General features: G+C 55.8%; 103 protein-coding genes, 3 tRNA genes and 2 pseudogenes. 43 read left to right on the top strand and 65 right to left on the bottom strand.

Annotation, left to right across the window (positions count from 1 at the left end; translation table 11 throughout):
• Positions 1–120 precede the first annotated feature (120 nt).
• From flhA to KA369_17980, 12 genes are all read right to left on the bottom strand, one after another.
• Entirely contained in the window at positions 121–2229 is a 2109-nt protein-coding gene (gene flhA / locus KA369_18035) for a flagellar biosynthesis protein FlhA (protein MBP7737884.1), read from the bottom strand.
• A gap of 15 nt (positions 2230–2244) precedes the next feature.
• A complete protein-coding gene (gene flhB / locus KA369_18030; GenBank protein MBP7737883.1) occupies positions 2245–3426 on the bottom strand; it encodes a flagellar biosynthesis protein FlhB in 1182 nt (393 codons plus the stop codon).
• Positions 3427–3488: 62 nt separating this feature from the next.
• Positions 3489–4268, bottom strand: coding sequence for a flagellar biosynthetic protein FliR (fliR, locus tag KA369_18025; GenBank protein MBP7737882.1), 780 nt, complete (start codon positions 4266–4268; stop codon positions 3489–3491).
• 77 nt (positions 4269–4345) lie between these two features.
• Positions 4346–4609 carry a flagellar biosynthesis protein FliQ gene (gene fliQ / locus KA369_18020; GenBank protein ID MBP7737881.1) on the bottom strand — a complete coding sequence of 88 codons (264 nt, stop codon included), beginning with the start codon at positions 4607–4609 and terminating at the stop codon, positions 4346–4348.
• 12 nt (positions 4610–4621) lie between these two features.
• Positions 4622–5389: a flagellar type III secretion system pore protein FliP gene (gene fliP, locus KA369_18015; GenBank protein MBP7737880.1), complete on the bottom strand. Its 768-nt coding sequence runs from the start codon at positions 5387–5389 to the stop codon at positions 4622–4624.
• Positions 5382–6176, bottom strand: coding sequence for a flagellar biosynthetic protein FliO (locus tag KA369_18010; GenBank protein MBP7737879.1), 795 nt, complete (start codon positions 6174–6176; stop codon positions 5382–5384). The genes fliP and KA369_18010 overlap by 8 nt, the downstream gene beginning before the upstream one ends.
• 66 nt (positions 6177–6242) lie before the next feature.
• Positions 6243–7295, bottom strand: a complete 1053-nt coding sequence (fliN, locus tag KA369_18005) for a flagellar motor switch protein FliN (protein ID MBP7737878.1) — start codon at positions 7293–7295, stop codon at positions 6243–6245.
• A gap of 30 nt (positions 7296–7325) precedes the next feature.
• Positions 7326–7859, bottom strand: a complete 534-nt coding sequence (locus KA369_18000) for a flagellar basal body-associated FliL family protein (GenBank protein ID MBP7737877.1) — start codon at positions 7857–7859, stop codon at positions 7326–7328.
• Positions 7860–8391: 532 nt separating this feature from the next.
• The gene (locus tag KA369_17995) at positions 8392–8736 is read right to left on the bottom strand and encodes an STAS domain-containing protein (protein MBP7737876.1); all 345 of its coding nucleotides are present in this window, start codon (positions 8734–8736) and stop codon (positions 8392–8394) included.
• 68 nt (positions 8737–8804) lie between these two features.
• Positions 8805–9005 carry a flagellar FlbD family protein gene (locus KA369_17990; protein ID MBP7737875.1) on the bottom strand — a complete coding sequence of 67 codons (201 nt, stop codon included), beginning with the start codon at positions 9003–9005 and terminating at the stop codon, positions 8805–8807.
• Positions 9005–9967 carry a DUF115 domain-containing protein gene (locus KA369_17985; protein MBP7737874.1) on the bottom strand — a complete coding sequence of 321 codons (963 nt, stop codon included), beginning with the start codon at positions 9965–9967 and terminating at the stop codon, positions 9005–9007. The genes KA369_17990 and KA369_17985 overlap by 1 nt, the downstream gene beginning before the upstream one ends.
• A gap of 20 nt (positions 9968–9987) precedes the next feature.
• Positions 9988–10596, bottom strand: a complete 609-nt coding sequence (locus tag KA369_17980) for a TetR/AcrR family transcriptional regulator (GenBank protein MBP7737873.1) — start codon at positions 10594–10596, stop codon at positions 9988–9990.
• Positions 10597–10766: 170 nt separating this feature from the next.
• Between KA369_17980 and tsaE the strand changes: the two genes are divergently transcribed.
• Complete coding sequence (gene tsaE / locus KA369_17975) at positions 10767–11192, top strand: tRNA (adenosine(37)-N6)-threonylcarbamoyltransferase complex ATPase subunit type 1 TsaE (protein ID MBP7737872.1); 426 nt, start codon at positions 10767–10769, stop codon at positions 11190–11192.
• Complete coding sequence (tsaB, locus tag KA369_17970; GenBank protein ID MBP7737871.1) at positions 11149–11874, top strand: tRNA (adenosine(37)-N6)-threonylcarbamoyltransferase complex dimerization subunit type 1 TsaB; 726 nt, start codon at positions 11149–11151, stop codon at positions 11872–11874. The genes tsaE and tsaB overlap by 44 nt, the downstream gene beginning before the upstream one ends.
• A 7-nt stretch (positions 11875–11881) precedes the next feature.
• On the opposite strand, the gene KA369_17965 is transcribed toward tsaB, so the two are convergent.
• Together KA369_17965 and KA369_17960 are read right to left on the bottom strand one after the other, a co-directional pair.
• Complete coding sequence (locus tag KA369_17965) at positions 11882–13087, bottom strand: DUF1577 domain-containing protein (protein MBP7737870.1); 1206 nt, start codon at positions 13085–13087, stop codon at positions 11882–11884.
• Between the two features lie 168 nt (positions 13088–13255).
• Entirely contained in the window at positions 13256–13438 is a 183-nt protein-coding gene (locus KA369_17960; protein MBP7737869.1) for a hypothetical protein, read from the bottom strand.
• A 247-nt stretch (positions 13439–13685) separates the two neighbouring features.
• Between KA369_17960 and der the strand changes: the two genes are divergently transcribed.
• Together der and KA369_17950 are read left to right on the top strand one after the other, a co-directional pair.
• Complete coding sequence (der, locus tag KA369_17955; GenBank protein ID MBP7737868.1) at positions 13686–15005, top strand: ribosome biogenesis GTPase Der; 1320 nt, start codon at positions 13686–13688, stop codon at positions 15003–15005.
• 382 nt (positions 15006–15387) lie between these two features.
• Complete coding sequence (locus KA369_17950; GenBank protein ID MBP7737867.1) at positions 15388–15738, top strand: PilZ domain-containing protein; 351 nt, start codon at positions 15388–15390, stop codon at positions 15736–15738.
• Positions 15739–15746: 8 nt separating this feature from the next.
• Here the strand turns inward: KA369_17950 and recR are convergent, their stop codons facing one another.
• The 14 genes from recR to KA369_17880 all read right to left on the bottom strand — a co-directional run bounded on the left by recR (position 15747) and on the right by KA369_17880 (position 28826).
• The gene (recR, locus tag KA369_17945; GenBank protein ID MBP7737866.1) at positions 15747–16343 is read right to left on the bottom strand and encodes a recombination protein RecR; all 597 of its coding nucleotides are present in this window, start codon (positions 16341–16343) and stop codon (positions 15747–15749) included.
• Between the two features lie 207 nt (positions 16344–16550).
• On the bottom strand, positions 16551–16883 hold the full coding sequence (locus KA369_17940; GenBank protein ID MBP7737865.1) for a YbaB/EbfC family nucleoid-associated protein: 333 nt from the start codon (positions 16881–16883) through the stop codon (positions 16551–16553).
• Entirely contained in the window at positions 16883–18649 is a 1767-nt protein-coding gene (gene dnaX, locus KA369_17935; protein MBP7737864.1) for a DNA polymerase III subunit gamma/tau, read from the bottom strand. The genes KA369_17940 and dnaX overlap by 1 nt, the downstream gene beginning before the upstream one ends.
• An 87-nt stretch (positions 18650–18736) precedes the next feature.
• Positions 18737–18821 (bottom strand) — tRNA-Ser (locus KA369_17930).
• 42 nt (positions 18822–18863) lie between these two features.
• Positions 18864–18950: transfer RNA gene (locus tag KA369_17925), tRNA-Ser, on the bottom strand.
• A gap of 121 nt (positions 18951–19071) precedes the next feature.
• The gene (locus tag KA369_17920) at positions 19072–19719 is read right to left on the bottom strand and encodes an adenylate kinase (GenBank protein MBP7737863.1); all 648 of its coding nucleotides are present in this window, start codon (positions 19717–19719) and stop codon (positions 19072–19074) included.
• Positions 19720–19749: 30 nt separating this feature from the next.
• On the bottom strand, positions 19750–20256 hold the full coding sequence (locus KA369_17915; GenBank protein MBP7737862.1) for a nucleoside-diphosphate kinase: 507 nt from the start codon (positions 20254–20256) through the stop codon (positions 19750–19752).
• 108 nt (positions 20257–20364) lie between these two features.
• Positions 20365–20449, bottom strand: a tRNA-Leu gene (locus KA369_17910).
• A gap of 262 nt (positions 20450–20711) precedes the next feature.
• Entirely contained in the window at positions 20712–22322 is a 1611-nt protein-coding gene (locus KA369_17905) for a PAS domain-containing protein (GenBank protein ID MBP7737861.1), read from the bottom strand.
• Between the two features lie 50 nt (positions 22323–22372).
• Positions 22373–22756 carry an STAS domain-containing protein gene (locus KA369_17900; GenBank protein ID MBP7737860.1) on the bottom strand — a complete coding sequence of 128 codons (384 nt, stop codon included), beginning with the start codon at positions 22754–22756 and terminating at the stop codon, positions 22373–22375.
• Between the two features lie 87 nt (positions 22757–22843).
• Positions 22844–23218 carry an STAS domain-containing protein gene (locus tag KA369_17895; protein ID MBP7737859.1) on the bottom strand — a complete coding sequence of 125 codons (375 nt, stop codon included), beginning with the start codon at positions 23216–23218 and terminating at the stop codon, positions 22844–22846.
• A 16-nt stretch (positions 23219–23234) separates the two neighbouring features.
• Positions 23235–26006: a SpoIIE family protein phosphatase gene (locus KA369_17890; GenBank protein ID MBP7737858.1), complete on the bottom strand. Its 2772-nt coding sequence runs from the start codon at positions 26004–26006 to the stop codon at positions 23235–23237.
• A 976-nt stretch (positions 26007–26982) separates the two neighbouring features.
• Positions 26983–28056: an AraC family transcriptional regulator gene (locus KA369_17885; protein MBP7737857.1), complete on the bottom strand. Its 1074-nt coding sequence runs from the start codon at positions 28054–28056 to the stop codon at positions 26983–26985.
• 146 nt (positions 28057–28202) lie between these two features.
• Positions 28203–28826 (bottom strand): LysE family transporter, encoded by a 624-nt coding sequence (locus KA369_17880; GenBank protein MBP7737856.1) that lies wholly within the window; start codon positions 28824–28826, stop codon positions 28203–28205.
• 151 nt (positions 28827–28977) lie between these two features.
• Between KA369_17880 and KA369_17875 the strand changes: the two genes are divergently transcribed.
• Both KA369_17875 and KA369_17870 read left to right on the top strand, forming a co-directional pair.
• Positions 28978–30546, top strand: coding sequence for a hypothetical protein (locus KA369_17875; GenBank protein MBP7737855.1), 1569 nt, complete (start codon positions 28978–28980; stop codon positions 30544–30546).
• 25 nt (positions 30547–30571) lie between these two features.
• Complete coding sequence (locus tag KA369_17870; protein MBP7737854.1) at positions 30572–31120, top strand: hypothetical protein; 549 nt, start codon at positions 30572–30574, stop codon at positions 31118–31120.
• Positions 31121–31148: 28 nt separating this feature from the next.
• On the opposite strand, the gene KA369_17865 is transcribed toward KA369_17870, so the two are convergent.
• Entirely contained in the window at positions 31149–33851 is a 2703-nt protein-coding gene (locus KA369_17865) for a PAS domain S-box protein (GenBank protein ID MBP7737853.1), read from the bottom strand.
• A gap of 347 nt (positions 33852–34198) precedes the next feature.
• Between KA369_17865 and KA369_17860 the strand changes: the two genes are divergently transcribed.
• Positions 34199–35098, top strand: a complete 900-nt coding sequence (locus tag KA369_17860; GenBank protein MBP7737852.1) for a leucine-rich repeat domain-containing protein — start codon at positions 34199–34201, stop codon at positions 35096–35098.
• Positions 35099–35496: 398 nt separating this feature from the next.
• Complete coding sequence (locus KA369_17855; protein ID MBP7737851.1) at positions 35497–36057, top strand: hypothetical protein; 561 nt, start codon at positions 35497–35499, stop codon at positions 36055–36057.
• Between the two features lie 172 nt (positions 36058–36229).
• Here the strand turns inward: KA369_17855 and KA369_17850 are convergent, their stop codons facing one another.
• The 4 genes from KA369_17850 to KA369_17835 all read right to left on the bottom strand — a co-directional run bounded on the left by KA369_17850 (position 36230) and on the right by KA369_17835 (position 38500).
• Positions 36230–36799 (bottom strand): HXXEE domain-containing protein, encoded by a 570-nt coding sequence (locus KA369_17850; GenBank protein ID MBP7737850.1) that lies wholly within the window; start codon positions 36797–36799, stop codon positions 36230–36232.
• A 41-nt stretch (positions 36800–36840) separates the two neighbouring features.
• On the bottom strand, positions 36841–37581 hold the full coding sequence (locus KA369_17845) for an SDR family NAD(P)-dependent oxidoreductase (protein MBP7737849.1): 741 nt from the start codon (positions 37579–37581) through the stop codon (positions 36841–36843).
• Positions 37582–37610: 29 nt separating this feature from the next.
• Positions 37611–37841, bottom strand: a complete 231-nt coding sequence (locus tag KA369_17840; protein MBP7737848.1) for a hypothetical protein — start codon at positions 37839–37841, stop codon at positions 37611–37613.
• Positions 37842–37909: 68 nt separating this feature from the next.
• Entirely contained in the window at positions 37910–38500 is a 591-nt protein-coding gene (locus tag KA369_17835) for a Crp/Fnr family transcriptional regulator (protein MBP7737847.1), read from the bottom strand.
• Positions 38501–38711: 211 nt separating this feature from the next.
• Here KA369_17835 and KA369_17830 point away from each other — a divergent pair, with 211 nt between their 5' ends.
• Together KA369_17830 and KA369_17825 are read left to right on the top strand one after the other, a co-directional pair.
• A complete protein-coding gene (locus tag KA369_17830; GenBank protein MBP7737846.1) occupies positions 38712–39140 on the top strand; it encodes a hypothetical protein in 429 nt (142 codons plus the stop codon).
• Positions 39141–39154: 14 nt separating this feature from the next.
• A complete protein-coding gene (locus KA369_17825; protein ID MBP7737845.1) occupies positions 39155–39475 on the top strand; it encodes a multidrug efflux SMR transporter in 321 nt (106 codons plus the stop codon).
• Between the two features lie 2 nt (positions 39476–39477).
• Here the strand turns inward: KA369_17825 and KA369_17820 are convergent, their stop codons facing one another.
• The 4 genes from KA369_17820 to KA369_17805 form a co-directional block, all read right to left on the bottom strand.
• Entirely contained in the window at positions 39478–40104 is a 627-nt protein-coding gene (locus KA369_17820) for a hypothetical protein (GenBank protein ID MBP7737844.1), read from the bottom strand.
• A 157-nt stretch (positions 40105–40261) separates the two neighbouring features.
• The gene (locus tag KA369_17815; GenBank protein MBP7737843.1) at positions 40262–41593 is read right to left on the bottom strand and encodes a 4-hydroxybutyrate CoA-transferase; all 1332 of its coding nucleotides are present in this window, start codon (positions 41591–41593) and stop codon (positions 40262–40264) included.
• Positions 41594–41874: 281 nt separating this feature from the next.
• The gene (locus KA369_17810) at positions 41875–42249 is read right to left on the bottom strand and encodes a hypothetical protein (protein ID MBP7737842.1); all 375 of its coding nucleotides are present in this window, start codon (positions 42247–42249) and stop codon (positions 41875–41877) included.
• 55 nt (positions 42250–42304) lie between these two features.
• Complete coding sequence (locus tag KA369_17805) at positions 42305–44224, bottom strand: GGDEF domain-containing protein (protein ID MBP7737841.1); 1920 nt, start codon at positions 44222–44224, stop codon at positions 42305–42307.
• 255 nt (positions 44225–44479) lie between these two features.
• On the opposite strand from KA369_17805, the gene KA369_17800 reads away from it, so the two are divergent.
• From KA369_17800 to KA369_17785, 4 genes are all read left to right on the top strand, one after another.
• Complete coding sequence (locus KA369_17800) at positions 44480–45628, top strand: 4Fe-4S binding protein (protein MBP7737840.1); 1149 nt, start codon at positions 44480–44482, stop codon at positions 45626–45628.
• Positions 45629–45651: 23 nt separating this feature from the next.
• The gene (locus KA369_17795) at positions 45652–45978 is read left to right on the top strand and encodes a YqhA family protein (protein ID MBP7737839.1); all 327 of its coding nucleotides are present in this window, start codon (positions 45652–45654) and stop codon (positions 45976–45978) included.
• A 329-nt stretch (positions 45979–46307) separates the two neighbouring features.
• Complete coding sequence (locus KA369_17790) at positions 46308–47072, top strand: hypothetical protein (protein MBP7737838.1); 765 nt, start codon at positions 46308–46310, stop codon at positions 47070–47072.
• 81 nt (positions 47073–47153) lie between these two features.
• Positions 47154–49142 (top strand): hypothetical protein, encoded by a 1989-nt coding sequence (locus tag KA369_17785; GenBank protein ID MBP7737837.1) that lies wholly within the window; start codon positions 47154–47156, stop codon positions 49140–49142.
• Between the two features lie 1822 nt (positions 49143–50964).
• Here KA369_17785 and KA369_17780 read toward each other — a convergent pair.
• A pseudogene (locus tag KA369_17780) lies at positions 50965–51051 on the bottom strand (energy transducer TonB).
• Between the two features lie 166 nt (positions 51052–51217).
• Between KA369_17780 and KA369_17775 the strand changes: the two are divergent.
• The 4 genes from KA369_17775 (at position 51218) to KA369_17760 (ending at position 56681) form a co-directional block, all read left to right on the top strand.
• Complete coding sequence (locus KA369_17775) at positions 51218–53401, top strand: hypothetical protein (protein ID MBP7737836.1); 2184 nt, start codon at positions 51218–51220, stop codon at positions 53399–53401.
• A gap of 281 nt (positions 53402–53682) precedes the next feature.
• On the top strand, positions 53683–54906 hold the full coding sequence (locus KA369_17770) for a DUF1566 domain-containing protein (protein ID MBP7737835.1): 1224 nt from the start codon (positions 53683–53685) through the stop codon (positions 54904–54906).
• Between the two features lie 252 nt (positions 54907–55158).
• Positions 55159–55338 (top strand): hypothetical protein, encoded by a 180-nt coding sequence (locus KA369_17765; protein MBP7737834.1) that lies wholly within the window; start codon positions 55159–55161, stop codon positions 55336–55338.
• Positions 55335–56681 carry a B12-binding domain-containing radical SAM protein gene (locus tag KA369_17760; GenBank protein ID MBP7737833.1) on the top strand — a complete coding sequence of 449 codons (1347 nt, stop codon included), beginning with the start codon at positions 55335–55337 and terminating at the stop codon, positions 56679–56681. Before KA369_17765 ends, KA369_17760 begins: the two co-directional genes overlap by 4 nt.
• 11 nt (positions 56682–56692) lie before the next feature.
• On the opposite strand, the gene KA369_17755 is transcribed toward KA369_17760, so the two are convergent.
• From KA369_17755 to KA369_17735, 5 genes are all read right to left on the bottom strand, one after another.
• On the bottom strand, positions 56693–57283 hold the full coding sequence (locus KA369_17755) for a TetR/AcrR family transcriptional regulator (protein ID MBP7737832.1): 591 nt from the start codon (positions 57281–57283) through the stop codon (positions 56693–56695).
• 203 nt (positions 57284–57486) lie between these two features.
• On the bottom strand, positions 57487–58689 hold the full coding sequence (locus tag KA369_17750; GenBank protein MBP7737831.1) for an ABC transporter permease: 1203 nt from the start codon (positions 58687–58689) through the stop codon (positions 57487–57489).
• Complete coding sequence (locus KA369_17745; protein MBP7737830.1) at positions 58686–59354, bottom strand: ABC transporter ATP-binding protein; 669 nt, start codon at positions 59352–59354, stop codon at positions 58686–58688. Before KA369_17745 ends, KA369_17750 begins: the two co-directional genes overlap by 4 nt.
• A gap of 4 nt (positions 59355–59358) precedes the next feature.
• Positions 59359–60144 carry a 1-acyl-sn-glycerol-3-phosphate acyltransferase gene (locus KA369_17740; protein MBP7737829.1) on the bottom strand — a complete coding sequence of 262 codons (786 nt, stop codon included), beginning with the start codon at positions 60142–60144 and terminating at the stop codon, positions 59359–59361.
• Entirely contained in the window at positions 60141–61370 is a 1230-nt protein-coding gene (locus KA369_17735; protein MBP7737828.1) for a glycosyltransferase, read from the bottom strand. Before KA369_17735 ends, KA369_17740 begins: the two co-directional genes overlap by 4 nt.
• Before the next feature lie 429 nt (positions 61371–61799).
• On the opposite strand from KA369_17735, the gene KA369_17730 reads away from it, so the two are divergent.
• The 9 genes from KA369_17730 to KA369_17690 all read left to right on the top strand — a co-directional run bounded on the left by KA369_17730 (position 61800) and on the right by KA369_17690 (position 70591).
• A complete protein-coding gene (locus KA369_17730; GenBank protein ID MBP7737827.1) occupies positions 61800–62243 on the top strand; it encodes a response regulator in 444 nt (147 codons plus the stop codon).
• 172 nt (positions 62244–62415) lie between these two features.
• Positions 62416–62634 carry a hypothetical protein gene (locus KA369_17725; GenBank protein ID MBP7737826.1) on the top strand — a complete coding sequence of 73 codons (219 nt, stop codon included), beginning with the start codon at positions 62416–62418 and terminating at the stop codon, positions 62632–62634.
• Positions 62635–62646: 12 nt separating this feature from the next.
• A complete protein-coding gene (locus tag KA369_17720) occupies positions 62647–63699 on the top strand; it encodes a response regulator transcription factor (protein ID MBP7737825.1) in 1053 nt (350 codons plus the stop codon).
• Positions 63700–63977: 278 nt separating this feature from the next.
• Entirely contained in the window at positions 63978–64352 is a 375-nt protein-coding gene (locus KA369_17715) for a VOC family protein (GenBank protein ID MBP7737824.1), read from the top strand.
• A 252-nt stretch (positions 64353–64604) separates the two neighbouring features.
• Positions 64605–66005, top strand: coding sequence for an amidophosphoribosyltransferase (locus KA369_17710; GenBank protein MBP7737823.1), 1401 nt, complete (start codon positions 64605–64607; stop codon positions 66003–66005).
• 634 nt (positions 66006–66639) lie between these two features.
• Positions 66640–66795 carry a hypothetical protein gene (locus KA369_17705; protein MBP7737822.1) on the top strand — a complete coding sequence of 52 codons (156 nt, stop codon included), beginning with the start codon at positions 66640–66642 and terminating at the stop codon, positions 66793–66795.
• Positions 66796–66957: 162 nt separating this feature from the next.
• Entirely contained in the window at positions 66958–68466 is a 1509-nt protein-coding gene (locus tag KA369_17700) for a hypothetical protein (protein ID MBP7737821.1), read from the top strand.
• Between the two features lie 34 nt (positions 68467–68500).
• Positions 68501–68878, top strand: coding sequence for a hypothetical protein (locus tag KA369_17695; GenBank protein ID MBP7737820.1), 378 nt, complete (start codon positions 68501–68503; stop codon positions 68876–68878).
• An 84-nt stretch (positions 68879–68962) separates the two neighbouring features.
• Complete coding sequence (locus tag KA369_17690) at positions 68963–70591, top strand: hypothetical protein (protein MBP7737819.1); 1629 nt, start codon at positions 68963–68965, stop codon at positions 70589–70591.
• Between the two features lie 189 nt (positions 70592–70780).
• Here the strand turns inward: KA369_17690 and KA369_17685 are convergent, their stop codons facing one another.
• Both KA369_17685 and lon read right to left on the bottom strand, forming a co-directional pair.
• Positions 70781–71386 carry a hypothetical protein gene (locus KA369_17685; GenBank protein ID MBP7737818.1) on the bottom strand — a complete coding sequence of 202 codons (606 nt, stop codon included), beginning with the start codon at positions 71384–71386 and terminating at the stop codon, positions 70781–70783.
• Positions 71387–71559: 173 nt separating this feature from the next.
• Positions 71560–73962 (bottom strand): endopeptidase La, encoded by a 2403-nt coding sequence (gene lon / locus KA369_17680; protein MBP7737817.1) that lies wholly within the window; start codon positions 73960–73962, stop codon positions 71560–71562.
• 295 nt (positions 73963–74257) lie between these two features.
• On the opposite strand from lon, the gene KA369_17675 reads away from it, so the two are divergent.
• Complete coding sequence (locus tag KA369_17675; GenBank protein ID MBP7737816.1) at positions 74258–75820, top strand: hypothetical protein; 1563 nt, start codon at positions 74258–74260, stop codon at positions 75818–75820.
• 50 nt (positions 75821–75870) lie between these two features.
• On the opposite strand, the gene KA369_17670 is transcribed toward KA369_17675, so the two are convergent.
• From KA369_17670 to KA369_17635, 8 genes are all read right to left on the bottom strand, one after another.
• On the bottom strand, positions 75871–76827 hold the full coding sequence (locus KA369_17670; GenBank protein MBP7737815.1) for a DUF4340 domain-containing protein: 957 nt from the start codon (positions 76825–76827) through the stop codon (positions 75871–75873).
• On the bottom strand, positions 76820–79027 hold the full coding sequence (locus KA369_17665; GenBank protein ID MBP7737814.1) for a Gldg family protein: 2208 nt from the start codon (positions 79025–79027) through the stop codon (positions 76820–76822). The genes KA369_17670 and KA369_17665 overlap by 8 nt, the downstream gene beginning before the upstream one ends.
• Before the next feature lie 6 nt (positions 79028–79033).
• Entirely contained in the window at positions 79034–79744 is a 711-nt protein-coding gene (locus KA369_17660; GenBank protein ID MBP7737813.1) for an ABC transporter permease subunit, read from the bottom strand.
• 53 nt (positions 79745–79797) lie between these two features.
• Positions 79798–80727, bottom strand: coding sequence for an ATP-binding cassette domain-containing protein (locus KA369_17655; protein ID MBP7737812.1), 930 nt, complete (start codon positions 80725–80727; stop codon positions 79798–79800).
• 50 nt (positions 80728–80777) lie between these two features.
• The gene (locus KA369_17650; GenBank protein ID MBP7737811.1) at positions 80778–81131 is read right to left on the bottom strand and encodes a phosphomannose isomerase type II C-terminal cupin domain; all 354 of its coding nucleotides are present in this window, start codon (positions 81129–81131) and stop codon (positions 80778–80780) included.
• A gap of 137 nt (positions 81132–81268) precedes the next feature.
• Entirely contained in the window at positions 81269–82780 is a 1512-nt protein-coding gene (locus KA369_17645; GenBank protein ID MBP7737810.1) for a helix-turn-helix domain-containing protein, read from the bottom strand.
• Positions 82781–82991: 211 nt separating this feature from the next.
• Entirely contained in the window at positions 82992–83654 is a 663-nt protein-coding gene (locus KA369_17640; protein ID MBP7737809.1) for a superoxide dismutase, read from the bottom strand.
• A 94-nt stretch (positions 83655–83748) separates the two neighbouring features.
• Positions 83749–83928, bottom strand: coding sequence for a hypothetical protein (locus KA369_17635; GenBank protein ID MBP7737808.1), 180 nt, complete (start codon positions 83926–83928; stop codon positions 83749–83751).
• A 250-nt stretch (positions 83929–84178) separates the two neighbouring features.
• On the opposite strand from KA369_17635, the gene KA369_17630 reads away from it, so the two are divergent.
• The gene (locus KA369_17630; GenBank protein MBP7737807.1) at positions 84179–84484 is read left to right on the top strand and encodes a nucleotidyltransferase domain-containing protein; all 306 of its coding nucleotides are present in this window, start codon (positions 84179–84181) and stop codon (positions 84482–84484) included.
• Positions 84471–84810: pseudogene (locus KA369_17625) on the top strand (DUF86 domain-containing protein). The gene KA369_17630 and the pseudogene KA369_17625 overlap by 14 nt, the downstream one beginning before the upstream one ends.
• A 6-nt stretch (positions 84811–84816) precedes the next feature.
• On the opposite strand, the gene KA369_17620 reads toward KA369_17625, so the two are convergent.
• Together KA369_17620 and KA369_17615 are read right to left on the bottom strand one after the other, a co-directional pair.
• On the bottom strand, positions 84817–85851 hold the full coding sequence (locus tag KA369_17620) for a hypothetical protein (protein ID MBP7737806.1): 1035 nt from the start codon (positions 85849–85851) through the stop codon (positions 84817–84819).
• Positions 85848–86447, bottom strand: coding sequence for a hypothetical protein (locus KA369_17615; protein MBP7737805.1), 600 nt, complete (start codon positions 86445–86447; stop codon positions 85848–85850). The genes KA369_17620 and KA369_17615 overlap by 4 nt, the downstream gene beginning before the upstream one ends.
• A 683-nt stretch (positions 86448–87130) precedes the next feature.
• Between KA369_17615 and KA369_17610 the strand changes: the two genes are divergently transcribed.
• Entirely contained in the window at positions 87131–88906 is a 1776-nt protein-coding gene (locus KA369_17610) for a cache domain-containing protein (protein ID MBP7737804.1), read from the top strand.
• Positions 88907–89125: 219 nt separating this feature from the next.
• Positions 89126–90112 carry a methyltransferase domain-containing protein gene (locus KA369_17605; protein ID MBP7737803.1) on the top strand — a complete coding sequence of 329 codons (987 nt, stop codon included), beginning with the start codon at positions 89126–89128 and terminating at the stop codon, positions 90110–90112.
• A 285-nt stretch (positions 90113–90397) separates the two neighbouring features.
• On the opposite strand, the gene KA369_17600 is transcribed toward KA369_17605, so the two are convergent.
• Together KA369_17600 and KA369_17595 are read right to left on the bottom strand one after the other, a co-directional pair.
• Positions 90398–91237: an SDR family oxidoreductase gene (locus KA369_17600; GenBank protein ID MBP7737802.1), complete on the bottom strand. Its 840-nt coding sequence runs from the start codon at positions 91235–91237 to the stop codon at positions 90398–90400.
• 93 nt (positions 91238–91330) lie between these two features.
• Positions 91331–92395 (bottom strand): 4Fe-4S binding protein, encoded by a 1065-nt coding sequence (locus tag KA369_17595; protein MBP7737801.1) that lies wholly within the window; start codon positions 92393–92395, stop codon positions 91331–91333.
• 664 nt (positions 92396–93059) lie between these two features.
• On the opposite strand from KA369_17595, the gene KA369_17590 reads away from it, so the two are divergent.
• The 4 genes from KA369_17590 to KA369_17575 all read left to right on the top strand — a co-directional run bounded on the left by KA369_17590 (position 93060) and on the right by KA369_17575 (position 98079).
• Positions 93060–93650 (top strand): hypothetical protein, encoded by a 591-nt coding sequence (locus KA369_17590; GenBank protein MBP7737800.1) that lies wholly within the window; start codon positions 93060–93062, stop codon positions 93648–93650.
• A gap of 209 nt (positions 93651–93859) precedes the next feature.
• Positions 93860–96280 carry a Smr/MutS family protein gene (locus tag KA369_17585; protein MBP7737799.1) on the top strand — a complete coding sequence of 807 codons (2421 nt, stop codon included), beginning with the start codon at positions 93860–93862 and terminating at the stop codon, positions 96278–96280.
• Between the two features lie 48 nt (positions 96281–96328).
• On the top strand, positions 96329–97003 hold the full coding sequence (locus KA369_17580; GenBank protein ID MBP7737798.1) for a DnaJ domain-containing protein: 675 nt from the start codon (positions 96329–96331) through the stop codon (positions 97001–97003).
• Positions 97004–97131: 128 nt separating this feature from the next.
• Positions 97132–98079 carry an acyl-CoA dehydrogenase family protein gene (locus KA369_17575; GenBank protein MBP7737797.1) on the top strand — a complete coding sequence of 316 codons (948 nt, stop codon included), beginning with the start codon at positions 97132–97134 and terminating at the stop codon, positions 98077–98079.
• On the opposite strand, the gene KA369_17570 is transcribed toward KA369_17575, so the two are convergent.
• Positions 98076–98447: a PilZ domain-containing protein gene (locus tag KA369_17570; GenBank protein MBP7737796.1), complete on the bottom strand. Its 372-nt coding sequence runs from the start codon at positions 98445–98447 to the stop codon at positions 98076–98078. The two genes, KA369_17575 and KA369_17570, sit on opposite strands and share 4 nt — an antisense overlap.
• Before the next feature lie 209 nt (positions 98448–98656).
• Between KA369_17570 and KA369_17565 the strand changes: the two genes are divergently transcribed.
• The 4 genes from KA369_17565 to KA369_17550 all read left to right on the top strand — a co-directional run bounded on the left by KA369_17565 (position 98657) and on the right by KA369_17550 (position 103329).
• Positions 98657–99751 carry an HD-GYP domain-containing protein gene (locus KA369_17565; GenBank protein MBP7737795.1) on the top strand — a complete coding sequence of 365 codons (1095 nt, stop codon included), beginning with the start codon at positions 98657–98659 and terminating at the stop codon, positions 99749–99751.
• A gap of 93 nt (positions 99752–99844) precedes the next feature.
• Positions 99845–100822 carry a PrsW family intramembrane metalloprotease gene (locus tag KA369_17560; protein ID MBP7737794.1) on the top strand — a complete coding sequence of 326 codons (978 nt, stop codon included), beginning with the start codon at positions 99845–99847 and terminating at the stop codon, positions 100820–100822.
• 42 nt (positions 100823–100864) lie between these two features.
• Complete coding sequence (locus tag KA369_17555; GenBank protein ID MBP7737793.1) at positions 100865–101215, top strand: cytochrome c3 family protein; 351 nt, start codon at positions 100865–100867, stop codon at positions 101213–101215.
• A gap of 59 nt (positions 101216–101274) precedes the next feature.
• Positions 101275–103329 (top strand): methyl-accepting chemotaxis protein, encoded by a 2055-nt coding sequence (locus KA369_17550; GenBank protein ID MBP7737792.1) that lies wholly within the window; start codon positions 101275–101277, stop codon positions 103327–103329.
• A 12-nt stretch (positions 103330–103341) separates the two neighbouring features.
• Here the strand turns inward: KA369_17550 and KA369_17545 are convergent, their stop codons facing one another.
• Positions 103342–104367: a hypothetical protein gene (locus tag KA369_17545; GenBank protein ID MBP7737791.1), complete on the bottom strand. Its 1026-nt coding sequence runs from the start codon at positions 104365–104367 to the stop codon at positions 103342–103344.
• Positions 104368–104647: 280 nt separating this feature from the next.
• Between KA369_17545 and KA369_17540 the strand changes: the two genes are divergently transcribed.
• The gene (locus KA369_17540; GenBank protein ID MBP7737790.1) at positions 104648–106291 is read left to right on the top strand and encodes a PAS domain S-box protein; all 1644 of its coding nucleotides are present in this window, start codon (positions 104648–104650) and stop codon (positions 106289–106291) included.
• 21 nt (positions 106292–106312) lie between these two features.
• Here the strand turns inward: KA369_17540 and KA369_17535 are convergent, their stop codons facing one another.
• From KA369_17535 to KA369_17520, 4 genes are read right to left on the bottom strand one after another with little or no spacing between them, the layout of a single operon-like run.
• Positions 106313–107470, bottom strand: a complete 1158-nt coding sequence (locus tag KA369_17535; protein MBP7737789.1) for a metallophosphoesterase — start codon at positions 107468–107470, stop codon at positions 106313–106315.
• Entirely contained in the window at positions 107457–108854 is a 1398-nt protein-coding gene (locus KA369_17530; protein MBP7737788.1) for an FAD-dependent oxidoreductase, read from the bottom strand. The genes KA369_17535 and KA369_17530 overlap by 14 nt, the downstream gene beginning before the upstream one ends.
• A gap of 27 nt (positions 108855–108881) precedes the next feature.
• Complete coding sequence (locus tag KA369_17525) at positions 108882–109799, bottom strand: cation transporter (protein MBP7737787.1); 918 nt, start codon at positions 109797–109799, stop codon at positions 108882–108884.
• A 40-nt stretch (positions 109800–109839) separates the two neighbouring features.
• Positions 109840–110019 carry a hypothetical protein gene (locus tag KA369_17520; GenBank protein MBP7737786.1) on the bottom strand — a complete coding sequence of 60 codons (180 nt, stop codon included), beginning with the start codon at positions 110017–110019 and terminating at the stop codon, positions 109840–109842.
• A 386-nt stretch (positions 110020–110405) separates the two neighbouring features.
• Here KA369_17520 and KA369_17515 point away from each other — a divergent pair, with 386 nt between their 5' ends.
• Positions 110406–111620, top strand: coding sequence for an MFS transporter (locus KA369_17515; protein ID MBP7737785.1), 1215 nt, complete (start codon positions 110406–110408; stop codon positions 111618–111620).
• A gap of 109 nt (positions 111621–111729) precedes the next feature.
• Here the strand turns inward: KA369_17515 and KA369_17510 are convergent, their stop codons facing one another.
• Positions 111730–112134, bottom strand: a complete 405-nt coding sequence (locus KA369_17510; protein ID MBP7737784.1) for a protease inhibitor I42 family protein — start codon at positions 112132–112134, stop codon at positions 111730–111732.
• A 52-nt stretch (positions 112135–112186) separates the two neighbouring features.
• Entirely contained in the window at positions 112187–113623 is a 1437-nt protein-coding gene (locus KA369_17505; GenBank protein MBP7737783.1) for a hypothetical protein, read from the bottom strand.
• 918 nt (positions 113624–114541) lie between these two features.
• On the opposite strand from KA369_17505, the gene KA369_17500 reads away from it, so the two are divergent.
• A complete protein-coding gene (locus KA369_17500) occupies positions 114542–115042 on the top strand; it encodes a GNAT family N-acetyltransferase (GenBank protein ID MBP7737782.1) in 501 nt (166 codons plus the stop codon).
• Positions 115043–115343 lie beyond the last annotated feature (301 nt).

Below are 115343 nucleotides of genomic sequence, written 5' to 3'. Positions count from 1 at the left end.
GCATTCTATTTACATATTTCCCCTCCCCCTTGATGGGGGAGGCCGGGAGGGGGTGAACCCCATCACCCTCCCCTAACCCCTCCCTTCAAGGGAGGGGGATATTATCTGCGTCTGTATATGTTACGCCGCGCTGCTGAGCAGCGCGGACACCACAACTTCCACTTTAACAGCGTTCGTAATCTCGCTGTATGACAGCACCACCGGCAGCGGCATCTCCCGCTCGAGGAGGGTGAAGGTCACCCGCCGAATCTGCGGCGACACCAGGTACACCGGCACGTGTCCCATGTTCTTGGACCTCTTGTACGCGTCCATCAGGGCCGAAACGACGGTCTGGTGCGTGGTCGGGTCCATGGCCAGCACCGGCCCCTCGATCGGATCCTCGTGTATCGAATTCCGTATGATCGTCTCTATTTCAGGATCAACCGTGATGACCGACAGCGTGCCGGTCTTGTCCACGTAGTCCCTGGTTATCTGCCGGGCAAGGCCTATCCGCACGTACTCGGTGAGAAAGCTCGGGTCCTTGGAATAGCTCACGTAGCTCGAGAGCGTTTCCAGGATGGTGACTATGTTCCGTATCGAGACGCGCTCACGCAGCAGCGCCTGGAGCACCTTCTGTATCTCGCCCAGGGACATCTTGTGGTCCTCCACGAGCTCCCGCACAACCGCCGGGTAGTCCTCCTTCACGGTGTCGATGAGCTTCTGCACCTCCTGGCGTCCCAGGATCTCGTCCGTGTGGCGCTTGATTATCTCCGTGAGATGCGTGGCTATGATGGTGGGGCAGTCCACCACCGTGTAGCCCCTGCTCTCGGCGATGTCGCGGATGTCCGTCTTGATCCATATGGCCTTGAGGCCGAAGACCGGCTCGGTGAACTCCTGTCCCTCGATCTTCTCCGCCACCTCGCCCGAGTCCATGGCCATCAGCTTGTCCACCTGCAGGATCCCGCGTCCGACTTCGACGCCCTTGATCAGGATCGAGTAGACCTCGGGCTCGAGCTCCATGTTGTCGCGGATGCGGATGGGCGGCACGATGAGGCCCATGTCCAGGGCGCTCCGCCGCCTGATGTTCGTGATCCGCTCGAGGAGGGTCCCTCCCTGCTCCGGGTCGACCAGCGGGATCAGGTTATAGCCGATCTCCACCTCGAGGGGATCGACCTGCACGAGCTGGGTCACTTCCTCCGGACGGTGATCCTTCAGGGCGGCCTCCTTCTCCTTGCGCTCGACCTTCTCCTTCTCCTCGCTCTGGGACTGCATGAGCACGTAGCCGAGGGCGCCGAGGCCGACGGCGATGATGAGAAGGGCCAGTTTCGGGAACCCCGGTATGATGATGGCGACGCCGAGAGTGGCGGCGGTGATGAGGAGCGCCCGCGGCTGGGAGCCGAGCTGGTCCGCGAGGTCCTGCCCCATGTTCTCGTTGGACACGGCGCGGGTCACGATGATACCGGTGGCCGTGGTGATGAGAAGCGACGGTATCTGCGCCACCAGGCCTTCGCCGATGGTCAGCAGCGTGTAGGTCTTGATGGCGACGTCGAAGGATTCGCCCCGCATGACCATGCCGATGATGAACCCGCCGATGATATTGATGAACGTGATGACGATGGCGACCTTGACGTCGCCCTGCACGAACTTGGAGGCACCGTCCATGGCCCCGTAGAAATCGGCCTCTTTCCGGATCTCCTCGCGGCGCTTCCGCGCCTCGTCCTCGGTGATGAGGCCGTTGGAGAGGTCTGAGTCGATGCTCATCTGCTTGCCCGGCATGGCGTCCAGGGTGAACCGCGCCGCGACCTCGGCCGTCCGCGTGGCGCCCTTGGTGATGACGATGAACTGCACCGCCACCAGGATGATGAATATGATGAAGCCGACGACGTAATTCCCCCCCACGACGAATTCGCCGAAGGCCCGGATGATCTTGCCGTCGAAGGCGGCCCCCTGGAGCAGGATGAGCCGCGTCGATGACACGTTCAGCGCCAGGCGGAACACGGTGGTGATCAGGAGCAGGGATGGGAATATGGAAAAATCGAAGGTCCTCCCGATGAACATGACGATCATGAGGATCAGCAGGCCCGACATGATGCTGATGACCAGGAAAAAGTCGAGCAGGAACGTGGGCAGAGGAATGATCAGCATCGTCACGACGGCGATGATACCGATGCCCATCAGGATGTCGCTCTTCTGCATCCACTGGGTGTTGTCAAGCAATGCCGCGAATCCGCCGCCCCGTGCTTCAGCCATTGTGACACCTCATTGCTATATAGCCTCCTGCAGCTTCCTGTACCGCTCGGGGTACTTGCGTATGATCTCGCCGTACACCAGTGAAACGGCGTAAAAAAGGTCTTCCGGGATGATATCGCCGACCTCCAGGCGCCTGTGCATCTCCTGGGCAAGGGGCCGGTTCTCGATCAGGGGAATGCCGTGCTCCATGGCCACTTCCCTGATCTTCAGGGCGATGCTGTCCTCCCCCTTGGCGACCACCGTGGGCGCCGGCATCGTGTAACGGTCGTACTGGAGCGCCACGGCGAAGTGCGTGGGATTGGTGACCACCACGTCCGCCTTCGGCACCTCCCTGCTCATCATGGCGCGCATCAGGTTCTGCCGCTGCATCTCGCGCAGGCGCGCCCTGATATGGGGATCGCCGACGGTCTCCTTCAATTCCTCCTTCATCTCTTCCTTGGTCATCTTCAACGATTCGATGAACTCCCTCTTCTGGAAGAAGTAGTCCGGGATCGAGAGGACCAGAAGCAGGACCGCCGACCAGATGATGATCTTGAAAGCGGTCATCATGATGATCTTGAGAGCCATGGCCACGGAAACGTCCGGCGTTTTCAGGATATCGTCAATGTCGGCCATGATGATCAGGTAGGCCACGAACCCGATGGCCACGACCTTGAATATCGATTTAAACAGGTTCATCGCCACCTGCTTCGAAAAGAAAATACGCTTCATGATGGTGGCGGGATCGAACTTGATCTTGCTCCAGTCGAACTTGAGGGGATGCGCAGAGAACTGGAACCCCACCTGCACGATGTTCCCCAGGATGGAGGCGACCATGGCCGCGACGAAAATCGGGAGAAGGATTTTCCCTGACTCATAGGTGATGCCGATGAACTGGCGGTAGAGGCCGCGCTCGGTGATGCTGAGGCGCGAAAAGGAGGAAAGATAGTATTTCATGACGCGGGCCAGGATGTCATAGATCCATGAACCGAATATCAGGATCACCATGAAGCAGAAAATGACGGTTATGGCCTGGGGCAGCTCGACGGTCTTGGCAACCTGCCCTTTTTCCCTGGCTTCGCGGAGCTTTTTCTCGGTCGGTTCCTCGGTCCGTCCCTCGTCCTCGGCCGAGAAGAGCTGGAGGTCCCAGTAGCGGTCAAAGAAGAGCTGGTCCGCGAACCGGTCGTACTTGGTGAATGTTGAAATGTATGTTGCCATAATATTTTTTATGCGGCCTGTAGGGGCACGGCATGCCGTGCCCCTACAGGCCGCATTTGTTTTCACCCCGGCCAGTGGGCCAGCATCTTGAACATGAAGGCAAAGGCCCGCTCCAGGGAAACCCACATTATCCTCACGATGAGGGGCGTCACCAGGATCATCACACCGAAGGATATGATGATCTTGAAGGGAAATCCCAGCATCATGATATTCATCTGGGGCGCCACCTTTGACAGCACCCCGAGACTAACTTCCATCAAAAATATGATGCCCACGATGGGCAGCGCGATCTTCAGGGCCACCACGAACATCCCTGAAAAGGTGTACAGCATATACTTCAAAAGCCCTCCCATGAAGGCCTTGCTGACGCCCATCACCGGGGCCAGCTCATAGGACCGGTAGATCCCCTGGAGCATCAGGTGATGGCCGTTCATGGCCAGCAGCACAAGGAGCCCGATCAGGTTCTTGAACTGCCCCACCAGGGGCACGCTGACCTGGCCGATGGGATCGAGGACCTCGTTGATGCCGAACCCGATCTGTACCGAGAAAAACTCCCCGGCCAGCTGGAACGCGGCGAATATGACCGAGATCAGGAACCCGAGGAACAGCCCGATGGCGACCTCCTGGAGCACCAGGAGGAAATATCCCCCCATGTCTCCCGGAATCTTGTATCCCTTGGCCGCGACCATCGGGAATATGACAAGGGTCACCAGGAACGAAACGAGCGCCTTGATCCGGAACGGGATCACATCGCTCGAGAAAAAGGGGGCTATCATGATCATTGCGTTCAGCCGCATCATGATCAGCAGGAACACCTGGAAATGGTACACGAAATAATACATCGGCCCCCGTTTAATTCATCGTTTATCCCCATGAAGGCGGGGTCACGCGACCCCGCCTTCATGGGGATAAACCCCGGTCACAACTTCTCAATCATCATAAAAATATGGTTCGTATAATTCAGGAGCGTCCGGATCATCCACGCCCCGAAAATGATCATTGTCAGGAATATGGCCACGATCTTCGGCACGAAGGTCAGGGTCTGTTCCTGGATAGAGGTGGTGGTCTGGAAAATCGAGATGATCAGGCCCACCAGCATCCCCACCCCGAGCATCGGGGCCGAGACGATCAGGACCGTCATCAGCGATTCGCGCATTATGGATATTACGGTAACATCGGTCATCGCGCCACCCCGTTATTTGAACGACCGCACCAGCTCATAGGTGAGCAGGTTCCAGCCGTCGACCAGTATGAACAGAATTATCTTGAACGGCAGCGAGATCATGACCGGCGGGAGCATGATCATCCCCATGGCCATGAGGGCGCTTGCCACGATCATATCGATGACAATAAATGGAATAAAAATGAGCACCCCGATCTCGAAGGCGCGCTTCAGCTCGCTGATCATGAAGGCCGGCACGAGGCAGTAGGTCGGCACGTCCTTCTGGTTTTTCGGCTTCGGAAGCTTGGCGAGCTTGATGAAGAGGGCGATGTCCTTCTCCCGGGTCTGCTTGAACATGAAAACGCGCAACGGCTCCATCCCCTTGTTGAAGAAGGCCTCGTTGTCAATCTTCCCCTTCATGTACGGCTGGAGCGCCTCGTCGTTGATCTTCGTGAAGGTCGGGGCCATGATGAAGAAGGTCAGGAACAGGGAGAAGCCGATGATGATCTGGTTCGGCGGCATCTGCTGCAATGAAAGGGCGCGCTTGATGAAGTCCATCACGATGACGACACGGGTGAAGGCGGTCATCATCATGATGATGGCCGGCGCCAGGGTGAGGATGGTCAGCAGGAACAGGATCTGCAGGGACAGGGCGACGTCGCGCGGCCCCGCCGCTTCCTTGATGTCGAAGGTGATCTTCGGTATGGGCATGCGCACCCCGCCGCCGACGTCCTGGGCATAGCAGATCCCGGCGCCGAAGAGCACCAGGACCGCCGCGATGAACAGCATCTTCTTATTCATGGTCTGAACCGTTTAAATCCTTCAATCTGTCTCTCTGCTGCCGGAGGTATTTGATGTCTTCCGGGTTGTCGATGACCGTCGTCCTGGCGCCCCGGTCCCGGTGCCTGAGCTCCCGGACCTTGTCTATGAGCTTGCCGATATCGTTCATCACATATTCCTGGAACCCGCTGACCTTCCGGTCCGCCGACGGGGCACGGTTCGAAAGGATCCTGATCCTGTCGATCTGGTCCTTTTCCGTTATTTCCGATATCAGGCTGATGGCGTTGTCCGAAACGCCGATGACCAGCACCTTGCCGGCAAGGTCGACCACCTGGAGATACTTGTTCTGACCCAGGGGGGCCACCGACAGCACCTTGATGGCTTCACCGCCGAAGAGTCCGATGCCCGACTTCTTGGTGATAAACCGCCAGAAATAAAAAAAACCGCCCCCGAAAATACCGAGGACGAAGATCATCTTTATGAACATCCAGACGGCCGACGGCTCGTCCACCTGGGGCTTGAAATCATCTTCCTTGAAATCTTTGGTCGGCACCCCTTCGGTGCTTTCCTTCGCGGCTTCCTTGTCCTGCGCAACCTCGCCGGCTTCATTGCCATCCTGGGCCGCCCTGGACTCCCCGGCGCTCTCCTGCTTTTCCTCTGCCGCGGCCTTTTGCTCCTGCCGCGCCTGTTCCTGCTTCGGCTGGCGCTTTTTCTGCTTCGCCTCAAGACCAATGGGACATAATACCGCCGCGCAGGTAAAAATAATAATGGCAGCCAGTGAAAATGCATGTACGACGTTTCTTTTCATCTATTATCCTGTCTTATGTCTCATTAAAAAAGGTTAAAAAATATGGCGATGTACGCCACCGCCATATTATTGTATTCCCGAAAGCCTTTCTGCCGGGCTCACGATATCCGTCACCCGGACCCCGAAATTTTCGTCGATGACCACAACCTCGCCCTTGGCTATGAGTTTGCCGTTGACGAGGAGGTCCACCGGTTCGCCCGCCAGCTTGTCAAGCTCGATGATCGATCCTTCACCCAGTCCCAGGATGTCCTGGACGAGCTGCGTGGTGCGCCCCAGCTCCACCGTCAGGGTCATCGGCACGTCAAGGATGAGCGATATATTGCCGCCGACGCTGGGAGGGATGCCCTCGTCCAGCGGCGGGAACTTGACCGGGCTTATGCCCACCTGGGCCGCATGGGCCGGAAACTGCTGGGGCTGGCTTACCGGCTGGGCCATGACGCCCGAGCCGCTCGACAGCCCCTGCCCCAGGGAAATGTCCATGACATGGTACAGCTTGGAATTGAGAATGCCGTCAATGGCGAAATCATAGGTGACCTTGATAAGGTCGGCCCCCGGCGGGAGCTGGAGATCGTTGCCGCCGTTCGCCAGGGACAGCGTCGCCGGCGTTGTGTTTATGCCGCCCCCCAGGGCCCCGCTGAACTGCGTCGCCATGGAAGAGAGGAGCTGGTTCGTGAATTCCTGTATCGTGCTCTGGTGCGCCTCGGACATCTCCGCGGGGGGAGCGCCCCGGTCATCGCCCATCATGAGGGACGATATGGAGCCGGCGTCCTGGTAATTGAAAATGATGAGGTTCCTGCCGTTCATTGCGCCGCTGTAATCCATGGACACCTGGACGTAGCGGGCGGGGAAATCGGCGCGCACCGCTTCCTGGTGCTTCACTTCTATGAACGGCCTGGAAATACGGAGGTTCCTCCCCCCCAGGTAACCGGAAAGTGACGGCGCGACCGATCCGACGGCGGAGTTTAGAGCATCCCGTATCGCGTTTAACTCGTTCGGCGGAAACATGCCCCGGCCCCGGCCCGCATCCGCGGCGGCCGGCCCGCTAGCCGGTGACAACATGTCATCTGCGCCCTGTAATAACGCATCTATTTCGTCTTGTGATAATGATCCATCACCCATATGCTCCTCCCACGATTAAAAAAATCCCGCCTAGTTAACCACCAGCTCCTTGAAATACACTTCCTTGATCTTGCCGGATATGAGGATCACGTTTATATGCGCCTTGATCTCCTCGGCAAGGGCGACGGAGTCGCTTACCGTGTCAAGATCCTCGAACTTCTTTCCCTGGAGAATGATATTGACGATATGCTGTATCTGATCGCGGCGCTGCACCAGCTCGTTGTTAAGCTCCACATTCGTCTCGTAGGCCAGCGAAATCTTCATTTTCACAAAATGCGGCTCGGCGTCGGCCGTGGTCTTCGAAAAATCCGGCAGCTCGTAACTGGCCAGGGGCGGAGGCGGCGGGGCCGCCACGATATCCTGCCTCTTCTGGTAACTGCTTTCCTGTACGTATTTTGCCACCAAGTACGAAATACCGGTCACCAGCACGATAAGAAGAATGCCGCCCGCCACGTAGAGCAATATCTTGACTAATTTCGACGCCTCGAAGCGTCGACCCGCCTCCGGTTCCTTTGGCGCTTCCTCTTCTTCCTCTATTATCTCTTCTTTTTCATCTTCGCCCATATTAGTTCCTTTTCATAATCTGTAGATTATTAATAGAAGGCACTGTGACAACTTAATAATATATTATTTCACGTCGTATATCCAACAGATCACTGCCTCAGAACGATTATTTTTTAGCTCAATTATAAACACCAGAAAAACTATAATGTAATTAAATTAATGTAGAAATATGTGACATAATTATCATATATGACTATTTATGTCAATTAATTTATTCATTTTTGGAAAAGTGTTATATATATTTTTTTATCCTCTATTTTTCGTGATTTTTCCTTATTAATAATGATTTTTCCAATATACTCTTGTTACACCAAGCACCCTCACTGTATTGTCGGCATTAAAAATGAATGAAGAAACTATTTTATTCAGAGAAATCAAGCCGAATAACAGCAGATAAAGGGCGAAGGGATCGCCCCACAATATAAAACCATTGCTGTATCAGAAGAAATATGATCCGGTTTTTTATGATTGGCAGTTCATTTCGAAAGAGAAGCATATTAACGAGGTCAAGGGGCCCGGCCCCGGAGGGAAATTATTGGTTTTCCAGATATTCCATTTCGAACTGCATCTTGGACATTATTTTAAAAAAATTGTTAAGCTTGGCCGTTTTGAAAACCGTCAATATGGAATCGTTCAGATCATAAAAAATCATTTCGGTTTTCTGCTTAAGGGCGCTGTTCAGGAATTTAACCAGGATCCCGATCGCCGATGAATCTATGTACTTAATGCTTTTACAGTTGAGAGCGACCACCTTCGGTTTTTTCGCCAGCACCAGGTTCCACGCCTCTTCCGCGCTTTCAAGGCTGTCTATATAGAACTCTCCCTGGATATTCATGATGATGACCTTGCCGTGGTCCTCGGTTGTAATCAAAACCATACACAACTCCCTCTGCTGCTATGGTAACGCACTCCCCCTGCATGTCAAGACGTAAATCGGCGGAGGCCTCATTGGATGGACTGCAATCGTTTCAGTATTTCCGCCTGATAGTCCTTGATCTTGCTTATTATTTCCCCCGTTGATTCTTTCACAATGTATTTTTTATCGTTCACCAGGGTCACCACGCTGTCAGGCGTCGCTTCAATTGTTTCTATATGATGGTCGTTGAGGATGAATTCAGTGCCATTGAGCTTATGCAGCGTTATCATTACTTTCTCCTTTTCCTTTTATTCCTTCCCGGCAGGGAATACAGTACGTCCTTCAAATCCATTTTTGCAACATATTTTTCCGAGCAGCCCGGATCGCTGCAGTCATATACGGGGATCCGATTCCCCTTGAAGAGGTCTTCAAGCCACATCTTCGCCGCGAGGAACTGCCCCGTGGTATAGAAGCTCCTCGCCCCCCGCTCTATCCGGTATTCCATGGCGCGGCGGCGCCGGGCCATCTCGCGCGACTCCGGCGGCGCCAGGCGCTCACCTCCGTCCACCGAGGCACGGCACGGCACCGATTCGCGCGCGTGGTACCGTTCAGTAAAGCCGAGGTCATTGCCCGCAAGGACAAGGCCGCTGATCCCGCACCCCATGGCGAAGGCCACGGCCTGAGTGGTGACCAGGCCGCCCGTCGCCACGAAGCCGAGGTCCTGCCCGGCACGCTCCCACAGGCTTTCGTATTCGGGACGCCGCATCATCCAGTTATAGAAGCTCACGCCGCCGCGCCACCTCAGGAGATTGGCGTGGCTCATGCAGCTGAAGGCGAGGAGGTGCATCTTCGAGGTGTCGATGCCGCCGAAAAAATCCACGGGGCTCGTTTCACAGGACACGACAAAGCGGGGGACGATCCCCCGTTGCGCCAGGGGCCGGAGGGCCATGTCGGCGGCGATGTAGACCAGCTCCTGGCGGTGCTGGTATTGCCTGAGGAGATCGGTATTATCATCCAGGGAGGGCCCGGCGGCGATGACCACGGCCATTTTCCCGTCAAGGGCGGGAACAATCCTCCGCAGGCCGCCGTGGCGGCGGATCAGATCGATATTTTTCCGGAGATTGCGCTCAAAGGACACCAGCCGCTCCGCCAGGATCCCTTCATTGAGGCTGCTGTAGAGTTCTTCCCTGTCCACCATGGCCGTATTCCTGACAGCGCCGTCCCGGCGCTCGGCCGTCCCGCGGCGCGCCATCGGCAAGCCCCGCGTTCTGTTTATCCCCTGAGGAGGGAGGTGACAAACTTGACTATTTCGAGATAATCCATTTCCGTCGGATCCGAGGGATCGATCGATTCGAGAAGGCCGATGAACAGAACGATCGTCTGGGTGATTCGCGAGAGATACTTCGACGGAACGTCCGTCTTTGCGCGGCCCTTCGCGTCCTTCGTCAGATCTGATATGATGCTATCGTAGAAGTTGCGATGCAACCGGATGTATTTGCTAACGATCTTCATGATCTTCTCTTCCTCAAAGGCGTAGAGGACGATATTCATGATGATCTTGATATTTCTTTTATCGATGATGAAATTTTCAGCGCCGACCAGCGCGGAAATGGGCGCCACCTTGTCGGTGCCGAGCTCCCATTCCAGGATCGAGCTGTGGGCCTGGACAAACTCGGTGAAGATCTCCTCGATCAGCTCCAGGTAAATATCTTCTTTCGTGGGGAAATAATGGAGAACGCCTCCCTTGGAGAAACCGGCCTCATCGGCGATTTCCTGTACCGTTATGCGGGAATACACGTCTTTATCGAGTAGCCTTTTCAGGGCTTCAATTATTATCTTTCTTTTCTTTTTTGCCTTTTCTTCTTTTGGGATGGTGGCCATGACATCTCCCCCCGATTTATTCTGAGAGGCATATTTGTTAAACGTACTATAATTAATCAAGAAAAAAATACAACAAAAATATGCTTTTAATAGTTTTATTTGCATGTTATGTGAAAATGGTCGGGATTTTTTCTTGCCATTGCCGGAGCACTCGGCAAAGATTGTTATCCATGAAGCGCACCGTGATATCACATTCAATGGAAGAAACCCTCGCCCTGGCTGAACAGCTCGGGAAAGAGGCGGCCCGCGGCGCTGTCTTCGCCCTTGTGGGCGATCTCGGCGCCGGAAAAACAATAATCGCCAAGGGAATCGCCAGGGGCATTGGAATTACCGATGAGATAACCAGCCCCACCTTCACCCTTATGGAAGCGTACGAGGGCCCCCTCCCCCTCTACCACTTTGATCTCTACCGGATCAGCAGGGAAGAAGAGCTTGACCAGCTCTTCTTCGAAGAATACTGGGAGGACGACGGCATATCCGTCATAGAATGGGCGGATAGGGCTCCGGGAAGGCTCCCGGAGGCCCGCATCACGCTGCGCATCGAGTACCTTGATGAAACGAGCAGGAGCATTATCATTGAATATCCTGGTGATTGATACCGCCTCGTCCCTGGAGATCATTGCCGCGGCCAGGGGCGATGAAGCATCGGAAGCGTCGATCGTGGTCAGCACGTCGCACTCGGTGACGATCATGGATACCATCGGCGTCTGTCTGGAACGCCTCGGCCTCGCCGCCGGCGACCTCGACTGCCTGGGCGTTGGCGTGGGACCCGGGTCATTCACCGGCATCAGGATCGCCGTATCTGCGGCGCGCATGCTCGCGCAGGTTCTCGGCAAACCCCTGGTGGGAATCCACACGCATCTCCTTTATGCCGTATCGGTCAAGGCCGATCCCGGCGAGAACATCCTGGTTGTCTTTGACGCGAAAAAGGGGCGGGTCTTCGGGGCCCTCTACCGCGCGGGCGAATCCGCCCTGTCGCCGCGGGAGGTCATAGCGCCAGGGGATTACCCGATGGAACGACTGCTGGACGGCGCGGACCGGTCGCGGAAGACCTATCTCATCGGCAACGGCGTTGAAAAATACAGGCAGGCCGCCGCCACCCTGGAGCATGGAGTATTCCTGGATAATTTCAAGCCGTCCGGGACCGTCATCTGCGGCCTGGTCCGTGAAACATACCTGAAGAGTCCCGCCGGCTACGGCGATTACAACAGGGTCGTGCCCTATTATGCGAGAAAATCAGATGCGGAAATCGCGAAGGAATTAAGGGAAAACAAATGAAGGCGCCCTACTGTTCGGGCGGCGGAGAGGGCGTCTCCTTTTTACGGTTTTTCATCGACTTCAGGAGCTTCGCCTTGTAATCGGTCTCCATCGGCTTGAGGATCGAGTAGTACCGCTTCATCTCGTCCTTGCGGGACGAGTTCCCCTCGAAGTCGACACCGACCATCAGGTTATCATCGTCGTCCGTGTAGGAAACCTTGACCTCGCCGAATATCGTGATGGGGGCCTGGAGCTTGAACACCAGGTCGAATATGAATCCCTTGGATCGCATGATGTATTTCTGCAGATTTTTGTCCGTGATCCTGAGCTTCGCTCCGCCGCGGCTGATGTCCACCACCCGCTGGTGCATCGGGATGAGGTGCGTATTGGCGTCCCTGATCCTGTCGATCAGCTTGAACGAATGATCTTTCACCGAGAGAACGTCATCGATGGAGAAATTCTTGCTCTTCGATATGAGCTGGATGTAGGCGAAGGGCACCGATGACGACGACTCGGTGATGTAGATGATGGGAACCGCCAGGATCGACTTGTAGCCCCTCTCGATATAGCGTTTCATGACCGCGGGGAGGTCGTCCCCGTACAGGTCATGCATGTCTATAAAATCGTCATTCATCGCATTGTATGAATCGGCCTCGGCGGTGTTCGCGATCCAGAGGGTCTTGCCGCTCTTTTTCATCTGGACGAGGAGACGGTCCCTGTCGTCGGGCTTGAACACGTCCACGCGGAGCACATCGCTCATCTTCGAGTTCTGGGACTGGAACTGCTCGAGGACGACCTTGATGCTGGTCGGGATATTGAAGCTCGAGACGTCTATGGTGTGTCGCGAAATCCTGAAATTGGTGGCCACCACGTCGTCCGGCGCGACCTTGAATCGCAGGTCGCGGCGTCCCCGCAGGGCGCGTCGCGCGGTCTTGACCTTGCAGTGATAATAGCCGGGACCGCGCTCTTCGATTATCTCGAGATCCACCTCGACATACTTGTCGGACAGGCCGTATATTATGATGGTGTTGCCTTCGTTCTTGTAGTTTGGATCGGTAACCACCATCATGGTGCCATCGGAATTGTATTCATTGATGGTTATCTCGGTTTTATCCACCGCGTATTTGATATAGAGCCTGCGGTTGGTGAACTGGGATTTAAGGATGCTGGCGACTTCCTCGACATCTTCGAATTCCTGGAAATCCCTGTTTTTTCTCTGGTTTATCTGGATCACGACCGATCCCCTGCCAATAATTGGTGCATGCGCTGACACTGGCGCTGCTGTTCATATTATCGAATAATACCTGATTTTAATCAATTATTTTATTGCCCGATAAAAAAAGGAGGGCATTCCCTCCTTAATATCAATAGTATGGCTTTTTCACGGAAAAAGCATGGCTGATTATTTCTTTTTTTTCGCCTTCGATTTCTTGGCTGCGGCCTCACGCTTCGCCGCGATTTTCATTTCATACTTGAGTTTCGCGATCTGCCCGTTCACCGCGTTCAGCTCCTTGAGGAGCGTCTTTTTTCTCGACTCTTTGCCCTTGATCAGATAGTTGATGAGACTTACAGATTTTGCTGCCATTCCCCACCTCATACATATTTATTTAAAGGATCCCGGCTTACGGTATCACGGCAGCGGCATCATGATGTCCCCCTTTCCTTCAATCCACATATACACCTCCTGCCGCCGCCTGATACACTCCGGCAATGACCATACACCATGGCGGTAAAAAATTCAAGCAAAATATTATGTCCCATATCATTTGTTAAATGCTTGAATTTGAAAGGCGGCGAAACGATACTGCCCAGCGACACCAAAGCAGGAAGCCATGAGTAATATACCCATCGTTGCCATCGTCGGCAGGCGGAACGTCGGCAAGTCCACCCTGTTCAACGCCATCATCAGGCAGAAGAAAGCCATCGTAGACGCAGTGCCGGGCCTGACCAGGGACGTTCTGTCATACACCGTCGATTACCAATCGATCATGTTCACCCTCGCCGATACGCCCGGCCTCGACCTGCCGGATTCATCGGAGCTTTCGGAGCCGATCCTGTCCAACGCCCGCGAATACCTGAAAAAGGCCTCCATCATCATCCTCCTGATGGAAAACCCGGCGCCGGAGGCCTTTGACATGGACCTGGCCGAGATCATCCGCAAGCTGGCGATACCGGCCATCATCGCGGTCAACAAGATGGACGGCGCAGAGCTGTTACAGAACATGACGAATTTTTACGAGATGGGGTTCCAGGACATCGTGCCGATCTCGGCGAAGACGCAGTTCAACATGGCCCTGCTCATGGACAAGGTCCTCGGGCTGCTGCCGGTGAAAAGGACTGCGCGCCCCGAAGCGGACCTGAAGCTCGCCATCGTCGGGAGGCCCAACTCGGGAAAATCCACGCTCCTGAATTCCCTCATTGGCTACACACGCGCGGTGGTATCGGACATACCCGGCACCACCCGGGATTCCATCGACGAGGACTTCATCTACCACAAGAAGAGGATCACCGTCATAGACACCGCCGGCATCAGGAAGAAGAGCCGCATCACCGACGCCGTCGATTTCTACTCCCTCACCCGCACCATCGAATCGATCGATCGGAGCGATGTCGTCGTCCACCTCATCGACGCCGTGGCGGGACTCACCGAGACCGACAAGAAAATATCCGACGAGATCATGAAGGTCCGCAAGCCCGTGATCATCGCCGTGAACAAGTGGGACATGATCGAAAAGGACCATAAGACCTTCGACGCTTTCATCGACCGGCTGAAGTTCCAGTTCTACAAGGCAAGCGATTTTCCCATCATTTCCATATCGGCGAAGAACAAGCAGAGGCTCCACCGGATCATCGAAACGGCCCTTGACCTCCGGGACAGGGCCTCCCGGAAAATCGACACCCCGCGGCTGAACCGCGTCCTGGCGCAGATACAATCGTCGCGACGCATCCCCCAGCTCCAGAGCACCATTCGCATATACTATGCCACCCAGACTGAATCGATGCCGCCCCGCTTCAAGCTTTTCGTCAACAACCCTGAGCAATTCAGGAAGGATATCGTCCGCTACTTTGAAAAATCGATGCAGAAAGAGCTGGGCCTCGAAGGGATACCCATCGAAATCCAGATCGAGGGAAAAAAGAAAAAGAAGAAATAATCATTCCCCGGAAAACCTTTTCCGGCATACTGGAAGATATCTTGAATTGCCGATAATCATCAAGCCTGTCATTGCGGAGAGTCACGATTCCATCGGGATAACGAAGCAATCCCGGAGGACGAAATCACCCAACATCCGTTTGTCATTTAGATTAAAAAATAATGAAAATTGCACTTTATCCGGTCAAATCAGGTATATAATGTAAACTTAAATTGACAAAAATAAGTCAATGTGATAAACTCATATGTTATACAAAATATCAGGATTTAAAAAGCAGCGAAAACGGATAAAAACAAAACTTTTTCCATAACGCAGTGTCGAACTATCGGGTCCAGGGTGTAGTGGCGGTCTCGAAATAATCTATATCATTCAACGGGGGAACATGATGATATTCAGCAAAAAACAAAAAAACAGCAGGATATTTCCAAGGGCTGATTTTTACCAGCCGTCATACTTCATAGTGGAAAATGACGATAATCCCGCGGCAAACGAATGCTGGTTCAACAACATTTCCGTCGGCGGGCTGGCTTTCGAAAGCGAACGGGACAACCTGAACGAGGCGGTCATCAACATCCTGTACAAAATCGGGCCGCAGATGAGAAAAGACAAGCTCCAGGTGATGTTTTCGCGAAAGCTCATGTCAAAGTGGCGGTACGGCTGCCAGTTTGTGAGCTCCGACGAGCAGAGAAACTCCATCATCTCGCAGTACGTTGAGAAAAAGCTCGTCGACTAGGGTCCGGGCTACATCTTAACCCTTCCCTCAAGCGACTTGATAATAGTCGCGGTATCGGCAAATTCCAGGTCTGCGCCCACGGGTAATCCGTGGGCGATTCTCGTTACGGACACGCCCAGGGGGTTGATGAGGCGCGCGATATAGAGCGACGTGGCGTCTCCCTCCACCGACGGGTTCAGAGCCAGTATCACCTCGCGCAGGGTCCCGCCGCGGCATTTTTCAACAAGGGCGCGGATGTTCAGCTCGTCCGGCCCGATGCCATCCAGGGGAGATATGAGGCCGTGGAGGACATGGAAGAGGCCCCGGTACTCGCCGGTCCCATCAATGGTGAGAACGTCCTTCGCGTCCTCCACCACGCAGAGAAGCCCCGTGTCGCGCCCCGGGTCCAGGCAGATGGCGCAGATCTCGCCGTCGGAGATTCCGCCGCACAGGGAACAGGTGAAGGTGTTCCGCTTCAGCTCCACCATCGCCCGCGCCAGCCCCTCCACATCGTCCCGGTGCATGCCCAGCATATGGAACGCTATGCGGGACGCGCTCTTCGGCCCGATGCCGGGTAGCTTGGACAATTTTTTTATCAGCGCTTCGAGATAGGCGGATGATTTCATGGTTATGCCTGATTTAATAATTCACGCCCTCACCCGCCCCTCCGGGGCACCCTCTCCCATATAACTCGGAAAAAAGGAGAGGGTTTCCGAAACACTAAGTGAAAACTCCCCCCTCTCCTTTTTTCAATTCTCAATGGGAGAGGGGGATCGAGGGGGTGAGGGGTTAAATTTAGCGCATCCCCTCCCGGGCGGGGGGTGAGGTCATTTTTACTTGAACAGGCTCCCCAGCCCCCCGAGCCCGGGAATATTGAGCCCGCCGGTGAGCTTCTCCATTTCAGCCGCGGAATAGCCCTTGACTTCGTCCACCGCGTCGTTGACCGCGGCGAGGAGCGCTTTCTCCAGCTCCCGCGGCGACGCGCTTTTCATATACTCCGGATCGATGGAAAGGGTGAGAAGCTTGTACTCGCCGTTCACCACGGCCTTCACCTTGCCGTTGGCGCCCTGGCCCTCCCGGGTGGCGCCCATGATCTTTTTCTGTATGGTCTTGAACTCCTTCTGGAGCTTCATCAGGTTTCCGATATCGCCAAGTCCTTTCAGCATCACTTGTCTCCTTTATCTATTATCTGCCCGTGAAAGGCGTTTTTTATCTTCTCGACGGTCTTGTCTTCCGGAACGAACTCCTGCGCGCCGGGATTCTTCACCATCTCCGCTTCCGGCGGCGGGATCGGCGCGGATTCTTCCGCGACGGCGCCTCCTCTCCTGGCGCCGGATTGGGGCGACCCGCTCTTTTTCGGGGCCGTTGCCTCGCCCCGCCCGGCGCCGCTGCCGGACCCCACCACGACCTTGAGGGGCCTGCCGTAGAGGCCGGACATTTCTTTTTTTATCAAATCAAGGTTCTTCTGCTCAAGGATGCGCGAATAATAGGTATTGTCCGCCCCGCCCGGAAAGGATATGTACAGGGTATCTCCCTCCACCGACACCGAGGACGGCGCCAGGACGCAGTGAAGGTACTGCTTGCTGTCCTTGATCCCGTCGAGGAAGCTTTCCCAGTGCCTGAATACGGAACCGGGTGACGGCGCGGGGCCCGGCTGCGCCGCCGGCGCCGGTGTCGGCGCGTCGCCGCTCTTTCGCTGGGCCTGGGGCGTTTCCGCCGCGCGCGCCTTCTTCTGAGCCGGGGCCGGCTCGACCCGCGCAGGCTGCGCGGCCGCCTGCTGTGCGGTCCCCTCGAGCTTGCTTATGATCGAAGAGAGGGACGGCGCCTTTTTCACCGCCACCATGTCAAGGAGGGACATCTCCAGGTTGATGCGCTCGTTGTTCGAAAACTTGAGCTCGCCCTGCAGATCGGCGGCGATGCGGAACATCATCGAGAGCTCCTCGTCGTAAAAGCGCGCCGACAGGGCCCGGGCCATGGCGATCTCCTCCTCGGAGAGGCCGAGGAGTTCGTGGAGGGACACGCCGTTCCTCATGAGCCGAATGGTGCGGAGCATGTCCACGAGGCCCCCCACGTAGCGCGGAATATCCACGCCCAGGAGCGCGACGCGGTGCACCTCTGCCATGACCGCGGCGGCGTCGGTATCGCCCACGGCCCCGAGGAGCGCGGCGTAGCTCTCCATCGGGACGATGCCCAGTATGGAGAGGGCGTCCTCCTCGCCGATCTCGGCGTCGCCGCCCCTGCGCAGGTCGGAGAAGGATATGACCTGGTCCAGGAGCGACTGGGCGTCTCGCATCGAGCCCTCCGCCGCCCGCGCGATCGGGTAGAGGGCCGTTTCGGATATGCGGTATCCCTCGCGCTGCACGATGGTGCTGAGGTGCGCGACGATGGGATCCACCGGTATCTTCTTGAAAAAGTATTTCTGGCACCGGGACAGGATGGTGTCCGGTATCTTGTGTATCTCCGTGGTGGCGAAAACGAAGACGACGTGGGGCGGCGGCTCCTCGAGGGTCTTCAGGAGGGCGTTGAACGCCGCGGTGCTCAGCATGTGCACCTCGTCGATGATGTAGACCTTGTACGTGGATTTCACCGGTGCGAAGTTCACGTTTTCGCGGAGCTCCCGGATGTCGTCGACGCTGTTGTTTGAGGCGCCGTCGATCTCGATGACGTCAAAGGACGTGCTCTTCCGTATCTCGCGGCAGTTGTCGCACTTGTCGCAGGGGTTCGGCGTAGGCCCTGTCTCGCAGTTGAGGGCCTTGGCCAGGATCCTCGCCATGGTGGTCTTGCCCACGCCGCGGGGACCGGAAAACAGGTACGCGTGGGAGACGCGCCCCTTCTCGATGCTGTTTTTCAGTGTCTTGGAAACATGGTCCTGGAAGACGACCTCGTCGAAGCTCTGAGGCCGCCACTTTCTGGCGGTTACCTGGTAGGACATGGGTTTTTGGCGATCCTTTATCCTTAATAGATACTATGCCCCCGGTCCCCTGCCGGGGATGAGGTCAAACTCAAGGATTAGATTCTTCGGAGAAGGGGGGATTCGAACCCCCGGTGGCTTACGCCACACACGGTTTCCAACCGTGCTCCTTCGGCCTCTCGGACACCTCTCCAGGTTGGCGCGCAAGGGACTGCGCGCTTTCGACTTATAACAGCGGAGAGAGAGGGATTCGAACCCTCGGTGAGCAAAGCCCACAACGATTTTCGAGACCGTCCCCTTCGGCCAGCTCGGGCATCTCTCCAGTTTTTAATTGAACATGGCCGGTCCCGCTTCTCGCGTTCGACGGCCCCATCAATAACGTAGTATGCTTAACAGGGGTGCCTATTTGTAAAGTATTTTTTCGCGGCTCCCCACCGGACCTTTCAACGGCCCAGGCGCGCCCTGATGGCCTCCATCGCCGGCTCCGGCGTGATCGACGGGGCCGAAATGAAGGCAGGATCATGGCGGTAATACTCGATGAGGGGAGCGGTCTTTTCCCCGTACGTCGCGAGGCGCTGCTTGATCGCCTCCTCGGTCTCGTCGTCCCGCTGTACCGTGGGACTGCCGCACTTGTCGCAGATCCCTTCCTTCTTTGAAGGCTTGGTGTGGATGTTGTATATAGCCTGGCAGTCGCGGTTTGAGCAGGTCCGGCGCGAGGTGAGCCTCCGGACTATAACATCCTCCGGCACCTCGAGATTGACGATGGCGTCCATCTTCATGCCGAGGCGCTCGAGCATCTTCTTCAGGGAATCGGCCTGCCCGATGGTGCGGGGAAACCCGTCGAGGATAAACCCCGCCCGGCAGTCATCCTCCTGGAGCCTCTTTTCCATGATGTCCAGGATGAGGGAATCCGGCACGAGCTCGCCGCGCTTCATGTAACCCTCGGCGGTTGTTCCCAGCTCCGAGCCGGCTTTCACGGCGCTGCGGAGCATGTCGCCGGTCGATATCTGCCTGATTCCGTAACGCGCCGTCAGCAGTTCCGATATGGTGCCCTTGCCGGCGCCCGGGGCGCCCAGCAGTATGATTCTCATGATGTTCTCTCCTGGCTTTTTGAGGGCCGCTCAGGCCCAGACTTTATCGGCGACCTTTTCCAGCACCACGTCCTTGACCGGATAGATGGACCCGACGATCTCCGACGGCTTGAACCAGAGCTTGATCTCGTGCTCCGCGTCCTCGGTGCTCGACGAGGCGTGAACCACGTTCTCGAAAACGCCCGTCGTGGTAATCCGCCCGTAGGCCCCGCGTATGGAAACCGGATTCGCCTTTTCAGGGTTGGTGTCCCCGACGATCTCGCGGACCTTGGATATGGCGCCGTCGCCCTGGTAGACCAGCGCCATGACCCGATGGGTGTTGTGGACGTCCCCCATGATGTATTCCACCAGCTCATGGAAAAAAGGCTTGTCGCTCAGGTGCTTGTAGTGCTCCTTCGCCAGCGCCTCCGTCACCTGCACGACCTTGGAGCCAATGATGATAAGCTTTGTTTCGGAAAGCCTGGAAAGGATATTTCCGGTGAGCGATTTGATCAGCCCGTCAGGCTTGATAAGGACTAAAGTTTGTTCGGTAGCCACGGCAGTTCCCCTTGCGATAGTATTGATGGCGCGGCGCTTGAGCGCCGCTGGAAGATTTCCGTCAGCAACTATAAATCTAAAGAGCCCCTATACGGGGCTCTTATGTTTTGCCCAGGGCGGGACTTGAACCCGCACAGGATCACTCCCACATGGCCCTCAACCATGCGTGTCTACCAAATTCCACCACCTGGGCTTGCTGCTGGTGTACAGATGACCTACATATTAAACAGAGCGGTATTGTCAACCAGAAAAATGTAAAATTCATCGCTCGTGTCCGGAAGCAGTATAATTTTAGGGGGGGGGGGCATGGAGCCATCCCAGCGAGTAGGCGACATGGACGTCGCCGATTCCGCCGAGTCAACATGGATGTTATACGAGGCGGACGAGCGGGATGGCTCCATGCCCCCCAATTTACGACTGCTATCCCGCGTCCTGACGAATCCATGGGATCCCACTCATTCAACGACCCGGTGGACAATCACCCACATTCCCTCGGGGTTCCCATCTTCGTCCCGTAAAAGATACTTCCGGACCAGCACGGGAACTATCGCTCCGTCCTTTCTGATATATTCCTTGCGGTACGGGTCGGAATAGCTGCGTTCCCTCAATTGTGTGTCAATGGCGCCCTTCTCAAGATCGTGCCATTTTGGAGGGGTGATATCCCACACCGTCAGCAGGTAGAGCTCTTCCCGTTCATATCCCAGAAGATCCTCGAAGGGCTGGTTGAAATCGATGAGCCTTCCCTCCATGTCGACCCAGGTGGAGCCGTCATGGATATTGTTGAAGAGCTCCCGGTACCGCCGCTCCGACCGGAACAGGGCGTCCTGGAGCTTCTTGTCGTCCGTGATGTCCCGCACCACCGCCACAACGCCGTCGAACTGGCCGTCCTTGACGATGGGGGAAAGCTTCGCGGAAAAGCAGCGATCCTCGCCATCCATGGCGAGCCAGTATTCAAATTCCGCCTCGCCGTTCGTCCTGGCCGTCTCAAAGGCCGCGCGGAACTGCGCGTCCTGCTCCGGCGGCATCACGTCGGCAGGACGCTTTCCGATGAACTCCACGGGCTGGCGGTAGAGCTTTTTCACATCGGGGGTATGGTAAAAAATGAACCGCATGTCCGCGTCGAAGGCGAATACCAGCTCCGTCATGGATGAGAGGATCCCCATCAGCCTCCCCTCGGACTTCACCAGGGCATCGATCGCCAGTCGGCGCTCCGTCACGTCCGTGATGACGCCGTCCAGCCGAATCTGCCTGTCCCCGAAGGGCCGCGCCAGCACGATGTCGCGGACCCACCGGATAGTGCCGTCCGCGTGGTATATCTTGTAGGTATCGTCGCCCCGGTCAACCCGGCCGGCCACGAGCTCCCGGTACTGTGAGCTCACCCGCTCCCGTTCGTTATCGCAGATTATATCGAACCACGCGTCAAAACCCTGCTGAAAATACGCCACGGGCTTGCCGGTGATATCGGCCAGCACCGGGGACTGGTAAATGTATGAGAAATTGCCGCCGCCGTCGATGATGCCGCTCCAGATATAGGCCCCGACGGAGCTGAGTATCGACTTCATTTTTTCGAAGGCCGACCGGAGCTCGTACTCCACCGCTTTCCCGGCGGACACGTCGCGGGACACGCTGAATATCACGTCGGTGCCGCACAGCTTCCCCGGCATTACCTTCGTTTCAACGGAAATGTTCGCCCCTGCCTTTGAGCGGAAGGGGATGTCGCAGAGGTATCGTTCACCCATGATTATCTGGGAGTAGCTTTCCTCGGCCTCGGCTTTCCGGTCCGGGGGATACAGGTCAAAGACATTCATCGACAGGAGCTCCTCCATGGAGTAGCCGAGCCTCCGTATCGTCACGGGGTTGGTTTTGATGATGCTTCCCCTGATGTCGACGACAAAAAGAAAATCGCCGAGCATATCCATCATGACCTGCCATTCCTCCTCGTCGCCGTAACCGATCATGCCGATCCCTTCCGGGTGCGGCCCCGGCTTCCGGCTTCCGGCGATCATGGCCCTGAGCCGCTGCAGGTCCTCGATCAGCTCTTCTTTTGTCTTGTCCCTATCGCTCACAGTCACTCCTTTTCATTCCGCATGATGTCGCCTTCGCCCATCCCCCTCCTTCACTGGACAAACCGGAACGATTTCATCGCATCAACATCGGTATTGCATACCCTGATAAAATCCTCAAGCTTGATCACCTTGAATATGCTCTTGATTTCATCAGAGACATTGGACATCACGATGTCGCCCTTATGCTTCCGGATCAGCTTGGCGGTATTGATAAAGACGCCGATTCCCGAGCTGTCGATATAGCCGACATTTCTCAGGTCGATGTATATCTTCTGCGCCCCGCCCGCGACAAGGGTCTTCAGGTATATCCAGAGATCGTTCGAATTGTCGATATCGACCTTCTGGGGAAGGGTCAGCTTGAATACCGTGGTCGTGTAATCGATCTTGTCCAGCGTCACCGGGGAAATTTTAATGATGTCAAATTGTATGTTCATCGTCCGCCCCCATTCATAATGAGCTCCATTCCCGCCGCGCGGAGACACCCTCGCGGGCGGCCCCCGGTACGCGTGAAGGAACGGCCATCACACATGCCTGAAAAAATATATGACCTCGTCCTCTCTTTCAAAAAACTTGATGAACCTGTTCAGCCTCACCGGCTGCACGATGATATGCACCCGCTCCGGCATGGAAAGTATGACGATATCGCCGCCGCGCTGGCGCAGGTGCTTGGCGGCGTCTATGAGAACGCCTATGCCGGAGCTGTCGATGAAATCGAGGCCCGTCATGTCGATGACGATCTTTTTCACGCCCCCCTTGACCAGGGTGAGGAGAAAGACCCGCATGTCGCCGGCATTGTCCATGTCGAGCATGTCGGCCGCCATGACACGCACGATGAAATTATCATAATGAACGTCGCCGGCCTGCTGGTTGACGATATGGATTATATTGGAAATCATCGGTACCCCGCTCCCGTTATGAAAGAAAATCCACCGCGATTACGGTAATGTCATCGCCCAGTGTCGCATCAGAGTCGCCGCCGATCCAATCGAGAATCTCCTTGAAGATGGCGTCGACGAATTCCGACGCGCTGCTGTCCTGGTGAGTCCTGATGAACTCATGGAAGCGCGCCTCGCCGTAAAGCTTGCCCCCGGCATGGCGCGCCTCCAGGATGCCGTCGGTGTACAGTATAACCCTGTCGCCGGGAAGAATATCCGCCTCCATGATCGGATACTCCTTCTCGGCGTACCAGCCGATGGGCATGCTGTTTTCCAAATCCACCAGGAGACGCTGCTCCTTTTTCCTCCAGATGAGAAGCGGCCAGTGGCCGGCGTTGGACTGGCGCAACTTCCTCTCCGCCAGGTCGATGCAGGCGTAGCACGCCGTGATGAACTGGCCCCCGGTGTAATTGAGCATGGTGGCGCTGATGTGGCTCATGAGGACCGACGGGTTGCCGGCGTCCTGCCGGTGGAACGAGTAGGCCACCTTGAGCATCGAGCATATGAAGGCCGCCGGTATGCCGTGGCCCGACACGTCGGCCAGGAGGATCCCGAGGAGTCCCGGCCCCACCATCTGGATATCGTAAAAGTCCCCGCCCAGCTTGGTCATCGGCTCGTACTTGAGGGCTATGTCCACGCCGTCGATGACCGGGAAGTCCTGGGAGAGTATCGATTTCTGGATCTCATGGGCGATCTGTATGTCGCGCTTTATGATGGACAGCTCGTTGTTCAGCTTCACGGAATTCTGCAGGGATATGAGGCTGCTCACCCGGGCCAGGAGCTCCTGGCGGTTGACCGGCTTGGTGAGATAGTCGTTGGCGCCCGCCTCGAGACCGGCGACGACATCATCGGGCTTGTTGCGGGCCGTGAGCATGAGCACCGGCAGCTCGTAGGGGGAAAGCTTCTCCCTGATGAGGCGGCACACCTCGTACCCGGAGATGCGGGGAAGCATGATGTCGAGAAGCACCAGGTCGAAAGACGACTGATCGAGACGCTCCAGGGCCTGGGGGCCGCTCGCGGCGGTCACGACCTCGTAGCCCTCCAGGGTGAGATAATTGATCATCACCTGGAGAACCACCGGCTCGTCGTCCACCACCAGCACCTTCCCGCGGGCCCGGCCGGTCTTATTGGCTCCCGTGCCGGTGGTGCGAATATCGTCAAGGGTGATCCCCTGGAAGAGCGCCGGCATATCGGCGAAGAGCCCCGTCGCGCCCTGGCCCTGGCTTTCCCGCCCCGCCTCCTCCGGCGCGGCCGGGACCGTGAAGGAAAAGCGGGAGCCGGTCCCCTCCTCCGATTCCACCCATATCCTGCCGCCGTGGAGCTCCACCAGCTTTTTCGCGATGGACAGGCCCAGGCCGGTCCCGCCGTATATGCGGGCGATGGAGCCGTCGGCCTGCTCGAAGGTCTCGAAAATCCGCCCGGTCTTGTCCGGGGGAATGCCGATACCGGTGTCGGCGACGGTAACGGTGTAAAAGCCGCTGTCCGGGGAATCGTGCGCCGCGGTTATGGTTACGCCGCCGGCCTCGGTGAACTTCACGGCATTGCCGATCAGGTTCAGCAGGATCTGCTGGAGGCGGTTCTCATCTGCGTCGGCTATGGCCGTCTCGGGATCGATATCGACCCGGATATCCAGGGATTTTCTCGCCGCCATGGGCTGCAGGATGGCCTTCACCATCTGCGCCAGGGAATAGAGATTCACCGGCTTCCGGCTGAGGACGATGTCATGGTGCTTCAGCTTGGAAAAATCGAGGATATCGTTTACCATCCCGGCCAGGCGCCTCCCGCTGGAGACGATCAGGGAAAGGTCATGGACGGATTCCTCAGTGGGGGGGCCGGCGGCGCCGCCGATGAGGGACTCGGCGATGCCGATGATCCCGTAAAGGGGCGTGCGCAGCTCGTGGGACATGTTGGCGAGAAACTCGTCCTTGAGGACGTCGAGGCGCTTCAGCTCCTCGTTGGCGGCGCGGAGCTGGTCTATTTCCAGCTGCACGATCTGCGCCAGGTGATTGAAGGTGTTACCGAGGATCCCCAGTTCGTCCCGCGCCGTCACCGGGATCCGGTATTGCAGGTCCCCGCCGCCGATCTTTTCCACGCCCTCAATGAGGTGGCCGATGGGCCGCGAAATGAACATGCTCAGGACCAGGCCGAGAAGGCTCGCCAGGGCGACCGCGACGATGATGGCCGCGTAAATCATCAGGCGGAGCCTTCTGATGGGGCCCAGCACCACCGACTTCGCGTACACGAGCCTCGCGATGCAGACAGCCGGCTTCCCCGGGAGGGCCCCGAGGGAGACGAACTCATAGCACTTGCCGTCGACACCGGGAAAAGATACCTCCCCATGGCCGGGATGCTTTTTCAGGGCCTCCACGTCAGGCGCCTGGACTTTGGGCCCCGGTCCGCTGCCCTTGATGAAATTCCGGTCAATGTACCGGGAAAGGATAAGGCCGTTGTTTTTCTCTTCCGAGGAGATCAGTATGGCGTCGGCATAGACCAGGCCGTCATCGGCCAGCGGCTTCAGCATGGAGATCATGTCCCGGGAATCCACCATGGAGCTCTGGATATCACCGCCGTTCATCATCAGGATATTGAGGGTGGTGCGGGACAGCATGCGGCTGTTGATCTCTCCCTGGTGGGTTATGAGGGCGAGCTTTTGTTTTTCCTGCTGGTTCAGGATGAACAGGGAAAGGGGAAGGGTCGCGGCAATAATGATAGAAATGAAGGTGAGGATTAATTTGAATTTTAGTTTCAATCCTGTTCCTGCTCACTGGTATCAATCGGATAGCATCTTGAAGAAGCACCTTTGTCCGGTCAATGTTATGCGCTCCAATAATAAAATAGCAGAATATTGATTAATCAATCGAATTTTATTTATAAAAAACAATAATTTTTAATCATTGAGACGATCCGGCCCTTAATTCATGATTTCTTGAATTTACTCTGACACCTGAAATTAGAATATGACATTTTTTATTAAATTATTCAATTTATTCGGGCAAAAATAATCATGAGGGAAAAAAAGAGGGCTAGTGTTGCACCAGCCCAACAAGAAGTATTACCTTAAAATTTGCTAAGGAAAAATCCTCAGCACCTAAGCTGAATAAAGTGATTAAACATATTTTAGGAGGATTTGCCTAAAATATACACAGCTAAAGGCTAATTCTGATGGTAACGTAGCATATTAAATTTTAGAAGTCTCGTTTAGTTATAAATTTGGAACAAATATTTGTTTCAGATTTATAAAACAGTAACAAGAACTAACCCCTGCGGGGGGACTCCTAAGGGGCTTCGCCCCTTAACCCCGAGGCTGATACTGATTTCGGCGACAATCTTCGCGATTTTCGATCTTTTGCGGGGGGGCTCCTAAAGGGCTCTGACCCTTCATCCTGAAGCTGTCACTGTTTTCGACGATAATCATCGCGAGTTCCGACCTTTGCGGGGGGCTCCTAAAGGGCTCTGACCCTTCATCCTGAAGCTGTCACTGTTTTCGACGATAATCATCGCGAGTTCCGACCTTTGCGGGGGGCTCCTAAGGGGCTCTGACCCTTCATCCTGAAGCTGTCACTGTTTTCGACGATAATCGTCGCGAGTTCCGACCTTTGCGGGGACCTTTTAAGGGGCTCTGACCCTTAATATCTATACAGAAACAAGTTTATGACAAATAAATATCTCGAATTACAAACCCAGGGACTGAAGAAGGCATGTTTAAATGATATTTACCGCTATTATTACACATTTTTCTTTCTATATTCAGCTGGAGATATGCCCGTGGTCTTGCGGAAAGCCGAGTGAAAGGCGGAATATGAATTAAATCCCACCGCCAGAGCTATGGAAAGAGTATTCCGGTCTGCCTCATCGACAAGGAGCTTTTTCGCATCCTCAATGCGGAAACCATTGATATAGCTGTTGAAATTCTTATTATAATGCTGGTTCAAAAACTGCGAAAGCTGGTGCTGGGTGACTCCCAGGGCCTGGCTGAGCCTTGGCAGCGTGAGATCCTCGTCGCAGTAGAGCTTTTCCTTTATCATCATGGCGTTGAGCTGCTTGCCGAGGCTGTCCAGGTCCAGGCCGTTCAGGTATGATTTCGAGTACGATTCGTTGCTGACATGAACCGTGCCGTACTGGAGCAGGTAGGGATACCTCTGCCCCATCAGGTAAAAGCAGAAAATGACCAGACTCACCAGCAGGTTTATGATTTTCAAGGCCGGCAGCGACAGGGCGATGGTTCCCCCGAGGCCGATGATGCCGGTTATGACCCATATGACAAGGAACGAAAAGAGAAACACGGTCCTCTGTTCCGCGGGATTCCCTTTTTTCAGCTGGTGGACAATACGCATCATGGGCGCAGCTATATATATGATGGGGGAAAGGACGCTTCCGGTAAATATCACCCTCAGCATGATATGCTTGTCCTGGTTGAGCAGCTCGTACACGATCTCCCGCTGCATGTTGGGAGAATAGAGGAAATAGGATATGAGATAGAGCCCCACCACCAGGAGGGGTATAAAATGAAGGATATCCCTCCTCTGGAGCCTGTCCTTGTCGCCGGTAAGACTCTCCAGATAAAAGAAGAGAAGGGGCCCCATGCAGAGAACCACGGGCACCTGGAAAAAAAAGAGTATCGGATAATCGTAGATCTTCTGCGAATGGAGCAGGTACAGGGAAAAGGTAATAAAGCCCATGAGGGGCAGGATGGCGGCCAGGACCATGTTCCTGAAATCAAGGGGCCGGACGATGAGACCAAGGGCCATCACCAGGGAAAGTCCGCAGGCGAAAATAATGATTAAATCTATGGCTAACATGTATTATTTGATGTGGATTTATAATATAATAATAAAATTATGATATTTTCGTGATATAGCCAAAAATATGCAAGAAAAATAAGCTGTTTTCCGGTCCATTTTAGCAATATGAAGAATTACCCTTGAAAAAATGGTTTCGCGGAGCATCAGAGGAGTATTGTTATCGCTTCGTAGATGAATTTAAGGCCGAAAAAGGCGAGAACCACGCCGCTTACCGCGCAGACGCCCTTCTGGAACCTGTCGCCGAAGAACGCGCCGCCGCGGAAGGACAGTGCTGAAAGGGCCCAACTCCAGCCGAAATCGCAGAGCCAATGCATAGCCATGAAGACGGCAACGCCGGCTGCGCCGAAACCGGCCGATTCCACGACCATGGACGCCCCCACCGTGGCCCACCAGATGAGGAAATAGGGATTGGCCGCGGTGAGTATAACACCCGAGGCAAGGGGCGACCGCCCGTCCCGCGCCGCTGTCAGCTCCCCGCCGCGGAGGCTCCGGAGCATTCCCGCGGCCATAAAAAGAAGCACGATGCCGCCGGCGAATCCGACTGCGGGCTTCACACCGGGAAGGGTGAAGACGTACCCGAACCCGAACAGCACCGCGGCCATGAGGGGTAATTCGACCATGCCGTGGCCCAGGGCGATGAAGATGCCCGCATGGGGCGACTCGCTCCCCTTACCCACCGTGACAGCCGCCAGGGGCCCCGGCGCCATCACGCCGGAAAGGGAAATGAGAGCTGCGCCAGCCAAAAATTTCGCATATAACAGGTCCATATCGATCCAATACCATTGGACTATAATCAGCATCGATCATGCTTTTATGAAAATTATTCAAGTTAACAATTGATAACTTAAAGAAATCATTTGACGACCTTATTGATTAAATATAGTATCCGCGTCAAATTCCTCACCAGGACGTCAGGCAATGTTAAAACGTTTCAACCATTTTTTTCTATTTCGTTTTGATGACAGCGATTACCTAACCAGGAAAAAGGCCTCCCTCATCATGTTTTTCGCCATATTCCTGATCATTCTGCTCAATATAGGCGCTGCGGCGTCGCTATCCATCAGCGTGGACCGCGCCATCGAGTTTTACTGGTCAGCGGGCCCGGCATCGCTCTTTTCCATTTTCACGCTCTACCTTTTAAGGCGCGGCAAGCTCCAGGCGGCGGCCAATGTATTCGTCATACTCTGCTCCATCCTCGTGTTCACAATGTTTTTGAATAAAACGCCCCAGGTCGCCTATGTAAGCATGACCTATTTCATGTTCGTGTGCATCCTCTTCGCCGCGATATTCTCATCCCGCGCCGTAACGACGGGCATATTCGTCACCTTTTCCGTTTCCGACGCCGCCATGTTCATCATGAACCGTGAAACCATCGAAGGGGCGATGCTGCCTCTCATAAAGACCGGCCTTATCGACAGCCTGGCGGCGCTGACCATCGCCTATCTCATCGCCATGCTCTCCATCACCATCCTGGAAAACTCCATCCGCATCATAGAGGACGAAAAATCAAAGAATGAAAAGCAGTTCAGCAAGATCATGGACATACACACCATCGTCAGGGGGAGCTCGAGCCAGCTGAAAAAGGTCGCGGCCGACATGTCCCAGACGACGGCCTCCTTCTCGGACAATATTGAGGCCCAGGCTGCGACAATAAGCGGCATCGCGTCCACCGCCACCGACATGTCCAACGGCATCGCCCAGGTGAGCTCCAACACGGCGGACCAGTACGAATCCTTCGTCACGCTGATCGGCTCGATCAGGAACCTGGCCGTTGAGATCGATTCCCTCAAGGCCAGCTCCGAGGAGATCGCCAGCCTCTTCAGCTCGGTCATCTCCATCGTCAAGAACAGCGAGGGGGCCATCACACTCATCAACCGCAACTCCGGCGAGCTCCTGGACAGCTCCCGGAAGCTGTCCAGCGTCATGGAGATACTGGGCGAGATATTCGACAAGATACAGCTCCTCGCCCTGAACGCCTCCATCGAGGCGGCCCGCGCCGGCGAGCACGGCAAGGGCTTCGCCGTGGTCGCCCTGGAGGTCAACAAGCTCTCGGATCAATCGGTGGGAAGCCTCAAGGAGATCACGGACCTCATCCAGTCCAACAACCTGATGTCGACGGAGAGCATGGGCAGCATCTCCTCCACCGTGACGATGCTGAAGGAAATCGTCGACATCGTCAGCAGGGTGCAGGAAAAATCGCGCGAAATCTTCAGTCATATCAACGTGCAGGAGCAGATAAAGATCGATATCGAGGAGAAGGTCGATATCGTCCAGAAAAAATCGATCGACATCAAGAACGCCACACGGGCCCAGGATACGAACATGAACGAGATATCCGGAAACCTTGCCAGCATCAATACGCTGATCCAGTCCAATATCGACGCGGCCAGGGGGCTCTCCGCCACGTCGGAAAACCTCGCCCTCATGGCGGACGAGCTGGCCGAATTGATCAGCGGCACCGGGATCACGGAGCCTGTTTCGGCATAGGCCCTCCGGCAGGACCATGGACGCGATGAAAAAAATACGCACGGCCGACAAGGTCGTCCCCATCAACCGGATCGGCGACACGGAAAAATACATCCTTGTGCCGCGCCTGGAGCGGAAGCGTGCCGTGAAAAAGGTGAAGCGCCTCATCAGGGTCAAGGGGGAGTGTTATTTCACGCAGGGCGTCCCGGTGGCCCTCATCGATTTCATTTACCGGGCGGTGGTGAAGCTGGGGCTCAGGAACCGGAAGCTGATATTCTCCCGCGGATCGGTGAAGATCAACGGCAGGCCCACCAGCAATGTCGTCGAGGTCTACGACCTTGACTGGGACCTGGGCACGTCCGTCATCATCCCGATGAAGCGCGCCTATGGCGACATGCTTGACTTTACCGTCGGCGGCTCCTCCCGCAGGCTGCGTCTCATGGAGATCATGGTCCTCTCGGGGATGCTAAAGCTCGTTTGCGCGGATAAATCCGAAAAGTGGCGGTCAGCCAGGGCGGCGTCGATCATGGCCCTGGGATGGGAAGTTTTGAATAAAGCGAATCCGCCCGACGTGTCCCCGGGAACCCCCGATTGAAAGACCGGCGCTGAAGCAGGGACGTCCCCTACCCTATGACGTCCCGGAGCTTGGCGGCAAAATCCTCGAAGTGGTACGGCTTCTGGACGAAACCGGATACCCTGTTGTTACCGGCAAAGCGCTCCGATATCTCGTATTCGCTGTACCCGCTGGAAATGATAACCCTGACGCCGGGCTTGATACGGTTCAGCTCCTTGAAGGTCTCTACGCCGTTCATCATCGGCATCGTGAGGTCGAGGATGACGCACACGATGGATTCGATGTTCTCCCTGAACACCGCGATCGCCTCGATGCCGTTGACGGCGGTCAGCACCGAGAAACCGAGGAGCTCCAGCATGCGCTTGCCCACGGAAAGAACCGATTCCTCGTCATCGACCATGAGGATGGTGCCGATCCCCCGCCACGAGCCGGACGTTGAACGCCGCATCAGCTCATGACCGTCGCCGTCTCGCGATACGGGAAAGAACACCCTGAAGGAAGTTCCCTTGCCCGGCTCGCTGGTGATCCTGACCGCGCCGCGGTGGCCCCGGACGATCCCCAGAACGGCGGCAAGGCCGAGACCGCGGCCGGTGAACTTCGTGGTGAAAAATGGCTCGAATATCCTGGCTATGGTCCCGCGGTCCATGCCGATGCCGGTATCGATCACGTCTATAAACGCGTACTCCCCCTCGGGAAGGTTATCGTCGAGGTAGGTCTCTTTTAAATCGACCCTGTTCAGGTGCGCCGAGCCGATCGTGATCATGATGGCGCCCGTTTCATCGCCAATAGCCTCGGACGCGTTAATGACAAGGTTCATGATGATCTGCCGCACCTGCGCCGCGTCGCCGTTGATCATGGGCATCATGTCGGGGAACTCGAAGCGGACGGCTATCTTCTTGGATATGGAAACCTCCAGGAGCTGGGTGATCTCCTTCACCATCTCGCGGAGATCGATCGACGAAAGCTCGAAACGCCCCTTACCCGAATAGGCGAGCATCTGCCTGCACAGCTCGGCGGCGCTGAAGGAACCCTTCTGTATCTCCTTCAGGTTGTCCCAGACCGGCGAATCCTCCCCAATCTTCATGATCGCCAGGTCGGCGTTGCCGAGGATCCCCGTGAGGATGTTGTTGAAGTCATGGGCGATGCCGCCGGCCAGAACGCCGAGGCTTTCGAGCTTCTGGGTGTGCTGCAGCTGCGCCTCAAGGCGGCGGCGCTCTTCCTCGATGCGGTGACGCTCCGTGACGTCGATCATGAGGCCCGTAATGCCGACGATCTGGCCGTCCTCTATGGCCAGCCTTCCCGACGTGCGCACGTAGTGGACTTCCCCGTTCTTGTCAACGGCGCGGAACTCCCGCGGCGCCATCGACTCGCCGGAGAAGATCCTCGCAACATCCGTCATCATCATATGTATGTCGCTCTGGTCGACAAAAAAACTGAAGTGCTTGCCCACCACCTCTTCGGGCCTGTATCCCGCGATCTGCTCGATGACCGGGCTGATATAGGTGAAGCGGCCGGTCGTATCGGTGCTGAACACCACGTCCGATATGTTCTCAAGGAGGAGGCGGTATTTTTCCTCGCTCTTCCGGAGGGCCTCCTGGGCCTGCTTGTGCTCGGTCATCTCCCGCTCGAGGAGATGCGTACGCATGCGCACACGCTCCTCCAGCGACTGGTTCAATCCCCGTATTTCATCCTCCCTACGCTTCAGCTCGGTGATATCATGAAACACGACGAGCCTTCCGATGGAACGTCCGCGCTCATCGCAAAGCGGCGAGCTCCGCACATCGTATACGGCCGTGGCATCACCGGTGACATGGATTTCCTTCTGACCGCCGTTCATCTGCCCGCCGGGAAAAAGAAGGCCCGGCTCAATGCGCGACGAAACCACCGCCTGGAGGTCATGGCCGACAACCGAGCGCAGTTCAACGCCGAAAAGCCCGCAGGAGGCAGGGTTCATTTCCGCGATGTGATTATTCCCATCAAGGACAATAACGCCATCGCCCATGTTCCGTATCAGCACGTCACAGGCCACCGGCACGATGTCCAGGAGACGGTACCTCAGGATGCCCAGTGCCAAAAGCGCTCCGGTAAGAGTGAAGGCGATCGGTGTCGTATCCAGGCCAGGAATCGGCACAATCTCGGCCACGTAAAATAAATTGCCGATCCACAGCAGCGCCATGGCGATAACCATGAGCACCGACTGAGACCGGTACAGTTCCGGAGAACGGAACGCGCTCCGGATGAGGATGAAAGTCGCGGCAAAAAGGACGGCGTAGCTGTAGGCGAAAAATATCCAGAATGCGATCCCGTGCCCATAGATGAGAAGCGGACCATTGCTGTAAATTCCCGCGGTTGCCATGACGGGTGTAATCACGCTCCAGAAAAGCCAGTGCCACTCATTCGTGGCCGCCATGGACACGCTTGCGACAGGGACCACCCAGAGGAGAAGCATGCGCCGATCGGCTATCCACTTAACGGAGCGGTTATACTCAAGCGCCACCAGGAGCCAGAGGACTGGAACACTGGCGATCCCTATATAGGCAAGCTTGACAAACATGACCTTCATGGCCGCGTCGGCTGTCAGCAGTTCGAGGGCGGCGGTCATGGCCCATTCGCAAATGGCGATCATATACAGGCCCAGGGGAACGCCGATACTGGAAATATGGCGGCGTCTCAGAGAATAGACCGCCAGCATGAGGGCGCAACAGGCGGTCACCACCATGATGCCGCTGATCAAGGGAAATCCGAAATTCATCGCCTCCGATACCATGCAGTATGAATACGCGGCAACAGCCGTCTCCTCCCGGAGATCCGCAGCTGTTAATCATAGGGCAAATCAGCGTATTTGGACTATAACCAGACCGGAAGATATGTCAATTATTAAATAATCATTGGATAATTAGTTCATGTCTCGACGGTTTGACAAGGTTGCCACGTCCCCGCTCGGTAACCGGGCGGGAGGATATTCCCGGATCCAATCACGAGTTATCCGGATGTTTGCGTTTCAAGCCATGATTTAGATTTGACATAATCAGCGGCTATACATCATGAATAATCCAGACCGGCATACCGATGTATATATGAAAACCGGCGTACCATATCATGGCAGACACCATAGACAGCATCTACCGGGAACTGAAGAAGCAGGTAAATCCCCATCGATTAAAGGAAATCAGCGTGGATATCATAGCCAGGTACCGCGCCCATGACAGGGATGGCCTTGCCTTCTATGGAGAGCTTCTGGGTCTCGACACAGCCGCGGCCACCATGAGCAGGCTTTTCGCCAGCATTATCCAGCAGTACCACCCCGACAAGTTGACAAAGATCATCAACGAAATCGAAGATCATTTCAAAAACAATAAACTGGAAGAGATGGTCCGGCTGCGGGACATCTTCATCTTCAAGGGAGCTCCCCGGCCCCTGTCGTACCGGCCTGAGATCCGGGCGGAAGAGACCTATGGTTACGGCGATGATGATTTCGGATATGATGAAAAGGCCGTGTACGAGGAAGATTTCACCGAAGGCGAAGAAATCGATGAATTCGAAGAAGCCTATGAAGACCACGAGCGGGGCTTCATCGAGGCCCTCACCAGGCTGGTCTTCGGAAACCTGGATCTCGCCATCACCATAGAGGACGTCCAGGGCCTCGAGGGTGAACTGGACCTTTCAGATTACGATATCGTGGACCTGAAGGGCGTTGAGCACTGCATGAACATAAGCAGCCTGAACCTGTCAGGGAACGACATCCGGAGCATCGGCCCCCTGTCGCGGCTGACACAGCTGGAGTCGCTCTTCCTCTCAGGGAACGGCATCCGGAACATCAGCCCCCTTGCCGGCCTTGTCAACCTGAAAGAGCTGGACATCTCCTTCAATGAAATCGAGGACATATCAGTTCTGAAGAGTTGCGACAGCCTCCTCTACGTCAACCTTATGGGGAACCCGGTCAGGGATGCCGCCACGATCAGGGAGCTGACCGAAAGGGGCGTGCTGGTGGTGTATTAGGGCGTGGAAGGTCCGAACAAGCCTGGGGACTGATAGTTATCGGTGACTTCCGGGGTCAGAGCAGCCGTAAAACCGATTGTTATCGGTAAAAGCTGCCATAGGACCGATTGTTATCGGTTAAAATCGGGGTCAGAGCAACACTGGGACCGATTGTTATCGGTTGTTATATTGATTTATTCATTAGTAATGAGTAAAAGATATACAAAAATATTTTTTTATATAGCATCGTGAATAATATCAATGTCACGTGGTTCGGCGGCGCCTCCGGTACCGGGCTAACCCTCCCTACACTCCCAGGGAGAGTTCCGCGGCGCCCCTGGTACAGGTATATGCCGTTTTTTATCATAGTTTGCAGAAATATTATCAACCAACTCATAAAATAAATTGGAGGATGCCTGATGAAAAATAAGTTTGCCATTGTCCTGGCAGTACCCTTGCTTATTATGCTTTTCACATCTTCGCTCTACGCCTATGGTCTCGGCTTCTTTGGGGCCTTTGACGGTGGAGAAGTAAACTGGGGAGGCAAGGCCTATGCCCACATGGCATTAGGCGGGGGTTTTGCCCTGGACACAAATCTCGCCGCAGACAGGCTTTTTAACTACCGTCTGGATTTAAGTGTCCATTATACGGATGATGAGAAGCGTACTTGCTTCAGAATGAACTCGGTCCATTATTTCGGATTCGGAGTTGTACGAAATAAAGTCGTCCGTTTCTGGCTGGGACCTCAACTCACGATAGGGGGAATGATATGGCGCGTTGAGGGGCTTTACGCAGCCCTTGGCTTTGCCTGTGGCCTTAATATTCATTGTGGAGATGTTTTCACTCTGTCGATCACCCTTGCTCCCCGTTTTGTCTTTGGATACGCCAATAATGCCGGCGGGTATGGAGTAGATGTAATGACCACCATTGGATGTATGTTCAGGGTAGGAGGTGATACATATAGTTCCGACATCCAGTAACGTGCGATGAATTCAGTACAGGAACATGGGACATACGGCCCTTAACTTGAAGCAATTCCGGTCCCCTGTCAACAGGAAACGCTCTGGGCAGGGGCCTTGAAATTTTAGTCGATAAACTCAACTCTTCCCCATGAATTCATTGATACTCCTCTATGTAGTATAATAGATCCATTCATCTTGTTAACATTTTAATGCTATGCGCGAGTTTTGACGCCCGGTCGCCGATCCCGTAGATGGCGGGAATGATCGAAGGCGCCGAATCCCCGCTTTTCACCGTACCGGCAAGCATCATGAGGGCAAGTACCGACAACCCGGCCGCGTACCACGGCGAAACAAGGCCGTAGCCGATGATAAGAAACGTAAGGTATGCTGTTGATGGCAGCATGAGGACAACGGCGCTCACCAGGCCGGGCGCGACTGATCTGAACCGCAGGGACCAGTATACATGCTGCAGCGCGTTCGCGGCGGAGAACGCGATCGCGGGAAGGATGATGTATGCCGCAACGCGCGGACTTGACGGCAGTGTCGCCGCGGCGCACCAGGCAAAACCGATCATGCAGACGACACCGATCCAGGCCCGGGCGTTTCGATCGTTGTGCGTCGCCGGCAGTCCCGCAAAAACCCTCTTTTCAAAGCGTGCGATGTTCCATTCCTCGATTTCATGGATAACGAAAAACAGGTAAAAAATCCATAACGATTCACTCAGGCTCACGCATGCAATCATTGTCATTACATAGCTCACGGTATTCCTCCTTCTGAAAGATAAATTTCTTCACGGGCCACTCAGCGCAAAAATCGCTTTAACTTCATTGCGTAAAGAATCCATCGGTATGCATGCACTCTGGATACTCTTTTCCTGATCATCATCTCCGCGATAACCGCAACCCTGGCCGGATCGAGAGTGATGAAACGGGGAACATCGGGCGCATGCCCTCCCACGTTTTCATGGAACGACGTATTCATGGGGCCGGGAAGAAGAAGCCCCACCTGTATACCGTGCTTTTTCAGCTCGAGGCGGAGCCCTTCCGTGAAACCCGCCAGGGCGAACTTCGTGGCCGAGTATACGCCGCTTTCGGCAAAGGACATCTCGCCGAGAAGCGACCCGATATTGAGGACGTATCCCTCTTTTCCGCCCTTCATGAGCGGCAGCATCGCCCTGGTGCAGTAAAACGCGCCGAAGAGGTTCACCTCGAAGTGTCTTCGCATCTCATCGCCGCTCATTTCAGAAACCGGTTTAAGGATGCCTATGCCGGCGTTGTTGATAAGCGCATCGACGCGTCGATATGTTGCGCCGATTGTCCGCGCGATGCCCGCGACGGCCCACTCGTCGGTGATATCGCACGGGAACGCATCGGGCGAGTATCCGGCAATGTCCGAAACGGTCCTCTGCGCCGATTGCAGCGATTCCTCCGAGCGCGCGACAAGGATGACCCGCGCACCAGCCCTGCTCAGGCGCAGGGCCATCTCCCTTCCGAGCCCCCGCGACGCTCCGGTTATGACGATCGTACTTCCCGATATCTCCATGGCAAAACTCCTCTATACGTCGGTGATGATCATGATCGTTCGATCATGGTTCCTCGCCCGTGCCGGCGTGCGAACATCAGTACGCCCACGAGGGCCGAGATGAAGCCGCAGAAAAATCCTCCGATACCGTGATTTATGGAATTATCAAGAATCGAAAGGGGCATGGGAATTATTAAATAGTTAAGCGCCGCCGACACGGCGAAGCTTGCGATACCGCCGATGCAGGCGATCTTTGCGGATGATAAAAATGTGTGTTCCATGACTCTCCTCCGGTAGTTTTGTATGAATTCAATATACCGGAGGATTCCGATGCGGTAATTGATGTATGTTAAGATTCCCTGAAATTCGCCCGGATCCTGCTCAGCGATTCAGGGGTAATGCCCAGGTACGATGCGATGTGGTACTGGTTCAGCCTTTTCTCAAGATTGGGGTAGTCTTTCAGGAATCGTCCATACCGCTCCTGCGCATTGCACAGCAAAAGCTCCGCTTCCCTCTTCTCCTTGATGATAAACAGCAAGTCGGATAATTTTTTCGCCACCGACTGCCAGCATGCGTGGCCGGCCAGCAGGTCGCGGTACGTATCGTAGTCGAAGACATACAGCTCGGTATCTTCCAGCGCCTGGATATAGAAACTCGATCCTTCCCTCAGCAGGAAGGCGCTGTAGGAAATCGCCAGCGTGTTCTCCATGCAAAAATGCTTGGTGATTTCCACGCCGTCGGTATTGATGTAATACAGTCTCATGAGGCCGGCAACCACATACCCGATATGCCGCGGAACCTCCCCGGCTTTCAAAAAGAACTCGTTTTTGTTCAGTCGTACAGTCCTTCTCCGTTTAATGACTGCTTCAATCTCCTCCGCGGGAATATTATCCGGGAAATTCATCGATTCGACCAATTTATGAAGGTAATCCATTGCCATATATGTCAACATCCGACAAAGTGATATGCATTCAGTACGGGAACATGGGACAACCGCCTATTATCTAAAATAATTATGGCACAACCGAGCCCCCGTGACAAGCAAAAAAGCAGGGGCATATAACGATGAAATATCAATTAACGCAATTCAATATCTCTTGAAAATTTATCAATATAGAGATAGAGACAAATAATACTCACAGGGGATTTTTATGAAAAAAAGAATACTTGTTTTATTCAGCATTACAATACTTGCCGTTTTCTTCAATGCGAATTGTGACACATACACGAAGGAAGAAGTTGATAAAAAAACGAATGACCTGTTGCTTGTATCGTTACTTCCCCATACTTCCGGTGAAACGGTTGCGTGGGGATATATCAGTTTTGACGGGACTATTCGAGGCGGATCGGGTAATTATACCTGTACATATGCCGCAACCGGTAGCTACACAATAAGATGGACCGGATCTTTGAGAACTCTAAACCGGGAGACGGTTGTTATTGCACAAATTCAAAGCCTGTTCACACCTTCTTTGATAGTATATTTCCCAGCCGATGATGGTAGTTACATCGAATTTCGAACATACAATAATACTGGAGCCGCGACAACTAGTAGTTTTTCATTTGCCGTGATAAAGTAAACAGAGGAAACAACATGTCCTGGATATATTTACTTCTCGCCGGTTTCATGGAAATAGGCTGGCCCCTGGGGTTCAAGCTGGCGCAGACATCAAACTACAAGATGCCCTGGATAGCCTTTTCGGTCCTGAGCATGGCCGCCAGCGGCCTCTTCCTGTACCTTGCCCAGAAGACGATACCGATCGGAACCGCCTACGCCGTATGGACCGGCATAGGCGCCGTCGGCACCTTCTCCCTGGGCATCCTTTTCTTCAAGGACCCGGCCACCACGATCAGGATCGCGTCGGCCGGGCTGGTGGTCATTGGCCTTATCGGCCTGAAACTGTCGCACGGATAAGACTAAATCCACCCCAGGATGCCGGCAAAGACGATGACCATGGCCGCGTTCAAGGCGAACATGGAGCCGATAACTATCTTCTGCGTCTTCGGCTTCCAGTCATAGCAGTACATCGCCACCACCCAGAAGGGGATGTAGACCGTGATAAACACGGTCAGGGCGCCCCACCATGGGTACACCCACACAAAGGCGGGCGTCTTCACCAGAAATATCTCGAAAACCGAAAAAAAGGCCGCGTTGAAGATCGCTATAAGGAGGCGGTTGTTCACTCCAAATATCTTCGCCTTCGGGTCCTCCGGGAGGATCTTGCTGAAAATGAGGCCCGCGATGGAGAACATGAGGCTCAGCTCGACCCCCACGCCGATGAGGATGAGGAAGGCCGTCCCTGTCGGCACGGTCCAGAGGGCGTGGCCGCTGAAGTGCTGTATCAGGCCGTTCACGATCTCCATGAACCAGTGAACCATGTAGAGCGAGAGCCCTGCGGCGATTCCCTTCCAGTTCTTCTTCGCTATTTCATTGAAATACGCGTACATGACCAGGGCGAAGAGCGTGATCACGTACCACTGGAACGGCGAGCCGCTTCGCAGTAACTTCAATGCCTGTTCGGTCGCTTCCGGATTGTTTAGCATAGGCGCCTCCTGTTTTTCAATATTTCATGGATTCCAGATCAAATCCCCCTCCCTTGATGGGAGGGGTTAGGGGAGGGTGTGATATACCACTTTGAAAACATCGGGAATCTCCACCCCCACCAGGCCTCCCCCATCAAGGGGGAGGTGAATCTTTACTCTACGGCTTCGCCACCACAACCTTCTTCGATATAAGGCCCGCTTCAGTGGCCTCCTTTTCCAGGCTTTCGCGGAAATCGGGATGGGCGATCCCGATCATGGCCTTTGCGCGGTCCTCGATGCCCTTGAGCCAGAGATCGGCGATGCCGTACTCCGTGACCACGTACTGGACATCCGACCGGGGCGTGGTCACCACGGTCCCCGGCTGGAGCGTCGACGTGATGCGGTTGATGGGACCGCTCTTCCCGACCGACATGGAATTCAGCGCTATGAAGGACTTGCCGCCCTTGGAGCGGCGCGCGCCGCGGACGAAATCGAGCTGGCCCCCGGTGGAGCTGAACATGTTGAACCCGATCGACTCCGAGCAGACCTGGCCGGTGAGGTCCACGGTCAGTGCGTTGTTGATCGATATGAAATTATCGTTCATGGCGATATTGTTGATGTCGTTGATGTAATGGATCGGCATCGATTCAAGCATCGGGTTGCGGTGCATGAACTCGTAGAGCTCCTTGGAGCCGACGCCGAAGCCGAAGGTGATCTTGCCGGGATAATAGGCCTTGTATTTCCCGTTGATGACGCCCTTCTTCGCCAGGTCCATCATCGAGTCCGTCATCATCTCCGTATGCACGCCCAGGTCCTTCTTGTTCTCGAGAAAAAAGCCGACGGCGTTGGCGATACCGCCGAAGCCGAGCTGCACCGTGGCGCCGTCGGGAATGCGCTCGACAATATGCGCCGCGATCTGCTTTTCCACGTCGGTGATGGGAATGTTCGGAAGGACCGGGATATCGTAATCCTGCTCGCAGATGCAGGTGGCCTGGCTCACATGGATGTGCGCGTGGGTGCCGAAGACGAAGGGCACCTTCTTGTTGACCTGGACCACGACCTCGCGGGCCGTCTTCAGGATGGAATGGTTCACCGACGCGCCGCCAGGTCCGTAGCTCATATAGCCCCATTCGTCCGGCTCGGAACAGACCATGAAGATCACGTCGGGTTTCAGCTCCTCCGTTATGAGATCGTCAAAATTCGAGAAGCTGCAGGAATTGACCTTGATATTGCCCTGGGGCATGAAGATGCGCTCCAGGGGTCCCAGGAACAGGGCCAGGTGCCCGATATGTCCCTGGTATTTCGCTTCCAGGTGCGGCAGGGGCCGCATCATGAGAGCCGATGACATGGCCACATTCTCCAGCTCTTCATACCGGGCCGCCAGCTCCACCATGAGATCATAGGCGGCGCAGGGCCCGCCGGCGGTGCATACAAAATCGCCGGATCGAACTACTTTTACGGCATCTTTGATCGAAACGAGCTTTTGCTTATAGATATCTTCCCAACCCATCGACTCCTCCTGAAGGTATAATTAACCCGGTGGCACGCACGGGATTTGATGCTTTGAGAAATCTAAATCAGGTTAGACAGTAACAGTATGATGCAGATAATTAATACTAATACTCACGTATAAATGAATGTCAATACTTTATCTATACATTTTTCCCGGAGACATAGCGGTTTTTTGGGTTTTTTTTAATGGTGGGAATGTCTCAGCGATCAAATAATTTACCGGATGATAAACAACTTGATAAAATCCGCAGACAGTAAAGGGCTCCTCATACCGCCCCATCACTTCAGGCATTCCCATGAGTCAACGGCGACATGGTACTCGGTGCAGGCCTCCTTGCGGCGCGGGTCCTTGGAAGACCCTTCTATCTTCACCACCGTTCCGGAGGCGCGGACCCTTCCCTCGCAGGCGATGGGGCCCTTCGAGTATATCACGATCTGCTGCTTACCCATGTCAAAATAGGTCTCGTGGCCATAGCCGCGCGGCGGCGCCATCATGTGCTGCCAGATCTCCCTGGCCACGGCGCCTTCGACGACGACCCTCGCGCCTTCGCGCCCCCACAGGGCGCTCCCTTCCCTGACAACGGCCGGCGCCGACGCGCACCCGGCGGAAACGCACCATGCCGCGGAGACAAGCAGGAATCTCAATCGTCCCATAATCACCTCCTATTTCGATATCATTGAGCCCGTGCCGCGGCGCTCCCGTCCGCGCCTATTGGTATTTCAGGAAGCATATCCGGTTCTTCCCCTCGGCCTTGGCCCGGTACAGGGCCTTGTCCGCCAGGGCGATGAGCTCCTTGCTGTCGCGGCACTCGGTCTGGTCGTCAAGCATGGCGATGCCGAAGCTCCCGGTTATTTTAAGCTCAGGATAGTCCTTGATACGGATTTCCTCTATGCTGCGGCACATGCGCCCGGCCACGATGACCGCCTCTTCCTCCCCGCAATAGGGAAGGATCAGGACGAACTCGTCTCCCCCGTACCGGCCCACCAGGTCGTATTTTCTGATCATCTGCCCTGTTTCTTCCTCGCTTTTCTCGAAGAATTTCGACTTGGCGTCATACTCCCGCAGGCCGGACTTGAATATGTCCGAGATGCGGAGCAATATCTCGTCCCCCACCTGGTAGCCATAGCTGTCATTGAACACCTTGAAGTCGTCGATATCGATCATCACCACGCACATGGAGAAGCGGTGACGCTTCGATTCATTGATCAGCTCCAGGAGCCGTCCGTGGAACGCGGCATGGTTATAAAGGCCGGTCAGGCTGTCCCGCAGGGCCATCTCGGACAGGATCCTGTTCTTGTCTTCAAGCTCCTCGGTGAGGATTTTAAGCTGCCGCGTACGCTTGTCGACCTTCAGCTCCAGGGTGAGGTTAAGATCCTCCAGCTGGTTGGTCACCCTGATGAACCTGACCCCCAGCACCACGGCTGTGCCGACATAGAGAAACACGGACACATGGGGAAGCACCATGATCTGCATGAACGGACTGTTGATGCCGGTTTCACAGGGCAGGAACTTTATCAGAAACGCAAGGCCGTCATGGATCGCTCCCAATACCAGCATGACGCCGAAAAAGCCGAAGAATTTCACAAAGGAGTGCTTTCTCGCCAGGGCCGTCACATGGCAGGAAATATGGTACAGGCCGATGAAGAGAGTGACCAGGATCAAAGCAAGGGCGCCGGCGCGCAGCTGACTTTCGTCGGTAATCAGAAACGCTACAGACACAACAACGGCCAGATAAGACCAGAGGGCAATTTCGATTTTTTTCCTTCTCAGATTGTAAATGCGGTGGAGAAAAATCGGATGAAAGGTGTTCACGCCGGCCCAGGCGACGCCGAGGACCTTGAAGCGGGTCAACATGGTCCCGTATATGTCCCAGTAGGTGCACATTTCCAGCATCATGAAAAAAGCGCACAGGAGCTGCAGCCAGAAAAACAGGTATTCCTGCGATTTGGGCCGGAAGATGTTCACGAAAATGGTGAAGATCATGATGGTGAGGCCGATGGCGATGATAATAAAGCTGAAATCGATGAAGATGAATCCGTCCAGGATCCTGTGGGCGCTCCACTCCCGCATGTTCGCGACGGCCATGGCGCCGGTGATCTCGCAGAACTGGTTGTAGGATACGCGGACGGCGATGACGTTTCCGGCGCCTGCGCGCACCAGGGATTCGTTCACCAGGTAATAGCGGGGATGATACCACATGGAATGGGCCTGGGGCGGGAACTCCCCCGTGCGGCCCACCCTGATGCCGTTGAAGAACGTTTCGTCCGCGTTGGCGATCCTTCCCAGGATGAGGCCTATGTCTTCCCGGGGCAGGTCCTTGTGCAAATGGATCGTTTTCCTGAGCCACAGGGTGCCGCTGATACCGCCTTTCTTCGAAAGAATATAGGGCATCATGACGCCGGGCAGGGCCACGGCGTCCCAGGATGAATCGTCATAATCGGGCGCGGCGTATTTTTTGTCATCGCTGAGCGTGATTTTCCATTCACCGGCAAGGGAAAACCGCTCTTTCAGGGATGTCACCTCGCTCCGGGAATGAGAGGCCTTTCCCCATGACGGAAAGGCAGTCAAGGCAATGGAAAAAACCGCCACAGCGAAGACTGATAGCTTGTACGTGGATGAATGGATCATGGCATTTTTGAATAATTTGGAAAAGAACTGATAAATTATCAAGATAATATTATAGCCGGAAATGAAATTCTTTGGTTTAAGTGTACCGCCACTTTATGATTAAATCAATTAAAACACTGATAATATTTTTGATATTTCCTTATTCACCCCCTATACTTGTAGTATCATCGTATACATCCCTCTGATCATGGATTGTTCCTTTGTTCTCTCGCCATTAATCCGCGTCCAATAACTCTAATCACGAGGAGGGAATATATGGATAAGCAGGAAAACGTTTATCAGAGATTACGGAGGGAGATCGACAAGCTGCCCATCCCCTATCCGGAAACGAAATCAGGGGTTGAAATCAAGCTTTTAAAACATCTATTCAAGCCGGCAGAGGCCGAGATAGCGGTCAATTTAAACATCCTGCCGGAAAATCTAAAGAGGATACATAAACGGGTGAAAAAAAACGGCATTAACATTTCGGCCGGGGAACTGGAGGAGAAGCTCGATACCCTTGTTAAAAAGGGCTCCATCATTGGGGGAAGATACTATGAATCAAAAGGCAAAGGAAAAATCTACAGCCTGGCGCCGCTGGCTATCGGGATGTTCGAAAACCAGATTGATCGCCTTACAAAGGAATTTGCACGGGATTTTGAGCGATACATGAAAGAAAATTTTAGCGACGAGGTCGTTAATGTTAAAACCGTTCAGATGCGCACCGTGCCAGTCAATACATCCATAACGCCGGAACGCCGGGTTGAACCGTACATGGACATGCGGGAATATGTCAAGAACATCAAGGATGACATAACGGTCACCAATTGTGTCTGTCGGCAGTCCAACGACGTGACCGGTCATAAGTGCAAGCATTCGAACATCAGGGAAACCTGCCTTCAGTTTCATGATTCCGCGCGGCATGTACTGGGCCTGGGAGTGGCCAGGAAAATAACCAATGAAGAAGCCCTGGCCATCATGGACAGGGCGGAGAAAGCCGGTTTTATCTTCAACCCCCAGAATTCGCAGGAGCCTCAATTCCTCTGCTGCTGCGACGGAGACTGCTGCCATGTGCTGCGGGCATTGAAAATGTATCCCAGACCCGCCGAAATGATCAAATCGAATTATTACATGGTAATCGATGCTGCGCAGTGCAAGGGGTGCAAAAAATGCGTGGAAAAATGCCCTATGGACGCAATTTCAATGAAGGATAAAACCGCCATGGTCAACCTGGACCGCTGCATCGGCTGCGGCGTGTGCGCCGCCCCTTGCAAAAACAACGCCCATATGCTCAGGAAAAAAGAAAACACCCAGGTGCCGCCCAAAAACCATGACGCCCTGTATCAGAAAATCATGACGGAACGTTTCGGAACGGGAAGAGTTTTAACAATGGCGGCCAAATACATGGCCGGCTTGAAGGCATGAATTTGCGAAGGGTATGATCATGAATGATATCGCCCCGGGAGACGGACTCAGCCCTATCCGGTCCCATGATCACCGGCGAAAAGATCATTGACATCTATCTTTTAATGATCCTACAGTTCATCTTCAGCGTCGGCCTGTACGAGCTTTTCATCGGTCCCCTGGAAACGCCGGAATGGCTGAAGATCGCCACCATAGACCAGCTGATGGCGGCCGTGGCCAGCGTCATGGCCCTGTTCCTGGCGATCTTCTTCGCGCACCTGGCCATGAATGCCCGGCAGATGATTGACGTTGCCTACGGCGGCGGCAGGATAGCCGCCGTGATCGACACCCTTGTCTTTATTACAAGGTAAAGACCTCCCATGATGGAATTGGGGCATCAATAACAGGCCCAGGAGTTCGGCTATGACCAGCTACCGGGTTAGCCTCCGAAACGATCGAAACACGGAATTTCCGGTGGAAAGGGCTTTTTCGCAACCCTGAGAAAAAAAATTTAAAAATGACGCGCCGTTCATGCTTCGAGACGCGCCGTTCATGTGAGCGGAACGTTCCAGACCTTGAATTTTTTCTTTATTAATAATAATTTAGTGTTATATATGCCTGTATCAATTTTTAAAAAAAGCCCCTGCGGGAGGGTTATAATAGTTATGCCTTGGCTTTTTTACTTATCAGGAGAAGGATATTGAAGAATAAGTTATTATTCATATCATGCTTCATTTTACTCACAATAGGCTTTTCCCCGTCCCTGTATGCCTACGGCCTCGGTGTCTATTTCAACGGCGGAATAGGGGAATCGCGGCTAAAAAAATATTACCTGTACGCCTCCGCCCCCGTGTATCTGGATTTCTATTTCAAGGGGATGAACTATATCTACGGCGCCGGGCTGGTCTTCGATACCTGTGTCGGCGGCGATTCTCTGGTCAACTACCGGCTCCAGGTGGGGTTTGACGAGTTCAGGTATCCCCGGCCGCCCGGCATCATCTTTGCGGAATACAATTATGTGCCGCCATTGACCCATGGCCATGCCTTCCGCCTGAGCCTTAAAAACACCGTGGGATTCGCCTTTTTCCGCAGCCGGTCGGTCCGTGCCTGGGCGGGGGTAAGCCTATCATCGGTCTATTATCCGAACAACCTGTGGAGCAGGGATATCAACATTGTCATCCCGCGCCTCTTTTCCCCCGGAGTCGTCCTGGGATTGAACTACCATGTAATGGAAACACTATCCTTCATTTTTGAAGGGGGGCTGTTCTACGAGTGGTCCGTTCCGCGCCACAGGCTGGATTACATGAATTCTCTGGCGGGGTATCTGTCCGTGGGAGTGATGTACAGACCGCAAAAGCCGAGTACGAATATAAGACTGCAAAGCCCGGAAGTCATAAAGGAAAAGGAAATCCTTAAAGAGGAAGTGCAAAAAAAGGACAATCTGAAAAGGGATAATGACCTGTGACGGTACTGAGGAACTTCCGATCAGCGGCATTGATCGGTCACTGCGGAACTGGACATGGGGCAACATTCAGGAATTAACGCTATGAAATACCGCAATAAGCTCATAGTGATCGCGGCCGTCGTGGCCTGCGGGATCCTGGTCCAATGCGGCGAGGAGAAGAAGCAGGGATTGCTGCAGGGGCCCGTCATGTCGATCAACCAGCTGCCGGTCGCAAAAGCCGGGGCAGATAAAAACGTTTATCTCTATACCGGGAGCGTCGAACTGGACGGATCCAAAAGCTTCGACCCCGAAGGGAAGAACCTCACCTTTTCATGGGAAATAGTCCACCGGCCGGCTGGAAGCGCAGCCTCTTTTTCCGACTCCACTAAGGTTAAAACCACATTGACCTTTGACACCGCCGGGACCTACGAGATCATGGTCACCGTGAGCGACGGTTCACGCACAGCGTCTGACCTGGTGACCGTATACGTTGCGGATAATACCGGTGCCACGGCCAACGCCGGGCCGGATCAGGAAGTAGGTTTTGGCGACATCGTGACGCTGGACGGGAGCGGCAGCGCCGATCCCGAAGGCGATACTCTCACCTACACCTGGACCCAGATCAGCGGTCCCGCCGTCGGCGCCGGGACCCTCAGCGGCGCCAATCCAACCTTTGCCGCCCCCTCGGAAGTCTGCACCATCGTCTATGACCTTACCGTGAATGACGGATCTGGCAACAGCCTGGCCGACCGGGTGTATATATTTGTCATGAAAAAGGCCGGGGCCGGCATATATGTATCGACCACCGGCGACGACATCGCCAACGACGGTAAGACACGGACGGCCCCGAAACAGACGATCCAGGCGGGCATTGCCGCCGCACTGGCGGCGGGATGCGACGTGTATGTGGGCAACGGCGACTACGGGGAAAGCCTGGCCCTGGCGAATGGCGTGAGCATTTACGGCGGCTTTCTCCATACCACGTGGGAAAGGAATACAACAACGTTCCAGACATCCATACAGGGAAGTACCGTCGCCGTAGATGGCAACGGCGTGAACAATCTTGTCATCGACGGACTCTCTATAACCAGCGACGATGCCACAGCGGCGGGCGGAGGCTCCTATGCAGTACGCCTGATAAGCAGCAATGTCGTGTTCAATGATTGCATAATCACAGCGGGCAACGGGGCACCGGGACTGGCTGGAACGGACGGCGCCAATGGCCAGACCGGCGGAGCCGGAGGCAACGGCCAAAACGGGGATGAAGACGGTGAAGGCGGAGCCGGAGGCAGCGGAGGTACCGGCTATAACGGGAACAGCGGCGGCAGGGGCGGCAATGGCATATACGATGCGTACAGCCGGGGCCAGAACGGCGAGGACGGTCAATACGGACTGAAAAACGGGATATCGATAACACAGGGAGGCTCCGGAGGTCTCAGAGGACGTCCCGGCACACAAGGAGATTACGGTACCGCGGGATTGAACGGATACAGCGGGACAAACGGCCCGGCGGGGATATCCGGTTCACTGGTCAGCAATCTCTGGGTTTCATCGAATGGCACCGCCGGAACAGACGGTGAAGGCGGCTGCGGCGGCGGGGGCGGCGGCGGCGGCGGCGGCCAATACGGCGGCCTTGTCGTTAACGGCGGCGGCAACGGCGGCGGCGGCGGTGGGGGTGGCGGCGGCCTTGGCACCGGCGGCACCGGCGGCAACGGCGGCGGGGCTTCCTTTGGATTTTTATTAATTAATTCGGTCATAACGGCTTCATACTGCGATATCTCCAGCGGGAATGGCGGCAATGGAGGCAGGGGCGGCACCGGCGGTTCCGGCGCGGCCGGCGGCTCCGGCGGGAGCGGCGCAAGTCATGCCACAGACGAGATCGGCGCGGGCGGCAGCGGCGGCGCCGGGGGCCATGGAGGGAACGGCGGTCACGGCGGAGGCGGCGCAGGCGGCCCATCGTTCGGAATATATAAAAGCGGTTTGTCAATGGCCAACGTAACCTTGTCACGGGTGGCAATGGGCTCAGGGGGCACGGGGGGCGCTTCCTCGGGCAATCCCGGCTCTGACGGAGACTGCAACAGCAGTAATTAATAGAGTGGAATGTTGTTATAATGTATCATAAAAAACTTTTCATTATCGTGATAATCATTGCATGCGGAACCTTCATGACATGCCATGACCGGAAGGAAACGGCACTGATGCTGAGCCTGACCCAGGTGGTGGCGGGCCGCGCGCCGGTGGCCAATGCCGGGGCCGATCAGAGTGTCAACATATTACAAGGAAGCATTGATCTTGACGGATCGGGCAGCTACGACCCTGATGGGAAGAACCTCACCTATTCATGGGGGATAAGATATCAGCCCCCGGGAAGCGCCATCGCATTTTCAGATCCCACAGAAGCAAAAACCTCTTTTACCTATGATACGACAGGTACCTACGAAATCATCCTCAGGGTGAGCAATGGATATTATTCATCAACGGACCTGGTGACCGTGGATGTGGCCGGAAACAATGGACCAACGGCCGATGCCGGAGCCGACCAGGAAGTGACCGTCAATGAAACCGTGACCCTGGACGGGAGCGGCAGCGCCGATCCTGACGGCAATCCCCTTGCATATACCTGGACCCAGGTGCTCGGGCCCGCCATCGGGAGCGGCACCCTCACCGGCATCAATCCCACCTTCACCGCCCCATCGGAAATCTGCACCATCGCCTATGACCTGCGGGTCGACGACGGCGCCGGCAACAGCTTTGCCGACCGCGTTTATATATTTGTCATGAAAAAAGGCGGATCAGGCATCTATGTGGCGACAACGGGCGATGACGGTTACGAAGGCACCCGCGCCAGGCCCAAGAAAACGATCCAGGCGGGAATAAACGCGGCATCGGCTGCGGGGAGCGATGTGTACGTGAGCGCCGGAGTATACAATGAAAGCATCACCCTGTCAAACGGCGTCAGCATCTACGGCGGCTTTGATCCTTCCACCTGGGTGCGGGACAATCTTGAACCTTCATATACGCCATTGTTTACCTGCGCCATACAGGGGAACACGCTGGCCGTAGATGGAAACGGCATCAGCAATGCCGTCATCGAGGGGCTTACCATCACCAGCGCAAATGCAACCACAGCGGGAAGTGGATCATATGGGATACGATTGATCTACAGCAACGTCACACTTCGTTATTGTTATATAACAGCCGGGAACGGCGCTCCGGGCAATAACGGATCAAGCGGGGCCGACGGGTCGGCAGGCGGTGCCGGTGCCGCCGGCCAGGACGGCGCAATAGACAATGCGCGAAACGGCAATGGGGGAAGCGGCGGCAACGGTTATAGCGGGGGGAACGGAGGTAGAGGCGGAGATGGCGGCTACTACGATGAGAATATCGATCCCGCTCCCGCAGACAATGGCGAAGGGGACCGCGGCGAAAACGGATATGTCGGACTATACGGGGGAACAGCGGGAACCGGCGGCAGCGGCGGAGATTATGGCACAGAGGGGGAGAATGGTTCCGGCGGCAGCAGTGGGTCCTCGGGCAATAACGGCGTACATGGCACGGGGGGGTCCTCCGGATCTCTCAATAACAACCTATGGGTTTCAGATGCGGGTATCGCCGGAACGGATGGCACCCCGGGCAACGGCGGCGGCGGAGGAGGAGGCGGCGGTGGTCAATACACCTGGTTCACAGTTCCTGGCACCGGCAACGGCGGCGGGGGCGGCGGCGGCGGCGGTGAAGGAGGCCATGGCGGCAGCGGCGGCGCGGGCGGCGGGGGCTCCTTCGGACTTTTCATAATTGAATCGGTCATAACAATTGAGAATTGCACGATAAGCAGCGGCAATGGCGGAAACGGCGGTTCCGGCGGATCAGGCGGGGCCAGTGGACCGGGCGGCGCCGGAGGCGCCGGCGCAACCTACGGCAATGATGAGATCGGCGAAGGCGGGAACGGCGGTTCCGGCGGCAGCGGCGGCAGCGGCGGCGGGGGCGGCGGCGGCGCCGGAGGACCATCATACTCGATATATAAATACGGGCAGTTTTCAATTATTTATACTAATGACACTTCATTGATTTACGGATCCGGGGGCTCAGGAGGCGCGTCATCGGGCAGCGCCGGTTCAGCGGGTGAATCCGGACAGCGTGACGAGTAAGGTGAATAAGGGGAAATCAGAATGAATTACACTAAAAAACTCGCACTGCTGCCATTGATCATATTATGCATCATTGTTACAGAATGCGAAAGTGAAAATAATAAACAGGGATTTCTGCTGGGTCCTTCACTGCTGTCGCAAAATCAACTGGTTGCCAATGCTGGAGCCGACCAGAATGCTTACAGTTATAGTGGAACCATTAATCTTGACGGGTCAGGGAGCTATGATTCCGAGGGAAAGGTCCTGACATTTTATTGGGAAATAGTCTACCAACCGGATGGAAGCACCGCCGTTTTTAACGATAACACATTAATTGCGCCAAGCTTCTTTTTTAACGCCGTGGGCACCTATGAAATCAGATTAACGATTAATAACGGCAGACGTTCGTCATCGGACCTTGTCACGGTCAACGTGGCCGACAATCGCGGACCCATGGCCGATGCGGGCGAAAACCGGGATGTGACCATCGGTGAAACAGTTACATTGGACGGGAGCGGGAGCAGTGATCCCGATGGAGATACCCTGGTATATTCCTGGACACAGATTCTCGGACCGACAATTGGAAACGGTTCTCTCACGGGCGTCAATCCTACCTTTACAGCTCCATCTGATGTCTGCACCATCGCCTTTGACCTGCGGGTGAATGACGGGGAAGGAAACAGCCTGTCAAGCCGGGTGTATATCTATGTCATGAAAAAGGCGGGCGCCGGCATATTTGTCGCGATCGGCGGAAACGACGCCAACGAGGGTATCGACCGTTCGCGCCCCAAGAGAACCATTCCGGCGGCCATCATCGCGGCCGGCGCGGCCGGCAGCGACGTGTACGTGAGCGCCGGTGTGTATGAAGGAAGCCTGACCCTGGCCAGCGGTGTGAGCCTCTTCGGCGGTTTTGATCCTTCAATATGGGTTCGGGACAGTTTTAAGTCTTCAGTTACTCCCTCCTATACGACCGCCATCCAGGGCGGCACGATCATTGATAGTGATACCGGGCAAAGCGAATATATCGCCATTGACGGGAAAAACATAAACAATATTTATATTGATGGATTCACTATTTCCGGTGAAAACGCGGCTGATTTTGGGAAGAGTTCATACAGTCTGCGTTTGAAAAATAGTACAGTCGAATTGAAGAATAGTTTTATTTCCGCCGGAAACGGATATGCTGGCGAGGATGGGACGCCAGGCGCCACCGGATCCGCCGGTGCCGACGGGAATGCCGGCCAACGGGGGTATGCGGATGACCTTACGTCCGCCGCCGGAGGACCCGGAGGATCCGGGTCAGCTACGAGCAACAACCATGGCGGTAACGGCGGCGACGGCGGCACCGGTGAGTTCTGGGATAGCAAATGGGATGGACAGAACGGTACATACGGGCATATAGCCGAAAGTGATGTAACCCCGGGAGGTTCTGGAGGAGAAGCCGGAGGAAGCGATTGTATTAATGTGCTTGCCTGGGCATGGTGTCAAGGGGTGGATGGTCAAAAAGGAAGCACCGGCGCCAATGGCCAAACCGGAGCCAATGTCGAAGGCGGTTCGTCAGGTGCTGTCACTAACAATATCTGGGTTTCAACCTCGGGCCAGGCGGGGCTGGAAGGCAGCCCCGGTTATGGCGGGGGCGGCGGGGGCGGCGGGGGCACTCAAACGCGGGGAAACATGGTACTTGAGTTAATGTTTGCCGATGGAACCGGCAATGCCGGTGGCGGTGGCGGTGCCGGTGGAGAAGGAGGAAAAGGCGGAAACGGCGGCCATGGCGGCGGCGGGTCATTCGGCGTTTTTTTGATAGATTCTATAGTTATTATCAAGAACTGCACTATCACAAGCGGTTATGGAGGCAGCGGCGGCAAGGGCGGTGATGGCGGCTATGGCGGAAACGGCGGCAGGGGCGGCGACGGCCCTGATTACAATACCGATGAGGTCGGCGCCGGAGGAGACGGGGGCGGCGGCGGCGCAGGCGGAGGCGGCAGCGCCGGGGGCGGCGGCGCCGGGGGCCCTTCTTTTGCGATATACAAGCATGGCTGGACTTCAGGGATTACCCTGACAGGTTCCACGCTTAATTGCGGCAATGGCGGCGCGGGGGGCGCTGCGGGCACCGCGGGCCTTACCGGCGCCGCGGGCGCCGGTGACACGGGAGCAACGGGTGCGGGAGGAGCTTCAACCGGCAATCCCGGAGCTGCCGGCGCAAGCGGGTATTATGGAGGTAATTGATTATTGGAGTAGAGGCCGGGAAGCATAGCGGCTATGCCGAGTTATATGAAGGCGGCGCGACCCGGCCAGCAACCAGTCGCTGCATTATACGGACGTATTTCATCGTTTAAGGAAAAAATATGATTGCCAGAGCGCTTAAACAAGCAATTTGAATAATCAAAAAGGTCAATATAATAATCGACATAATGCCATAATACATAGCAATAATTTTATAAAATCAAAGAACCGCATGAATTTCCTTCAATCCTTCATTTTAAAAATACTTTTCTGAGGTGGATTACATGAAGACCTATAGGCGATTATTGGGAATGATGGCGCTTGCGGCATCGCTGGCTTTTGCTACCTGTAATGCCAATAAAAGCTCGAAGTTGTTGCTGTTGCCGGTTGGAGGAGCGGGTGATACAGGAGGACGGGGTGAAATAGCTGTAACCATATCGGCAATACCTGGAGTTGTGGTTCCGGTACGTGGCGCGGTTCCAGTAAATACGGTAATAGATACCGCGCAATATAAAGGTATTATTATTTGGTCACCTGCTGACAATCCCTTTGCGGCGGCGACCGTATATACGGCGAACATTAGTTTGATAAGCAAATCCGGATTTACCATGACCGGAGTAGCCGCCAACTTGTTTACCGTAGCCGGGGCGACGACAGTAACAAATCCGGAAAATTCAGGCAATGTGACGGCGGTATTCCCGGTAACCGGAGCAGCGTCGGATCTTAATGTTGAATTTTCAGGTGCAACAGAGACCGGCGGTACATCGGAGACAACAGACTCGACGGGATTAAAACTATTTTTTAATAATGACCCGGCAACCTTGACGGTAGACAACATAACCGTGACCGGGGCGACTAAGGGCGCTCTCTCGGGTTCCGGAAATACACGGACAATTGCGATTTCAAACATTACCGTTGGCAATGGTGAAAGAGTTACAGTGACGATCACAAGCCCCGCAGGGTATGCGATTACCGGGTCGCCGCAGACAGCAGTGGTGTATAGACTGCTCGCCATTGGAGTACCCTACCAGGGAGGAGTTATTGCCTATATATATCAGTTCGGCGATCCGGGGTTTATACCCGGTCAGACCCATGGACTTATTGCCGCGACGGCAGATCAGGGCATCGCTGATGTCTGGGCTTTATCAGCATATCAATCAACAGCAGTTCCGGGTGGCACAGGCACGGCTCTCGGGACCGGCCTTGTAAACACCTTTAACATTATAGCGCAAAACGGGGCAGGCTCTTCCTACGCTGCAGGACTCGCATGGGCATACACCGGAGGCGGATATATAGATTGGCATCTGCCGTCTAAAGATGAGTTAAACAAGCTTTACCTTAATAGAACCGTTATTGGCGGTTTCCTTAGTAATTATTATTTGAGTTCGTCCGAGTACGATGCCTCCTGGACGTACAGACAGTTTTTCGGCAATGGCAACGGGACCGGCATGCAGTCCATAAGCTTTAAGAGCACTCATGGCTGGGTTCGGGCTGTACGGTCTTTTTAACTATTTGACTATTTGACATGGGTGATACAAGGGGGCAAAAACCTCTTGAAAGTAAGCGCTCTGCCCCCGGGAAATGACCGATAACAATCGGTCTAAAAACCGCTCTGACACCCCAAATCACCGATAACTATCGGCCAGACAGCTGCCGCAAGCCAGGTGAACACCCAGCCCATCTGGCCTGAACCCTTGACGTTATTGCGCCCATGATATATTATATAGTAAGGATCATGACCTATCGAGTGTATCATAGATATGAACAACAACGAAGCTGAAATCGCCCGTCTTACATATAAGTACCGGAGACTCATCCTGGAGGGAAAGACCTCCCTCTCCCCCCGGGAAGCGGCCAAGCTGGTGGGGCCGGACTGCGCCTATCACCTCTATAACGCGGTCAACGGCCGGCGCCCGGGACGCGGCCCCCGCAAGAAATGAAAGCCTGTTTCATCAATCCCCCCATTGAAGACTTTTACTCCACGTCTATCCGGCGCCAGCCCCTGGGCCTCCTCTACATCATGGCCGCTGTCAGGGCTGCCGGCTACGAGGTTACCCTGGTTAACGGCCATTCGCCGAAAAAAAAGACGCTGCCCCTGCCGCCTGAATTTTCATATCTCCGGGAATATATCGATCACCCCGCCCCTCGGTACCGCTTCCCCTTTACGAATTATACCCACTACGGCCTGAGCTTCCAGGAGATCCGCCAGAGGATCATGGCGTCGAAGGCGGACATCTATTTCATACCGTCACTGTTCACTCCCTATCACCGTGAAACAGAAAGGATCATCGCCATGGTCCGGGATGCGTCGCCCGGGGCCACTGTGGTGACCGGCGGCTACCACGGGGCGCTCTACCCGGAGCACCACCTGCGCGAGGGGGGAGCCGATTACGTTATCCTCGGCGAAGGTGAAGGCCCCTCCGTAGCCCTCATGGGGTGCCTCCAATCAGGCGGCGACCTTTCCCGTGTGCCGGGCATCGTGTATCTCGACCACGACGAAGTCATCCGCACCGGGAGCGGCGCACCGGCCCATATCGAGGCCCTCCCCTTCCCCGCCAGGGACGCCCTGAGGGACCGGGACTTCCGGGTCTACCGCCGCAGGGCCGCGGCCATGATCACGTCCCGCGGGTGCCCCAACCGCTGCGGCTTCTGCACGGTCCATGCCGTGTGGGGCGGCGCCTTCCGGGAGCGGAGCGTCGGGTCGGTCATCGCGGAAGTGCGGCACTGCGTGGAGCGCTTCGGCGCTGACATGATCAACTTCGAGGACGATAATCTTTTCGCGTCTCCGGAGCGCGCAACGGCCCTCCTCCGGGAGCTCATCGCCTTCCAGGAATCGACCGGGAAGCGCCTCGACTGCGCCGCCATGAACGGCGTTTCCCTGGAGCATATCGACGAGAGCCTGCTTCCCGTTATGGTCCGGGCCGGCTTCGGCGAGCTCAACATCTCCCTCATGAGCCGCTCTGCGGAGCTGCAGAAAAAGCAGCGGAGGCCCTTTGATTCGGAGCATTTTGGAAGCGTCGCACGGGCCGCGCGGAACCTCGGCATGAACGTGCGCGCCTACTTCATCCTCGGCCTCCCCGGCCAGACGAAAGAGGAGGTGCGGGACACCGTCGCGTTTCTGCGCGGTCTCGATGTAAAAGTATTTCCTTCCGTGTATTACAATGTGCGGGCGCCGCGGGAGGAATGGATGATGCAGCGGTCATCGGCCTTTTTCAACGAGACCGGTGAATTGTCGCGGGATGACCTGGTTATGCTGTTCAATGAATGTTATATGCCTTCATGACGCGGAGCCGGTCAGGCCAGGCCCTTGATTATTATCCTCAATGTTTCGGATATTTCATCCTCGATATCCTCGAAACGCACGCCCTGGAACATGAAGAAATCATATCCCCTCATTGCCTTTATGAGCGAACGTGACGTGAGCCTGACATTCTTCACATTGAACACCTTCTTTTTGTTTCCTTCCCTGAGGATGCCCTCCAGGATCGTCTGTTCCTCAGTGGTATATTCGCTCAGGGTGCTCATGATGAAGGAATACCTGTTGAAATATTCGGCGATCACCGATTGATAAAACGACCAGAGCTCGTACACCTGCCGCGCCCGTATGAGGAAAAAACTATGAAGCTGCTTATCCGGCTCCTTTTCATTGACCAGGGCCTTGCTGACGGCCTCCTTTACCAGCTGGCCCTCGTACTTCAGGACTTCCTTGATGATCTCCTCCCTGTTCTCGAAATAGTGATACAGGGCGCCCTTGGTCTTATTCAGGGACCTGGCGATCTCTTCGGTGCTCGATTTCTTGTATCCCATCTTGGAGATGATCTCACGGGACTTGATGATGATCTCTTTTTTAACGTCCTCTTTCGGCGGGTTGTTCTTCCGTTTCATGGCCTGTTGTTTTTTTCCGGGATTATTGTGATAAATGAAAATAATACAGGGCGGTACTGTCAAGAACATAATGTTGCTGTTGAATCCGGCAGGATGGAGCTGGATTGAACCCAATTTTCGTGATGCGAGGAAATTATATCTCAACGCGCAGGGCCGGGGCATGGCCGCAACGGGGCGACCCTGGAATGGCGGATTGCCGCGCTTCACCTGTTGAATATCGCGTCAAGTATCCTTGTCTTGGTTGTGATAAAGACCGGGATCAATCCGGACAGCACGGCCACGACGATGATCAGCTCCGCCCTGAAAAACAGGTCATTGTAGTTGATCACCAGCATGGCGTCGCCGATGGGCATCTCAAAGGGGTGCTTCTCCATCCAGGGCGCTATGCCGACGAGCAGGACCAGCAGCCCGATCAGAATGCCCGTGAAGGAATAGACCAGGGTCTGCAGGACATAGGTGAAGCGGATAAGGGAGGGCCTGATGCCGATGGCCCGGAGCACTCCTATCTGCTGGCGTCTGGATGACAGGTCCACGTAAATGACGATGAATATGGTGATGGCCGCGATCAGCATGCCGACCAGGGTCAGCAGGGTATTGATGTGGGTGAAGCTTTTGGTGACCGAATCCAGGTACCCCGCGACTTCCTTCCACGAGTAGAGCTTGCCCCGGATCTTCAATTCCCTAAGCTTCTGGATCACCTTTTTCTCCTCTCCCGTCTTATCGACGCGTATGATCGCGCTTGAAGCCACGGCGCTCATCTGGGGCATCATCTCATCCAGGAACTTCCGGCTGATGAAGGCCCGCCTGTCGGTATCGAGGAACCTTGTGTAGAATATCCCTTTGATGATAAACGTTTTTCTGAATCCGCCCGATTCGAGGGTGACCGTTTCCCCGGCCCTGGCGCCCCGGAAGGAAAGGGCGTTCATTTCCACGTTCTTCCCCCCGGCTATCTGGCGGCCTATGATGATCGAATCGGTATCGTCCTTATCCAGGTATGCCCCTTCGATCATGTTCCTCGATATGTTGGTAACCGTTTTTTCCTTTTCCGGATCGACGGCCACGATCTGCCAGCTGCCGCTGATATTCTTGTACATGATCCTTCCGGGAACATACAGATGGGGGCTGACGCCGCGTATGTTCTTAAGGCTCCTGATCTTTTTGGTCACCTCGTCCATGTTGTCAAAATACTCCGATCCGTCCGGGGGCAACAGGTAGATATGGCCCATGTTCGTGTCTATCACCTGGTTATTGACCGCTTCAACGATGCCGTTGAAGAGCGCGGTCACGAAGATCAGGTTCACGAAGGCGATGGCCATGAGGAGAACGATGAGTGAAAGCGTCCATTTGCTTCCATGCCTCAGGAATCTCGCTGCCAGAAAAAAGGGTAATTTCCATTCACCGATCATTGCATTCTCCCGTCGGATAATCGAATCAGCTTCTTGGCGTACATGGTCTCCTCCTGCTCGTGGGTGACCATGACGATGGCATGGCCGTGCTCATTGTTGATCATCTCGAAGGTATCGAGCACGTCCCTGGCCGCGACTGAATCCAGGTTGGACGTGGGCTCATCCGCGATGATGACCCTGGGATCATTGACCATGGCCCGGGCGATGGCCACCTTCTGCTGCTCCCCGCCGGACAGCTGCCTGGTGAGATGGCTCAGCCGCGCTCCCAGGCCTACCCTGTCCAGCAGCTTCCTTGACTTTTCCCTGGCGTCGGCCCTGCTCATCAGCATCATGGCCGGCACCATCACGTTTTCCAGCGCCGTCAGTTCCGCTATCAGGGCATAGTCCTGGAAAATGTACCCCAGGTAGGTGAGCCGCAGGTGCCGCCGGTGCCTGTCGGAAATGCGGCTGACCTCGCGGCCCTCGAAGAAGATCCCGCCCGAGTCCGGGCGGTCCAGCAGGCCGAGCTGGTAAAGCAGGGTGGACTTCCCCGAGCCGTTCCGTCCCACGATAATGGTGAACTCCTCTTCATGAATGCTGAGGGAAACGCCTTTCAGCGCCTCCACCCTGATGTCACCGAGACGGTACGTCTTGGTGATGGCATCAATGACGATCAGCTCCTTCATGCCCTCAGATTGTTCGACCATGTTTTGTCTCCCGGTGGTATCGATCAATGGTATCCTCCATCCATGACGCGGCGCGATCGGCCATCCGCTCCATCTCCTCCCTTGGAAGCGAGCCGTCGGCGTTAAGGGGCGGCGGAAACATGGGCTCCCCGATCACCTGGGTGATCTTGATCCATGCCGGACCCATCTCCCTCCCGCGGAATTTTCTCCGCCTGATGATGTAGACCATCGGCACGATCGGCGCCTGGTGAACGCACGAGAGGATGAAGGCACCCGGCTTGAAGCGGTGGATGGTCTGGCTCAGCATCACGAGGTCTCCCTCGGGAAGAAAATGGATATGGTGCTTTCTCTTCAGCGCCTCTCCGACAGGGCCCATGATCATCTCAAGGCCCCTGCCGTTGGCCGGGATGGGGAAGGCGCGGTGTATCCTGAGAAGCTGCCGTGCTATGGGCACCTCGCAGTTCCTCTGCGCCACCGCGGTATGGAGCGGCTTCGGCAGGACCACGAAATTCGCGAACACCGTATCGAAATAGTGGCAATGGTTCGATATGGTGATGCAGCCCCGGCTACGCAGTATCTTCAGGTTTTTCCTCCCGATACTCCTGAATCCCCAAAAAGCGGCGCAGAATATCGTAATGATATATGAGATGAGGAAGGGAACCGCGACGAGCAGATCGTACCACCAGTCCATGTAAATGAACTTGTATGGCCTGTTAAAGTCGATCTTCCTGGTGTTATTGACCTGGATGATCTTGTCCCGGGGTATCTCCGGCCTGGCCTTCATGTTCATATCAGCCCCCCGCTGCGGCCTGCCACGCCGACAGGCTCTTCGGAACGGTTCAGGTAGAAATCGTTCTGCACAGCCGTTATTTCGCCGGAAATCTCGCAGGCGTTGAGATTGCCCGCAGCGGCCTCCCGGAAAAACTCCTCCAGTTCCGTAATGCAGCGGTCCATGCGGTAGTTGTCCGCCATATCCAGGGTCTGGCTCTTGAGCGCGGCCAGTTCATCGCGGTTCTCATACCAGTAATCGATGCTTTCCGCCAGGGAATCGGCGTCATCCATGGCGAAAAGGAAACGCTCGTCCAGGGCGAATTGCGGCGCGGCGCTGTGGGGCGAATTGCCGATCAGGCAGGGAAGGCCGCAGCCGATGGCCTCCAGGCAGGATAGGCTTTCCAGCTCCACCACGGAGGAATGGAGGTACAGGTCGGCGGTATTGAGGTAGAGGAGCTTGTCCTCCTGCGGCACGTATTCGATGAGAGGTTTAACCGGCAGTCTCCTGCCGCTCTCGATGAGCTTTCCCGTGTCCTCCCCCTTCCCGCAAAGGATCAGCTGGATATTCTCCCTGTATTTCGATCTCATGACGCCCTCGATGAGCAGGCCCTGCCGCTTTTCCATGGCGTGGCGCCCGATATTCAGGATCACGAACCGGTCGGCGAACCAGTAGGGCCGCGACATCCGGCGCGGGTGATATTCCCGGGGGATGCCGTTGGAGATGACCCGGAAATGGGCACTGCTTCCATGCTCCAGGAGCATGCGCGCAGCGAAGGACGACGGGCAATGAATGGCATCCACCTGCTTGAAGAGACAGAAGTTGAAGAGGGCATGGAACATCTTTTCCATCATCGGGTCTTCCTTGCCCATGGCGGCAATGATGTTCTGCGGCTGCACGTGGCAGGCCCCGGTGACGGGGATGCCCATCTTTTTCGCCACCCTGACCGCCTTGCGCGCGGCGAAAAAGGGAAACTGCACCTGCACGACATCGGCCCCATCGAAGGCCTTTTCCAGGACATCGGTCTTTCCCCTGGCGAAAAGAAAATTCATCTTTTCCAGCGACTCCCTGATGAACGGCAGGTAATATCCGGGCACCTCGAAAAACTCGTAGGGACCGCTGTGCTGCCCGGTGGAGACAACCCGTATCTGGTGGCCCCGGGCGATAAGCTCGTCCACGATTCGTTTTGTGGCAACCACGCCGCCGTTGCCGCCGTTCCAGCTATCGATCACAAATACAATCTTCATGGTATACACCTCGCTCTTTGATTATGTGCGAATAGTCCGACTCCCTGCGCATCTCTGGTTCCCGTCAGGGGCCCCGGACAGAGGGCGCCGCTCCCCGGGACCGCATGGCGCAAATAACATCATGTTTAAACAATTGGGTATATCGTTTAATTGTTTAATTTATTGCAAGCTTTTTTTAAAAAAAACAGGGGAGCCCCATGCCGATGGGGACGGGAAAAAGCATGAATTTCATTGAACCCGGCGGCGGACAGATGGGAGAGGAGAATTTACACAGGCGGTGATGCTTTTTTTCTTGATTTCGGCGGAGCCCCGGTCCATTATAAGCCCCTGGTTGGGCCGGCAATCCTCTATCGACCCGTTAACGCTTAGGGAAGGATAAGCGCCTGGCGCCGGCCGTCGCCGCTTCAATACTATGCAAGGGAGGCCCCTATGGTGCCAGAAGACGGATCAAACATCTACAAAGAGCCCCCCATCGGGGTGCGGAAAGACGGTTCTTCCTACACGGTCCTGGTCGTCGATGATTCCCGAACAATCAGGGAAATGCTCAAGCAGATACTCATGTCCGTGAAATTCAAGATACTGGACGAGGCAGATAACGGCGAAGTGGCCGTCATTAAGATTAAAAATCAGAATATGAAACCGGATTTTATCTTCATTGATATGGATATGCCGGTCATGAACGGTATTGAAACAGTGAAAAAACTCAGGCCCATTCTTCCCGACACCAGGATCATTATGGTGACCTCTCACGGCGAGAAAGAAACGGTAATGGAAATCATCCAGAGCGGCGTAAACGAGTATATAAAGAAGCCCTTTGACCGGGACACGGTCATCGCCAAGGTCCGCGGCGTCCTTAAAGCCCCTTTGAAGTGACCCCGCGAAGGCGGGGCCCGTCGGCTCAACACTGAGTATTTTTAAAAGTATTTGCCTTCTGTCCGGCCATTGATATGATGAAGACATGGAACGCCCGGAAGTGGATAATGCCGAGCGCCTTAATGACCCCCGCGTGATAATGATGGAAACCCGTATTGATATATATTGATATATGCTGATTTTTTCAACAATCATGTCCCTGATAGCCGTGTTCTGCCTTTTGTTGGGGATCTACATACTGAAGGTCGATCTCCGCAATTCCACAAACAGATTGCTCGGCGCCGTATGCATCGTCGTGTCCCTGTGGCACATTGACGCGATCATCGCATACACGTCGCCGGCACAGGAGCGGATTATAGCCTCAACGATCTTCGCGTCTTTCTGTTTCTAGTTGTTCTACACGATGAACCTGAACATAAGCCTGGTTCTCACGCTGGAAAAAAAGCCGCCCCTTGCGCTGCAGGCCCTGTTGTACCTGCCGGTGCTGGCCCTCATGGCGCCGATATCCGCCAGCCCCGGGCTTTTTTTCAGGTACGCGGAACACATGGGCAGGTGGAAATTCGAACCGGCCTATGATAGCCCCTGGTTCTATATCACGATGTGTTTCATCCTCGCGTACTCGGCGGCATTCATCGCCCTCCTTGCCTTTCGCAGAAATAAAACCGGGTTGAACAGGGAGCGGCGGCAGATGGATGTCATCCTGGGCGCGTTCATCTCGACAACGGTACTGGTTAACCTTACCCAGTTCATCATCCCCACATTCAAATTATACCGCATACCCGATATCGGCCCTTCAGGCCATGCCCTCTATCTTGTCGGGCTCTATTACGCGGTGTTCAGGCTCGGGTTCATGTCGGAAAAACAGCTCATCAACACTGACGAACTGATAGGCCATATCAGCGAAATGGTCGTTCTCACTGACAGAGAGAACAGGATAGTGCTGATGAACGGTCCGGCGAAAAACGTGATCTCAGGCGGTATCACAGCGAACGCCCCCTGCTTCTTTAACGTGATTGATGGAAACGCCACAATCCGTGAACTATTCAATGAACTCTCTGCCGGCCCGGCGCACACCGCGACCCTTCGCATCAGCTATAAAAAGGGCGCGGACCGTGTCCACACGGATTCGTACGTTTCCCGTATTACGGACCGGTTTTCCGATCATGCCGGATTCCTGGTCATTTCCAGCGAGAACAGGGGAAGAAAAACGATGCAGGAAGCCTACAGGATCACCGACCGGGAGTTCGAGGTCATCGAGCTCTCTGTTGCAGGAAGGACCAACCTTGAGATAGCGCGGGCCCTGACCATTGCCGAACGGACCGTGGAAACCCACCTGGTGAACATCTATAACAAGCTGAAGGTAGGCAATAAAATCGAGCTAATGAACATGGCGATCAGATTCGGACTGGTTGCGGGGTCGCAGAAAAAAGATACCGCCGTGGATCCCCATCAATGAGGGCCGCTGTGAATCAGATGATCCAGGCGGCGTAAGTCATGACTTATCCCCTCTCAGTGGACTCCGCCGGCATTCCTTTTCAGGGCTCACCATGACTTTTTCCCTTATATCTTGCTTCTATATTTACAGAGAGCATTAATGTGTATAAAAATGATGTGAAACAGAAAAAAACATTGTCTCCAACCCTGAAAATAAGTATTATAGTATATTCTTTAATACATGGATTATTGAGGCCGTGGATTCAATAAAAAAAATAAATTCCTAAAAGGAGGCATATCATGGATAAAGTAGTTCACTTTGAAATACCCTATGACAACAAGGAGCGGGCATCCAGGTTCTACCGGGACATTTTCGGGTGGAGCCTCCTGGATATCCCGGACACGGATTACACCATGGTCTACGCGGCGGAGACGGACGAAGACAACATGGTCATGGAAAAAGGCGCGATCAACGGCGGCATGTTTCCGCGCGAAGCCGAGGCGTCAAAGCCGATGATAGTTATCGGGGTCCAGTCGATTGACGAAACCATTAAGCAAGTCGTGGCCTCCGGCGGCAGGGTGGTCACGCTCAAGCAGCCGATCCCGAACGGCTCCTACGCCAGGGTGGCAGACAGCGAGGGGAACATCATCGGCCTGGCCGATTCGTCCAAATAGCATCAGCCATGGCCCTGTAAAAGGGCCCATGTAATCCCCTGCCCTTATAATAACTTCAATGGCGGGAAAAGCCTTTCCCGCGGCCCCTTTCTTTGCCATCATTCATATCATCGATGATCGTTTGGATTCTCCCTATTTTCAAAAAATAAAAATATGTATTTACACGGAAAGCGAATCGGCAAGAACTGTACCGGGACGCCGGGACAATATCCCCTCCCCTGTAATCAATAAACCATAAATGGAGTATCTTCTATGGGCGGATTTTTCGGTGTTGTTTCCAAGGACGACTGCGTGAGCGACCTTTTTTTCGGGACCGATTATCATTCCCACCTCGGCACCAAGCGGGGGGGCATGGCGGTTCTGGGGGATAACGGCTTCAAGCGAAGCATCCATGACATTTCCAACGCGCCGTTCCGGTCAAAATTCGACGATGATCTGCCCAAGTTCAGGGGCCGCAGGGGGATCGGCGTCATCAGCGACTTCGAGGACCAGCCCCTCATCATCAACTCGCACCTCGGCGCCTATTCCATCGTCACGGTCGGCGTCATAAAGAATTTCGAAGCGCTGATAAAAGCGGCCTACGGCAAGCGCACTACGCACTTCTCCGAGATGAGCGGCGGCGAGATCAATCCCACGGAGCTGGTGGCCACCCTCATCAACCAGGAGGCGAATTTCGTGGACGGCATCACCCGCGCCCAGGAATCGATCGAAGGATCCTGCTCAATCCTGCTCCTTACCCATGGCGGCATCTACGCCGCCCGGGACCGCCTGGGCCGGACCCCCATCGTGATCGGAAAAAAGCCGGGCGCCCATGCCGCGGCTTTCGAGACCTGCTCCTTCCCCAACCTGGATTACGAGACCGTGAAATACCTTGGGCCCGGGGAGATCGTCCTCATGACCGAGGAGGGCGTCAAAACCGTGAAGGAGCCCGGTGGCCGCATGCAGATATGCTCCTTCCTCTGGGTCTATTACGGGTATCCGCCCTCATGCTACGAGAACATCAACGTGGAGGCGGTGCGGAACCGCTGCGGCGCCGCCCTGGCGAAAAATGATACGACCCCCATCGACGTGGTGGCGGGCATTCCCGATTCCGGCGTGGCCCACGCCATCGGGTACGCCAACGAGTCGAAAAAGCCGTACCAGCGCCCCTTTGTGAAATACACACCCACCTGGCCCCGGAGCTTCATGCCCCAGGACCAGGCGATCCGGGACCTGGTGGCAAAAATGAAGCTCATCCCGGTGCGGGAGCTGATCCACGGGAAACGCATCCTCTTCAGCGACGATTCCATCGTCCGCGGCACCCAGCTGAAGGACACCATACAGAGGCTATACGACTATGGCGCCAGGGAGGTCCACATGCGGCCCGCCTGCCCGCCCCTGGTGTACGGGTGCAAGTTTCTGAATTTTTCGCGTTCCCGGTCCGCCCTGGACCTGGCGGGCCGCCTTGCCATCAAGGAGCTGGAAGGCACTGATGACGCGCATCTTGAAGAATACGCCTCCGGCAAGGGGGACCGGTACTGTGCCATGGTGGAGCGGATCCGCCTCCGCCTGGGCCTCACGACACTGCAGTACCAGAAGCTGGAGGACCTGGTGGAAGCCATCGGCCTTCCGAAAGACAAAGTCTGCACCTATTGCTGGGACGGGGTTGAATAATATTTTAAAGGGAGGGGGTGGCACCGCGGCCAGCCCATCGAGCGAACAGGATGTTCGCCTGCCGCCACTCGACAGGATGTCGAAATAAAGGCGGCCCTTTAAATCCCTCCCCCCGCGCCGCCTCGCCGGCGGGGGCTATGGGCGTAACTCGGCTCGCCCGCTTCGCGGGACTCGCCTCAGACAGACGCCCGATAGGTTTGTCAAAAAGAAGGCGGGGTATCGAGACCGGGCCTACATGATATTTCAAAATTTTTTCACAACATGCATTTCCCGTTCGTATGACATATAGGCGCGACATGAGACGCCGGCGGCCAATTGCATGCAGGTTACTGAATAAAAAAAACATATTATATCTTCATAGATTCGCATATTCAAATAATTGTAAATATAAACACCAGGAACAAACAGGTATTATCCTTTGTTGTTAAACTACTATATTTTAATAATAATAGATGGCATGAAGTGAGACGATTTGACACTGCGCACGGAAATGTCCATGAAGACATATTTAATAAAGATGGACAAAAAATCAGGACTATCATATATTATCAATTAGACAATAAGACAGGTTTAAATCATGCGATTTTGATTTATCAATATAAATACGCTGAATATATTGAGGTTTATAAAAGACATGAAAAAGAATAACAAAGGTAGTTTGACTCTCAAAGAGGCGGAACGTTTTTTAAAAAAACAAGGTTTTAAGGAAATGCCTTTATATGAGTACAATAGAATTACAAAGGAAATTGAAACGGCAAAGAAAAAGAAATCCAAGAATAAGGCGATTTAATCCCCTTATTACAAGAAGTAATCCGCCCGCCGCGATGGGATTACTTCTTGTGTTACTTACTCCGCACATAAACAAAGAATGACACCCGCCGCGGCCGGTACGCGTTTAGTTTTCCGGCCAACCAAGGTCTTACCGACATGAGACAAGGAGGGAAAACGATCAATGCCACGATACGGTTGTTTTGAATTAAGCACGACCTGCGGCAACTGCGGACAGCCCGCGCCGGTAAACGGGCCGCTCCGGCGGATAATCTGCGCCGGCTGCCACAAACCGATCGCAATACCCCCGGACATTATCGGCGGCTTCCTCAATGAATTCGAAAACGAAGGCGAAAGTCTTGACGCCGGAGAGGGAAGGGCCGCCACTCTCATGTCAGGGGCCGGCACGTATAAATACAAATTCTGGGCTCTCAGGCCCAAATGCGCCGGCTGCGGGACGGCGCTGCCCGAATTTGACGCCGATGCCGACAGATCGATTTCGTGCGAAACATGCGGCGCCTCAATAGACGCGTATCCGGCGCCGCCCTGGCTCATAGAGATCGTACCATCGGCGACGCAGTGCCTGTCGCCCCAAAGGGAGACAACCGGCGGGGAAAAGCCTCTCGCAAAACCCGATGAAAGCTCCCCGACCCCCGTCGTAATGACCTGCCCCCAGTGCGGCGGCGCCCTGAAGGTAACGGAAGAAAGCAAGCGCATCCTGACGTGCGGCTACTGCAGCGTCGACGTCTATATTCCGGACGTCGTCTGGACCAGGCTTCACCCGGCAAAGGGAACGGCGCAGTGGTTCGTCCGCTTCGAGGGAAAAACTGCCGCCAGGCTATCCGCCGAGCGGAGAAGAAAGGATGAAAAGGACGAAAAGGCCGCCGTCAAGCGATGGAAGCCCAAGCGGAAGGCCGCCCGGAAGACGTCCTGGCTGAAAATTTTTGCAGCCGGGGTCGCGTCGATAATTCTTATCATCCTCTTCGTCGCCATCGCCATGAAATTGACGGGGTACGGCAAGGAGCAGATTGAAGAGATAATTACGGTTGTGATACGCGTGATCGGCATCGCGGTGTTTTTGATCGTGACTGTCTTGGGGGCCCTTCACATGCACATAGGCTACTGGTTCGGCACGCCCGGAAGATGTAAAAGGGCCATGACCAGGCTGGCCGAAAAGCATGGCTGGAAGCATGAGGCGGCGGAATACACCCTGTCCATGGGACTGATCAATGCCGTATACCGGGGAAGGGATATAGAAATTTCCCCGGACGACGATTATGCCATCGAAGTCGATCTAGACGACTCGCCCTTTTACCTTAAAACGGAGCCGCCCGGCTACCCGCCCGAGGGGCTTTTCCGCTTCTCCACCGGCGATGATCTTTTTGATAACGCATTTCCCATCAGGTACGCAAGCCCGGCCATTCTGAAAAAAATGGAACAATCGCCCGAGTTTCTTGAAACGATGATGTCGCCGCTACTCTGGCTCCTGGGCCGCTGGGACAGGCTGGCCATGCTGAAGCTCGACTGGTCGAGCCTCGCCGTCCATCTCGCGCCGGGCCACGCGGAGGCTCCCTTGATGCCGCTGCGCTATCTGAAGCCGGGCGACATCGAGCCGCTCCTGGAAGACATGATAACCGCGGCGAAAGCGATCGAGGCGGCCGCAAAGGGCGGGAAACCTGTTCTGCCTGAATGAAGGCATGATAAATCGTAACAACGGAGGCACGACGATGGATAAACCGGACAATCCATTCTGCGGCAGCAGCGATGAGAGGTACGCGGTCCACAGGACCGAGGGCGCCGATTACGCGGAATTCTTTCAAAATGAAGAAAGGCTGAAAAACGGCGACCTGGCGGGATTGAACCTCTCCACCGGCAAGGTGCGGAAGTATGCCGCCGGGGACGAGTTTATAGGCATCGTCACGCCTGAAGCGGGATTTGTGGCGAACGCGAAGCATTCCGACGACCCCGACTACACCCTCGTAGGGCTCCTGGGGCAGCTCGAATTCAGGGATGACCAGGTCGTCATCGAGAACAGGATCATAAAGACGCCGGACGGGAAAAAAATCGGGGTATTGCTGAAAAGCGGCAAGGCCTTCATACGGTGAGGGCCGCCGCGGCTGTTCATCTCTTATCAGGACATGCTGCAGGATGGGCGCAACCTGCAAATACATCAGCATGAGGAGAAGCCAATGGCACTGAAAAGCGTAGGCATTACCTTTACTTCGGAGTGCCCCCATTGCAAAAATCCCCTTCCGGTAAACCAGGCGTCGGAGACCACCCTCTGCTCCAGGTGCTGGCGGGAGGCGCCCACCCCCCTTAACGTGTGGGAATTCTTAATAGCCGGAAGAATCGTCGAGGCGGGCGACATGGAGCCGGAAACGGACTCCTGGGCCACGATTATGAACGCGGTCCTGGGCGGCGTCAGGCTGACCTTCGGCAACCTGGCTCCCCGCTGCGGTGGCTGCGGGGCCTTTCTCTCCCTGGAGAGCCTTTTTGCCCTCGCAAAGGAGGGGGACGCGAAATTCTCGTGCGGCGCCTGCGGCGCGGTCTCGAGCGTGCGCGTGCCGCCACCCTGGTTCGGCGCAGTGGCGCCCTTCGCGGTCCTTCTCGTGGGAGAGACTGCGCCGGACGGAAGCGGCATCATCGCCGGGTCCCCTGAAGGAGTCGGCATGCGCTGCTATCACTGCGGCGGCCCCCTGCCCCTTGACGGATCGAGCCGTACGGTCAAATGCACCCACTGCGGGCAGGACCTCCTCGTGCCGGACGACATATGGGTGCGTCTGTATCCCGCCGTTGCCGCGCACCCCTGGTATATCCTTCTCGACACGGGCGAAGCCGCGGCGATGCTTCCCGGGGAAATCGACGATTTCATCGACCTGGCGGCCCTGCCCGGCGGCGACACCGCCCTCCTATGGGAGGAAAATTCAGAGGGACGCATCGGCCGCGCTGACCGGAGCGGCGGTTTCCGCTGGCTTAACAAGAAGATCCCCCTGGACGATTACGCGCGGCTCCTCTACGCTTCGGAGCAGAACCTGCTATGGGTCCTTGACCGGGAAAAGGACATCGTCCAGGCCTTCCGGGCGGATACCGGCGCTGTCATGGCCACCATCAAAAAGAAGAAAAACAAACCGGACTTCACCACCGCAGTGGACCACGAGGGCATCGCCGCCTCGACTGACGGGACCCTCCTGGTGTACCGCTGCTGGGAAGACGACAATTACGCCCTGCGGCGCTTTGATCCGACCGGGAAACGCGTACGGCTCTGGCCCGGCGGCGATGACGGGGACCTGCCCAAAAAACGAGTGGAATGGGATGAACTCAAGGACCGGCCTGCCAGGCCTCCGGACGGGGCCTGGATAGAGGGCGGGCCGAAGGGCGCCCTTTATTTCATCGAACGCGAGACGGGACGCTTTGCCAGCTTTGACCGGGAAGGCGCGCTGCGGGGAATCGTCAAACCCGATTGTGCAGGCGTTGAGAAGATACAGGATTGCGGCGTGTCCGGAGACGGAAGTGTATACGTTCTCTTTGACCATTCCGAGACAATCAATGACCTCAACTTTTCCCATGTGGGCAGGATAAGCCCGGACGGATCGTTCAAGGTGCTGGCAGGACCCCATGCCGGGGAAAACAGCTCTTCCCTGGGTACGGACATGGAGCATATGTCTGTGGCGGAAAACGGGGAGATACACCTGTGCGACAGGGGCTTTGATAATTTCCGCATCCTCGCCCCTGACGGGTCCCTCCTCTGGCGCAGCCCGGCAACCATCAAGGAAGATGAAACCCGCGCGGAAGAGCTGGCCGAGGCCCAGGGTTCGTAGCCGGCGTTCCGCCGGCTGCTAAAGCACCGTGGCGTGATACCGGCCGAGGGGCCCTCCTTGGGCATCGCGCCGAATGATTCGACCGATTGCCGGGACGGGGGCTGAATGATTCATGGGAGACCTATAAAAAAGGCCGCCCCCTTCAGGGAGACGGCCTCCTGTTATCATCAGCGATCCTGACAACCGCAATCAGTCTTTTATCTCTTCCTTTTTGATCTTATCACACACATCTATCAGGGCTTTCCGCATCGATTCCTGGGCTTTTTTCTCGTCGAATGACGTGGTGTCACCGCCGCCTATGCCGAAAACATTGGCGCTGGAGGAGCTTTCGGATCCGCTCCCCGAATCGGCGAAAACGACCTCGCCGGTGGCTGCGTTTATGATGCGAACGTCCACCGTGGTCCTGTATTCGGTTTTGGTGCCGGAAATGCCCATGGCGCCGCCCTTGCTCCGGGACACGCCGTATTCCGTGACCGAACCGACGACCAGGTATTCCGCGCCGATCAGCTTGCCGATCTCGGCGGCCTTCTTGTCAACAAGGCCGGTGGCGCCGATTTCCTGTTCCTTCATAAGGCTTTTCAGCTTGTCCCGCTCGACCACGCTGAACTTTCTGGTCTTGAAAAGCTGCGTTGTGAGCATGTCGGCAGCCCCGCTGCCCAGCTGATACCCGCCATAGGCGGTTTTATTCTTGAAGTCCATGACCGCGATGGTCGGCTTTGCCTTGGCAAAAACTATGGACCCGATAAGCAGCGCGAGGCCGCACAGTGGAACAATTGCATATTTGACCCGATTCATATTTTTTCTCCTTGATTGAACATTTTTTCGCCGCGCAATGCCCCATCGCACGGTGTTGGGCCGTCCATGGGACATACGGTCCATGTAATAGCCGATCCGTGTCCGGTTGTCAATTTTATTTTATGAGACCGGCGTCGGGCCCGCCTCCGGGGCGGCGAAATCCCCCGGCGCTCTCAGAACACGATCTTCAGGACCTCGTCGAAGTAGTTCACGAAATGCACCTTCAGGCCCTTCACGATGTACTTCGGCAGCTCGTCGTAATCTTTCTTGTTCTCGAAGGGGAAGATGATGGTCTTCACCCCGGCGCGCTTGGCCGCGATGGTCTTCTCCTTCACCCCGCCGATGGGAAGCACCTTACCGGTGATGGTGAGCTCGCCGGTCATGGCGATGTGGAGCTTGATAGGCCTGTTCTTCGCCAGGGAGTAGAGCGCCGTGGCCATGGTGATGCCGGCCGAGGGGCCGTCCTTCGGGGTCGCGCCTGCCGGCACGTGGAGGTGGATCATGTTCTCGTTGAAGAAATTCTCCTTTATGCCGTAGTCCCTCACCCGCGAGCTCACGTAGGTGTAGGCGATCTCCGACGACTCCTTCATCACGTCGCCCAGCTGGCCCGTCTGCTTGAAGCCCTTCATCTTCGACGGAACGGCCGTGGCCTCTATGTAGAGGGTGGCGCCGCCCATGCTGGTCCAGGCCAGACCCATGACCACGCCGGCCATTTTCTTGTCATAGAGCGACTCGTCGGTGAAGCGCGGGTTCCCCAGGAAATCGGGAAGGCTCTTCGGCGAGATCTTGATCTTCTTGGTGTTCCCCTCGGCGAAGCGCCGCGTCGATTTGCGCATGATCCTCTTGATGTTGTTCTCCAGGCTCCGGACGCCGGCCTCCCGGGCGTAGCCGTGGATGATCATGCGGAGGCTCGCCTTGTCGATATCGACATCGCCCTTCTTCAGGCCGTGCGCCATGAGCTGCTTCGGCACCAGGTAGCGCGTGGCGATCTGCACCTTCTCCTCCTGGATGTAGCCGGAGAGCTTCATCACCTCCATGCGGTCGAGGAGCGGCGCCGGTATGGTGTCCATCTGGTTCGCCGTGGCGATGAAGAGGATGTTCGACAGGTCGAAGCGGAGGTCGATGTAGTGGTCGAGGAAGTTCGAGTTCTGCTCCGGGTCCAGCACCTCCAGGAGCGCCGAGGCCGGGTCGCCCTGGAAGCTCGCGCCGATCTTGTCGATCTCGTCGAGCATGATGACGGGGTTGGCCACGCCCACGGTCTTCAGGCTCTGGATGATCTTGCCCGGCATGGCGCCGATGTAGGTGCGGCGGTGGCCCTTGATCTCGGCCTCGTCGCGCATCCCGCCCAGGGAGAAGCGGAAGAACTTGCGGTTGAGCGCCTCGGCCACGGACTTGCCGATGGAGGTCTTTCCCACGCCCGGAGGGCCCACGAAGCATATGATGGAGCCGGTGATGTTTCCCTTCATCTTGCCGGTGCTGATGAACTCCAGGATCCGGTCCTTGATGTCGTCGAGGCCGTAATGGTCCCGGTCCAGTATCTTTTTCGCCTTCTTGATGTCGTAATTGTCGGTGGAATACACGCCCCAGGGCAGCGTGGTGAGCCAGTCGAGGTAATTGCGCGCCACGCCGTACTCGGCCGAATGGGGCTCCAGGAGCTTCAGCTTGTTCATCTCCTCGTCGATCTTCCTGGCCGCCTCCTCGGTGAGCTTGAGCTTCTTGATGCGATCCTCGAACTGCTCGATCTCGGTGGTCTTTTCGTCCTTCTCCAGGCCCAGCTCCTTCTTGATCTCCTTGAGCTGCTCCCTGAGGAAGAACTCCTTCTGCTGCTTGGAGATGCGCTGCTCGATCTGCTTGGTGATCTTCTCCTGCAGTTTGGAGAGCTCGATCTCCTTTTTCATGAGCACCAGGACCTTCTCGACGCGCTTGCGCACGTCGAAGGTCTCCAGGATATCCTGCACCTCGGCCGCGTCGGCGGAGGTCATGGAGGCGACGAAATCGGCGAGCTTCCCCGGGTCCTCCACGGTGAAGCGGTTGAGGAAGAGTTTCAGCTCCTCCTGGAAGAGGGAGTTGGACTTGATCAGGTCCTTCACAGATGAGATGATCGCCTTGGAGTAGGCCTTCATCACCTCCGAGCCGGTGTAGTCCTCCTCGGTATGGTGATCCACCTGCCACTGGATCAGGGGGCTGTCCTGGAGCACCTTCTTCTGGGTGAAGCGGCCCAGGGCGTTGATCATCATCTGGATGGTCTTCTCGTCGATGGGCGTCACCCGGAGGACCTTCACCGCCACGCCGACCGTGTACATGTCCTCGGAGCGGGGCAGTCCCTCGCGGAGATCCCTGGCCAGCACCACGCCGCCGACCTTGTTGTCCGACTCGAGGATCTTGTTGGCCGTGTCTATCATGAAATCCCCGGTCAGCACGATGGGGATCATCATGCCGGGGAAGATGGGGCGGTGCGATATGGGAATTATTGAAAGAATTTCGGGCAGGATCTCTTTCGCGATAATCAGCTGCCCTGTCTCAGGGGCATTGCCCGCATTGCCGTTGCCGTTGCCTGAATTATTTGACTGTTCCATTCACCGGTACCTGATTATAACAAGTTGTTCCCCGCGGCGGGCGCACCTTTCGACGCGCCGTTCCCATGGAGAAGAAATGTAACAATCGCTCAAAAATGCTATTTTGTCAATACAAATAGGGCATTTTCAGAGGCCCCCCGGCCCGAATTCTCAGGATCAGGTTGACGCCGACACGGGTTTTCATCACTCGATTTGTATTTGACGGGGGATGATACAACGTGCCATCATCACTGCGCAGGAACACCCTGGCGGGCACCCGGGTGGGTCCGAGTAAAGAAGGGGCGTGGTAACGGCTATGAAATCGATCAGATCATATTTCCTCCGGAGGTATGCGGATTCCTCCTACCTCATTCGAAGAAAATCGCAGACGCTGTTGTACCTGCTGCTGGCGCTGGGCTCCCTGCTGCCGCTGCTGATCGTCGCGTTCTTTGTCATTTTGGACGACAGCATCATCAGGCATGCCAGCCTCACGGTGGCGGTGGTCTTCATTGCCACCGTGCTGTCCCTGATCATGCTGCGCAGCGGCAGGTACAACCTGGCCGCGAACATCATGGTTTTCGTAATATCCATCGCTCTTTCCGGCGGCCTCATGTCGAAGCTGCGGTTTTCCCCCGAGAACGGCTACACCAGCTACATCTATTTCATGGCCGCCACCATGGTAGTGGCCACCGCCTTCTGCAGTCGCCGGGTGATATGGATCATCTCCCTCCTTTTCATAGCCGCTGACATCTCCTTCTTCGTCATGGTGAGGGAGCGACTCGACCCGATTAGCCTGGGAGCCGCCAAGGCCGGCGTGATCGACAGCACCTTTTCCCTGGTGCTGATATTTCTGTTGGCGCAGCTGATCCTTTCCATCACGGAAGGGGCCATACGGAAATCCGAGGAAGACACCAGGAAGAAGGACGAGCAGTACCAGGAGGTCTCCCGTCTCCTCGCGACGGTGAGCGCCTCGGCCGGCACCCTGGCCGAGGCTTCGGATAGGCTGTCGCGGGCGTCCCTGGTGTTTTCCGAGAATTCCCAGGGCCAGGCGTCGGCAGCCGAGGAGATCATGGCCACCGTTGAGGAGGTCTCGGGGAGCAGCGACAGCATCGCCGACAGCGCGGACCTGCAGGTGCGGAACCTGAAGGAGCTGATGGAGAAGTTCGATAGCCTCTCGCGGACCATGGGGGATATGGGCAAACGGGTCGGGGACGCCAGCGGCCTGGCGGTGCAGATATCGTCGCTGGCCACCGCCGGGGAAAACTCGATCAAGTCCATGAGCGAGGGCATGGGGAAGATAGGCGAGAGCTCCGGCACGATGACCGACATCATCGGGATCATCAACGATATTTCCGACAAGATCAACCTCCTGTCGCTGAACGCGGCCATCGAGGCGGCCCGCGCGGGTGACGCGGGAAGGGGCTTCGCGGTGGTGGCGGACGAGATATCGAAGCTGGCCGACCAGACCGCGTCGAGCCTCAAGGACATCGACTCGCTGATAAAGATAAACACCGGCGAGATTTCCAAGGGGATGTCGAACATGAATTCAACGGTTTCCGTCATGAGCAGCATCATCAAGGGAGTGAACGAGATAAGCGGGATGATCGGCGACATCAACCGCTACATGTCCCTCCAGCAGGGGATCAGCTCCGACGTCAACGCCGACGCCGGGCGGGTAAGGACCCGCTCGGACGAGATCATGATATCCACCGAGGAGCAGAAGACCGCGGTGGCAGAGATCGTCAAATCCATATCATCGGTGAACGAGATCACGCAGAAGAACTCACAGGAGGCCGAGGACCTGCTCTCGCAGTCGAACAGGGTGAAGGAGCTGGCAGACGGCCTCAACTCGCAGGTCGGCGCATTCACGTCACAGTGACCCCTGCGGTCACTGCAGCGCGCCCCCGCCGGTGGGGCGGGGTTATATGATTATTGCTTCGCCGCCGCCCTGAACTTGTCCAACCCGGTGATGAAGAACCTCTCGACCACATACTTGTCCACTTCGAATACGTAGGGATAGTCGGAGGCCGCGGCGGCGTACTTGTCGTTGTTCCGGTACATGGTGAGTATGATATCCTTGCCGTTGGCCTTGACCTGCACCGTGCACACCTTCTGCGTCAGGGCCTCCTTGGGCATATCCGGGAACGAGGACGCCCGCAGCGGCTCCAGGGCCTGGATCAGGTTGTCCACCATGGGGTCGTTGAGCTTGACGGTTTCGTAACCCCGGCAGGTCCAGGGTCCCCAGGCCGGCTCCTGGGGCTTCTTCGCGTCCTTTTTATCCGCTTTCTTGCCGGCGGCCTTCGCCTCCTTCGTCCTCGAAAAGGCGAAGGCCATGCCCTGGTATTCCACGGTGAAGGCCGATACCGCGTCGCGCCTGATCTTTATGATCTCCCTGTCCCGGAAGTCGTCCTGGGTCTTGTTCAGGACGATCTCGAAGGTCCCCTCGGCCAGGAACACCTCGGGGCGGTCGTCGATCTTCACGAAGGTGTGGCGGTTCGTCGGGCCCTTCTTGCCTATCTTGAAGCGCCGGAGAATGGTTTCGCCCTTCTTCAGCATGACCTCGACGTACTTGTCCGGCGTCAGGTCGTACCGGGAGTAATATCCCTTCGACGAAATGAGATCCGTGAGCCGCATCTCCTTGAAGCGCTTTTCGATCTCCTCGACCTGCTTCAGGTCTGCCGGGAAGGCCTTGTCGCCCGTCACCCATTTCCCGTCCTTTTTGTAGAGCCTGATGACGCCGGCCTCGCGGTTGATGAGTATTTCGTCGGCCTTCGCGTCGATTACCGGCAGGTCCGGCGCGTCCGGCGAACGCCTCACGTTGGCGATGATGATGTACAGGATGAGGACGGCGATGATGGAAACGCTGATGATGATCTTCTTATTCATTGCCCGCCTCCCGGGAAAAACGCTCCTGTATGCCCTTCCTGCGCCGCAGCCGCCGCTTCCAGATGACAAGGCCCGCGATCACGACCAGCACGGGAACGCCGCCGATATTGAGCGCCTTGAGTATGATCTTGGTTCCGTCGCCGATCTTGTCCAGGGGGTTGTAATCGAGGCTCTTGCTGCTCATTTCGGGTATGTACGAATTGCCCAGCAGGTAATCGGCCATGCTGTGGATGAAAAAACCGTTGGAGAAGACCTTGTCCTGCTCATCGGCCTGTGACATGGCGCTGGAGATGATCCGCTTCGAGTTCATGAGAAAGCCGGAGCGGGTTATCTCGGACGAGCCAACCACGATCACCCTGGTGGTGCCGGCCGGCGTGGTCCTGTCCGCCTTGCCGACGCTGATATTCTCCGTTTTCACCTGGGCCTTTTTCGGGTCGGTCTCCTTCGGGACCTCCCGGCCCTTGAAGTGGCTGTCGAATTTGCCCGACAGGAGCACCGCGAGGGTGTACTTCCTCATCCCCTCCTTGTTCTCGGGCGGCGCCATCAGGAAGGGGTTGAAGTTGACCTGGTCCGCCATCTGCCAGCTCTCGTCGGATGACGACACCAGGTCATACCGATCGAGCTTCAGCGCCTTGACCTTGTTGGCGTCGACATCGATCGAGGAGGCCTTGATGAAGGCCGCTCCCTTCAGGTATTTCGTTATGCCCACGTCCTTGTTGAATCCTGATTTCCGGATGATGGGGACGTAGTAGATGTCCCTGACCGCCCCTCCGACGGGGGCCTTGGCGCAGCTCGTGTCAAGGACGATATTTTTATTGAGGTTTATGCCGTAGCCCGCCAGGAGCGGTTCAAGGCCGGTCCTGACCGGGAGCACCATCGGCTGGCGGCCGAACATGTTCTGCTGGCCCATGTTGATCTCGTTGTACGAATCAAGAAAAAAGATAGCGCTCTTCCCCTTCATGAGGAACTGGTCGATCTTGAAGAGCTCCGCTTCGGTGAACTCCTTCCGCGGCCCGTTGATCATGATGAGCCCCAGGTCCGCGGGGATGTCGTCCTTCGTGAGGTCGACGCTCTGGATCTCGTACACGTCCGAGAGGACCTGCTTCAGGATGGCGCCGCCCTGCGGCGACTGCTGGTCGTTCAGCTCCACCTCGCCGTGGCCGGTGATGTAGCCGATGCGGGGATTGGAGCTCACCAGTGCGCCCACTGCGTTGTTGATCCGGTCCTGGAGCTTGTCGATACCCGTGATGACGTTCTTCCCCAGGAGGGTCGGCGCCACGGAAAGCTCGATGAGCTCCGCCTTCTTCTGGGTCTTCAGCACGATCCCCAGGTATCCCTCGCCGGCCGGTATCATCGCCCCGTTCCTGTCGAGGCCGGCCTTCCAGGTGAGCTTCAGGACGCCGTACTGCGCGGCGATCCTGGCCGCCTCCTTGTCCGCCGAGGGGTCGACGTACTGGAGCCGGAGCTTGTCGTAATTGGCGGCGTTGCACTTATCCACCGCCTCCTTCACCTTGTCCTTGAGCGTGTCGATCCCGTCGATGGGAAGGCCCTTGAGGGAGCCATCCATGAAAAGCATCACCTGGACCGGCTGCTTGAGGCTGAGAAGGCCGTCTATCTTGCTCGACATCTTCTCTATGAGCGACGTGATGCTGTACTCGAGGCCGGTCGGCTCGGTGACGGCCTCGATCTTCTCCACGATGTCCGACTGCTGGATGACCAGGGCCATGTAGGTCCTGCGCACCTTGACCTGGTCGTTCTCGAATTCCTGGCTCTGCACCGGCCTGATGCCGTAATCGTTGGCGCTCTTTTCCAGGTCCTTCTCGCCCACGATCTCGTAGCTGAAATACTCGTTGCCGTAGTAGTCGTACTCCTCGAGGATGTCCTTCAGGTAGCGGTAGATCGACGTGTGCTGTGCCGGGAGGTCCCGGGAAAAGAGCACCTTGATTTTTAAATTTTCCTTCAGGTTCGACACGATATCCCTGCTCCGCTGCGACAGGGAGAAGGTGTGGTTCCGGGTGAGGTCGCACCGGAAATTCATGGTGACGCTCACCAGGTTGATGAGCAGGATGATGACGATGTAGAGGCCCAGCTGCACGGTGCGCCGCTTCGCGGGCTCCAGCTGCGTCCCCTTTCCCTTCAGGTACGCCAGGGCGGCGTCGGCCCATCCTTTCACTGCGGCGGTTATATCCTTCGGTTTCATAGGCTGCTATCTCCGGTCATCAAGGATTTTGGTCGTCAGGAGGATCGATATGACGATGATGGACAGGAAATAAATGATGTCCCGCGAATCGATGATCCCCCGAGAAATGTTCCTGAAGTGATAGTCCGTCCCCAGGAACTCGATGAAGGCCAGCTTCGCCGGCAGGAAAATGGTGATTTTGTCGATGAGCCAGAGGAAGAAGCACGCGGCCAGGCCGCCGATGAAGGCGACGATCTGGTTCCGGCCGAGGGACGAGGTTAATATCCCCACAGAAGAATAAGCCCCGGCCAGGAGGATCGACCCCAGGTAGCCGCCGATGATGGGGCCCGGGTCAGGCGATCCCACGATGACGATGGTGACGAGGTAGACCAGCGTGGGCGCCAGCATGATGGACACGAAGGCGGTCGCGGCAAGGAACTTCCCCACCACGGCCTCGGCCGTGGTCACCGGGAGGGTCATGAGGGTCTCGATGGTCCCGCTGTGGATCTCCTCCGCGAAGAGGCGCATGGTGATGGCGGGCACCACCAGGGTGAGCACCAGGGGCAGGAACTGGAAGAAGCCCCGCATCTCCGCCTGGTTGAAATAAAAGAAATCTTTAAAGAAGAAAAAACCGGTCACGATCAGGAAGGCCGTGATGACGATGTAGGCAATGGGCGTGTAAAAATAGGTCATGAGCTCCTTTTTCATGATGGCCAGGGGCTCATGGAGGTAGACCATGGCCGTATCGCCGGCCGAGCGCAGCATATCCTTTATCTTCAGATCCTTGATGTTCATTTCACTCCTCCTCCGGTCAGGTCCCTGAACACGCGCTCCAGGCTCCGCTGTTCCTGTGTCAGCTCATAGAGGGTCCAGCTCTTCGCGGCCGCCAGCCTGAAGATCTCCGGCCTGAGGTCCGCGGTGCCGCCGGTCGTCACCCGGGCCGAAACCAGTTCGCCCCCGGGGACCTCCTCCACGCGGGTGACGCCGGGAAGCTTCGAAATTTCGCCGGACAGGGTCCGGAAATCGGTTCCGGAGACGCCGACGAGGACGAGCCGTTCGTCCCCGGACATGCTCTGGAGGTTCTCGGTCCGGTCGTCGGCGACAATGGCGCCGTGGTCGATGATGATCACCCGGTCGCAGGTCGCTTCCACTTCCGGGAGTATGTGCGTGGAGAGGATGACGGTCTTTTTCTTGCCGATCTCCCTGATGAGATTGCGTATCTCGATGATCTGGTTCGGGTCAAGGCCGCTGGTCGGCTCGTCCAGGATGAGGATGTCCGGGTCGTGGATCATAGACTGGGCCAGGCCGAGTCGCTGCTTGTAGCCCTTGGAGAGCTCGCCGACGCCCTGGTGCATCACCTCGTTGATCCCGCAGAGGTCCGCGATCTCGGCGATCCGGTTTTCGTCCCTGATGCCCCGCACTTCGGCGATGTAGGCGAGGTAATCGTAGGCCAGCATGTCGCCGTAGACCGGCGCGGACTCGGGCAGGTACCCGATGATCTTCCTCACCTCGACAGGACTGTCGTCCACGTTGTACCTGCCGATGGATATGGCGCCGCTGTCCGGCTTCAGGTAGCAGGTCAGCATCCGAAGCGTCGTGGTCTTGCCGGCGCCGTTGGGCCCCAGGAGGCCGGTTATCTCCCCGTCCCTGATGGTGAAGGAGATATTATTGACCGCCCTTATATCCCCAAACTGTTTCGTAATACCCTGTACGGTTATCATGAACAACTCCTGCCTGTATGTAACGTGTTATGCGGTAAGCCGGGGAACTATTACGCGCGGACCCTGCCGAAATCGTCTTCGTAACGGATAATGTCATCCTCTCCGAAATAGTCGCCCGTTTGAATTTCAATGAACACGAGGTTCTTCGCGCCGATATTCTCGATGCGGTGCCGGTCGCCGCGGCCTATGTCGACCGCGTGGCCCGGCCGCAGCTCCAGGACCGAATCGTTGCAGGTGAACAGGGCCGTGCCTTCCACGACATACCAGTGCTCGGCCCGGCGCTCATGGCTCTGCAGGCTCAGCCGCTTTCCCGGAAATACGGTTATTCGTTTCACTTTATGGTTGTTGGCGTCAGTGAGGTTTTCAAAATACCCCCACGGACGATGTGAGTCGTTGATATCCAAAACTCCTCCTCTTAGGGATTCGCGTTTATCAGGTAAGTATCCAAAAATAAAAATTTGTCACAAGATATCAAGTAATTAATCTGATTTTACGGTGAATTTTGCAGGATTGAATTTTTGGCGGTGTAACGTCGTGGATGTTACAATCCGCAATTGTTCCTGAATTCGGTGGGGGTAAAGCCCGTATGCTTTTTAAAGATGATATTGAAACCGGACTTGGAGTTGAACCCGGAATCATAGGCTATCCTGAGGATGGTGTGGTCCCTGTACGTCTCGTCCGACATCTTCTGCTTGGCCTCGTTGACCCTGTATTCGTTTATGTACACGAAGAAATTCTTATTCAAGTGCTCGTTAATTACCTGGGTGAGGTAATGCCTCGGAATGCCGAGCTTCTCCGAGACCGTGACGATGGTCAGCTCGCTGTCAAGATAGGGCTTTTCTTCATTCATATAGCGTTCGAGAGCGTCCAGGTATTTCCTGGCGTCGCTTTCCTTCAGACCGGATTTCTCGTACCTGCGCTCCTTCTGTTCGGATTTGTCCTCATCGCCATTGCCGCTACCGGGCGCCGCCGTCTCCCCGGGGCCCCCCGGTTTTTCTTCCTGTCCGGGACCGTTCTTTTCTTCCTGGCCCGGACTGACGAAAATGACCGGCTGCTTTATGGAAAAGAAGCTGAAGGCGAAAATGAAAAAGGCCAGGGCTATGTCCGGCGTCATCCTCGGGTCCAGGTACGGATGGGTGAACAGCTCGGGCTTCAGCTGCATTGAAAGGAACACGAAGGAGTAAGCCGCGACAAAGCATATGGTTATCCACCGGAGCCACTTGAGGTTCACCTTGTACGAATCATAGGAAAAGTACTCGGAAATGTTTTTCCTGTGTTTCCGCAGCATCACTATCACTATGACGCTGTAACCGATGAAGTAGAGCACCGTTATGGCGCCCGGTATCTGCACGGCCGCCATGGAGTCAAAGGCCATTTCGGGCGGCACCGGCTCCAGGGGAGGAGGTCCGTCGGGGCCGTGGTCCCCCGGCCGGAACTTTCCGTCGGGAGGACCGCCGGGCTCGCCAGGCCGCGGCGGCGGCATTCGCCCGTGGTCATGGCCCGGAGGCGGCATCATGTTTATCCTGGAGTGGTCCGGGGGCGGCATTCTTCCACCGTCGTCGCCGGGAGGAGGAGTCATATCCCCGCCCCCTGCCCTCTGCCGGGACATCTTAGGTCCGATCACTTTCTTCGGCTGCGCCTGCGAGGCCATTTTGTTCAGCTGTTCTTTATTGGCGGCGCTATTCTTCAGATTTACGGCCTGGGCCTGCCGGTTCAGCCCCGGAACGAAAAGGGCGACAAGCATCGCGATGATGAAGGGTAAAAAATGGAGCAGGTATTTTTTCCTGAAAACCGGCTTTTCGCTTATCTCGAATTTCGTATAGAGGTACAGGAAGGGCCCGTACAGGTACGGATAACTGCCGATGGACAGCATCATTTCCGGCGTGGTGAGGCCTGCCGTTTCCCTGGAAAAGACCTTGATCGCCATGGGAAGGGCGAGAAAGAAAAGAAACAGCGACGCGATGATATCTTTCAGCTTGAGGGGCCGCCTGGTCAAAAAATATATTATCGTGAACAGGGCAAAGGCCATTCCGATATGCATGAATGGAATCATGTTCGTTACCTGTACGTAGATTTCACCGCATCGGTGTCGCCATCGAGTATGTATGGACAATCTCAGGATCAATCAATATGAAAATTATGATACCCGGTTTGTTACATGATATACCGCGATTTAGCGGATACAGGGCAAATCTTTTTTATTCATTGCAACGAAGGCGAGGATGCGCATCCTCGCCTTCGTTATAACGGCTTATTAAAATCGGTCAGGACGCTCTCCGTACCGACACGGAAGGATTCAATGCAGCGATCGTATTCAATGCCTCCCGGTAGTTGATATCCGCCTGCCTCCAGTTGATGATGTTCCAGAAGGCGTTGATGTAATCGGCGCGCCTGTTCTGGTAGGAGAGATAGTAGGCGTGCTCCCACACGTCAAGGCCGATGACCGGCACCAGTCTCTCCATGAGGGGGCTGTCCTGGTTCGGCGTTGAATGGACCACCAGTTCGCCGACGCTGTTCAGCGAGAGCCAGGCCCAGCCGGAGCCGAAGCGCTGTAAAGCCGCGGCTTCCAGGTCCTTCTTGAAGGAATCAACGGAACTGAATCTCTTTATTAGCGACGTGGACAGGTCTCCCACCGGGGCCCCTCCCCCGTCCGGGGCCAGTATCTTCCAGAACAGGGAGTGGTTGAGATGGCCGCCGCCGTTGTTTCTCATATCGGCGCGGATGTCCTCCGGGACGCCTGAGAGGTCCGCGATGAGGCGCTCCAGGGGCTCGTCAAAGAGCTCAGGGTGCTTTTCCAGGGCGGCATTCAGCTTTGTCACGTAGGTCCCATGGTGCTTGCCATGGTGGATCTCCATGGTCCTCGCGTCGATATGGGGTTCCAGGGCGCTGAATGAATAGGGCAAATCCGGCAATGTATATGTCTTCATGGTTTTTTCTCCTTTGTTTGAATGTCTTTTCACAGTCATCACATCCTAAACTATATCTTAAAACCACCCTGACATATCATGACAGGATGGCAGGTTAAATCGGTTCGGCTTCGATCTCGACGTCGTCAAGGTCGTTGCCGGCCTTCAGGCAGTGAAGAAACGCCCGGGTCTCAGCCTCTTCCTTCGAGCCCGCTTCGTAAACCCTATTGATCAATACCGATCCGCTGAATCGGTTGGAGCAGGTCGTGTTGTATTTACCCGGTTTTCCTTTCATTCTTTTTACTCCGTAATAATAACAGGCTTTTTCAGGATCCTGCTATTTATTTTTTAATAATATACTAAAATTCTGAATAACAGTCAATGATTTGTATGGATTTTTTGAATTAATTACAGACGGGTGAAGGCGCGGATTGAACTCCTGAATAATGAGCTTCCCGATGCATGAGATGATAATTCTCAAAGCGTTATTCCATTGATATAAATTATTATTTGACAATCATGGCGGTACTGATAATTATTTAGATATGAAGATCAGCATTAACATAAATCATCAGGAACTCGAGCAGTACTGTGTTCGCAATCACATAGAAAAACTGTCATTGTTCGGCTCTATATTGCGTGAAGATTTCAATGAACAGAGCGATATTGATGTCCTCGTGCGCTTCGAGGAGGGCCACGTCCCCGGTTTCTTTAAGCTAGCAGACATGGAAGAAGAATTGTCCCGACTAATGGGTGGACGCAAAGTAGACATGCGGACCTCAGAGGATTTAAGCCGCTATTTCCGTAAAGATGTAATAAACGAGGCGTTGGTGCAGTATGATGCGGGATGATCTTGTCTACGTAAAACACGCTATTGACGCGGCGGAAAAAATCAGCGCTTTTTATGAAGACTAAATCAAGAATAGATCTTGATACTGATGAAATCCTTGGCCTTGCCATCGTGCGGTTGCTCGAAGTTATCGGCGAGGCGGCAAATAATGTTTCACCAGCCATGGTGGAACTGAATCCCGAAGTTCCATGGAAAAAGATGATCGAGATGCGAAACAGACTGATACATGGATACTTTGATATTAATAACGATATTGTTTGGGATACCATAATTCATGATATCTCTGATTTAATTCCTCTTTTAAAGAAATTATTACCATCGGCATAATGGGGATCACTTCCCCAGCTCCTCCGGCCGCTGCGGGTTCCGCAGGGCATCGAGGACGCCGTCCAGGGGCACGGCCTTTCCCCAGAGGATCGCCGAGCGCCGCGGCGCCGGCCCCTTCTCCACCGGGGGCTTCCCCTGGAGGCAGGCCTGGACCACGCCGCGCTGCTCCGCAATGAACTCCTCCCTGGTGTAGCGTTTGCCGCCAGTGCCGCTGTTCAGGGATTTAAGAATTACCTTGTCGATCAGGTCGACCACGCGGGGTATCCGGAAGAGCTCTTCGTCGTCGACGCCGAAAAACTCCGCCACGAAGCGGCTGGCGTTCTCCACCTCCTGGCGGTGCTCCTCCGTGGGGGCCATGAGATAGCTTGACGTGGCGTTGCCCAGGGTGTAGAAAAGGTCGTTGTTGAGCATCGTGTCCCAGGCGAGCTCCATCCGGTTCAGCTCGAGGAGCCGCTGCGATTCGTACTCGACCTCAATGGAGCTCGTTGCCTTCTGCGCCATCTCCAGCATGGAGCGGTTGTGAAAGGACATGACCGGCAGGGAGATATCGTCGGCCTGGCCGGCCAGGGGCCGGAAGGTCTCCACCAGGTTGACCGTGGCCATCTTCACGAAGAGGCCCTCCCGGGCCATCCGCGACGAGAATTCCCCGGCGTCGGCTGACTCCTTTTCGATCTGGAACACTCGCTCGTAGACCCTGCAGGTCTCGGGAAACTTCGCCTTGTCCGCCATCGCCTCGTAGGCCTTGTGGTAGCCCAGGGCCGCGTCCGAGGCCGGCGGTATGGACGCGGCGGCGCCGGCCGGTTTTTTCAGCGATTCCATGGCCACCTTCGACAGGACCGAGGAGAAGCGATTCATCATGTCCTGCTCGGTCGCCAGGGCCAGGAAGGAGCCGATGTCCGCGCACCCCTTGCCGGCGTCGGCCATCTTCACCAGGTACTCGTCGGCCTCCCGCAGCGCCGCGCTGTCCGCGCTCACCTTCGGCCGGTACGTATCCACCATCTTTTTGTAATTGTCGATGAAGTCCTGGATGTCCTTGTTCATTTCCGCGCCTCCCCGAACCACCGCTCCAGGAGCGAGAGCTGTTCATCATTATGATAGAGGCAGTTGCGGTAGGGCGGCCAGGAGCGCAGGCGCTCCCAGGAGAGATCAGGGTCGAGCTCTTTAAGCTTCTCCCACGCGGCCAAAACGGAATTCCTGGAACCCGCCTTGTTCTTCGGGATCGCGACGCGCCACGAGACCAGCGCCGCCATGAACTCCTGGAGCAGGTCTCGGCGCCTGTCCTCGACGGGCAGGAGCTCCTCGGTCTTCCGCCTGGCCTCTTCCATGTTCGCGTACAGGTCCCCGTAGCCTGTGGACCCCTCAACGGCGCGCTTCCGCTCCCCGTAGGCCTTCACGCGCTCACCGTGCTTCAGCCGCTCATACAGGGAGCGGAAATTCTCGCTGCGGTCCAGCTGCTCAGCCCTGGGAACCGCGAACATATCGCCCACTTCAGCGGCGTAATCCTGCGGCCGCTCCCGGATGATCTTAAGATAGGCTTGATACACGGATGAGATATTCTTGTGGAGATCGGGCCGCCGGTCCCCTTCGGCCAGCCGCGCCGCCAGGTAGAGCTCGGCATTCTTGATATGGTTGTCCATGTCGCCACTCCAGGTCACTTTTGTAGAAGCTATTTTAAAATTGGCAGATAATGATCAAACCTGTCATTGCGAGGAGTCCCGATTCCATCGGGACGACGAAGCAATCTTAATGAAATTCTAATCATTTTCATTTGTTCTGTCAACTGCAAATAGTTGACTTGTTGCGAAACTGCGTCTCGCGCTCGCAGGGGACCCCCTGCGGGGGGCTTTTAGGGGCTACGCCCCTAAGACCCCATTAAAATACTTAGTTTTGCAACAACTCTAATCATTACAAATAGATTCCTGATGTATATCTTTTTGCCATGATAAGGGAATTTCCCTACAAGAGTTTACCTCTTTCTTGTATACATTCTCGTTACTATGGCTATTGTTTTTTATTACTCGTCCAAATATCTTTTTAATCAGGAGATAATGTCCGGCGCCTGGTTATTATGAAGAGTGGGAAATATCATGCAGTTACGAAAAGAGGGGAGCAGCGTTATCATCCCTCATTAAATAATTTTTTATTAGCAGTTTGCTGAAAAACAGCAAACCGCTAAGCGATACATGGATGTATCGCCATTTTTCGAGGCATTAGCCGAGAAAAATGTGAGGTTTTACGAATTCACTTCGTAAAACCGACCCTGAAAAACTCCAAGGAGGGAGTTTTTCAGGAAACAGTTAGAGGGAAAGGAGGCCGCACCATGAAACTATCCTGGAAAAACATTTCATTAGGATACAAGATATTCGGCGTACTGCTGGTGACGGTCCTTATTTTCGCGGCTACGATCATACTCTATATCCTGCCGACCCTTGAGGACAAGATCGTATCCGAAAGAAAAGAGAGCCTGAAAAACATGGTGGCCATCGCCATTGGCTACTGCAACAGCATCAATGCTGAATACGAACAAGGGACCGTAACAAAGGAGGAAATGGAGCGCAGGATAACCTCCCGCCTCAGGAGCATGAAATACGGCCCCGAAAACAAGGATTATCTTTTCATAAGCGATTTGAGCCCCATGATGATCATGCATCCCTTCAACGCAGGCCTCGAGGGGAAGGACCTGGGCGATTACAAGGACCCTACCGGGAAAAAGCTCTTCGTGGAAATGGCCACGGTGTGCAAGGAGAAGGGAGCGGGTTTCGTCGAATACCGGTGGCAGTACAAGGACGACAAGAACAGGATCGTGCCGAAGATAACCTACGTGCAGCTTTTCAAGCCCCTGGGATACGTCATCGGCACGGGCCTGTATATCGAGGACGTCAGGGAAAGCATACGGAGCCTGACCATCGGGATCATCGTGATAATGCTGGTCATAACCGCGGTCATCGGGGGGATCATAATACTGTTAACCCGGTCCATCGTCAAGCCGGTGCAGAGGATAATACGGTATGCCGGGAGCCTGGCCGACGGCGATTTCACATGGAGGCTCGAGGACGACGACCGGAAGGACGAGATGGGCAAGATCGCGGCGGCCCTCAACACGGCGGCGGACGGCCTGGAGGAGCTCATCACCGGCGTGGTCGAGTCCTCCGAGAACCTGGTGCAGGCCGTGGGCCAGATCTCCAGCGGCAACCAGAACCTGTCCCAGCGCACCAGTGAGCAGGCATCGAGCATCGAGGAGATAGCCTCCACCATCGAGGAAACGGCGGCCACCATCAACCAGAACGCGGAAAACGCGGTGCGCGCCAGCAGCCTTACGGACCAGGGAGTATCCAAGTCGATGGAGGGCAACAGGATCGCCATCGAGGCGGTGGCCTCCATCACCGAGATGAACGAATCGAGCAAGAAGGTGGCGGATATCATCGCGGTCATCAACGAGATCGCCTTCCAGACGAACCTCCTGGCGCTGAACGCCGCCGTCGAGGCGGCCCGGGCCGGCGAGCAGGGGCGCGGCTTCGCGGTCGTGGCCGGCGAGGTGCGGAACCTCGCCCAGCGCTCGGGCAACGCCGCCAAGGAGATCGAGTCCCTGATCAGGGACACCGTGGCGAAAGTGGAGTCCAGCACCGAGCTGGTGAACAGAACCGGCAACTCCCTGACGGAGATTGCCGAAGCGGCCAAGGTGTCGGCCCGGATCATCGGCGAGATCACCGCCGCGAGCCAGGAGCAGAAGCAGGGGATCAACCAGATCAACACCGCCATCTCGGAGATGGATACCATGACCCAGCAGAACGCGTCCCTGGTGGAGGAGACGGCTTCGGCCAGCGAGGAGATGTCGAACCAGGCCCAGGAGCTCCTTGGCATGGTGCAGAAATTCAAGGTCAGGACCGCCATGGCTGTCAAATCCGGGCGGAAGAGCGCCGAGACGCGCCAGGCTGCGGCCAAACAGGCACGAAAAGAAACGGCCAAGCCGCAACCGGCCGGCAACGTCAGCAAAAAGGATTCGTCAGAGCGGGCCGCAACAATGACCGCCGCCCGCGCCGCCCATGACAGCCACATGAAGAAAATAATGAAGCAGGATGGGTTTGAAGAATTCTAACAATTAATATCACATCGCCATACACGCAGCCCGTTATTCCTCTGAGGGAGAACGCAAGTTCTCCTTTTTTTATGATTAATAAAAGCGATATGTCGCACTAATGCAATGCTGCCCCGAGAATACCCTGAATTCAGGGAACCCGCATTATCCCCCAGGATATTTTTTTCTTGACGCGGCCTTAACGCTGTAACCTCCTTCTCCAGTGAGGTTTTAGACAGAATGACGATAGACACTATCAATAAAATGCTGGATTACCTTGATACGATTCCATTTATCGGAAAAGCGGCGCGAGCCGTTTCAAAAGCGGTGAGACGGATATTTATCAAAGAGAAAAAAAAACAGGGGGTACATTATCCCTTTTTACATCATACCCTTACGATTCCCCGTGGAGAAACCCTCGAATCTCTCTATCATCTGCTTGACTCCTATCGATTCGAATACGACAAAACCGGGGAATTCACCAATTACTTGCGGGAGGATTTTAAAAGGTTCCTGTATACCCTCAGCCTGATCCCGCCGGACACCGCAGGCGCACTGCTGGAAATAGGCGGCAATCCCTATTTCACATCCACGCTGGTTAAAAAATTCACGAAGTACAGCCTCGTATGCACGAACTTTTTCGGGGACCAGTCGGGAAAATATTCCGAAAGGAAGTCAAGCAAGAATGACGGGGAAATGGTATTCGAGTACTACAACAATAATATCGAAAAAGAAGAACTCCCCTTCCCCCCGGGGAGTTTCGATGTAATTTTATTCTGCGAAGTGATTGAGCACTTGACCATGGATCCCCTCTACGCCCTGATCAACATACACCGGGTATTGAAAAAAGGCGGAACCCTGATATTGACAACCCCCAACGTCAACAGGCTGTACAACGTCGCAAGCATCCTCGCCGGTATCAACATAAATGACACATACTCCGGCTACGGCATTTACGGAAGGCACAACAGGGAATACAGCAAAAACGAGCTCATAGGTATTCTGAACCATGCCGGATTCGACATAGAAACGATGTTCTGCAGCGATGTCGAGGACCTGAACAGCGCCAATTCGGTGTATAGCGTCAGGAAGATCCTCAGGCTCGTGAAGTTCCAAAAAGAATATCTCGGCAAGTACTTCTTCATTAAAGCAAAAAAGACACGGGAGCCTAACACCCTGAAACCCCGATGGTTTTACAGAAGCTACGATGAATCGGAGTTATGTTAGGAACATCTCGCTTCAAATGACCTTCCGCTGCGGATCAACATCCATAACGTCATGTCTCAGGCGCAGTCGGCGTCCTTTGTGGCGGTGATTTGCATGTTAGGAACCAACCGGGTCATTGACGGGGATATTCCTGGCATCCTGAAAACACACGACTATGATCAGGCTGGATAACCGGGTTCTGGTAAATATATCAATAAAATAGAATGATTTGCATTTATTATTTATCGGCCGCCTGCCCGGATTGACGGCTGGATCTTGATAAACCGGATGGATTGCGCGGCATCCTTATCCATAAATAGTTTTCCAGACGATGCAATCCCGCACCGGGGTCGGCAGCCCCTCCAGGAACCGCAGCTTCTTCGCGTCACGTCCGATCACATACCGGGACTTGGGTTTCTTCGCGGTAAAGGCGTGGTGGACCCGCTCGGCCACGGCTTCTGCGGGAAGGCGGGCCCCTTCCTCGAGCCATTTCGCGTTGTGCTGCACAACGTCCCCGTACAGACCATAGATGTCCGGGTCCGCCCGGGCAATGAGACTCTTCCTTGCCTCCCTCCCTTTCCTCAATATCTCGGACCGGATCAGGCCGGGCTCCAGCACCGAGACATGAATCCCGAAGGGACGCAGCTCCACCCGCAGCGCGTCGCTTATGGCCTCAACGGCGAATTTCGAAGAGTTGTAAACGCTCGCCGCCGGCAGCGAAATGAACCCCCCGGCGGAGCCCGTATTCACGATCCGCCCCCTCGCCTTTCGCAACAGCGGCAGAAAGGCCCGTGTTACGGCGAACATGCCGATGACATTGACCTCATACAGCTCGCGGACGACCGAAACCGGCGTCAGCTCAACGGCGCTGCCCTGTCCGATCCCGGCATTGTTCATCAGCCCGAACAATCCACCGCCGGTTTCCGACGCGACCGTTTTCACGGCGCGGGCAATCATCTTTTCATCCGTGACATCGAGCATCAGCGGAACGATGCCGCCCTTTGAAAGAGCCGCCAGCGCGTCGCCGTCGGCTTTTTTCCTTACACCCGCGAACACCCTGAAACCGTCGCTCTCGAGGCGAAGCGCGCATGCCCGCCCGATCCCGGTGGACGCCCCGGTGATGACAATCGACTGATTCGTTTTCATGGGTCCCTCCTTCAATGGTCTGGCTATTCCCTCACCTCTCCACAGGCGGCTTCAGGGTCTACATCCCGATATTCTGTCGAGTCGCCAAAAGATTTATTGCGCGGCAAGACCACGCTCTTTGCTGATCGTGTCCAACAGGTCATAGAAATTCCCGCGGGGCTTAACGCCGCCCTCCCTGCAATGGAAGGAGACGGCGTTTTTATCACAGGTTGCGATGCAGAGGCCGCAGCCGATGCAGCGCCTGGGATTGACGGCGTAGGACGCATCCCCCCTGGCGATCGCCCCCATCTGGCACCGGCCGGCGCACTCGCCGCAGGAATCGCAGAGGAGCGCGTCTATGCCCGCCTGGTAGGTCGAATCGATGTAATCGGCCGGATTGGGCATCAGTTTCATGCCCGAAAGGACGCCGCAGCCGCAGGAGCAGCAGAGGCACATGCCCGCGTGCTCCACGGTGTTTGTCGGTGAAATGACCAGTCCCGATCTCTCGCCCAGCTCAAGCACCCGCAGAGCTTCGTCCGGAGTGATTTTGCGCGCCATCTTATAATCGATGTAGTAAGTGGCGACATCGCCGAACGTCAGGCAGGTCTCAAGGGGATGGCCGCAACTTTTTCCCAGCAGGTCGTTCTTTTTCCTGCATATGCAGTCGGCGAGTCCGATTATTTTCTGCGTTTTGATAAAATCGCGGGCCCGGTCATAGATTTCCACGGAGGCGTTCGATTGAATCGCGGCATGCACCGGTACGGTCCTCATCTGCCTGGTCCTGGTCGAAATCCATTGCAGTCCGTAATAGGGCTTGTATGTGTCATGGAGCGCGGCATACTCGCGGTCCATTTTATCCAGCTGGAACTCAAAGATCCCGACGACATATGAAATCGCCATGTACTTTTTGATATTCCCCTCCCGGACCCTGAAAATGAGCCCCTTGCGCGCCAGGTTCTCAATTTGCTCGGACGCCTCCGGCTCGCCTATAGACAGGCGTCGCGCTATCGTGGCGACATCCTCGGGTTTCGGACGCAATGCCATTGCGTAGACCGCTTCATCAGGCGTGAAAAGCTTTTTTAATATTTTGATTTCATGGCCTTCCTTTGTCGTGGGAAAGCCGCCCGGCAGACTGTGCAGATGCTCCCTGAGCTTTACATAGATTTCTTCCTGTGTCATAATGGCACCTCCCCTATTATATTTGGGGAATTGACATTTTCAGATAATAAATATCCCATCACCAATCCCCCTTGTTACAGTTCATTGAACTGGAAGGATGAAAGCAATAACAGAAACGGGCCGGGAACACTACACCAACGGTGACACGGATAGAAATGGATAGTTATAAATAACAATAACCGATGGTAAAAATCAATTTTTTCTCAGGTTTGCGGGGACTTATTGATTGATAGGCTTCGGAGTGAACGATCTGCTCCTGACTCCGTCAAGACAGCGACCACATATGGGCAAACCACAACCTTTCCGTTATCCATTGGTAAATGGCCGGTACGGAAATACGGATCCACATCTGCTTTAAACCCGTTTTTTCTAATGAAATTTTACCGCATGTATGATCAAACTTAACGCGCATTATTTATAAACCAATTTATTATTTATATTAACATTTAATCAATTATATAAAGATTATTGTGATTATTTCAATATATTATACATTTGACATAACTTCGACTAAAAAAATATTGACATGATTTGTTTACTTTTTCACAATTTCGTTATAACCAATGTCCCGTTTCCAGGGATAAAAAACAAACAGTTTCATCTTATTAACTGATACTCCAATGGGGGAGTATTATCATTTCATTTAATAATTCCAGGAGGAGCGATGAAAAAATGTATCTACTTGTTAATGGTGTTCACGCTTATCGCGGCGACGATATCGTGCAGCACAGGAAAAATTGTTGTTAAGGATGATGATTTCACCAAAGCAAAGACAATGACCATGTACCTGAAGCCCGGCATAAGCGACTGGAGCGGGGCGGTTCTCATGATGTGGGAAAACGAATTCTACCGCGAGGTGAAAAACGGCAGATCCACCCCAACCACGGTAGCGATCAAGATGATTGGCGCGACGCTGGTTGAAAATTTTACCAATGCCGCGATGGTAAAGGTAAATGACAAGGTATTCAATATCAACGGCGTAATCACCGAAACAGAGAAAAAACGCAACACCGACATCGATGTGTCTACTGACGCAACAGGCAAAACGACCGGCAAGACCAGCACCAGGGAGCATAAAGAATTCAACCTGAAACTCACCCTCAACCCGCAGATTGAAAAGGCAATGGCTACCGCTTCAGCCATTACCCTGCGCCTGAACGCCGGAAACAAACCGGTTACCATTGTATATTCACCGAAAGAAGTCGAGAGCCTGAAGGCTTTCATGACACTGGATCCCAATAAGCCGCAAAAATAATTTTTATCCATTCGCCAGTACAAACGGCAGCGTCAGCTGCCGTTTGTTTCTGGTGATGACTCCTGCACATGAACAGGACCAAAGTACCCCCCAACGGGAGATGGGCATATCACGTCCAGTCCCAATAAGTTCTTGACGCGATCCCGCCTCCTGCCATCAGCATAACTGTGAAAACCGGAGTTGAATCTTACTACGATTGACCTGTGCCCATGAACGAACACATATCCCCCCGCGTGCTGGAAATACTGGAGTGGCCCGTCATCCGTGATGAGCTCCGCCGGCGCTGCGCCACGGGGCCGGGGCGTGACCTGGTCGACGGGATCCGGCCGCCCGGCGCGGACATCGCCCGGGCACGGCTTAAGAAAATCTCCGCCCTGAAGGAGCTGATAGCGCAGAACAGGGCGCCGGACTTCTCCGGTGTCGCCGACATAGAGCCGCAGATCGCCCTGGCTGAGCGCGACGGCGCCCTGAAGCTTGATGACCTGGCGGCGGTGAGGAGCTTCGTCGTCGCCTCGGGCAGGATCATGCGCTTTCTGAAGGAACAGAAGGACGAGTTCCCTCCCCTGGCGGAGGAGCACGGCCGCCTCGACAGGCTCGAGACCATCACCGGTGTTCTCACGAAAGCCGTAACGGAAAACGGCGAGCTGAACGACGCCGCGTACCCGGAACTCCACAGGCTCAAGGGGGAGCTCTTCTCCGCGAAGCAGGAGATGGAGAAAAGCATCGGGCGGATGATCCACACGCCCTCCATGGACGCGGTGCTGCAGGAGAAGATCTTCACCACCCGGAACGACCGCTACGTGGTCCTGGTCAAATCCTCCATGAAGGACCGCGTCCGGGGCACGGTCCACGACATATCCGCCAGCGGCGCCACCTACTACATCGAGCCCCAGGAGATCACGCCCCTGAACAACCGCGCCCTCATGGTGGAGAAGGAGCTGCAGGCGGAGACCGCGAGGATCCTCCGCGACCTTTCCGCCCGCGTGGCGGAAAGCGCCGGTCCCCTCCGCGGGAACCTCGACGCTATCGCGGGCCTCGACTTCCTCCACGGCGCCGCCCGCTTCAGCATAGACATAAAGGGCGCTGAGCCGGAGATCGCCGAATCGAGCGACATCGTCCTCTATGGCGCCCGGCACCCGATCCTCTACCTGATGTCGCCGGCCTCGGTGGTGGCAAACGATATCGGCCTGGGCGGGGAGAACCGCTGCCTCGTCATATCAGGCGCCAACACCGGCGGGAAGACGGTGCTCCTGAAGACCATCGGCCTCTGCGTACTCTTCGTGATGCTGGGCCTTCACGTGCCGGCCGGGCCAGACTCGCGGGTCGGGATCTTCTCGCGCATCCTCGCGGATATCGGCGACGACCAGAGCCTCTCCCGGTCGCTGTCGACCTTCTCCGGCCAGATCGTGGTCATCAACGAGATGCTGGCCAATGCCGACGACCGGACACTCGTCATCATCGACGAGATCATCGTGGGCACCAACCCGCGCCAGGGCGCGGCCCTGGCCCAGGCGATCCTGGAGTCCCTGATCGAGACAGGGAGCAGGATCGTGGTCACCACGCATTACTCCGAGCTGAAAGACCTCCCCGCGGGCGACGGCAGGTTCCAGAACGCGTCAGTGTCCTTCGACATGGACACGCTCCGCCCCACCTACCGCCTCATCACCGGGATCCCCGGCGTGAGCTACGCCATCGAGATAGCCAGGAACTACGGGTTTCCGGACCGGGTCATCGACCGGTCGCGGTCCCTCCTGGACAGCAGGGAGCTCACCATGGAGGCGTTGATCGAAAAGATGCAGAAGCACGAGCGGGAGCTCACGGACAAGAAGGCCCGCCTCGACGAGATGGCCGCCGGCCTTGAAAAGGAGAAGACCGAGTACGACGGGCTGATGAAATCGCTGGAGAAGCGCTCCCAGGAGATAAAGCAGAAGGAGGGGATCGAGTTCCTCCGGGAGCTCCGGGAATACCGGGACCTGGTGGCGCGCCGCATCACCGATCTCCAGAAGATGAACATGAAGGAGGCGGGCAGGGTCCATGAGACGATCAGGGAGGTGGAGGAGTCGATACGGACCGACCTCGGCAGGGAAAAGGGAAAGCTCTTCCGCGACAAGTATGTCCCCCTGGACGCGGAAGGATTGAAGCCGGGCGACCGCATTTTCATCATCTCCCTCGAAAAGGAGGGGACCGTCGAGACCATCGACGCCTCGCGGAGGACCGCGACTGTCCTCCTGGGAAGCTCTATCAGGTCCACCTTCAGCCTCGACGACCTGTACCAGCCGAAGGGCGGGCAGGCCCGCCCCGCGCCGGAGCGGAAACAGGACAGGAAGAGGCGCCCTGAGCCGGGCGCCGATGACGGCGGCGCCATACCCGGCGTGGTGCAAACGACCTACAACACCGTGGACCTCAGGGGAAAGCGGGTCGAGGAGGGCCTGCGCATCATGGAGCAGGACTTCGACCGGATGGTCCGTGTCGGCATCGACACGGCGGTGGTGATCCATGGCCACGGCACCGGCGCCATGAAGGAGGCGGTGCGGGAGAACCTCAGGCACAACCTTTACGCGAGCGGGTTCAGGCCCGGCGAGATCGGCGAAGGCGGGGACGGCGTGACCATCGTACGCCTCCGGTGCTGAGGGAATAATTATCTTGACGCGCTCAAAATTATTGAATATATGTAGTTAATGGATCCGCGGCGCTCCGAACACAGGCTTCGTCTCATCCCCTTCGATACGGCCGATATCCTCACGCTCCTGGAATCGCATGAATCCCCGGTGATGGAGGCGGAACTCCTGCGGGCCATGACCGGGGAGGAGCGGATACCCTCCAACAGGGAAAAGCTCTTCGAGCTCCACTTCTCGTTCTACCACGCCCTGTACCGGCTGAAGCGGGAGGCGGGAGCGCGCGGCTATTACCTTCACCTTGACCCGATGAGGATCAGGCTGGCCCGGATACCGGGCCCCGGCGCCTGCCATCATTACGACTCCCAGGCGGGATCTCACTGCTGCATGGACACCGACGGCGGCGATTACTGCGCGGCGCACCGCGGCCCCGGGGAAACCGATCTCTTCTTCGACCCTCTCTATGATTTCTACACCAACCCGGACAATCTCTCCTTCGGAGAGAGCGCCGTCCTTGAGAAGCTGATGAAGGGCGTCGTCATATACGCGCTCCGGCGCGGCGAGGTGGAGCGGGCCCTGGATCTCTTCGGCGTCCCGCGCCCCACGATGAAAAGCATCAGGAAGAAATACCACGAGATGGCCAAGAAGCTCCACCCGGACCTGAACCGGGGGAGTGAGCCCCTGATGAAGGAGCTGAACCACGCCTACCAGGTCCTCATGGAAGTCTTCGTCATCTGAGCGGCCCCTCCACTCCGCCCGGGGGCCCCGTGGGTTGCCGCCGATGGCCGGCGGAGCGCCGGCCGGGCCAAATTAAGGTTTGACATTATACCGCCGGAGACCAGTCTTTAGCGGGGGCTGATGCAATCATGAAAGAAAAGAAACCGACGATCACCATCCTCGACTGGCTTTTTTCGCGGCAGGGCGCGATAGATACCAGGCCTCTTGAAAGAGTGAGCGACTGGAAGAAAATCTACGATGACGCCGCGTCGGGATGGGATCTCCCGGTGGACCGGGCGGTCATCGGGGGCTTCCTGGCGGACCGCGCCGCCTACGCCTTCGCCGCGGGATACGAATCGGGACTCCGGCGTCTTGTCCCTTCCCTGCCGCAGAAAGCCATCGTCTCCTTCTGCGTCTCCGAGGAGAAAGGCGGGCACCCGTCGACGATACGATCGTCCCTCAGGGAGGCTGCATCGGGCGGAGGATGGACCCTGGACGGAAGCAAGAAATTCATCACCATGGCCGACGAGGCCGAGCTTCTCCTGGTGGCGGCCTCGACCGGCTCCGGCCCGGACGGGAAAAACCGGATCCGCATGGTCATGGTCGAACGAAACGCGCCGGGCGTCGAGGTCACGGTCATGAAGGGCCTTCCCTTTGTGCCGGAGATCAGCCACGGCACGATCGCCTTCAGCGGCGTCGCCGTGGACGAAGGCTCCGTCCTTCCGGGCGACGGGTACAACGGGTATATCCGGCCCTTCCGCACCATCGAGGACCTTCACGTGTTCGCGGCCATCGCCGGGTTCATCTTCCGCATCGCCTCCCTCCACGGCTGGCCCCGCGCCATCAGGGAGGAGACGGCGAGCCTTATCGCGGGAACGCGGGCCCTGGCCATGGAAGATACTTCCTCGCCGGCGGTGCACATCGCGCTGGGGGGGCTGCACCGGCAGATCACCGCGCTCCTGGGAAGCGTGTCAGGCTATTGGGACATGGTTGATGAACAAACAAGGGTCCGGTGGGAACGGGACCGGGGGCTTCTCTCCGTGGCGGAAACGGCCCGGGCCAAGCGCCTTGAAGCCGCGTGGTCGCGCCTGGGCTAGTCCCTGGCGGCGTCTTCTATCTTGAATTCCTGGAACTCCCTGACGATCTTCTCCTCGTCAAAGGCGTTGCGGGATACGATGTTCCTCAGGTGGATGAACGAATCCAGGTCGAGCTCGGTAAACTTGATGGCCGTGCCGGAGTCCGTTTTGCGCACCACCTTGCCGACGATATTCAGGGAGAGATTTGAGCTGGTTCCGTAGAGAAACAGCGAGATCTGGACGATTTCATCAACGGGGAGATTCATTTCAGCCTGGATCATCATCCCCCCCGTGCTGAGATCAAGGACATCTCCTTCAAGAACAGAATCCCCGTATTTGACAACAGACCGGACGTGAAAAGGCACCCTGATCGTATTCCTTTTTTCCATTATATTCACCTCCGATAATGTCGTTTGAAGGGAACGCCGTCGCACAACGTTATATTCAATATAAATATATAAAACATTTTCAAGAGGGATGTCAAATAAAAAATTCATTTTATGCCTGATATCGACGCTCCCGCGCCTCTCTTTTCGCTAAAAACCAAATTATCATTGAAATTAACGCTCTTATGCGGTAAAATGACATCATTGTGGCCATGGATCAACATACCATTAAAAACGAACAGGAACTCATACGGGAGATCGAGACTCTCCGCAAGGAGCGTGACAACCTGCTCGGCAGAATCAATAACAAGCGCCTTGAGACCGGCATCATCCAATCGGAGAACGATTACCGCCGGATCCTGGAACAGATCGATGACGGCTACTTTGAGGTCGACCTGAACGGCAACCATACCTTCTGCAACAAGGCGATGGAGCTCATAACCGGCTACACGCCGGAAGAGCTGATCGGCTCAAGCTATACGATCCTGATGGACGAGAAAACGGCGGAGCAGATATCGACGCACTTCGCCGCGGTGCACCGCCTTGAAGCGGAAAAGAAAACCGTCGTGTACGAGATCATCCGCAAGGACAAGACCGACCGCATCGTCGAGATATCGGTCAGCCTGATGCATTCCGCCGTGGGAAAAAATGTCGGCCTGCGCGGCATCATGCGCGACATCACCGAGCGGCTGCGCGACATAGACCTGCAGGAAAGCTTCAACACGATGCGCAAGGCCCTGGGCCAGACGGTGCAGGCCCTGGCCCTGGCCCTGGAGGTGCGGGACCCCTACACGGCGGGACACCACCGCCGCGTGTCGGACCTGGCCCGGGCCATCGCCTCCCTCATGGGATTCACGCGGGACCGCATCGACGGGATCCGCATCGCCGGGTCCATACATGACATCGGCAAGATCTCGATTCCCGCGGAGATATTGAGCAAGCCGGCGGCGCTCACCGAGATCGAATACAAGCTGATCAAAACGCACCCCCAGATGGGATACGATATCCTGAAAAACATCGATTTCCCCTGGCCGGTCGCCATGGCCGTGTACCAGCACCACGAGCGCATTAACGGGTCCGGCTATCCCTGCGGACTGACTGATAAAAACATCATCCTCGAAGCGAAGATCCTCTCCGTTGCCGACGTGGTCGAGGCCATGTCATCCTACCGGCCCTACCGGCGGGCCATCGGCACGGAAACGGCCATCGACGAGATCAGGAAGAACAGCGGCGTCCTCTATGACGGGAACGTGGTGGAAGCCTGCTGCGTTCTCTTCAATGAAAAAGGCTACCTTTTCAAGGACTGACAGTCGTTACGTTTCGCCTATAATACTTGACTTTTCGCCACACCATAGCAGAATGTCAATGCTGAAAATGAATGACGCTAAAAGGAAAGCCCCATGGACCTACTGCTTCTCGTCATTACCGCCATTCTGCCGCCACTCGCCTTCATGTTGTACATCTACCGCCTTGACAGGATCGAGCCGGAACCGTACGGTCTGATCCTGAAGGCCCTGGCGCTGGGCGCCGCCGCCGTCATCCCCGCGGCCCTGATCGAGCTCTCCCTCGGGATGATCCCTATCTTCGCCCTGGGCGGCTTCGCGGGAGCCGCGCTGAAGTCCTTCATCGTCATCGCTCCGGTCGAGGAAGCCCTCAAGCTCGCCGTGGTGCTCCTCTTCATCTGGAAAAACATGAATTTCAACGAGGAGAACGACGGGATCGTATATACCGGCGCGGCGGCCATCGGTTTCGCCCTGCTGGAAAACATCCTCTACGTCGTCCAGAGCGGGTTCGGCACCGGCATCATGCGCGCCGTGACGTCAATCCCCCTCCACACCTTCACCGGCGTGATCATGGGCTACTTCGTGGGCATCGCCAGGTTCGCCCCGACGGCTGGAGCACGAACCGGCGCCATCCGGAAGGGCTTTATCACGGCCTACCTGATCCATGCAGTGTACGACACCTTCGTGCTGTCGGCCACGGCCGCGGCCCTGCTGATCATTCCGCTGGTCATCGCCCTTTTCGTGTTCGGCGTCATCTATCTCAGGAAGGGAGCGGCCCTGTCCGCGCGGAGGTGGTACGCAACGCCCCGGGCGGAGGAATCGGCGCCAAGCACCGCCCCGATTCCTCCGGCGGCGCCGGCGGCACGGCAGGGAAGCGGCGTATATAAAATAGTGGTTTCGCGGATACTGTTCTCTCTCTGCGCCGGCTTCTGGGCGCTCCTGGCCATCGCCATGACAGAGAAATCCGTGGGAACAGAGGGTGGGATCACTGATATTATCGCCGGAGGCATCATCCTGACCATCGTACCGGCGGTCATCGCCATCATCCTGGAGATATCCTACCGCAGGCATGACAAGGCGGCGGTCGCCGCCTAGGAAGACACTCCAAGGCATCATTCAGACCAGAGGCGCAATGACATGACACAGATCACAAAACAAAAAAGAGTCCTTTTAATAACGGCGGTGCTGATCCCGCTCCTCGCGGGAGCGCTCTTTTCAGTCGAGGACGTCATCGTCCTTCCCAAAACCGGCCACCGCAAGCCTCCCATCACCTTCAGCCACAGGGCCCACGCGGACGATTACGGCACCGCGTGCAAGGACTGCCACCACACCGGGAAAAACGTCAAGTGCTCGAGCTGCCACCTGCGACGCGACAAAGGGAACATCATCAATCTGAAGGGAGCCTTTCACCAGCAATGCCTGGGCTGTCACCGGAAGACCTCGGGGCCCAAGGGGTGCGGCAGGTGCCACCACGCAGTACGGCGGTGACTGATTGAACAGGGACGCCGCCCCGTGAAACGGCGCGGCGGAAAATCAAGAGGTAGGCTATGAACAGCATTAAAGAATATCTGGACATCGACATACAGGCCGCCTTCGGCAAAAAACGAAATGTCATGCTCGTCATGATCATATCGGTGCTGGCGCTGCTCATCGTATTCATGGTGATCAATTTCATCTTCAGCGGAAGGGTCATCGCCGGCATCGTCCAGCGAAACTACATGAAAACGGCGACCAAGCAGTTCGAACACATCGAGTACTGGATGGAGCGGAGGGTGGAAAATATCGAGCATATCGCGCAGTCGCAGCAGGTCATCGCGGCCGCGGCGACGGGCCGGCAAGACACCGCCGCCGCCTACCTGCGCACGGTCATCGATGAACAGGGAGCGTACAACGGCATTGCCATCATCACCGGTCAGGGCGCCGTCTCCTATGCCAGCGCGCCGCAGTGGGGCCGGACGGCAAAGGGCCTCTTCAAGGAGATCAGCGACACAGATGACATCTACATCGGTAAAAAAATCGTCGAGATAGACGGGAAAAACAGGTCCAACACCCAGCCGGTGAGCTATCCCATATACGCAATGCCGGGTGAGAAGGGACGCATAACCGGTTACATCGTCGTTTTCATCAACCTGATGATCATCGAGGACTCCCTTGACATGCTCGACCTTGGCGAGGGAAGCCACGCCTACCTGATCGACAAGAACGGGCGCGTCGTGAGCTCCACCGGCGGGTTCGAGTACAAGAACACGGCGAAGGGATTCCGCCTCATCGACGGCTCCGGGAAACTGGTGCCCTCGGTCGCGCAATGCCTCAAGACCGCCCGCCACGGCAGCGATCATTACACCGGCCACCTGGGCAACTCGGTCATCGCCGTGTGGAAATGGTACAGCTATTTCGAATGGGTCTTCCTCATTGAAGTGGACCGGGGCGAGGCCCTCTCGTCGGTCAAGACCATGGCGGCCTTCTACCTGCTCTCGGGCATCATCTTCACCGTGGCGGTCCTCTTCGTGGCGATACGAAACTTCAGCAGGATCATGAAGCCGATCAACAGGATCATCGACGCCATCAGGGTCATGTCCACCGGGGACCTCCGGGTCCGGGCCGGTCTCCATTCCCAAAGCGAGGTGAGCGACATCGGCGAGAGCCTGGACCAGTTCCTGAACAACATGTCCTATATCGTGAAAAACGTGAAGGAGATCTCCATAACCCTGGCCACCGAGTCCGAGCAGATGTCGGCCTCCTCGGGACAGTTCACGGAGAACGTGCAGCGCCAGGCCGCGTCCGCCGAGGAGATCATGTCCACCGTGGAGGAGCTCTCCTCCGGCCTCGAGAACGTGAGCGACGGCGCCAACGACCAGTTCGCCAGCCTCAACACCCTGGGAGGCATGATGAAGGAGCTCTCCGACTCGATCAACGGCATGGGCGCGCGGATCAAGGACGCCCTGAACCTGACGGCCCAGATATCGGCCAAGGCGCAGACCGGGAGCCAGTCCCTCGCGGTAATGAACCAGAGCATGTCGACCATCGACGCGCGCACGCGGGAGATGACGAACATCATCGAGATCATCAACGGCATCTCCGAGCAGGTCAACCTTCTCTCCCTGAACGCCGCCATCGAGGCGGCCCGCGCCGGGGACGCCGGCCGGGGCTTCGCCGTGGTGGCCGACGAGATATCGAAGCTGGCCGACCAGACCGCGACCAGCCTGAAGGATATCGACACCCTGATCCGCGTCAACAACGACGAGATCGGGGCCGGCCTCGCCAACGTGACCTCGACCGTCAAGGTCATCAGCGACATCATCGAGGGCGTCGAAACCATCAGCCGCATGATGAACCTGATCTACGAGAACATGGAGCACCAGCTCACCACCAACGATACCGTGAACGCCGAGGCGGGCAAGGTGCAGACAAGGGCAAGCGAGATCCGTGGCGCGTCGGAAGAGCAGAAGATCGCGGCGGAGGAGATCGTGAAATCCGTGTCCTATATCAACGAGCTGTCGCAGAGGAACGCAGCCACCTCGGAGGAGATGACCGCCAGCACCCAGGAGCTCGCGAAGATCGCCGGGAGCCTTTCCGATCGGGTCGATTACTTCAAGGTGTGACGCAGCAAGCCGCTACCGAATGCCGATGACCACCGTGTCCCAGAGGTCCCGCGGCCCCTGGCCGATGCGCCAGAACGCCACGGACGGTATCTGGTACTCTTTATAGAGCTTGAGCTTCGCGTGTATTGAGGAGATGTCCTCGTAAAACACCCTGACCCTGACCTGCTCGGTGTATTCAAAGGAAGGGCCCCTGTCCGGGCAGCTATTCAGCGCTTCTCTCGACTGCTTCGACAGCTCCACGGCCTGGTTATAGGTCACCGCGCGGTTTATCTTCTTTCCCTGCCAGACCCTGCCGTAGAGGGGAATTCCCATGACGAGCTTCTCCCGGGGGATGAAGATCGTGGCATTGCCGGCGGCGGTATCGCACCAGGAGAGGGACGATATGGGACCGGCCTGGCTCGTTTCCCAGTGCTGGTCATAGGCCATGATGAAGACCTTGTCCACCACGTCCGCTATGGCCGCGTAATCATAGGCGCTCCGGACGCTCCAGTTCATACGCACCGGCACGGCGGCGCTCAGGGTCTTCCCCGGCATGCGCTTCTTCAGATCTGAGAGAAAATCCACGTAGGCCCGCCCGTCCTCGGGATAGAGCGACTCGAAATCGATCTGTATGCCGGCGAAGCGCTCCGACGCGGCCGCGATATCGCCGATAAGGGCCTCCCGGGCCCTGCCGTTCCTGTCGAGGCAGCCGTGGAGGAGTGCGGGGCTGGCGAGATTGAACACGACCAGATGTATTCTCGGCGCCGAAGCGCTAAAGGAAAGCGCCGGCGGCGCCGTGGAACCGCGCAACCGGCCGTCCCTGGTAACGGAGCATCCGAAATAGAGAATATCGGTGAGAGTCTCCCGGCCCGTTATCTTGCTCTCTTCGCCCTTCATCAGGTAGGCCCAGACCTCCTGGAACCGGCAGGGTCTTGGGTACCGCTGTTTTACATCCGCTTTAACATCGTGCCGGGGCTGAACCGAGCAGCTGAAGACCACGGCGCTCAGGATAAGTATGGCGGCCGGTTTTATGACATTGTGAATTATTCTGTTCATCATTTTTATACACCGCTGATATAATAGTCGGTCATATGGTTATGGATCAATAAAAAAAATCAATGGCTGATACATATTTGCATTTGTTCCATTATCAGACATATACAAAAATACCTGCGCCGGTTCAAATATTTTTTGCTCCGGCAAAACACCAGGATCGATACTTTTAAAACGTTGGACAACCACAGTTCAAATAGTATTGACATATTACCTTAAATCACTATAGTTGTATGCTGTACCAGCGGCCTTTGCGTCACATCCATGCACCAAGGAACGGCCCTGAATGGATTATGAACAGCAATCAAAACAGGCACTGATAGACTTCATCCGAAAGATGGAAGCCCACATGGCAGAGGCGCGCAAGAGCCTGGACCGCATGGGTCTCTATTCCTCCATCGTCGAAGAAGCGGCTGAATCGATCGCGGTCGCCGACCTGAACGGCAACTATATCTTCTTCAACAAAAGCTACGAAAAGCTCCGGGGATGCACCCGGGAAGAGCTCATCAACAAGAAATTCAAGGATGTCTACTCCGACGAGGAGAAAAGGAAGCGGCAGAAGGCCTTCGAAGAGGTCATGAAGCGGGGTTACTGGAAGGGCGAGCTCCTCTACCAGCGGAAGGACGGCTCCTATGTTCCCACCTCCTGCACCACCGTGCTTTTGAAAGACAAGGCCGGACGTCCCATAGCCACCATCGGCCTGATGACCGACATCACCGACCTCAAGAACGCGGAAATGAAAATGAAGGAAGCCCGGGACGAAGCGGAGCGGGCCAACAGGCTGAAGAGCTACTTCCTGGCGACCATGAGCCATGAGATCAGGACGCCCATCAACGCGATGCTCGGCTTCACGGAAATGCTCATGGACGAGGAAACCAGCGAAGAAAAGAGGTCGCGCCTTGAGCTGGTGTACCAGTCGGGGAAGATGCTGCTGGACCTCGTCAATGACATACTGGACCTCTCCAAGATAGAGGCGGGCAAGTACGAGATCGTGACCGGGCCCTTCTCCATGGCGGAGACCCTGCTCTCCGTACAGGCCCTGTTCGAGTCATCGGCCCGCGACAAGGGCCTCGCCTTCACCGTGGAAACGGCCGGCGCCCTACCCCCCCTGGTCATGGGCGACCAGAAGCGCATGCGCCAGATCATACTCAACATGACCAGCAACGCCTTCAAGTTCACCGAGAAGGGTTCGGTCCGCATCGGCTGCGACTACCGCGACGGGACCGCGACGATACGCGTCGAGGACACCGGCATCGGCATAGAAAAGGAAAGCCAGGAGATCATCTTCTCGGAGTTCTCCCAGGCGGACGAGACCGTGTCAGGCAGGTACGGCGGCACCGGCCTCGGCCTCGCCATATGTAAAAAGCTCCTTTCGCTCATGAACGGCTCCATCTCGGTGGAGAGCGAACCGGGCCGCGGCTCCGTCTTCACCGTGACCATAGCCCTGCCCCCGGCCGGGAAAGCCGAATCCAAGGGCCGCGACGGCGCCACGGCGGCGGGGAGCGCCGGTCCCGATCCGGACAAGGTGCTGCGGAAGCGGATCGCGGCGGGCAATCCGCCGACCATTCTCGTTTCGGAAGACGACCCGATCAACCGGAAGTTCATCGAGGCCTCTCTGGCCAAGATCGGCCTGTCCTGCGATCTCGCCGTGGACGGCGGCGAAACCATCGACAAGATGAGGCGCAAGCCCTACGACATAGTGTTCCTCGACATACAGATGCCGGTGCTGAGCGGCGAGGAGGTGCTGGCGGCGCTGCGGAAGGAGGGACGCCTCGACGGCTCTTTCATCATAGCCCAGACCGCCTATGCCATGGAGGAGGACGAGAAGAGGTTTCTCTCCCTGGGCTGCAGCTCCTACATCGCCAAGCCCATTGACCGGCACAAGCTGAAGGCGAAGATCGCGGAGGCGATCATGAGGATGGATTCCTAAGGCGCGGTCACGTGACCGCGCCTACTTATTAAACCGCACCTGGATGTGCACCACCTCGGGCCTCATCCCCACCCGCACCGGAGGGCCCCAGGTGCCGTAGCCGCACGACACGTACACGGCGGCGCTTCCCACCTGCCTGAACCCGCGGCTCACCTCGTAGATAAGGCCGGTGATGTAATTGAAGGGCCAGAGCTGGCCGTGATGGGTGTGGCCCGAGACCTGCAGGTCGACGCCGTGCTCCGCCGCCTCGGATAGATGGTAGGGCTGGTGGTCCATCATGATGACGGGCCTGGTCCGGTCCACATCCTTCATGACGGCTGCCAGGGGGAGCCGGCGCAGGCCGGTGAACTGAGCGCTGCTCCGGTCCTCGCGCCCCACCAGGTAAAACCTGTTATCGATCAGGACGGCCCGGTCCCTGAGCACGGTTACCCCGTGGCGGGAGAGGTACTGGCTCGCCGACTCCACGCCGCCGATGTACTCGTGGTTCCCCGTGACGGCAAAGACGCCGTAGCGCGACCTGATGGCGCAGAGGAGCTCGCCCAGGTTGTTCTGGATCACCGGGGCCAGGTCCTCGTCGACGATATCTCCGGCCAGAAGCACGATGTCCGGTCGCAGCGCGTTGACCATGTCCACCATCTGCTGCAGGCGCGAATTCTTGATGATGGTCCCCAGGTGTATGTCCGTCACCAGGGCTATGTCCAGGGCCTTAAGGCCGCCGGCGCCCTTGGGGACCTCCACCACCACCGTGTTGACGCGCGGGTTAAGGGTGTTGAAATATCCGGCCACCACGACGGCCGCCGCCGTCACGGCAACGACCACCGCCGCTATCTGCCTGATTCTCGCGTATAAATCCGAAGGAACCGCCACAGCGCCGGCGACCCAGTTGACGAGGCGAAGGATATCGCAGAGGATCACTCCGAAGAACAGGTAGACCATCATCCCGAGCCAGAAGGAGCCGATCCAGATCAGGTAATTGCTGGCGGCGCAGATGGAAACGCGCTCCAGCACGCGGCCGCCGATATAGGACAGGGCGAGGACGAGAAATATCACCAGGTACGGTATCCGCACGATCCATTCTTTCGGGAGGGTCTGCCATCCCCTGATGAAAATGTAAAAATTCACCGCGCCGTAGAGCGTAAAAAAAACAGTCAGGAATATGATGAAATTAATGAGCTTCATACCCGCTTAGTATCCTCCCGATGAGCACTCCGTTGATGCTCGATTGCACGAGGCCCCTGGTAATGCCGGCGCCGTCGCCCCCGGCGTACAGCCCCCGGTACCGGGTCTGGAACCTCTCGTCGACCCCGATGATGTTCGAATAGAACTTCACCTCCACCCCGTACAGGAGCGTCTCGTCGCTCGACAGGCCGGGGAAGATATTGTCCAGTGCGGCTATCATCTCCTTTATGTCCAGCATAATTCGGTAGGGGAAGACCAGGCAGAGGTCCCCGGGCACCGCGTCCCGGAGGGTGGGCCGCAGGCTGTTCCGGCCGAGGCGGTCGGCCGTGGTGCGCCGGCCGCGCAAAAAGTCGCCGAAGCGCTGCACGATGACCTTGTTGCCCGAAAGCATGTTTGCCAGGCGGGCGATGTATTTCCCGTACTCGATCGGCTCCTTGAAGGGATCGGTGAAGTAGTTGGACACCAGGATGGCAAAATTGGTGTTCTCGGTCTTGAGGCGGTCGTCCCGGTAGCTGTGGCCGTTCACCACGGCGAGATCGTCATGGTAGTACTCGGTCGCCACGATGCCGGCGGGATTGTGGCAGAAGGTGCGGACCCGGTCGTCGAAGGTCGGCGTGTAGTATATGAGCTTGCTCTCGTAGATGTGCTCGTTCACCTCCTTCATGATCTCGTTGCGCACTTCGACGCGGACGCCGATGTCGACCCCTCCGATCTTCGTGTCGATGCCGTACTTCACGCAGATCGACCGGAGCCACTCCGCGCCCTGGCGTCCCACGGCGAGGACCACGGCGCCGGCGCGGAACTCCTCGCCGCCGGCCCTCACGCCCGCTATTGTCTCCCCCTCGATGACGAGGTCCGTGACGGCCGTGTCGAACCTGATCTCGATACCGCCGTCGAGGAGCTCCTTCTGGATCTGCGTGTAGATCCGGTAGCTCCCCTCGGTGCCCATGTGGCGCACCGGCGATTCCACGAGCTTCAGGTTGCTCCGTATAACCTTCTGGCGGAGCCGCTCCATGGCCGCCTCGTCGAGGTTCACGCCGTAGAGGGTCCGGTCGGCGCCATAGGAGAGGTAGATGTCGTCGATGTAGCGGATGAGCTCCGCGAGCCGCTCCTCCGGCAGGTACTGGTTCAGGATGCCGCCGATCTCCGGCGAGAGCATCAGCTTCCCGTCGCTGAAGGCGCCCGCGCCGGAAAAGCCGGTCGTAATGTTGCAGGGCCGGCAGTTATGGCACCGGCCGGTCTCCCGCATGGGGCACGACCTGTTTTCGATGCGTCGTCCCTTTTCCAGGATGAGGATGCTCTTTCCCGGGCTGCGCTTCCTGAATTCCATGGCGGTGAATATTCCCGCCGGCCCGGCGCCGACTATGATGCAGTCGTAGGTCACTTATGCTCCTTGTGGCGTCTCAGTATCTCAATAATTATCCTTTTCCCTGAGCCCCCAGCACTCATTCTTCTCAAAATTCCCCAGAGGCTCCATATGGATGACTATATCATACAGGCTCTGGATGGATTCGCGTATCCTGTTTTCGAGAACTTTAATCCTCTCATGGGCTTCGCTGACGCTGGAATCGCCGTCAACCTCGACATCCATGTCAACCACGTGATGAAAGCCGATTTTCCTGATCCGTATCCGGTGAGGATTGCTGACCCCGTCGGTCGTCTTCACCGCTTCGATTATTTTATTGTATAGCTCCATGTTAACTTCGCCTTCCATCATCTCCGTGATGGTGCTTTTAAAAATACGGATGGCGGTATACATGATCCATATGCTGATGAGTATGGCGACGATCCTGTCAATGATCGCCAGATCATAGAGAAAAACGAAGGCCAGGCCCACAAGGACGCCGGCCGAAATGATGATGTCATTAAGCATGTTCCTGCCGTTCGCCAGTATCAAAGGGCTGCCGGCTCTTCTTCCCAGGACATACTGGCTCAGCGAAAGCATGGATTTTCCCAGAATTGATGCAATGGTGACGTAGATGGCTGTTTTCCCGGGCATCCCGATCTGATCATGGCTTAAAAGCTTTTCGACGGTCGACAGGCCGAGCTGTCCGCCCACGAAGAATATGATAAAAGCCAGTATTGAAGTCCCGATGGTTTCCGCCCTGAAATGTCCGTAGGGATGTTCCCTGTCAGGCGGATGCATAATGATAATCGATACAACCAGCGTGATGATCGAGATGATCACATCCGTGATGCTGTCAAGTCCGTCGCCAAGGACCGAAAGGCTACCCGAGATTATACCGACAATGATTTTCGAGACTGCCAGCAACGCGTTTCCCGCTATGCTTATTATTGACGCGGTTTTTATGATGTTATTTCTATCCATGGGATTATCGTCCAGGAAACACGGGCGGTTCGACTCCCCTTCAGTCGTCGCTCAGTTTTTTCCTGACATCTTCGGCCTCTGCCAGGGCATTCCGGGCAATTTTTACGATTTTGGTATCGCCGCTCTGCTCGATTATGTCCTCCAGGGCGCGGACAAGCTTTTTGTTCTGCAAGTCGAAAATCTGAAGCTCCAGTTCTGAACCGTCTCTTCCAAATGCCATGGCTGGTGTCCTTCCCTGTTTTATCTTTATCCATGACCGGGGCGTTTCTTGCGTGGCGCCTCGTCTTCAGCATGCCACGTTAACACACTTTGATAATTAGTACAACTAAATAACGATTAATCTGCAAATACCCCGCGGTAAGCTGCGGGGTATTTTGTCGCATAATGTTTTGCGATCAAGCGCTTTTTCATGCATATGCAAGCCCTTTGATGAAAAACATCATACTATATACGATTTATCTTTGACAAATGCCATCGCCTGTGGTACCCTACATCCGCTTTCCATTGCTTTTTTTTAATCAGACTTATCAGTACATTTTTTATTTTCACCTGCACGTTGTTCAGTGCGGAGATATTCCTATTTCATTACCCCTTTCTGGAGGTTTCATGAACACAACACAATCCGGTCCAGCCTCGCCGTACCGATGGGTCGTTCTCTTCCTCTTCATGCTCCCGGCCATAGCGACCCAGATCCAGTGGATCACCTTCGCCCCCATCGCCAAGGACACGGCCGCGATCTTTACCGGCGGCGACGCCGACGCCATCGATCTCATGGCCGTGGTCTTCATGCTCGCCTATATCCCGGTCTCTTTCCCGGCCTCCTGGTGCATCGACCGTTTCGGCCTGAAGCGCGGCACCGGCATAGGCGTCGTCATCCTGGGCCTCTCCGGGTTCCTCAGGATCTTCGCCCCGGACTACACCTGGCTCCTGGTGTTCCAGATCGGCTGCGCCATCGGCCAGCCCTTCGTGCTCAATTCCTTCACCAAGGTGGCGGCTAACTGGTTCCCCCAGGAGGAGGAAGCCCTCGCCTCGGGACTCGCCACCATGTCGCTCTTCCTGGGCCTGACAGCGGCGATGTTCGCCGGCGATTTTATCATGGATCACTTCAAGCACGCCGGCGACCCCAGGGGCGGCATCACCCTTATCCTTTACATCTACGGCATATTCTCCCTGGCCGGCATGGTCCTCTACCTGATCTTCGTCAGGGACAAGCCGAAGACGCCGCCCAATCCGATCGCGGCGGAACGGAAGGTCTCGATGATGTCCGGCATGAAAGCCCTCCTGAAAAACAGGGACTTTCTCCTTCTCTTCGGCGCCTTTTTCATCGGGCTCGGCGCCTTCAACGCCATATCGTCAAAGATAGACACCATCTTCAACCGGCCCCTTGATATCGACCCGTCCGTGGCGCCGGGCATCGTGGGAGGACTGATCATCGTCGGCGGCATCTTCGGCGCCGTCATTCTTTCGGCCCTTTCCGACAAGTACCGCAAGAGGAGGCTCTTCCTCATGATGACCATGGCGACTGCGATCCCCCTGGTCATACTGCTCCAGTATCTCTCCTCCATCGTCATCCTCGGGATCGCGGGATTCATTTTCGGGTTCTTCCTGGTGTCGGCCCTTCCCATCGGCCTCACCTATGCGGTGGAAAAAACGCACCCCGTTCCGGAGGCGACGTCCAACGGCGTCCTGATGCTGAGCGGCCAGATCAGCGGCATCCTTTTTACGCTTCTCTTCAACATGTGGGCACTCACCGTTCTTTTCGGCGCGGGGCTCCTCTGCACGATACTCATGAAGGAGATTCCGCGGGAGAGGGAGAATTGATCGTGCCCGGACCCGGCGGTCCGGACGCGGGAGATCGCTATCGGCGGGCTTGAATAAATTCCGAAACAGAAACGAAAAGGCGACGGTAATAACCGCCGCCTTTTTTATTCTATTTCACGTTGACCGTGACCCTGAAATCCCTGAGGGGCTTTGCGTCTTTTTTCCATCCCTCCGCGTACTGAAGCGTGAGCTCCGATTCTCCCTTCTCGCCTGCCTTGAACTTGAAGCTCTGGAGCTCGGGACCGCCGGGCTTCTCTCCCCCGCCCGATACCTGTTCCGGCTCGCCCTTCTGCGCGAGGTTCGTTCCGGCGGAAAGGACCTTCCAGCCGAAGCCGGTGCCGAGCTGCGCGGGCAGCCTCACCTCAAGGATCTCGCCGCTCTTGATATCGATGGCGGCGCCGTTATCCGCCTCGGTCACCGTGACCGCCGGCTTCACCGAGCAGGAACACATCATAGCGGCCGAGACGATCATCGCCAGCATCAGGGTTTTATTAAAAACTGCCGTGCCGATCATACAACCTCCCATGCAATCGGTAATCATAATTTCATCTCATCCCAGCACACTGCTAATCCATGCTGCTCACCACGACCCACGCAGCGCCGTAGCCTATGTTATTGCACCCGTACTTGATCCACACATACCCGTTGTCGCCCCACTGGGGCCCCCATGAATTCTTCACCAGGTAGGCGCCCTTGTTGTCGTCCCAGCCGACTATGGTGATGGCGTGGTTGATGTCGCGCTCGCCGCTGCAGTCCGCGAACTCGTCGAAGATGCCGCTCCTGTAGGCCTGGAAGGCCGGGGTCACCTTGACGCAGGCGGCGATGGGCCCGTACTTGCACAGGGCCTCCTTCATTTCCCTGACCTCGGGTATGCCGGCGTTGGGCTTGACGTAGCCCCACGCCACGATCCTGTACTTCGCCGTGCTGGTGGCCTTGCAGGACGCCTCCTTGTACTGGTAGGGCGCGTGGCTCTCCAGGTCCGCGCTGTTGGTCTTGTAATATTCGAACACCGGCCCGTACCATCCGCCCTGGCATGACCCGGCTTTGCTCTTGATGTTCACCACCTGGCCGCCGCGGTACACCGGCTGCACCGCCTCGGCGCAGTCGAGGATGCTCTGCTCGGAAATATCGAGGTTCCAGTTCCTCCTGATCATGAAATTGGCCTCCAGGACTGCCGCCGAGGTGAAGGCCCAGCAGCTGCCGCAGACTCCCTGGTACTTGATCGGCGTCACCTTGCCGCGGCTGACCCAGGTGAAGGAGGCTGCGCTCGGGGAGGGGGGATTCTGGATGTCCGTTTCTATCTCGTCTTTCTTCTCCCGGCGCTTCTCCTCATCCCGCTTCTCCTGTTCCCGTTTCTGCTGTTCACGGTAGCTGTATTCTTCCTCGTCCTTCTTTTTCTTTTCTTCTTCCAGTCTCCGCGCTTCTTCTCTCTTCCTGTCCTCGTCCTTTCTCTTATCTTCCTCTATTCTTCTCTGCTCATCGCGCTGCCGCCGCTCCCTCTCCAGCCGCTCCTTTTCCTCATCGCGCTTTTTCTTCTGGTATGTCTCCCGGTCACGGTCGCGGCCGCCTTTTTTCCCCTCGAGGTACTCGCGGTATTTTCTCATGAACTCGTTCCACATCTGGTCGCCCATGTTCGACTGCACTTTCGCTTCCTTGTCGATGTTCTTCGGGACCTGGGCGCCGGTGATCTGGGCGATCTTGTACTTCATCATTTCATTGATCGAAACCACGAAGCTCATGTTCTTTTCTTTTATCTTCTTCTGGACATCGGCCAGCATCTGCTTCATTTCCTCGGGTCCGCGGACGAGATTCTCCTTCTTCTCGTTGAACTTCTTGAATATCTCGCCCTTCTTTTTCTGCATGTTGGACTGCGCCATCAGCTGATTGGAGGATATGCCTGCCACGCTCCCGATCCATGTCGTGTCGCCCAGGAGCAGAGTCAGCGCCAGCGCCATTGCCGTAATGACCTTACACCCATACCCGTTGGCAGCGTTACGCTTCATAGTCGTTCCCCTTACAAATAATTTATTTTCAGCGCAGCCGGGATCTCCTCCCGGCGAACCTGTTGTTTCCCGCATCAGAGGCCCTGTTCCATCATTCTTGACCGCACCGGCTCCGCGCAGAAAGCCATCGAAACGAAATGTCCGATACATCTTTATCATATAAAATAAGCTGCGGGCAAACATTTTTTTCAAAAAAACCATTTTTTGACACGGACTATAACCGCCTCTTTGCCATGTCTTACTTTGACAGGATCGGCGGAGAAAAAGTTTTCATTTTTTATTAATTAATGTACAGATGGAGGGTTTTAGTCATAAAATGTCTTGAGATTATAAAAGGTGCCCTTTCATAAAACCTTATGAGAAAGAATTGATTTTCATTCTAATCATCACGGATTCTACCTTTAAATTTTTCCATTTTCCGTTCAATCGTCCCAATAGGCGGGAATGCGCCCTGGTCCAGGGCATGGTTTTTTTTAAAAGGGAAGAGGGTGATTCACTGAGCAAACAGGATGTTTGCCTGCCGCCGCCGGCAGGATGCCGAAAAAGCGACGACCTTCCCCTTTCGATCCCCATCACCCCGGTCGCTCAGGCGGCGCGACGGCCTTGGCGATTAACTCGGCTGCATTCGCTCCGTTCGGTGCAGCCTCAGACAACAATCGCCTATTGGTGTCCACCCTGCGGGCGGACGTTTTGAAGGCCTGGCTGCATATGAATGAATTGGCATGTTAGGTGAATTTTTCTTGACGACCCTTTTGTAAGGAATTAATTGAGATTCTATACAAATAACTTCCGGGGGGAAGTGGATATTCCCTATATATGATTTATTCACATACTTCTTTGAAATAGTATTGTAGATGTATTTCATTTGTTGATAATTGTTCGCCATACCAAATATAATAAAATATTTTGATAATTAATATGAGATTAAACTTAGAAAGGGCCAATTTTATAGATGCAAATGAATTAACAAATATCTGTTTTAATTCTTTTAATCAAGAAATGATTTTATATAAAGATGGCAAGCATGGAGGGCCACAACATTATGATGATCCTAATTGGCATATTTATTCAATGAAAGAAGGTGTTTATCACAAAATATTATTAGATAATAAACTTGTAGGTGCAATAATAATAGCTTTACGCGGTAGAATTAAAAACAATACGTTATATCATTGGGAATTAGTGCAAGTGTATATTGATAATGAATATAAACATAAAGGAATTGGTACATTTGCAATTAAGCAAATCGAAAAATGGTTTCCTGAAATGTATAAGTTAACTACTTGTACTCCTTCGTTTTCAGTTAATAATATTGAATTTTATAAAAAATTAGGCTTCAATGAAATAGATAAAATATATTGTCATGAAGAAGATATTGAAATAATTTTATTTGAAAAATTATATAAGAATAGTATATAAATATTTGGCACGGCGCCCAACAAACCATAACCGCTCCGCTCCTCGCTCTCTTAGGCTCGCTGCGGTCGCTCGGCTTCGTGCTTGGCCGCCTCCGTCGGTGCCGATTCGGGGATAATCCTGAATCATTATTAGAAATATATCTACCGGTGAATACATGAACATCAATAAAGATGAGGATAGTGTCAATAATCTTTCGCTTTTTTCTTTTTCCTCTAACTGACGTTACTTCCTATGCTATATCAATAAGCAAATCTTTGAGATGATCCATATTCAGATACCTTTTTGCTCCCCACGATGAAGA

The organism is Spirochaetota bacterium, assembly GCA_017999915.1.
Taxonomy (GTDB): Bacteria; Spirochaetota; UBA4802; order UBA4802; family UBA5550; genus RBG-16-49-21.
The sequence above is the reverse complement of the archived record's forward strand: the minus strand, read 5'-3'. Positions and strand labels throughout refer to the sequence as shown.

What these genes read in the sequence shown, in the direction of transcription:
- flhA (MBP7737884.1), bottom strand. Translation starts at nt 2,229, where the DNA reads ATGGCTGAAGCACGGGGCGGCGGATTCGCGGCATTGCTTGACAACACC.
- flhB (MBP7737883.1), bottom strand. Translation starts at nt 3,426, where the DNA reads ATGGCAACATACATTTCAACATTCACCAAGTACGACCGGTTCGCGGAC.
- fliR (MBP7737882.1), bottom strand. Translation starts at nt 4,268, where the DNA reads ATGTATTATTTCGTGTACCATTTCCAGGTGTTCCTGCTGATCATGATG.
- fliQ (MBP7737881.1), bottom strand. Translation starts at nt 4,609, where the DNA reads ATGACCGATGTTACCGTAATATCCATAATGCGCGAATCGCTGATGACG.
- fliP (MBP7737880.1), bottom strand. Translation starts at nt 5,389, where the DNA reads ATGAATAAGAAGATGCTGTTCATCGCGGCGGTCCTGGTGCTCTTCGGC.
- KA369_18010 (MBP7737879.1), bottom strand. Translation starts at nt 6,176, where the DNA reads ATGAAAAGAAACGTCGTACATGCATTTTCACTGGCTGCCATTATTATT.
- fliN (MBP7737878.1), bottom strand. Translation starts at nt 7,295, where the DNA reads ATGGGTGATGGATCATTATCACAAGACGAAATAGATGCGTTATTACAG.
- KA369_18000 (MBP7737877.1), bottom strand. Translation starts at nt 7,859, where the DNA reads ATGGGCGAAGATGAAAAAGAAGAGATAATAGAGGAAGAAGAGGAAGCG.
- KA369_17995 (MBP7737876.1), bottom strand. Translation starts at nt 8,736, where the DNA reads ATGGTTTTGATTACAACCGAGGACCACGGCAAGGTCATCATCATGAAT.
- KA369_17990 (MBP7737875.1), bottom strand. Translation starts at nt 9,005, where the DNA reads ATGATAACGCTGCATAAGCTCAATGGCACTGAATTCATCCTCAACGAC.
- KA369_17985 (MBP7737874.1), bottom strand. Translation starts at nt 9,967, where the DNA reads ATGGCGCGCCGCGGGACGGCCGAGCGCCGGGACGGCGCTGTCAGGAAT.
- KA369_17980 (MBP7737873.1), bottom strand. Translation starts at nt 10,596, where the DNA reads ATGGCCACCATCCCAAAAGAAGAAAAGGCAAAAAAGAAAAGAAAGATA.
- tsaE (MBP7737872.1), top strand. Translation starts at nt 10,767, where the DNA reads ATGAAGCGCACCGTGATATCACATTCAATGGAAGAAACCCTCGCCCTG.
- tsaB (MBP7737871.1), top strand. Translation starts at nt 11,149, where the DNA reads ATGAAACGAGCAGGAGCATTATCATTGAATATCCTGGTGATTGATACC.
- KA369_17960 (MBP7737869.1), bottom strand. Translation starts at nt 13,438, where the DNA reads ATGGCAGCAAAATCTGTAAGTCTCATCAACTATCTGATCAAGGGCAAA.
- der (MBP7737868.1), top strand. Translation starts at nt 13,686, where the DNA reads ATGAGTAATATACCCATCGTTGCCATCGTCGGCAGGCGGAACGTCGGC.
- KA369_17950 (MBP7737867.1), top strand. Translation starts at nt 15,388, where the DNA reads ATGATGATATTCAGCAAAAAACAAAAAAACAGCAGGATATTTCCAAGG.
- recR (MBP7737866.1), bottom strand. Translation starts at nt 16,343, where the DNA reads ATGAAATCATCCGCCTATCTCGAAGCGCTGATAAAAAAATTGTCCAAG.
- KA369_17940 (MBP7737865.1), bottom strand. Translation starts at nt 16,883, where the DNA reads ATGCTGAAAGGACTTGGCGATATCGGAAACCTGATGAAGCTCCAGAAG.
- dnaX (MBP7737864.1), bottom strand. Translation starts at nt 18,649, where the DNA reads ATGTCCTACCAGGTAACCGCCAGAAAGTGGCGGCCTCAGAGCTTCGAC.
- KA369_17920 (MBP7737863.1), bottom strand. Translation starts at nt 19,719, where the DNA reads ATGAGAATCATACTGCTGGGCGCCCCGGGCGCCGGCAAGGGCACCATA.
- KA369_17900 (MBP7737860.1), bottom strand. Translation starts at nt 22,756, where the DNA reads ATGAACATACAATTTGACATCATTAAAATTTCCCCGGTGACGCTGGAC.
- KA369_17895 (MBP7737859.1), bottom strand. Translation starts at nt 23,218, where the DNA reads ATGATTTCCAATATAATCCATATCGTCAACCAGCAGGCCGGCGACGTT.
- KA369_17885 (MBP7737857.1), bottom strand. Translation starts at nt 28,056, where the DNA reads ATGTTAGCCATAGATTTAATCATTATTTTCGCCTGCGGACTTTCCCTG.
- KA369_17880 (MBP7737856.1), bottom strand. Translation starts at nt 28,826, where the DNA reads ATGGACCTGTTATATGCGAAATTTTTGGCTGGCGCAGCTCTCATTTCC.
- KA369_17875 (MBP7737855.1), top strand. Translation starts at nt 28,978, where the DNA reads ATGTTAAAACGTTTCAACCATTTTTTTCTATTTCGTTTTGATGACAGC.
- KA369_17870 (MBP7737854.1), top strand. Translation starts at nt 30,572, where the DNA reads ATGAAAAAAATACGCACGGCCGACAAGGTCGTCCCCATCAACCGGATC.
- KA369_17865 (MBP7737853.1), bottom strand. Translation starts at nt 33,851, where the DNA reads ATGAATTTCGGATTTCCCTTGATCAGCGGCATCATGGTGGTGACCGCC.
- KA369_17860 (MBP7737852.1), top strand. Translation starts at nt 34,199, where the DNA reads ATGGCAGACACCATAGACAGCATCTACCGGGAACTGAAGAAGCAGGTA.
- KA369_17855 (MBP7737851.1), top strand. Translation starts at nt 35,497, where the DNA reads ATGAAAAATAAGTTTGCCATTGTCCTGGCAGTACCCTTGCTTATTATG.
- KA369_17845 (MBP7737849.1), bottom strand. Translation starts at nt 37,581, where the DNA reads ATGGAGATATCGGGAAGTACGATCGTCATAACCGGAGCGTCGCGGGGG.
- KA369_17840 (MBP7737848.1), bottom strand. Translation starts at nt 37,841, where the DNA reads ATGGAACACACATTTTTATCATCCGCAAAGATCGCCTGCATCGGCGGT.
- KA369_17835 (MBP7737847.1), bottom strand. Translation starts at nt 38,500, where the DNA reads ATGGCAATGGATTACCTTCATAAATTGGTCGAATCGATGAATTTCCCG.
- KA369_17830 (MBP7737846.1), top strand. Translation starts at nt 38,712, where the DNA reads ATGAAAAAAAGAATACTTGTTTTATTCAGCATTACAATACTTGCCGTT.
- KA369_17825 (MBP7737845.1), top strand. Translation starts at nt 39,155, where the DNA reads ATGTCCTGGATATATTTACTTCTCGCCGGTTTCATGGAAATAGGCTGG.
- KA369_17820 (MBP7737844.1), bottom strand. Translation starts at nt 40,104, where the DNA reads ATGCTAAACAATCCGGAAGCGACCGAACAGGCATTGAAGTTACTGCGA.
- KA369_17815 (MBP7737843.1), bottom strand. Translation starts at nt 41,593, where the DNA reads ATGGGTTGGGAAGATATCTATAAGCAAAAGCTCGTTTCGATCAAAGAT.
- KA369_17810 (MBP7737842.1), bottom strand. Translation starts at nt 42,249, where the DNA reads ATGGGACGATTGAGATTCCTGCTTGTCTCCGCGGCATGGTGCGTTTCC.
- KA369_17805 (MBP7737841.1), bottom strand. Translation starts at nt 44,224, where the DNA reads ATGATCCATTCATCCACGTACAAGCTATCAGTCTTCGCTGTGGCGGTT.
- KA369_17800 (MBP7737840.1), top strand. Translation starts at nt 44,480, where the DNA reads ATGGATAAGCAGGAAAACGTTTATCAGAGATTACGGAGGGAGATCGAC.
- KA369_17795 (MBP7737839.1), top strand. Translation starts at nt 45,652, where the DNA reads ATGATATCGCCCCGGGAGACGGACTCAGCCCTATCCGGTCCCATGATC.
- KA369_17785 (MBP7737837.1), top strand. Translation starts at nt 47,154, where the DNA reads ATGAAATACCGCAATAAGCTCATAGTGATCGCGGCCGTCGTGGCCTGC.
- KA369_17775 (MBP7737836.1), top strand. Translation starts at nt 51,218, where the DNA reads ATGAATTACACTAAAAAACTCGCACTGCTGCCATTGATCATATTATGC.
- KA369_17770 (MBP7737835.1), top strand. Translation starts at nt 53,683, where the DNA reads ATGAAGACCTATAGGCGATTATTGGGAATGATGGCGCTTGCGGCATCG.
- KA369_17765 (MBP7737834.1), top strand. Translation starts at nt 55,159, where the DNA reads ATGAACAACAACGAAGCTGAAATCGCCCGTCTTACATATAAGTACCGG.
- KA369_17760 (MBP7737833.1), top strand. Translation starts at nt 55,335, where the DNA reads ATGAAAGCCTGTTTCATCAATCCCCCCATTGAAGACTTTTACTCCACG.
- KA369_17755 (MBP7737832.1), bottom strand. Translation starts at nt 57,283, where the DNA reads ATGAAACGGAAGAACAACCCGCCGAAAGAGGACGTTAAAAAAGAGATC.
- KA369_17750 (MBP7737831.1), bottom strand. Translation starts at nt 58,689, where the DNA reads ATGATCGGTGAATGGAAATTACCCTTTTTTCTGGCAGCGAGATTCCTG.
- KA369_17745 (MBP7737830.1), bottom strand. Translation starts at nt 59,354, where the DNA reads ATGAAGGAGCTGATCGTCATTGATGCCATCACCAAGACGTACCGTCTC.
- KA369_17740 (MBP7737829.1), bottom strand. Translation starts at nt 60,144, where the DNA reads ATGAACATGAAGGCCAGGCCGGAGATACCCCGGGACAAGATCATCCAG.
- KA369_17735 (MBP7737828.1), bottom strand. Translation starts at nt 61,370, where the DNA reads ATGAAGATTGTATTTGTGATCGATAGCTGGAACGGCGGCAACGGCGGC.
- KA369_17730 (MBP7737827.1), top strand. Translation starts at nt 61,800, where the DNA reads ATGGTGCCAGAAGACGGATCAAACATCTACAAAGAGCCCCCCATCGGG.
- KA369_17725 (MBP7737826.1), top strand. Translation starts at nt 62,416, where the DNA reads ATGCTGATTTTTTCAACAATCATGTCCCTGATAGCCGTGTTCTGCCTT.
- KA369_17720 (MBP7737825.1), top strand. Translation starts at nt 62,647, where the DNA reads ATGAACCTGAACATAAGCCTGGTTCTCACGCTGGAAAAAAAGCCGCCC.
- KA369_17715 (MBP7737824.1), top strand. Translation starts at nt 63,978, where the DNA reads ATGGATAAAGTAGTTCACTTTGAAATACCCTATGACAACAAGGAGCGG.
- KA369_17710 (MBP7737823.1), top strand. Translation starts at nt 64,605, where the DNA reads ATGGGCGGATTTTTCGGTGTTGTTTCCAAGGACGACTGCGTGAGCGAC.
- KA369_17705 (MBP7737822.1), top strand. Translation starts at nt 66,640, where the DNA reads ATGAAAAAGAATAACAAAGGTAGTTTGACTCTCAAAGAGGCGGAACGT.
- KA369_17700 (MBP7737821.1), top strand. Translation starts at nt 66,958, where the DNA reads ATGCCACGATACGGTTGTTTTGAATTAAGCACGACCTGCGGCAACTGC.
- KA369_17695 (MBP7737820.1), top strand. Translation starts at nt 68,501, where the DNA reads ATGGATAAACCGGACAATCCATTCTGCGGCAGCAGCGATGAGAGGTAC.
- KA369_17690 (MBP7737819.1), top strand. Translation starts at nt 68,963, where the DNA reads ATGGCACTGAAAAGCGTAGGCATTACCTTTACTTCGGAGTGCCCCCAT.
- KA369_17685 (MBP7737818.1), bottom strand. Translation starts at nt 71,386, where the DNA reads ATGAATCGGGTCAAATATGCAATTGTTCCACTGTGCGGCCTCGCGCTG.
- lon (MBP7737817.1), bottom strand. Translation starts at nt 73,962, where the DNA reads ATGGAACAGTCAAATAATTCAGGCAACGGCAACGGCAATGCGGGCAAT.
- KA369_17675 (MBP7737816.1), top strand. Translation starts at nt 74,258, where the DNA reads ATGAAATCGATCAGATCATATTTCCTCCGGAGGTATGCGGATTCCTCC.
- KA369_17670 (MBP7737815.1), bottom strand. Translation starts at nt 76,827, where the DNA reads ATGAATAAGAAGATCATCATCAGCGTTTCCATCATCGCCGTCCTCATC.
- KA369_17665 (MBP7737814.1), bottom strand. Translation starts at nt 79,027, where the DNA reads ATGAAACCGAAGGATATAACCGCCGCAGTGAAAGGATGGGCCGACGCC.
- KA369_17660 (MBP7737813.1), bottom strand. Translation starts at nt 79,744, where the DNA reads ATGGTCTACCTCCATGAGCCCCTGGCCATCATGAAAAAGGAGCTCATG.
- KA369_17655 (MBP7737812.1), bottom strand. Translation starts at nt 80,727, where the DNA reads ATGATAACCGTACAGGGTATTACGAAACAGTTTGGGGATATAAGGGCG.
- KA369_17645 (MBP7737810.1), bottom strand. Translation starts at nt 82,780, where the DNA reads ATGATTCCATTCATGCATATCGGAATGGCCTTTGCCCTGTTCACGATA.
- KA369_17640 (MBP7737809.1), bottom strand. Translation starts at nt 83,654, where the DNA reads ATGAAGACATATACATTGCCGGATTTGCCCTATTCATTCAGCGCCCTG.
- KA369_17635 (MBP7737808.1), bottom strand. Translation starts at nt 83,928, where the DNA reads ATGAAAGGAAAACCGGGTAAATACAACACGACCTGCTCCAACCGATTC.
- KA369_17630 (MBP7737807.1), top strand. Translation starts at nt 84,179, where the DNA reads ATGAAGATCAGCATTAACATAAATCATCAGGAACTCGAGCAGTACTGT.
- KA369_17620 (MBP7737806.1), bottom strand. Translation starts at nt 85,851, where the DNA reads ATGAACAAGGACATCCAGGACTTCATCGACAATTACAAAAAGATGGTG.
- KA369_17615 (MBP7737805.1), bottom strand. Translation starts at nt 86,447, where the DNA reads ATGGACAACCATATCAAGAATGCCGAGCTCTACCTGGCGGCGCGGCTG.
- KA369_17610 (MBP7737804.1), top strand. Translation starts at nt 87,131, where the DNA reads ATGAAACTATCCTGGAAAAACATTTCATTAGGATACAAGATATTCGGC.
- KA369_17605 (MBP7737803.1), top strand. Translation starts at nt 89,126, where the DNA reads ATGACGATAGACACTATCAATAAAATGCTGGATTACCTTGATACGATT.
- KA369_17600 (MBP7737802.1), bottom strand. Translation starts at nt 91,237, where the DNA reads ATGAAAACGAATCAGTCGATTGTCATCACCGGGGCGTCCACCGGGATC.
- KA369_17595 (MBP7737801.1), bottom strand. Translation starts at nt 92,395, where the DNA reads ATGACACAGGAAGAAATCTATGTAAAGCTCAGGGAGCATCTGCACAGT.
- KA369_17590 (MBP7737800.1), top strand. Translation starts at nt 93,060, where the DNA reads ATGAAAAAATGTATCTACTTGTTAATGGTGTTCACGCTTATCGCGGCG.
- KA369_17585 (MBP7737799.1), top strand. Translation starts at nt 93,860, where the DNA reads ATGAACGAACACATATCCCCCCGCGTGCTGGAAATACTGGAGTGGCCC.
- KA369_17580 (MBP7737798.1), top strand. Translation starts at nt 96,329, where the DNA reads ATGGATCCGCGGCGCTCCGAACACAGGCTTCGTCTCATCCCCTTCGAT.
- KA369_17575 (MBP7737797.1), top strand. Translation starts at nt 97,132, where the DNA reads ATGAAAGAAAAGAAACCGACGATCACCATCCTCGACTGGCTTTTTTCG.
- KA369_17570 (MBP7737796.1), bottom strand. Translation starts at nt 98,447, where the DNA reads ATGGAAAAAAGGAATACGATCAGGGTGCCTTTTCACGTCCGGTCTGTT.
- KA369_17565 (MBP7737795.1), top strand. Translation starts at nt 98,657, where the DNA reads ATGGATCAACATACCATTAAAAACGAACAGGAACTCATACGGGAGATC.
- KA369_17560 (MBP7737794.1), top strand. Translation starts at nt 99,845, where the DNA reads ATGGACCTACTGCTTCTCGTCATTACCGCCATTCTGCCGCCACTCGCC.
- KA369_17555 (MBP7737793.1), top strand. Translation starts at nt 100,865, where the DNA reads ATGACACAGATCACAAAACAAAAAAGAGTCCTTTTAATAACGGCGGTG.
- KA369_17550 (MBP7737792.1), top strand. Translation starts at nt 101,275, where the DNA reads ATGAACAGCATTAAAGAATATCTGGACATCGACATACAGGCCGCCTTC.
- KA369_17545 (MBP7737791.1), bottom strand. Translation starts at nt 104,367, where the DNA reads ATGATGAACAGAATAATTCACAATGTCATAAAACCGGCCGCCATACTT.
- KA369_17540 (MBP7737790.1), top strand. Translation starts at nt 104,648, where the DNA reads ATGGATTATGAACAGCAATCAAAACAGGCACTGATAGACTTCATCCGA.
- KA369_17535 (MBP7737789.1), bottom strand. Translation starts at nt 107,470, where the DNA reads ATGAAGCTCATTAATTTCATCATATTCCTGACTGTTTTTTTTACGCTC.
- KA369_17525 (MBP7737787.1), bottom strand. Translation starts at nt 109,799, where the DNA reads ATGGATAGAAATAACATCATAAAAACCGCGTCAATAATAAGCATAGCG.
- KA369_17520 (MBP7737786.1), bottom strand. Translation starts at nt 110,019, where the DNA reads ATGGCATTTGGAAGAGACGGTTCAGAACTGGAGCTTCAGATTTTCGAC.
- KA369_17515 (MBP7737785.1), top strand. Translation starts at nt 110,406, where the DNA reads ATGAACACAACACAATCCGGTCCAGCCTCGCCGTACCGATGGGTCGTT.
- KA369_17510 (MBP7737784.1), bottom strand. Translation starts at nt 112,134, where the DNA reads ATGATCGGCACGGCAGTTTTTAATAAAACCCTGATGCTGGCGATGATC.
- KA369_17505 (MBP7737783.1), bottom strand. Translation starts at nt 113,623, where the DNA reads ATGAAGCGTAACGCTGCCAACGGGTATGGGTGTAAGGTCATTACGGCA.
- KA369_17500 (MBP7737782.1), top strand. Translation starts at nt 114,542, where the DNA reads ATGAGATTAAACTTAGAAAGGGCCAATTTTATAGATGCAAATGAATTA.